The 113,005-nt window shown below is 72.1% G+C and carries 103 protein-coding genes, 5 pseudogenes and 1 riboswitch (1 of these 109 cut by a window edge); of the genes and pseudogenes, 42 read left to right on the top strand and 66 right to left on the bottom strand.

Features of this window, described 5'->3' with window-relative positions; genetic code table 11:
- A protein-coding gene (locus IF09_RS0100565) for a phospho-sugar mutase (RefSeq protein ID WP_030290796.1) crosses the window boundary here: on the top strand, positions 1–646 show its 3' end. It extends 1,010 nt beyond the left edge of the window; only the last 646 of its 1,656 coding nucleotides appear in the window; its start codon lies off the left edge, out of view; it ends in the stop codon at positions 644–646.
- Between the two features lie 329 nt (positions 647–975).
- Here the strand turns inward: IF09_RS0100565 and IF09_RS0100560 are convergent, their stop codons facing one another.
- The 3 genes from IF09_RS0100560 to afsQ1 are packed head-to-tail and all read right to left on the bottom strand — an operon-like array spanning position 976 to position 3,747.
- Positions 976–1,605 carry a hypothetical protein gene (locus IF09_RS0100560; RefSeq protein ID WP_030290794.1) on the bottom strand — a complete coding sequence of 210 codons (630 nt, stop codon included), beginning with the start codon at positions 1,603–1,605 and terminating at the stop codon, positions 976–978.
- A complete protein-coding gene (locus IF09_RS0100555; protein ID WP_234320857.1) occupies positions 1,589–3,016 on the bottom strand; it encodes a sensor histidine kinase in 1,428 nt (475 codons plus the stop codon). Before IF09_RS0100555 ends, IF09_RS0100560 begins: the two co-directional genes overlap by 17 nt.
- A gap of 53 nt (positions 3,017–3,069) precedes the next feature.
- Positions 3,070–3,747 carry a two-component system response regulator AfsQ1 gene (gene afsQ1, locus IF09_RS0100550; RefSeq protein WP_030290789.1) on the bottom strand — a complete coding sequence of 226 codons (678 nt, stop codon included), beginning with the start codon at positions 3,745–3,747 and terminating at the stop codon, positions 3,070–3,072.
- Positions 3,748–3,925: 178 nt separating this feature from the next.
- Between afsQ1 and IF09_RS0100545 the strand changes: the two genes are divergently transcribed.
- On the top strand, positions 3,926–4,630 hold the full coding sequence (locus IF09_RS0100545; protein ID WP_030290788.1) for a SigE family RNA polymerase sigma factor: 705 nt from the start codon (positions 3,926–3,928) through the stop codon (positions 4,628–4,630).
- 121 nt (positions 4,631–4,751) lie between these two features.
- Here the strand turns inward: IF09_RS0100545 and IF09_RS0100540 are convergent, their stop codons facing one another.
- On the bottom strand, positions 4,752–5,450 hold the full coding sequence (locus tag IF09_RS0100540) for a uridine kinase family protein (RefSeq protein ID WP_078612999.1): 699 nt from the start codon (positions 5,448–5,450) through the stop codon (positions 4,752–4,754).
- Positions 5,451–5,505: 55 nt separating this feature from the next.
- Here IF09_RS0100540 and IF09_RS0100535 point away from each other — a divergent pair, with 55 nt between their 5' ends.
- Positions 5,506–5,850, top strand: coding sequence for a hypothetical protein (locus IF09_RS0100535; RefSeq protein ID WP_037633583.1), 345 nt, complete (start codon positions 5,506–5,508; stop codon positions 5,848–5,850).
- 72 nt (positions 5,851–5,922) lie between these two features.
- Here IF09_RS0100535 and IF09_RS0100525 read toward each other — a convergent pair whose 3' ends face one another.
- Genes IF09_RS0100525 through deoC form a run of 3 tightly spaced genes read right to left on the bottom strand, consistent with a single transcriptional unit; the run spans position 5,923 to position 9,216 of the window.
- Entirely contained in the window at positions 5,923–6,819 is an 897-nt protein-coding gene (locus IF09_RS0100525) for an aldehyde dehydrogenase family protein (protein ID WP_030290778.1), read from the bottom strand.
- Complete coding sequence (locus IF09_RS0100520) at positions 6,812–8,248, bottom strand: aldehyde dehydrogenase family protein (protein ID WP_030290772.1); 1,437 nt, start codon at positions 8,246–8,248, stop codon at positions 6,812–6,814. Before IF09_RS0100520 ends, IF09_RS0100525 begins: the two co-directional genes overlap by 8 nt.
- A gap of 5 nt (positions 8,249–8,253) precedes the next feature.
- Entirely contained in the window at positions 8,254–9,216 is a 963-nt protein-coding gene (deoC, locus tag IF09_RS0100515) for a deoxyribose-phosphate aldolase (protein WP_106974968.1), read from the bottom strand.
- Between the two features lie 215 nt (positions 9,217–9,431).
- Between deoC and IF09_RS42470 the strand changes: the two are divergent.
- Positions 9,432–9,642, top strand: a pseudogene (locus IF09_RS42470) (class F sortase); the annotation flags it as partial.
- 25 nt (positions 9,643–9,667) lie between these two features.
- Positions 9,668–10,309, top strand: coding sequence for a PH domain-containing protein (locus tag IF09_RS0100505; protein WP_030290768.1), 642 nt, complete (start codon positions 9,668–9,670; stop codon positions 10,307–10,309).
- Between the two features lie 180 nt (positions 10,310–10,489).
- Here IF09_RS0100505 and IF09_RS45410 read toward each other — a convergent pair whose 3' ends face one another.
- Positions 10,490–10,627, bottom strand: coding sequence for a hypothetical protein (locus IF09_RS45410; RefSeq protein ID WP_158709887.1), 138 nt, complete (start codon positions 10,625–10,627; stop codon positions 10,490–10,492).
- A gap of 176 nt (positions 10,628–10,803) precedes the next feature.
- On the opposite strand from IF09_RS45410, the gene IF09_RS0100495 reads away from it, so the two are divergent.
- Both IF09_RS0100495 and IF09_RS0100490 read left to right on the top strand, forming a co-directional pair.
- Entirely contained in the window at positions 10,804–11,385 is a 582-nt protein-coding gene (locus tag IF09_RS0100495; RefSeq protein ID WP_030290766.1) for a VanZ family protein, read from the top strand.
- Positions 11,386–11,447: 62 nt separating this feature from the next.
- The gene (locus IF09_RS0100490; RefSeq protein WP_030290764.1) at positions 11,448–11,648 is read left to right on the top strand and encodes a PspC domain-containing protein; all 201 of its coding nucleotides are present in this window, start codon (positions 11,448–11,450) and stop codon (positions 11,646–11,648) included.
- A 14-nt stretch (positions 11,649–11,662) separates the two neighbouring features.
- Here IF09_RS0100490 and IF09_RS0100485 read toward each other — a convergent pair whose 3' ends face one another.
- From IF09_RS0100485 to IF09_RS0100475, 3 genes are all read right to left on the bottom strand, one after another.
- Complete coding sequence (locus IF09_RS0100485; RefSeq protein WP_030290757.1) at positions 11,663–12,433, bottom strand: hypothetical protein; 771 nt, start codon at positions 12,431–12,433, stop codon at positions 11,663–11,665.
- Between the two features lie 166 nt (positions 12,434–12,599).
- Complete coding sequence (locus IF09_RS0100480) at positions 12,600–12,875, bottom strand: hypothetical protein (protein WP_030290756.1); 276 nt, start codon at positions 12,873–12,875, stop codon at positions 12,600–12,602.
- Between the two features lie 140 nt (positions 12,876–13,015).
- Positions 13,016–14,164: an adenosine deaminase gene (locus IF09_RS0100475; protein WP_030290755.1), complete on the bottom strand. Its 1,149-nt coding sequence runs from the start codon at positions 14,162–14,164 to the stop codon at positions 13,016–13,018.
- A 113-nt stretch (positions 14,165–14,277) separates the two neighbouring features.
- Between IF09_RS0100475 and IF09_RS0100470 the strand changes: the two genes are divergently transcribed.
- Positions 14,278–15,009, top strand: coding sequence for a dienelactone hydrolase family protein (locus tag IF09_RS0100470; RefSeq protein WP_078612980.1), 732 nt, complete (start codon positions 14,278–14,280; stop codon positions 15,007–15,009).
- Between the two features lie 89 nt (positions 15,010–15,098).
- Complete coding sequence (locus IF09_RS0100465) at positions 15,099–15,467, top strand: cupin domain-containing protein (RefSeq protein WP_030290752.1); 369 nt, start codon at positions 15,099–15,101, stop codon at positions 15,465–15,467.
- A 21-nt stretch (positions 15,468–15,488) separates the two neighbouring features.
- Here IF09_RS0100465 and IF09_RS45405 read toward each other — a convergent pair whose 3' ends face one another.
- Positions 15,489–16,028, bottom strand: coding sequence for a hypothetical protein (locus tag IF09_RS45405; protein ID WP_158709886.1), 540 nt, complete (start codon positions 16,026–16,028; stop codon positions 15,489–15,491).
- A gap of 521 nt (positions 16,029–16,549) precedes the next feature.
- On the opposite strand from IF09_RS45405, the gene IF09_RS0100450 reads away from it, so the two are divergent.
- On the top strand, positions 16,550–17,590 hold the full coding sequence (locus IF09_RS0100450; RefSeq protein ID WP_037633582.1) for a helix-turn-helix transcriptional regulator: 1,041 nt from the start codon (positions 16,550–16,552) through the stop codon (positions 17,588–17,590).
- A 20-nt stretch (positions 17,591–17,610) separates the two neighbouring features.
- Here IF09_RS0100450 and IF09_RS0100445 read toward each other — a convergent pair.
- A pseudogene (locus IF09_RS0100445) lies at positions 17,611–18,531 on the bottom strand (LysR family transcriptional regulator); the annotation flags it as partial.
- Between the two features lie 99 nt (positions 18,532–18,630).
- Here IF09_RS0100445 and IF09_RS0100440 point away from each other — a divergent pair.
- From IF09_RS0100440 to IF09_RS0100430, 3 genes are all read left to right on the top strand, one after another.
- Entirely contained in the window at positions 18,631–19,914 is a 1,284-nt protein-coding gene (locus IF09_RS0100440) for an MFS transporter (RefSeq protein WP_030290744.1), read from the top strand.
- Positions 19,915–20,079: 165 nt separating this feature from the next.
- Positions 20,080–20,790, top strand: a complete 711-nt coding sequence (locus IF09_RS0100435; protein ID WP_030290742.1) for a L,D-transpeptidase family protein — start codon at positions 20,080–20,082, stop codon at positions 20,788–20,790.
- Positions 20,791–20,865: 75 nt separating this feature from the next.
- A complete protein-coding gene (locus IF09_RS0100430) occupies positions 20,866–21,885 on the top strand; it encodes a sigma-70 family RNA polymerase sigma factor (protein WP_030290741.1) in 1,020 nt (339 codons plus the stop codon).
- Here the strand turns inward: IF09_RS0100430 and IF09_RS42465 are convergent.
- The 12 genes and pseudogenes from IF09_RS42465 to IF09_RS46680 all read right to left on the bottom strand — a co-directional run bounded on the left by IF09_RS42465 (position 21,772) and on the right by IF09_RS46680 (position 35,245).
- Positions 21,772–22,098, bottom strand: a complete 327-nt coding sequence (locus IF09_RS42465) for an STAS domain-containing protein (RefSeq protein WP_106974967.1) — start codon at positions 22,096–22,098, stop codon at positions 21,772–21,774. The genes IF09_RS0100430 and IF09_RS42465 overlap by 114 nt on opposite strands.
- A gap of 110 nt (positions 22,099–22,208) precedes the next feature.
- Positions 22,209–23,486, bottom strand: coding sequence for a thymidine phosphorylase (locus IF09_RS0100420; protein WP_030290737.1), 1,278 nt, complete (start codon positions 23,484–23,486; stop codon positions 22,209–22,211).
- Between the two features lie 94 nt (positions 23,487–23,580).
- Positions 23,581–23,970, bottom strand: a complete 390-nt coding sequence (locus tag IF09_RS0100415; RefSeq protein WP_030290735.1) for a cytidine deaminase — start codon at positions 23,968–23,970, stop codon at positions 23,581–23,583.
- On the bottom strand, positions 23,967–25,232 hold the full coding sequence (locus IF09_RS0100410; protein ID WP_030290732.1) for an ABC transporter permease: 1,266 nt from the start codon (positions 25,230–25,232) through the stop codon (positions 23,967–23,969). Before IF09_RS0100410 ends, IF09_RS0100415 begins: the two co-directional genes overlap by 4 nt.
- Positions 25,229–26,347, bottom strand: a complete 1,119-nt coding sequence (locus IF09_RS0100405) for an ABC transporter permease (protein WP_030290730.1) — start codon at positions 26,345–26,347, stop codon at positions 25,229–25,231. The genes IF09_RS0100410 and IF09_RS0100405 overlap by 4 nt, the downstream gene beginning before the upstream one ends.
- Complete coding sequence (locus IF09_RS0100400) at positions 26,344–27,984, bottom strand: ABC transporter ATP-binding protein (protein ID WP_030290728.1); 1,641 nt, start codon at positions 27,982–27,984, stop codon at positions 26,344–26,346. Before IF09_RS0100400 ends, IF09_RS0100405 begins: the two co-directional genes overlap by 4 nt.
- 201 nt (positions 27,985–28,185) lie before the next feature.
- Positions 28,186–29,250, bottom strand: coding sequence for a BMP family lipoprotein (locus IF09_RS0100395; RefSeq protein WP_030290726.1), 1,065 nt, complete (start codon positions 29,248–29,250; stop codon positions 28,186–28,188).
- A gap of 218 nt (positions 29,251–29,468) precedes the next feature.
- Positions 29,469–30,713 (bottom strand): amidohydrolase, encoded by a 1,245-nt coding sequence (locus tag IF09_RS0100390; protein ID WP_030290724.1) that lies wholly within the window; start codon positions 30,711–30,713, stop codon positions 29,469–29,471.
- Between the two features lie 137 nt (positions 30,714–30,850).
- Positions 30,851–32,119, bottom strand: a complete 1,269-nt coding sequence (locus tag IF09_RS0100385; protein ID WP_030290722.1) for a hypothetical protein — start codon at positions 32,117–32,119, stop codon at positions 30,851–30,853.
- An 89-nt stretch (positions 32,120–32,208) separates the two neighbouring features.
- Positions 32,209–33,120: an N-acetylneuraminate synthase family protein gene (locus IF09_RS0100380; RefSeq protein ID WP_030290720.1), complete on the bottom strand. Its 912-nt coding sequence runs from the start codon at positions 33,118–33,120 to the stop codon at positions 32,209–32,211.
- A 47-nt stretch (positions 33,121–33,167) separates the two neighbouring features.
- A pseudogene (locus IF09_RS46685) lies at positions 33,168–33,884 on the bottom strand (cytidylyltransferase domain-containing protein); the annotation flags it as partial.
- A gap of 20 nt (positions 33,885–33,904) precedes the next feature.
- Complete coding sequence (locus tag IF09_RS46680) at positions 33,905–35,245, bottom strand: DUF6716 putative glycosyltransferase (RefSeq protein ID WP_030290716.1); 1,341 nt, start codon at positions 35,243–35,245, stop codon at positions 33,905–33,907.
- 176 nt (positions 35,246–35,421) lie between these two features.
- Here IF09_RS46680 and IF09_RS0100365 point away from each other — a divergent pair, with 176 nt between their 5' ends.
- Both IF09_RS0100365 and IF09_RS0100360 read left to right on the top strand, forming a co-directional pair.
- Positions 35,422–36,399 (top strand): glycosyltransferase family 2 protein, encoded by a 978-nt coding sequence (locus IF09_RS0100365; RefSeq protein WP_030290714.1) that lies wholly within the window; start codon positions 35,422–35,424, stop codon positions 36,397–36,399.
- Complete coding sequence (locus tag IF09_RS0100360) at positions 36,399–37,775, top strand: polysialyltransferase family glycosyltransferase (RefSeq protein ID WP_030290712.1); 1,377 nt, start codon at positions 36,399–36,401, stop codon at positions 37,773–37,775. The genes IF09_RS0100365 and IF09_RS0100360 overlap by 1 nt, the downstream gene beginning before the upstream one ends.
- On the opposite strand, the gene leuE is transcribed toward IF09_RS0100360, so the two are convergent.
- Both leuE and IF09_RS0100350 read right to left on the bottom strand, forming a co-directional pair.
- Positions 37,768–38,418 (bottom strand): leucine efflux protein LeuE, encoded by a 651-nt coding sequence (leuE, locus tag IF09_RS0100355; RefSeq protein WP_030290710.1) that lies wholly within the window; start codon positions 38,416–38,418, stop codon positions 37,768–37,770. The genes IF09_RS0100360 and leuE overlap by 8 nt on opposite strands.
- Before the next feature lie 58 nt (positions 38,419–38,476).
- On the bottom strand, positions 38,477–40,057 hold the full coding sequence (locus IF09_RS0100350; RefSeq protein WP_030290708.1) for an acyl-CoA mutase large subunit family protein: 1,581 nt from the start codon (positions 40,055–40,057) through the stop codon (positions 38,477–38,479).
- 566 nt (positions 40,058–40,623) lie between these two features.
- Between IF09_RS0100350 and IF09_RS0100340 the strand changes: the two genes are divergently transcribed.
- Entirely contained in the window at positions 40,624–41,496 is an 873-nt protein-coding gene (locus IF09_RS0100340) for a L,D-transpeptidase family protein (RefSeq protein ID WP_078612978.1), read from the top strand.
- Between the two features lie 308 nt (positions 41,497–41,804).
- Here IF09_RS0100340 and IF09_RS0100335 read toward each other — a convergent pair whose 3' ends face one another.
- Together IF09_RS0100335 and IF09_RS0100330 are read right to left on the bottom strand one after the other, a co-directional pair.
- Positions 41,805–42,893, bottom strand: a complete 1,089-nt coding sequence (locus IF09_RS0100335) for a hypothetical protein (protein ID WP_030290702.1) — start codon at positions 42,891–42,893, stop codon at positions 41,805–41,807.
- Positions 42,893–43,636, bottom strand: coding sequence for an RNA polymerase sigma factor (locus IF09_RS0100330; RefSeq protein ID WP_030290701.1), 744 nt, complete (start codon positions 43,634–43,636; stop codon positions 42,893–42,895). Before IF09_RS0100330 ends, IF09_RS0100335 begins: the two co-directional genes overlap by 1 nt.
- A gap of 356 nt (positions 43,637–43,992) precedes the next feature.
- On the opposite strand from IF09_RS0100330, the gene IF09_RS0100325 reads away from it, so the two are divergent.
- The 6 genes from IF09_RS0100325 (at position 43,993) to IF09_RS0100295 (ending at position 49,184) form a co-directional block, all read left to right on the top strand.
- The gene (locus IF09_RS0100325) at positions 43,993–44,616 is read left to right on the top strand and encodes a 2-oxo-4-hydroxy-4-carboxy-5-ureidoimidazoline decarboxylase (RefSeq protein WP_063607299.1); all 624 of its coding nucleotides are present in this window, start codon (positions 43,993–43,995) and stop codon (positions 44,614–44,616) included.
- A 133-nt stretch (positions 44,617–44,749) separates the two neighbouring features.
- On the top strand, positions 44,750–45,130 hold the full coding sequence (gene sdhC / locus IF09_RS0100320) for a succinate dehydrogenase, cytochrome b556 subunit (RefSeq protein ID WP_078612977.1): 381 nt from the start codon (positions 44,750–44,752) through the stop codon (positions 45,128–45,130).
- 8 nt (positions 45,131–45,138) lie between these two features.
- Entirely contained in the window at positions 45,139–45,636 is a 498-nt protein-coding gene (locus tag IF09_RS0100315) for a succinate dehydrogenase hydrophobic membrane anchor subunit (protein ID WP_030290696.1), read from the top strand.
- Between the two features lie 23 nt (positions 45,637–45,659).
- Positions 45,660–47,414 (top strand): succinate dehydrogenase flavoprotein subunit, encoded by a 1,755-nt coding sequence (gene sdhA, locus IF09_RS0100310; RefSeq protein WP_030290694.1) that lies wholly within the window; start codon positions 45,660–45,662, stop codon positions 47,412–47,414.
- Complete coding sequence (locus IF09_RS0100305; protein ID WP_030290692.1) at positions 47,414–48,181, top strand: succinate dehydrogenase iron-sulfur subunit; 768 nt, start codon at positions 47,414–47,416, stop codon at positions 48,179–48,181. Before sdhA ends, IF09_RS0100305 begins: the two co-directional genes overlap by 1 nt.
- Positions 48,182–48,608: 427 nt before the next feature.
- Positions 48,609–49,184 (top strand): hypothetical protein, encoded by a 576-nt coding sequence (locus IF09_RS0100295; RefSeq protein WP_030290685.1) that lies wholly within the window; start codon positions 48,609–48,611, stop codon positions 49,182–49,184.
- Positions 49,185–49,282: 98 nt separating this feature from the next.
- Here the strand turns inward: IF09_RS0100295 and IF09_RS0100290 are convergent, their stop codons facing one another.
- Complete coding sequence (locus tag IF09_RS0100290) at positions 49,283–49,849, bottom strand: CAP domain-containing protein (protein ID WP_234320842.1); 567 nt, start codon at positions 49,847–49,849, stop codon at positions 49,283–49,285.
- 469 nt (positions 49,850–50,318) lie between these two features.
- Here IF09_RS0100290 and IF09_RS0100285 point away from each other — a divergent pair, with 469 nt between their 5' ends.
- The 4 genes from IF09_RS0100285 to IF09_RS0100270 are packed head-to-tail and all read left to right on the top strand — an operon-like array spanning position 50,319 to position 53,003.
- Entirely contained in the window at positions 50,319–51,353 is a 1,035-nt protein-coding gene (locus IF09_RS0100285) for a hypothetical protein (protein WP_051831972.1), read from the top strand.
- A gap of 52 nt (positions 51,354–51,405) precedes the next feature.
- The gene (locus IF09_RS0100280) at positions 51,406–51,810 is read left to right on the top strand and encodes a hypothetical protein (RefSeq protein WP_030290679.1); all 405 of its coding nucleotides are present in this window, start codon (positions 51,406–51,408) and stop codon (positions 51,808–51,810) included.
- A 3-nt stretch (positions 51,811–51,813) separates the two neighbouring features.
- Positions 51,814–52,260 (top strand): thiol-disulfide oxidoreductase DCC family protein, encoded by a 447-nt coding sequence (locus IF09_RS0100275; RefSeq protein WP_078612975.1) that lies wholly within the window; start codon positions 51,814–51,816, stop codon positions 52,258–52,260.
- Between the two features lie 11 nt (positions 52,261–52,271).
- Positions 52,272–53,003 (top strand): TetR family transcriptional regulator, encoded by a 732-nt coding sequence (locus IF09_RS0100270; RefSeq protein ID WP_037633575.1) that lies wholly within the window; start codon positions 52,272–52,274, stop codon positions 53,001–53,003.
- 58 nt (positions 53,004–53,061) lie between these two features.
- Here IF09_RS0100270 and IF09_RS0100265 read toward each other — a convergent pair whose 3' ends face one another.
- Positions 53,062–54,420 carry a metallophosphoesterase gene (locus tag IF09_RS0100265; protein ID WP_030290673.1) on the bottom strand — a complete coding sequence of 453 codons (1,359 nt, stop codon included), beginning with the start codon at positions 54,418–54,420 and terminating at the stop codon, positions 53,062–53,064.
- Positions 54,417–54,689 carry an SCO4848 family membrane protein gene (locus IF09_RS0100260; protein ID WP_030290671.1) on the bottom strand — a complete coding sequence of 91 codons (273 nt, stop codon included), beginning with the start codon at positions 54,687–54,689 and terminating at the stop codon, positions 54,417–54,419. The genes IF09_RS0100265 and IF09_RS0100260 overlap by 4 nt, the downstream gene beginning before the upstream one ends.
- A 121-nt stretch (positions 54,690–54,810) precedes the next feature.
- On the opposite strand from IF09_RS0100260, the gene IF09_RS39775 reads away from it, so the two are divergent.
- On the top strand, positions 54,811–56,076 hold the full coding sequence (locus IF09_RS39775) for a D-alanyl-D-alanine carboxypeptidase family protein (protein WP_234320841.1): 1,266 nt from the start codon (positions 54,811–54,813) through the stop codon (positions 56,074–56,076).
- Here the strand turns inward: IF09_RS39775 and IF09_RS0100250 are convergent.
- From IF09_RS0100250 to glyA, 4 genes are all read right to left on the bottom strand, one after another.
- Positions 56,073–56,984, bottom strand: a complete 912-nt coding sequence (locus IF09_RS0100250; RefSeq protein ID WP_037633572.1) for a YihY/virulence factor BrkB family protein — start codon at positions 56,982–56,984, stop codon at positions 56,073–56,075. The genes IF09_RS39775 and IF09_RS0100250 overlap by 4 nt on opposite strands.
- A gap of 169 nt (positions 56,985–57,153) precedes the next feature.
- The gene (locus IF09_RS0100245; RefSeq protein ID WP_037633570.1) at positions 57,154–57,771 is read right to left on the bottom strand and encodes a 2'-5' RNA ligase family protein; all 618 of its coding nucleotides are present in this window, start codon (positions 57,769–57,771) and stop codon (positions 57,154–57,156) included.
- Positions 57,772–57,891: 120 nt separating this feature from the next.
- Positions 57,892–58,905: a tryptophan--tRNA ligase gene (gene trpS, locus IF09_RS0100240; RefSeq protein ID WP_030290662.1), complete on the bottom strand. Its 1,014-nt coding sequence runs from the start codon at positions 58,903–58,905 to the stop codon at positions 57,892–57,894.
- Positions 58,906–59,091: 186 nt separating this feature from the next.
- Complete coding sequence (gene glyA, locus IF09_RS0100235; protein ID WP_030290660.1) at positions 59,092–60,360, bottom strand: serine hydroxymethyltransferase; 1,269 nt, start codon at positions 60,358–60,360, stop codon at positions 59,092–59,094.
- 35 nt (positions 60,361–60,395) lie between these two features.
- Positions 60,396–60,486: riboswitch (ZMP/ZTP riboswitch) on the bottom strand.
- 167 nt (positions 60,487–60,653) lie between these two features.
- On the opposite strand from glyA, the gene rocD reads away from it, so the two are divergent.
- Positions 60,654–61,841: an ornithine--oxo-acid transaminase gene (gene rocD / locus IF09_RS0100230; protein WP_199920384.1), complete on the top strand. Its 1,188-nt coding sequence runs from the start codon at positions 60,654–60,656 to the stop codon at positions 61,839–61,841.
- 59 nt (positions 61,842–61,900) lie between these two features.
- On the opposite strand, the gene IF09_RS0100225 is transcribed toward rocD, so the two are convergent.
- Together IF09_RS0100225 and IF09_RS0100220 are read right to left on the bottom strand one after the other, a co-directional pair.
- Positions 61,901–63,091 (bottom strand): glutathionylspermidine synthase family protein, encoded by a 1,191-nt coding sequence (locus IF09_RS0100225; protein WP_030290657.1) that lies wholly within the window; start codon positions 63,089–63,091, stop codon positions 61,901–61,903.
- A gap of 5 nt (positions 63,092–63,096) precedes the next feature.
- Complete coding sequence (locus IF09_RS0100220; protein WP_078612974.1) at positions 63,097–63,429, bottom strand: hypothetical protein; 333 nt, start codon at positions 63,427–63,429, stop codon at positions 63,097–63,099.
- Positions 63,430–63,526: 97 nt separating this feature from the next.
- Between IF09_RS0100220 and IF09_RS0100215 the strand changes: the two genes are divergently transcribed.
- Positions 63,527–64,366, top strand: coding sequence for a membrane protein (locus tag IF09_RS0100215; protein WP_030290653.1), 840 nt, complete (start codon positions 63,527–63,529; stop codon positions 64,364–64,366).
- A 147-nt stretch (positions 64,367–64,513) separates the two neighbouring features.
- Here IF09_RS0100215 and IF09_RS0100210 read toward each other — a convergent pair whose 3' ends face one another.
- Complete coding sequence (locus tag IF09_RS0100210) at positions 64,514–65,908, bottom strand: PLP-dependent aminotransferase family protein (protein WP_030290651.1); 1,395 nt, start codon at positions 65,906–65,908, stop codon at positions 64,514–64,516.
- Positions 65,909–65,954: 46 nt separating this feature from the next.
- Between IF09_RS0100210 and IF09_RS0100205 the strand changes: the two genes are divergently transcribed.
- On the top strand, positions 65,955–66,458 hold the full coding sequence (locus tag IF09_RS0100205; protein ID WP_030290649.1) for a carboxymuconolactone decarboxylase family protein: 504 nt from the start codon (positions 65,955–65,957) through the stop codon (positions 66,456–66,458).
- A 19-nt stretch (positions 66,459–66,477) separates the two neighbouring features.
- Here IF09_RS0100205 and IF09_RS41530 read toward each other — a convergent pair whose 3' ends face one another.
- The 6 genes from IF09_RS41530 to IF09_RS0100170 form a co-directional block, all read right to left on the bottom strand.
- On the bottom strand, positions 66,478–67,299 hold the full coding sequence (locus IF09_RS41530; RefSeq protein WP_030290647.1) for a hypothetical protein: 822 nt from the start codon (positions 67,297–67,299) through the stop codon (positions 66,478–66,480).
- A 131-nt stretch (positions 67,300–67,430) separates the two neighbouring features.
- Positions 67,431–67,808, bottom strand: coding sequence for a hypothetical protein (locus tag IF09_RS41525; protein ID WP_051831969.1), 378 nt, complete (start codon positions 67,806–67,808; stop codon positions 67,431–67,433).
- On the bottom strand, positions 67,798–69,588 hold the full coding sequence (locus tag IF09_RS0100185) for a hypothetical protein (protein ID WP_063607298.1): 1,791 nt from the start codon (positions 69,586–69,588) through the stop codon (positions 67,798–67,800). The genes IF09_RS41525 and IF09_RS0100185 overlap by 11 nt, the downstream gene beginning before the upstream one ends.
- Before the next feature lie 136 nt (positions 69,589–69,724).
- The gene (locus IF09_RS0100180) at positions 69,725–70,714 is read right to left on the bottom strand and encodes a malate dehydrogenase (RefSeq protein WP_030290642.1); all 990 of its coding nucleotides are present in this window, start codon (positions 70,712–70,714) and stop codon (positions 69,725–69,727) included.
- 282 nt (positions 70,715–70,996) lie between these two features.
- A complete protein-coding gene (locus tag IF09_RS39765; RefSeq protein WP_051831966.1) occupies positions 70,997–71,491 on the bottom strand; it encodes a DUF3017 domain-containing protein in 495 nt (164 codons plus the stop codon).
- Complete coding sequence (locus IF09_RS0100170; protein ID WP_030290639.1) at positions 71,481–72,344, bottom strand: bifunctional methylenetetrahydrofolate dehydrogenase/methenyltetrahydrofolate cyclohydrolase; 864 nt, start codon at positions 72,342–72,344, stop codon at positions 71,481–71,483. The genes IF09_RS39765 and IF09_RS0100170 overlap by 11 nt, the downstream gene beginning before the upstream one ends.
- A 257-nt stretch (positions 72,345–72,601) precedes the next feature.
- Here IF09_RS0100170 and IF09_RS0100165 point away from each other — a divergent pair, with 257 nt between their 5' ends.
- Entirely contained in the window at positions 72,602–73,279 is a 678-nt protein-coding gene (locus IF09_RS0100165; protein ID WP_030290636.1) for a hypothetical protein, read from the top strand.
- Positions 73,280–73,407: 128 nt separating this feature from the next.
- Here the strand turns inward: IF09_RS0100165 and purH are convergent, their stop codons facing one another.
- Entirely contained in the window at positions 73,408–74,973 is a 1,566-nt protein-coding gene (gene purH / locus IF09_RS0100160; protein WP_030290634.1) for a bifunctional phosphoribosylaminoimidazolecarboxamide formyltransferase/IMP cyclohydrolase, read from the bottom strand.
- Between the two features lie 20 nt (positions 74,974–74,993).
- Complete coding sequence (gene purN / locus IF09_RS0100155) at positions 74,994–75,617, bottom strand: phosphoribosylglycinamide formyltransferase (protein WP_030290632.1); 624 nt, start codon at positions 75,615–75,617, stop codon at positions 74,994–74,996.
- A 212-nt stretch (positions 75,618–75,829) separates the two neighbouring features.
- On the opposite strand from purN, the gene IF09_RS44375 reads away from it, so the two are divergent.
- The gene (locus IF09_RS44375; protein ID WP_030290630.1) at positions 75,830–76,438 is read left to right on the top strand and encodes a hypothetical protein; all 609 of its coding nucleotides are present in this window, start codon (positions 75,830–75,832) and stop codon (positions 76,436–76,438) included.
- Positions 76,439–76,473: 35 nt separating this feature from the next.
- On the opposite strand, the gene IF09_RS0100145 is transcribed toward IF09_RS44375, so the two are convergent.
- Positions 76,474–78,087 carry a DUF6350 family protein gene (locus tag IF09_RS0100145; RefSeq protein WP_078612972.1) on the bottom strand — a complete coding sequence of 538 codons (1,614 nt, stop codon included), beginning with the start codon at positions 78,085–78,087 and terminating at the stop codon, positions 76,474–76,476.
- A 123-nt stretch (positions 78,088–78,210) separates the two neighbouring features.
- Here IF09_RS0100145 and IF09_RS39760 point away from each other — a divergent pair, with 123 nt between their 5' ends.
- Positions 78,211–79,941 carry a helix-turn-helix domain-containing protein gene (locus tag IF09_RS39760; protein WP_037633566.1) on the top strand — a complete coding sequence of 577 codons (1,731 nt, stop codon included), beginning with the start codon at positions 78,211–78,213 and terminating at the stop codon, positions 79,939–79,941.
- Positions 79,942–80,029: 88 nt separating this feature from the next.
- Here the strand turns inward: IF09_RS39760 and sucD are convergent, their stop codons facing one another.
- From sucD to IF09_RS0100115, 5 genes are all read right to left on the bottom strand, one after another.
- Positions 80,030–80,917 carry a succinate--CoA ligase subunit alpha gene (sucD, locus tag IF09_RS0100135; protein WP_030290624.1) on the bottom strand — a complete coding sequence of 296 codons (888 nt, stop codon included), beginning with the start codon at positions 80,915–80,917 and terminating at the stop codon, positions 80,030–80,032.
- A gap of 21 nt (positions 80,918–80,938) precedes the next feature.
- Positions 80,939–82,117, bottom strand: coding sequence for an ADP-forming succinate--CoA ligase subunit beta (sucC, locus tag IF09_RS0100130; RefSeq protein WP_030290619.1), 1,179 nt, complete (start codon positions 82,115–82,117; stop codon positions 80,939–80,941).
- Between the two features lie 282 nt (positions 82,118–82,399).
- The gene (locus tag IF09_RS0100125; RefSeq protein ID WP_051831963.1) at positions 82,400–83,554 is read right to left on the bottom strand and encodes a VWA domain-containing protein; all 1,155 of its coding nucleotides are present in this window, start codon (positions 83,552–83,554) and stop codon (positions 82,400–82,402) included.
- Between the two features lie 610 nt (positions 83,555–84,164).
- A complete protein-coding gene (locus IF09_RS0100120; RefSeq protein ID WP_037633563.1) occupies positions 84,165–86,426 on the bottom strand; it encodes a DUF5682 family protein in 2,262 nt (753 codons plus the stop codon).
- Entirely contained in the window at positions 86,423–87,529 is a 1,107-nt protein-coding gene (locus IF09_RS0100115; protein WP_030290612.1) for an ATP-binding protein, read from the bottom strand. Before IF09_RS0100115 ends, IF09_RS0100120 begins: the two co-directional genes overlap by 4 nt.
- Positions 87,530–87,663: 134 nt before the next feature.
- On the opposite strand from IF09_RS0100115, the gene IF09_RS0100110 reads away from it, so the two are divergent.
- Together IF09_RS0100110 and IF09_RS0100105 are read left to right on the top strand one after the other, a co-directional pair.
- On the top strand, positions 87,664–89,004 hold the full coding sequence (locus tag IF09_RS0100110) for an SWIM zinc finger family protein (protein ID WP_030290610.1): 1,341 nt from the start codon (positions 87,664–87,666) through the stop codon (positions 89,002–89,004).
- A 188-nt stretch (positions 89,005–89,192) separates the two neighbouring features.
- Positions 89,193–90,809, top strand: a complete 1,617-nt coding sequence (locus tag IF09_RS0100105; RefSeq protein WP_037633559.1) for a DUF5691 domain-containing protein — start codon at positions 89,193–89,195, stop codon at positions 90,807–90,809.
- A gap of 63 nt (positions 90,810–90,872) precedes the next feature.
- On the opposite strand, the gene IF09_RS0100100 is transcribed toward IF09_RS0100105, so the two are convergent.
- Positions 90,873–91,277 carry a cobalamin B12-binding domain-containing protein gene (locus tag IF09_RS0100100; RefSeq protein WP_030290606.1) on the bottom strand — a complete coding sequence of 135 codons (405 nt, stop codon included), beginning with the start codon at positions 91,275–91,277 and terminating at the stop codon, positions 90,873–90,875.
- Positions 91,278–91,500: 223 nt separating this feature from the next.
- Between IF09_RS0100100 and IF09_RS0100095 the strand changes: the two genes are divergently transcribed.
- Together IF09_RS0100095 and IF09_RS0100090 are read left to right on the top strand one after the other, a co-directional pair.
- The gene (locus tag IF09_RS0100095) at positions 91,501–92,286 is read left to right on the top strand and encodes an esterase/lipase family protein (protein ID WP_030290604.1); all 786 of its coding nucleotides are present in this window, start codon (positions 91,501–91,503) and stop codon (positions 92,284–92,286) included.
- Positions 92,287–92,507: 221 nt separating this feature from the next.
- Positions 92,508–94,100, top strand: coding sequence for a M23 family metallopeptidase (locus IF09_RS0100090; RefSeq protein ID WP_030290602.1), 1,593 nt, complete (start codon positions 92,508–92,510; stop codon positions 94,098–94,100).
- Between the two features lie 94 nt (positions 94,101–94,194).
- Here the strand turns inward: IF09_RS0100090 and pcrA are convergent, their stop codons facing one another.
- Positions 94,195–96,687, bottom strand: a complete 2,493-nt coding sequence (gene pcrA / locus IF09_RS0100085; protein WP_030290601.1) for a DNA helicase PcrA — start codon at positions 96,685–96,687, stop codon at positions 94,195–94,197.
- A complete protein-coding gene (locus tag IF09_RS0100080) occupies positions 96,671–97,018 on the bottom strand; it encodes an ArsR/SmtB family transcription factor (RefSeq protein WP_030290599.1) in 348 nt (115 codons plus the stop codon). Before IF09_RS0100080 ends, pcrA begins: the two co-directional genes overlap by 17 nt.
- 90 nt (positions 97,019–97,108) lie before the next feature.
- Between IF09_RS0100080 and IF09_RS0100075 the strand changes: the two genes are divergently transcribed.
- Both IF09_RS0100075 and IF09_RS0100070 read left to right on the top strand, forming a co-directional pair.
- The gene (locus tag IF09_RS0100075; RefSeq protein WP_030290591.1) at positions 97,109–97,462 is read left to right on the top strand and encodes a hypothetical protein; all 354 of its coding nucleotides are present in this window, start codon (positions 97,109–97,111) and stop codon (positions 97,460–97,462) included.
- 136 nt (positions 97,463–97,598) lie between these two features.
- Entirely contained in the window at positions 97,599–98,639 is a 1,041-nt protein-coding gene (locus IF09_RS0100070) for a C40 family peptidase (RefSeq protein WP_030290589.1), read from the top strand.
- Between the two features lie 12 nt (positions 98,640–98,651).
- Here the strand turns inward: IF09_RS0100070 and IF09_RS0100065 are convergent, their stop codons facing one another.
- From IF09_RS0100065 to IF09_RS0100055, 3 genes are all read right to left on the bottom strand, one after another.
- A complete protein-coding gene (locus IF09_RS0100065) occupies positions 98,652–99,764 on the bottom strand; it encodes an alpha/beta hydrolase (RefSeq protein WP_030290585.1) in 1,113 nt (370 codons plus the stop codon).
- Between the two features lie 107 nt (positions 99,765–99,871).
- Positions 99,872–100,564, bottom strand: coding sequence for a LuxR C-terminal-related transcriptional regulator (locus IF09_RS0100060; protein WP_030290583.1), 693 nt, complete (start codon positions 100,562–100,564; stop codon positions 99,872–99,874).
- Positions 100,561–101,856 carry an ATP-binding protein gene (locus IF09_RS0100055; protein WP_030290580.1) on the bottom strand — a complete coding sequence of 432 codons (1,296 nt, stop codon included), beginning with the start codon at positions 101,854–101,856 and terminating at the stop codon, positions 100,561–100,563. The genes IF09_RS0100060 and IF09_RS0100055 overlap by 4 nt, the downstream gene beginning before the upstream one ends.
- 131 nt (positions 101,857–101,987) lie before the next feature.
- Here IF09_RS0100055 and IF09_RS0100050 point away from each other — a divergent pair, with 131 nt between their 5' ends.
- Together IF09_RS0100050 and IF09_RS0100045 are read left to right on the top strand one after the other, a co-directional pair.
- A complete protein-coding gene (locus IF09_RS0100050) occupies positions 101,988–103,310 on the top strand; it encodes a PspC domain-containing protein (RefSeq protein ID WP_030290578.1) in 1,323 nt (440 codons plus the stop codon).
- Positions 103,297–103,521 carry a hypothetical protein gene (locus IF09_RS0100045; protein ID WP_037633556.1) on the top strand — a complete coding sequence of 75 codons (225 nt, stop codon included), beginning with the start codon at positions 103,297–103,299 and terminating at the stop codon, positions 103,519–103,521. The genes IF09_RS0100050 and IF09_RS0100045 overlap by 14 nt, the downstream gene beginning before the upstream one ends.
- Here the strand turns inward: IF09_RS0100045 and IF09_RS0100040 are convergent.
- The 5 genes and pseudogenes from IF09_RS0100040 to IF09_RS0100020 all read right to left on the bottom strand — a co-directional run.
- The gene (locus tag IF09_RS0100040) at positions 103,467–103,979 is read right to left on the bottom strand and encodes a DoxX family membrane protein (RefSeq protein WP_030290574.1); all 513 of its coding nucleotides are present in this window, start codon (positions 103,977–103,979) and stop codon (positions 103,467–103,469) included. The two genes, IF09_RS0100045 and IF09_RS0100040, sit on opposite strands and share 55 nt — an antisense overlap.
- 18 nt (positions 103,980–103,997) lie before the next feature.
- Positions 103,998–105,248, bottom strand: coding sequence for a hypothetical protein (locus tag IF09_RS0100035; RefSeq protein WP_418953005.1), 1,251 nt, complete (start codon positions 105,246–105,248; stop codon positions 103,998–104,000).
- A gap of 155 nt (positions 105,249–105,403) precedes the next feature.
- Positions 105,404–106,162, bottom strand: coding sequence for a class II aldolase/adducin family protein (locus IF09_RS0100030; protein WP_030290570.1), 759 nt, complete (start codon positions 106,160–106,162; stop codon positions 105,404–105,406).
- Between the two features lie 289 nt (positions 106,163–106,451).
- Entirely contained in the window at positions 106,452–108,044 is a 1,593-nt protein-coding gene (gene guaA / locus IF09_RS0100025; protein WP_030290568.1) for a glutamine-hydrolyzing GMP synthase, read from the bottom strand.
- A 117-nt stretch (positions 108,045–108,161) separates the two neighbouring features.
- A pseudogene (locus IF09_RS0100020) lies at positions 108,162–108,458 on the bottom strand (Scr1 family TA system antitoxin-like transcriptional regulator); the annotation flags it as partial.
- Between the two features lie 214 nt (positions 108,459–108,672).
- Here IF09_RS0100020 and IF09_RS0100015 point away from each other — a divergent pair.
- Positions 108,673–108,969 (top strand): annotated as a pseudogene (locus IF09_RS0100015) (chorismate mutase); the annotation flags it as partial.
- A gap of 263 nt (positions 108,970–109,232) precedes the next feature.
- Here the strand turns inward: IF09_RS0100015 and IF09_RS0100010 are convergent.
- Both IF09_RS0100010 and IF09_RS0100005 read right to left on the bottom strand, forming a co-directional pair.
- Complete coding sequence (locus tag IF09_RS0100010) at positions 109,233–110,915, bottom strand: hypothetical protein (RefSeq protein ID WP_030290562.1); 1,683 nt, start codon at positions 110,913–110,915, stop codon at positions 109,233–109,235.
- A gap of 167 nt (positions 110,916–111,082) precedes the next feature.
- Positions 111,083–112,876, bottom strand: coding sequence for a GMC oxidoreductase (locus tag IF09_RS0100005; protein ID WP_037633552.1), 1,794 nt, complete (start codon positions 112,874–112,876; stop codon positions 111,083–111,085).
- Between the last annotated feature and the right edge of the window lie 129 nt (positions 112,877–113,005).

The raw sequence follows: 113,005 nt of genomic DNA, 5'->3' as shown, positions 1-113,005 counted from the left end.
GGGCGTCTTCGCCGAGTCCATCGTGTCGTCGTCCCTGCTGGGACGGATCGCGCAGGCGGCGGGCGTCGGCTACGAGGAGACCCTCACCGGCTTCAAGTGGATCGCCCGCGTCGAGGGCCTGCGCTACGGCTACGAGGAGGCGCTCGGCTACTGCGTGGACCCCGAGGGCGTCCGCGACAAGGACGGCGTCACGGCCGCCCTGCTGGTGGCGGAACTCGCCTCGGAGCTCAAGGAGCAGGGCCGCACGCTGACCGACCTGCTGGACGACCTGGCGATGGAGCACGGCCTGCACGCCACCGACCAGCTGTCGGTCCGCGTCTCGGACCTGTCGGTCATCGCCTCGGCGATGGCTGCGCTGCGGGCGCAGCCGCCGGTGTCGCTGGCGGGCCTGCGGGTCTCCTCGGCGGAGGACCTGAACCGGGGTACGGAGACGCTGCCGCCCACGGACGGCCTGCGCTACTACCTGGAGGGCGACTACAAGGCCCGGGTGATCGTGCGGCCGTCGGGTACGGAGCCGAAGCTGAAGTGCTACCTGGAGGTCGTGGTCCCGGTGGCGGACGCCGCGGACCTCGCACCGGCCCGCACCCGCGGCCAGGAGGTCCTGGACGCGATCAAGAAGGACCTGTCGGCAGCCGCGGGCATCTGATCCGTCACGCGCCGCTCGCACCGCTGCGCCGGACTCCGTCCGTCGGGTGCAGTCCCGGGGCTCCGGCCCCCGCCCGGCCCCGGTCCGTCCACCGGGACCCGGCCCCTCGGCCCCCTGAGCTCCGGCTCGGGGGGCCGTCGCCGTTTCGGTCGGGGGCGGGGGACGGCACCCCCCACCCCCTGGCCAGGGAGCTCAGGCGGCCGGGCAAGGGCCGAAGGCCCCGGGCCGGGCAGGGGCCGGAGCCCCCGGGCCGCAGCCGCCGGTCGGAGGCCGGCGCAGCGGCGCGAAGCCGGGGAGGCCCGCCAGGGCCGAGCGGTGCAAGCGGCGCGTCAAGAAGGTGCGGGGCTGGGCGTCGGGCGGACCAGTTCGCCCAGGGTGGGGACCGATTCCGGGCGGGAGCGGACGGCTTCCGTGCACTCCCATGCCCGCGGCGGATCCGCGTCCGGGCCGCCGAGGACCACCGGGCCCGGGCCCGCCGAGACGGCCTCGCTGCCCGCCAGCGTGCACACCACCTGCGACAGCGCGACCGGCGGCAGGTCCTCCGGCTTGCGGCTGAGCCGGATCGTGCCCGCCGGATCGCCCGGGCGCACCGGTGCGACCGTCAGCCCGTCGGGGACGGACGTCGTGAAGCCCGCGTCCCGCTCCTCCGCCGACGGCTCCCGCTCCAGCGCCTCCAGCAGCGCCTCGGCGACCAGCACGACGGGGTCGCGTACCGGCTTCTTCTCCGGCACCGGCACCACCCGTTCCACGCCGACCAGCTGCGATCCGCACACGAGCTCCACCGTGGCGCGGAAGCCCTGTACCCCGGTCTGCAGCTCCGGGGTGTCGCACGACACCCGCGAAGGCGCCGGACCGACGTCCACCGGCACCGTCGTCGCCCTGATGCCGCAGCCGGACGCCAGGCCCGACACGAGGCCCGACACCAGCAGGAGCACTGCCGCCCTACGCGTCCGCGTCACCGGCGATCACCTTCCCCACGTCCACCGGCAGCCGCAGCGTGAACAGTGCGCCGCCCTCCGGCCCGTTGGCGGCGGTGATGTCACCGCCGTGGATGTGCGCGTTCTCCACGGCGATCGACAGGCCCAGCCCGCTGCCGTCCGACTTCGGCCGCGAGGCGCTCGCCTTGTAGAACCGGTCGAAGACGTGCGGCAGCACCTCCTCCGGGATGCCCGGCCCGTTGTCCTGGACCGCGATGACCAGCCACTCGCCCTCGACGACCACCGACACCCGCACCGGCGAGCCGCCGTGCTTGAGCGCGTTGCCGATCAGGTTGGCGAGGATGACGTCGAGGCGGCGCGGATCGAGCCGCGCCACGATGCCGCGCTCGGCGTCGAGTTCGACCGCGTCGAGCCACGCCCGCGCGTCGATGCACGCCGTCACCTGGTCGGCGACGTCCACGTCGTCGAGCACGAGCCGTGCCGTCCCCGCGTCGAAGCGGGTGACCTCCATCAGGTTCTCCACCAGGTCGTTCAGCCGCCGGGTCTCGCTGACGACCAGCTTCACCGCCGGCGCGATCATCGGATCGAGGTCGTCGGCCTCCTCCTCCAACACCTCGGCGACGGCCGTCAACGCCGTCAGCGGAGTGCGCAGTTCGTGCGACATGTCCGCGACGAAGCGCCGGCTCGACTCCTCCCGGGCGCTCATGTCGGCGACCTTCTTCTCCAGCGCTTCCGCCGTCTTGTTGAAGGTGTGCGACAGATCGGCCAGTTCGTCGGTCCCCGACACCTCCAGCCGGGTGTCCAGCTCGCCCTCGCCCAGGCGCCGCGCCGCGTCCCCCAGCCGCTGCACGGGCTTGAGGACGGTCCGGGCCGCGGCCTGCGCCAGCAGCGCCGACCCGAGCAGCGCGAGACCCGTGGCGATGGTCAGCGACCAGCCCAGCGCGTTCAGGTCGTCCCGCTCCTGCGCCAAGGACTTGTACATGTAGCCGGTCGGCCCGCCGCCCACGATCCGCGTCCCGCCGACCAGGTACGGATTGCCGCGCGGCTTCGTCCGCTGCCAGTACACGTGGTACTCGGAGTCGTTGGCCGCCGTCGCCTTCTGCTGGTCGTTCACCGCACGCTGCAGCGAGGCCGGTACGTCGTCCAGCCCGAAGGAGTCGGGCCCGGCCGCGCCGAACACCTTGCGGCCGCCCCGCTCGTCGACCAGCAGCACGCTGTAGCCGGGGCTGCTGCCCGCCATCAGCTCGGCGGTGCGCTGCATCTCCTCGGGCGTCGGGTCGGCGGGCAGGGCCGCGGCCCGGTTCTGCATCTCCTGGCGGAAGTCGCCGAGGGCCGCGTCCTGGGTACGGGTGAGCACCGCCTCGCGGTTGAGCCAGTACGCGATGCCGGACGCGGAAACCGCGGCCACCAGCGCGACCAGGCAGAACACCATCAGGAGCCGCAGCCGCAGGCTGGTCCAGCGCCGGCCCGCGAACAGAGCTTTGATCACTGCGGCGAGTCCAGCCGGTAGCCGACACCACGAACGGTCCGGATGAGGGTCGGCGAGGACGGCACTTCCTCGACCTTGGCGCGCAGCCGCTGCACGCAGGCGTCCACGAGCCGGGAGTCGCCGAGGTAGTCGTGCTCCCAGACCAGCCGCAGCAGCTGCTGCCGGGAGAGCGCCTGCCCGGGCCGGCGGCTGAGCTCCAACAGCAGCCGCAGCTCGGTCGGCGTCAGTTGGAGGTCCTCGCCGTTCTTCGTGACCGTCATCGCGGCCCGGTCGATGACCAGGGAGCCGAAGACCGCGGAGTCGGTGGCCTCCCGTTCCCCACGGCGCAGCACGGCCCGGATCCGGGCGTCGAGCACCCGGCCCTGGACGGGCTTGACGACGTAGTCGTCGGCGCCGGACTCGAGGCCCACCACCACGTCGATGTCGTCACTGCGCGCGGTGAGCAGGATGATCGGCAGCTGGTCGGTGCGGCGGATCCGCCGGCACACCTCGAAACCGTCGATCCCGGGCAGCATCACGTCCAGCACGATCAGGTCCGGCCGCTGCTCGCGCAGCAGTTTCAGGCCGTCCTCGCCCGTCGCCGCGGTGGCCACACGGTGGCCCTGGCGAGTCAGGGAGAGTTCGAGGGCCGTGCGGATGGCGTCGTCGTCCTCGATCAGCAACAGGAAAGGCACGGGCTCATTCTGTCCCATCGACCGTTCGGAGTTCGACCGTCGGGTGCACGGGATCGCACAGAGGTCGCTGTGACAGGCCTGTGACAGTCGGCGGACACCCCGGTTAAGTCGGCCGGGCAGTCTTCTACCAACGAAACCGAGCAGGACCCGAAGCAGACTCCACGACGGGGGGCGCGAGATGAACACGCTGCACAGCACCACCACCAGCGCGGTTGTCACGCGGCTGCACGATGTGAACCGCCGGGCAGGTGTCCGTTCGGTGACGGTCGCCCGTCCGCGGCCGGCGCACACGGTGGCCATCGACGCGAACACGTACCGGCCTTCCGTCCCGGAGAAGCACACGCCCGAGCTCTCCTCCACCTCGGAGGCCGAGTTCACGGCGTACGTCCAGGAGCGGCGTGCCGCCCTGTACGCGACGGCCTTCCACCTGACCGGTGACCGTTACGAGGCCGAGGACCTGCTGCAGAGCGCGCTGTTCTCGACGTACCGCGCCTGGGACCGGATCAGCGACAAGGCCGCCGTCGGCGGGTACCTGCGGCGCACGATGACGAACCTGCACATCAGCGCGTGGCGCCGGCGGAAGCTGAACGAGTACCCGACCGAGGAGCTCCCGGAGACGGCCTCGGACACGGACGCGATGCGGGGTACGGAGCTGCGCGCGGTGCTGTGGCAGGCGCTGGCCCGCATCCCGGAGCCGCAGCGCACGATGCTGGTGCTGCGCTACTACGAGGGCCGCACGGACCCGGAGATCGCGGAGATCCTGGGCATCAGCGTCGGCACCGTGAAGTCGAGCATCTGGCGGTCGCTGCGGCGCCTGCGGGACGACGAGGTGCTGAGCTTCGGCCGCGACGAGGCGGAGTCCTTCGAGGAGCTCGTCGCGTAACGCGGCACACCACAGACCATGGGCCAGGGGGGCCGTCCTACGGGGGTGGGACGGGGGCCTGCGGGGGGAGAAGGCGGGATCAGGCGGCCGGGGGTCCGCATGATCCCGCCTTCTCGTTTCACTACGCCGGGGCGGCCGTGCGGTGGCGGCCGGCTGCGCAGGCGGCCAGGCGGCCGAGGGCCTCGTCGCGGTTGCAGGCGTGCGCGCCCAGGGCGATGTGGCGGGTCACGATGCCCCGTTCCGCCCGCATCAGCCGCCATCCCCTGCGCAGCAGGAACGGCAGTGACTTGCGGCCCTCGCGCAGGTCCCGCATCAGCCTGCGCCGGAACGTCGTCGACGGCCGCCCGCGCAGGCAGATGGCGTCCGCGAGCAGCCCCAGCTCCTGGCACCGGGCCACGATGTCCGCCGCGAAGATCCCCTCCGCGATGAAGAGCGGCGTGCGGGAGATGTCCAGCGTCTCGGTTCCCGTACGGGAGGACGTGGCGATGGAGTACACCGGCACCTCGGTACGGCCTGCCGCGCAGAGTTCCACGATCGCGGCGACCGCCACGTCCGCGTCCCAGGACAGCGGGGAGTCCCAGTCGATGTCGGAGCTGCCCTCGACCAGCGGGAGGGTCGGGTCGTCGGCCTCCTTGTAGAAGTCGTCCAGGCGGAGCACCGGCAGCCCGGAACGGGCAGCCAACCTGGACTTGCCGGAGCCCGAAGGCCCGGTCAACAGGACGACACGCGTAGGCAAAGGAGAGGAAGAGCTCACGGGACACCAGTCTGAACCATTCCCCCGCGCAGGGGATGCCTCCGGTGGCCGGTTGGTATCCAGGATCACACCTCAACTACGCTGCGTGCGCACGCGACTACGACCTCAGGCGGGAAACCCAATGGCACGTCACGCAGCCCCCGGCAGCTCCACCCTGCGCTCCGCAGGCCTCACGCTCTCCCTGGCCGGCGCGGCCCTCGCCATGGCCGCGGGCGGGGCCCAGGCCGGTGAGCTCTCGGTCCCGGCGGCCCTCGCCGGGGCCACCGACCCGATCGCGAACCTCAAGGTGAACCCCCTGGCGCACACCGGGGTGGACCCGCTCGACAACGGGGTGGCCACCAAGGTCGCCGACTTCCCGGCGGTCGGCACCACCATGGTCACGGGGATCCTGACGCAGGGGCCGTCCATCGGCGAGCTGCCCGAGACGGCCGCGTCCTCGCTGCTCGGCCCGCTGCTGCCGAAGTAGCCCGCAAAGGGGCACGAAAAGGGCCCCGGCAGCGCGGGGGACGCTGCCGGGGCCGGTTTCGGAGGGGGACCCCTAGTACGAGGATCCGCCCGAGCCCAGCGAACCCGTGGGGTGCCAGACCGTCTTCGTCTCCAGGAACGCCGTCATGCGCGACGTGCCCGGGTCGGCGTTCCAGTCGTCCACAGGCTGTGGACGCAGGACGCGCTTGAGGTTGTCGGCCGCCGCGATCTCCAGCTCCTTGGCCAGCGCCGTGCCGGCACCCGCCAGGTCGATCGCGTTGACGTCCTGGTGGGACGCCAGGTGCGGGCCCATCTCGGAAGCCTTGCCGGACAGGATGTTGACGACGCCGCCCGGCAGGTCGGAGGTGGCCAGCACCTCGCCCAGGGACAGGGCCGGGAGGGGCGCCTTCTCCGAGGCGATCACGACCGCCGTGTTGCCCGTCGCGATCACCGGGGCGATCACCGAGATCAGCCCCAGGAAGGACGAGTCCTGCGGGGCCACGACCGTGACGACACCGGTCGGCTCCGGGGTGGAGAGGTTGAAGAACGGGCCCGCGACCGGGTTGGCCCCGCCCACGATCTGGGCGATCTTGTCCGTCCAGCCCGCGTACCAGACCCAGCGGTCGATGGCCGCGTCGACGACCGCGGCCGCCTTCGACTTGGACAGGCCCTCGGCCTCGCCGACCTCGCGGACGAACTGCTCGCGGCGGCCCTCCAGCATCTCGGCGATGCGGTAGAGGATCTGCCCGCGGTTGTACGCGGTCGCGCCCGACCAGCCGCCGAAGGCCTTGCGGGCCGCGACGACCGCGTCACGCGCGTCCTTGCGGGAGGACAGGGGGGCGTTGGCCAGCCACTTGCCCTTGGAGTCGGACACCTCGTACACCCGGCCGCTCTCGGATCGCGGGAACTTCCCGCCCACGTACAGCTTGTAGGTCTTGAAGACGTTCAGACGCGTGGTCGTCTCAGACATCGAGGTAGCCCTCCAGGCCGTGGCGACCGCCCTCGCGGCCGAAGCCCGACTCCTTGTAGCCGCCGAAGGGCGAGGTCGGGTCGAACTTGTTGAACGTGTTGGCCCAGACGACACCGGCGCGGAGCTTGTTCGCGACCGCGAGGATGCGGCTGCCCTTCTCCGTCCAGATGCCGGCGGACAGGCCGTACTGGCTGTTGTTGGCCTTGGCGACGGCCTCGTCGGGCGTACGGAACGTCAGCACCGACAGGACCGGGCCGAAGATCTCGTCACGGGCGACGGTGTGCGCCTGGGTGACGTTCGTGAAGAGCGTCGGGGCGAACCAGTAGCCGGACGACGGCAGCTCGCACGCCGGGGACCAGCGCTCGGCGCCCTCCGCCTCGCCGGTCTCCGCGAGCGCGGTGATCCGGGCGAGCTGCTCGGCGGAGTTGATCGCGCCGATGTCGGTGTTCTTGTCGAGCGGGTCGCCCAGGCGCAGGGTGCTCAGGCGGCGCTTGAGGGAGTCCAGCAGCTCGTCGTGGATCGACTCCTGGACCAGCAGGCGCGAGCCCGCGCAGCAGACCTGGCCCTGGTTGAAGAAGATGCCGTTGACGATGCCCTCGACGGCCTGGTCGAGGGGGGCGTCGTCAAAGACGATGTTGGCGCCCTTGCCGCCCAGCTCCAGGGTGACCTTCTTGTCCGTACCGGCGATCTGGCGGGCGATGGCCTTGCCGACCGCGGTCGAGCCGGTGAAGGCGACCTTGTTGACGTCCGGGTGCTCGACGAGGGCCGCGCCCGCGTCGCCGTAACCCGTGAGGATGTTGACGACGCCCTTGGGCAGGCCGGCCTGGCGGCAGATGTCCGCGAAGAACAGCGCGGAGAGCGGGGTGGTCTCGGCGGGCTTGAGGACGACCGTGTTGCCGGCGGCGAGCGCCGGGGCGATCTTCCACGCCAGCATCAGCAGCGGGAAGTTCCACGGGATGACCTGGCCGGCGACGCCCAGCGGGCGCGGGTTCGGCCCGTAGCCGGCGTGGTCGAGCTTGTCGGCCCAGCCCGCGTAGTAGAAGAAGTGCGCGGCGACCAGCGGGAGGTCCGCGTCGCGGGTCTCCTTGATCGGCTTGCCGTTGTCCAGGGTCTCCAGGACGGCCAGCTCACGGCTGCGCTCCTGGATGATCCGGGCGATGCGGAAGAGGTACTTGGCGCGCTCGGAGCCGGGCAGCGCGGACCAGGTGGCGAACGCCTTGCGGGCGGCCTTGACGGCGCGGTCGACGTCGGCGGCGCCGGCCTGGGCGACCTCCGCGAGGACCTCCTCGGACGACGGCGAGACGGTCTTGAAGACCTTGCCGTCGGCGGCGTCGGTGAACTCACCGTCGATGAAGAGCCCGTACGAGGGGGCGATGTCGACGACCGAGCGGGACTCGGGAGCCGGTGCGTACTCGAATGCAGATGCCATGGTGATCAGTCCACCGTCACGTAGTCGGGACCGGAGTAACGGCCGGTGCTCAGCTTCTGGCGCTGCATCAACAGGTCGTTGAGCAGGCTGGAGGCGCCGAAGCGGAACCAGTGGTTGGACAGCCAGTCCTCGCCCACGGTCTCGTTGACCAGGACCAGGAACTTGATGGCGTCCTTGGTGGTCCGGATGCCGCCGGCCGGCTTCACGCCGATCTGGATTCCAGTCTGCGCCTTGAAGTCGCGGACGGCTTCGAGCATCAGCAGCGTGTTGGCGGGGGTGGCGTTGACGCCGACCTTGCCGGTGGAGGTCTTGATGAAGTCGGCGCCCGCGAGCATGCCGATCCAGGAGGCCCGGCGGATGTTGTCGTACGTCGACAGCTCGCCGGTCTCGAAGATGACCTTGAGACGGGCGGCGCTGCCGTCGGGGCGCACGCACGCCTCCTTGACGGCCTTGATCAGCTCGTACGTGTCCAGGTAGCGGCCGGCGAGGAAGGCGCCACGGTCGATGACCATGTCGATCTCGTCGGCGCCCGCGGCGACGGCGTCACGGGTGTCCGCGAGCTTGACGGGCAGCGCGGCGCGGCCGGCCGGGAAGGCCGTCGCGACGGAGGCCACCTTGACGTCGGCGCCGTTCAGGGCGGCCTTGGCGGTGGCCACCATGTCGGGGTAGACGCAGACCGCGGCGGTCATCGGCGTCGAACGGTCGGTCGGGTCGGGATGGACGGCCTTGGCGGAGAGCGCTCGGACCTTGCCCGGGGTGTCCGCACCCTCAAGCGTGGTCAGGTCGATCATCGAAATGGCCAGGTCAATGGCGTACGCCTTGGCCGTGGTCTTGATCGAACGGGTACCGAGCGCGGCCGCGCGGGCCTCCAGGCCGACGGCGTCTACGCCGGGCAGCCCGTGCAGGAAGCGGCGCAGCGCGCTGTCGGACGTCGTCACGTCAGCGAATGCGGTGAGGGTGGTGGGCATGGTCACAAGATGAGCATATCTACGCGCGTAGCGGCCTGTCACCCCCCGGGCCCGCACATCTGTGCGGGCTTGGCCACATCCGGGCGCGGCGAGGGCCCGGCCGGGTCCGCGCCTGCGGACCGCTGACCTCCGCTTTTCCTGTTGCACGGCGAGGACGGGAACCCGGCCGTCCGGTCGAACAGGATCCGTAAATTTCTCTTCGGCAGCCCACCGGAACCAAGGCCGTCGCCCCGGGCGAGACCGGTCCGGCCGTGCTGATCGGGCACTTCGACACGGCTGGAACCGGTCGGCATGAAGAGCTTCCCGACCGCCAAGGTGTACGGGAACACCGCGCGCCCCGAGCTGCGGCCGATCACCTGCGGCGACGAGATCACCGACGGCCACCGCCCCGACAACGTCGTCGTGTACGCCGATCTCGTGGGCTGAGACGGCTTGAGGCAGAATCGGGCGCATGAGCAGCCAGCAGCCCACTGATGAACCGGTGTACGACGACCGGGTCTACCGCTCCCCCATGGCCGTCGTCACCGGCGTTCTGCTGCTCGCGCTCATCGCGTGGCTCTGCGGGGACGCCATCGTGCGGGGATCGGGGAACGCCCGGTGGTTCGCCGCGGCGATCGCCCTGCTGGCCGTACCGCTGACCGTGGCCTTCACCATCCGGCCGGCGGTCTTCGCCAACGACAACCGGATGCGCGTACGGAACCCGTTCCGGGTCATCGAGCTGCCGTGGGCCGCCGTGGACGCGGTGCGTGCCGGGTACTCGGCGGAGGTGCTGGCCGAGGGGTCGAAGTACCAGCTGTGGTCCGTCCCGGTCTCGCTGCGGGAGCGGAAGAAGGCGAACCGGCAGCAGTTCTCCCGCCGCGGCGGGCTGACCGGCAAGGGACTCGGCGCGCCCGAGGGCGGCGACGCGGCCGCCGCCGCCGAACCATCGCGGGCCCACGCGGACCAGGTGGTGGACGAGCTGCGCGAGCTCGCCGAGCGCGGCGCCTCGCGGGCCGGCGCCCAGGGCAGCGTGCGCGTGCGGTGGTCGTACGAGGTCATCGCGCCCGCCGTCGCGGGCGCGGTGTTCCTGATCGTCCTCTTCGCCACCCGCTGACGGGGCCCGGCTGCTCCTAAGGACTGCCCCGTCATCCCCGGTGGGTCAGCGCACGGCGTCGGATACGGTGCATCGCAAGGCGGAGGGGCGACCCCATCCTGGGCGTATTCGGGCGTTCCGACAACGCGGCGAGGTGCCGTAGCCGGCGTCGTGCGCCCGCCGGGGATTACGGGACAGCCCTTAGGCGCGGGGGATGCCGAGGCCGGCGAGGGCCGCGGACAGGGCGCGGCCGCAGAAGCCGGCCACGATCGTGTGCAGCGGCCGTCGTGCGCCGCCGCTCGCTGCTGTGCGTCGTACGTTGCTGCGTCGTGCGGGCATGGCTGTTCTCCTTCGGCTGCCACCGGTGGACCGCGCCCACTGTGCGGGGCGACGTCGGCGGCGGAGGCGGGTGCAGCGCCGACCCGCCGTGGTTTCATCCGATCGGATCGTCATATGCCGTCCGCTCGCCGGATCCGACCGGAACCGCAGCCACCGGGCGCTGCGTCCTCGCAGGTGTGCAGCGCAATGAGGTCGGCCGCAGTGCCGCCACCGCCATTCACCTCCGGCTCCGGCTCCTGGGCGGGGGGCTGCTGGTCGCTCATCTCCTCCTCGTCGGCTGGCTGACCCTGCGGCCCCTGGACGTGCCCTGGGCGGCCGCCGCCAATCTGGCCCCGCTGGAGGGGATCCGGGCGGACCTCTCGTACGGGCCGCTCGAGGCGGCCCGGCGGATCGGGGAGGGGCTGGCGCTGCTCGCCCCGCTCGGGGTACTGCTGCCGCTCGTCAACGGGAACCTGGCTCCTTCGCCGCTGGCCGCGTGGTCCTCGCTGGGCCGGACGGCGGCCGCGGGCGCGCTGGTCTCGCTCAGCATCGAGATGCTGCAGAGCGCGGTGCCCGGGCAGGTGGTCGACGTGGACTCGGTTCTGCTGAACGGTCTCGGCGTGGTGCTCGCGCACGTGGCCGTCGTACCGGCCCTCCGGGCGCGGCTGCGGCGCTCGCAGCGGTCGCAGCGCTCCTCTCAGGGGTCCACCCCGAGAATTCCCAGGGTCGGCCTCGGTCCGTGGACCGACGTTCTGTCGGCAGTGCCGCGGGAGTATTGAGGTAACGCGGGAGCCGCCGCATACCGATTCGGCGGCCCGCAGAGCCCACAGAGGAGAAACCCATGAGCGCCATTGCCCGCCCCCGTGACGGCCGCTGGATCGGCGGCGTCTGCGCCGGACTGGCGCGCCGCTTCGGAATTTCCGCGAATACGATGCGCCTGATATTCGTCGTGTCGTGCCTGCTGCCCGGCCCGCAGTTCCTGATCTACCTGGCGCTGTGGGTGCTCCTGCCGAACGAGAAGTCCGCCTCCCACGCCTGGTAGCCCGTCCGGGCTGCTCAGCGCGCGCTGCGGACCTTCTCGAGCTGCTTGTCCGCCACCTCGTGCGGGACCTGCGGCTTCTGCCGGTCCGCCGCCACGTTGAGGGCCATCAGCCTCACGATCGTGGCGCCTTGGCGTACGACGACCACGTGCACCTGCGCGGAGACGCCCTGGGCGGCCGCGGTCGTGGTCCAGCTGACGCTCTCGTCGCCGACCGTCTTGTACTCGGCCGACCGTACGTCGCGGTAGCTGCCGCTCTGCTTGTCGACGGTGGCGGAGAAGCCCGTACCGCAGGCGGCGACCGCGTCCTTCAGCCGGGCGATCAGCGCCTTGGCGTCGCTCTCGGCGTAGGAGCTGACGGAGGCGGAGACGGCGAGTCCCACCTGCTTCTGGGAGCCGACTCCGCGGTTGACGGTCTCGCGGGCGGCCGGGTCGGGCTTGTCGCCCATGATGTCGGCCAGGGGCTGGCAGGCCTTGCGGTCGGCCTGAGGCTGGCCGTCGGGGGCGTTCGGGTTCTTGCCCTGTGCGGAAACCTGGTAGCCGGGCAGATCACCCTGTTCGAGCGCGGAGCGCTCCAGCTTGCTCGCCGCGGCCTTCGGCGCGGCCGAGCCGCCCGGGGCGCCGCCCGGGGAGGCGGCGGGGGAGTCGGCGGGGGCGGAGCCCTTCGGGTCGGGCGTCTTGCCGGCCGCGGGGGCGTCCTTGCTGCTGCATCCCACGGCTCCCAGGAGGAGGGCGGGGAGCAGGGCGGCGGTGGCCGCTGCGACCGTGACTCGTGCGTTCAAGCGCATGACCGATGACCTCATACCCAGTGCGTCGGCGGGCAGTTGGTGGTGATCGTGGCACACGGCACGCCGTGGCACACACCCGATCGAACCGGCGTGCGCCACGTGCGTGCGCGTACGAAAAATCCGCAGGCGAACCCGCGTCCGGATCCGCACGCGGATCCGGCGGGGATCAGCCGCCGAGCGCGCCACCGACGGGCAGGCCGCCGAGCGTGGGGCCGACCGCGTCGGTGAGCTGGTTGAGGGGGCTGGCCACGTCGCTCTGCTGGCCGCCGTCGGGGGTGACCTTCTGCTGGCTCGTGAGCCCCTGGGTGGCGCCGGTCACGGTGCCCAGCGCGTCGGAGAGGCCGATCGCGGGCACGGCGGCCGACGCGGAACCGGCGGCGGCGGCGACGAAGGCGGCGCCGAGGGCGGCGGCACCGAGAGTCTTGGCAGCTGACTTCTTCATGAAGATTGAGTCCTTGCGACGGGGAATTGAGCGGCTCCGCAAACTAGTCACTTCAAACCCCCGGCCGCAAACATACGTAAATACGAGAAAGCGCCCGGGAATTGCCTTCCCCGGGCGCCTTCCTTACGTCATGCCGTGGCCTAGACCGAGACAGAACCACTGGTCGAAGCGGTCTGCTGGAACAGCCATTCCGACTTCAGCTCCGCATAACCGGGCTTGATGACCTCGTTGATCATGGCCAGTCGTTCATCGAAAGGAATGAAGGCGGACTTCATCGCATTGACGGTGAACCACTGCATGTCGTCGAGCGTGTAGCCGAAGGTGTCGACCAGGTGCTCGAACTCGCGGCTCATGCTGGTGCCGCTCATCAGGCGGTTGTCCGTGTTGACCGTCAGGCGGAAGTGCAGCTTGCGCAGCAGGCCGATCGGGTGCTCGGCGTACGAGGCGGCCGCGGCGGTCTGCAGGTTCGAGGTCGGGCACATCTCCAGGGGGATGCGCTTGTCCCGGACGTACGAGGCCAGGCGGCCCAGGGTCACGGAACCGTCCTCGGCGACCTCGATGTCGTCGATGATCTTCACGCCGTGGCCCAGGCGGTCGGCGCCGCACCACTGCAGGGCCTGCCAGATCGACGGCAGGCCGAAGGCCTCGCCCGCGTGGATGGTGAAGTGGTTGTTCTCGCGCTTGAGGTACTCGAACGCGTCGAGGTGGCGGGTGGGAGGGAACCCGGCCTCGGCGCCGGCGATGTCGAAACCGACCACGCCGTTGTCGCGGTAACGGTTCGCCAGCTCGGCGATCTCCAGGGCGCGGGCGGCGTGGCGCATCGCGGTGAGCAGCGCGCCGACGCGGATGCGGTGGCCGCTGGCCTTCGCGCGGCGCTCGCCCTCGCGGAAGCCGTCGTTCACGGCCTCGACGACCTCTTCGAGGGTCAGGCCGGCTTCCAGGTGCTGCTCGGGGGCGTAGCGGATCTCGGCGTACACGACGCCGTCCTCGGCCAGGTCCTCGGCACACTCGGCGGCGACGCGGAACAGCGCCGCCTTCGTCTGCATGACGGCGCACGTGTGCGCGAACGTCTCCAGGTAGCGGGGCAGGGAGCCGGAGTCGGCGGCTTCGCGGAACCAGATGCCGAGCTTGTCGGCGTCCGTCTCGGGAAGGCTCTCGTAGCCGGCCTCGCGAGCCAGCTCGATGATGGTCCCGGGGCGCAGGCCACCGTCGAGGTGGTCGTGGAGCAGCACCTTCGGGGACCGGCGGATCTGATCCGGCGTCGGCAGGTTGGGGGTCTCGCTCGTCATCCGGGCACTCTACTCCTACGCGCGTAGAGCAACGTGTCGGCGACGGGGGTCGATACGTAACAGAGACCGTACGGACGGGTCGCGTACACCTGTCAGTCTGAGAATCTTCCGCCATGGCACAGCATGCGCCGCCGGCGCGCGGGGCCCGCCTGGGGCGGGCGGCCGGCGCGAACGGCTCGGTCTCGACGGGAAGCACAGTCAACGGAGCGGTCCTCCTGCTCCCCGGAGCGTCCAGATTGTTCCCCGGTCCGGTGCGTCCCCTCGCGCGGGCACTGGTCCGGGCGGGCGGGGCGGACGGGCTGGTCGCGCACATGGTCCTGCACGGCCGGGGGGCCTGCCGGGAGGACGACGCCCGGTGGGCGGCCGGCGAGGTCGTGCGCCGGTACGGGGACGTGCCGGTGTGCCTCGTCGGCTACGACGCGGGCGGCCGGGCGGCGCTGCGGGCGGCGGGCCACGACGCCGTCAACGCGGTGCTGGCGCTGGCCCCTTCCTTAGGCGAGGTCGTCTCGGCGGATTCCCCGGAACCGGTGAAGCAGCTGTCCGGGCGGCAGGTGCTGATCGTGCACGGGACCAACGACGCGCGCAGCGATCCTGAAGCATCGTTTCGCCTGGCGGCGCGGGCGAAGAAGGCGAACCGGGCGACGTGCCGGTTCGAGGTGCACTCGGACGGGCACCGGCTGCGGGAGCACCAGGCGGAAGTCGTGGCGCTGTCCGTGGATTTCGTCCTGGGGGCGATGTTCTCCGGGCGGTACTCGCGGCCGGTGACGGACGCGCTGGCGGCGCCGCCGCCGCTGGGGCTGCGGATGCCGCTCGCCTCCGGGTTCGGGCGGTCTCTGCGGGGCTGACCTGCGGGGGCTACGCCGAGAGCGGGCGGCCGCCCCAGCGTATCGTGAGGAGTGGACTCGGGGTCCTTCTTCGCGGGAGGCGATTCGGCATGGCCGGGATCGTGCGCAAGAGCTTCGACCAGGCGGACGAGACCCGTCCGTTCGAAGACGGCAAGGGCAGGCTGGACGTGATCCAGACGGACGACGGCGCCGTGGGCCGCGCGGTCTTCGAGCCGGGGTGGCGCTGGTCCGAGCACATCAAGCCGCTGGCGGGCACGGACAGCTGCCAGGCCGCCCACACGGGGTACGTGGTGAGCGGCCGGATGAAGGTCGTCATGGACGACGGGGCCAGCGAGGAGTACGGCCCCGGCGACCTCATGCAGATCGCACCCGGACACGACGCCTGGGTGGTCGGCGACGAACAGTGCGTCGCGCTGGACTGGACCGGCTTCGGCCAGTACGCGAAGCCGGCCGGCTGAGCTCCGCCGGCCCCGCCCGCCTCAGCCGACCGGCAGCCACACCGGGTTCGTGAACGCCGCCGGGGCGCCCGGCAGCGGTGGGGCCGTGACGGCCGGGCCCTGATCGGTGATCAGCCGCAGCTCGCAGCCCGGGGCGCCCGTGACGGAGAGCCGGATCAGCACGTCCGCGTCCGGGGCCGCCCGCAGGCGCCGTACGGCCTCGGCGGCGCAGGTGGTGAGCGCGACGGGCAGTTCGTTCCCGGTGGCGGTGGCGGCGGCCACTCCCGGCCCCGGGGTCCGGCGGGACCGGCGGGACCGGCGGGACCGGCGGGACCGGCGGGACCGGCGGGACCGGGCGAGGATGCGGTGGCGCCCGTCGCGGGAGAGGGCTTCGACGGCGAGCTCGGGGCCTTCGAGGTGCTCCTCGACGAGGAGGTCGGTGACCTCGGGGTAGTGCCGTACGGCGGCCTCCGCCCCGGCCGGGCCGGGCCGGTCAGGAGCCGTACGCCCTCGCCGAGGAAGCCGGCGCGGGGTTCGATCGCGCAGGGGAAGCCGATGAGGCCCGCCAGGAAAGGGGATCAACGCGGCGCGTCCGCAGCGGACGAACGAGAGGGGCCGGTCGACGTGTAACGCGTTGGAGCGGGGGCGCGGGCGGCCTTGTCCATGAGGCCGTGACGGCCGCGGGGGTGCCGGGCAGGCCGAGGGCCTCGTCGGCACGGGCGGCGGCGAGCGCCCCGGCGTGGTCGGAGCCGAAGACGCGGGCGCGCCCGCGGCGGACCGCGTCGAGCCGCCCGACGGCGCCGATCAGGCGGCGGTGGTCGCGCCAGTCCGCCCGTACCCGCCGTTCCGCCCCCTCACGGTCGGAGGGCACCGGCGGAACCGGCGCGACCACCACGCGGTGTGCGGGCTCGGCAGGACCGCCATGGGCCCCCGCCCGGTCCTGCGCACCCGCTCCCGCTCCCGTCACCGCGTTTCCCCCTTCACCCGGTGTGACCACTGTGCCGGTTCGGCCTATCCACAAGGTGCCCGACCGGGGGTCGTCTTGCCGCCTTGCGGGAACACGAGGGGTTTATAAACATCCGCAAGCCGGGACGAATATGCATATGCCAGCCGACGAAGCCGACCAGCCGCGCGGGGGCGACCTGAGCCGCGCCGCCCGGCGGCTGTACGCGTACGCCGTGGAGCGGCATTCGTTCGCCGAGGCGGAGGCCACCGAGGCCCTCGGGGCGCGGGCGGCCGCGGCGATCACCGAACTGGCCGCCGCGCACCTGCTCCAGCGGGCCTCCGGCGACGGTCCGGAGCGGTGGAGCGCCGTCGCTCCGCGGGCGGCGGCGGCCCGGGCGCTGGCCCCGCTGGCCCTGCTCGTACGGGAGACCCACGACGAGATGGACCGGCTGCGCGGGCGGCTGGAGACGCTGGTCCCGGCGTACGAGGCGGGGGCGGCGCACCTCGAACGCAACGGGTCGGGGCGGGCGAAGCTGGAGCTGATCACCGATCTGGGGGCGGTGCGCGCGCTGATCGCGGAGCTGGTCGCGGGGTGTGAGCGGGAGCTGCTGACCTCGCAGCCGGGCGGGGGCCGGCCGGTGGAGACGCTGGAGGAGGCGATCGGGCGGGACGAGTCGCTGCTGGCGCGCGGGGTGCGGATGCGCACGGTCTACCAGCACACGGCGCGCTACTCGCGGCCCACGGCAGCGTACGTGGAGCGGGTGACGGCGCTGGGCGCGCAGGTGCGGACGCTGGGCGACGCCCTGATGCGGATGCTGGTCTTCGACGGGCACACGGGGCTGATGGCGGTGCCGGACCGCAGCGGGGCGGCGCTGGTGGTGCGGGAGCCGGCGGTCGTGCACTTCATGGCTTCGGCGTTCGAGCGGTGCTGGGTGGAGGCGGAGCCGTTCCCCACGACGGTGAGCCCGGAGGCGGCCCGCTCGCTCTCGGACGAGCTGCGGCAGACGATCGTGCGGCTGCTGGCGGAGGGGCTGGAGGACAAGGTGATCGCGCGCCGGCTGGGCATGTCGGAACGGACCTGCCAGCGCCACATCGCGGAGATCATGCGCGCTGTCGGCGCCAAGTCCCGCTTCCAGGCAGGCTACTTGCTCTCCTCGGCTGCGCCTGCTGCCGCCTCCGGGGACGAGGCCGGATCCTGACCCGGGTGACCGCCGTGCAGCTCCGGGATCAGCCGGCCGCGGCGGGACAGGAGGAAGCGCTTGAACTCGGCGACCGGGGGCGTGTCGGGGTGACCGTCGAGCCAGGCGACGCCGATCTCGCGGACCGCGCGCGGGGCCGTCACCGTCAGCTCGACCACGCCGGGGCGGGCCACGGCCGGTGGCGGCAGCAGGGCCACGCCGAGACCGGCCGCTACCAGGCCGCGCAGGGTCTCGGCCTCCTCGCCCTCGAAGGCCACCCGCGGGGTGAACCCGGCCTCCGCACACAGGTCGTCGGTGATGCGGCGCATGCCGTAGCCGGGCTCCAGGGTGACGAACGTTTCCTCGGCGGCCTCGGCGAGGCGGATGCGCTTGCGGGTGGCCAGCCGGTGGTCGTCGGGGACCACCAGGCGCAGCCGCTGCACGTCCAGGCGGCGGGTGACCAGGTCGGGGGCGTCGGGGAGCGGTGAGGTCAGGCAGAGGTCGAGCTCGCCGGCCCGCAGCTTCTCGAGCATGGCCTCGCCGTAGTTCTGCACCAGGGAGAAGCGCACGCGCGGGTGGTCGGCGCGGAAGGCGCGGATCAGGCCGGGCACGGTTTCGGGGCCGAGGGTGTGCAGGAAACCGAACGCCACCTTGCCGAAGGCCGGGTCGGCGTCCTGCTGCACCGACTCGGCGGCGCGGGCGATTTCGGCGAGGGCCCGCTCGGCCGAGGCGAGGAAGGTCCGGCCGGCCGTGGTGAGCGCGACGGTGCGGCCCTTGCGGGCGAACAGCGTGACGCCGAGGTCCTGTTCGAGCCTGACCATGGCCCGGGACAGGGTGGACTGCGGAACGCCCAGCTCGTGCGCGGCCCGGGTGACGTGCTCGTGGCGGGCGACGGCGGCGAAATGCGCGAGGCGCGGTGCCAGCAAACCTGTCACCGCGATGTCTTCTTCGTAACGGTTCATTGACAGGCACCCCTCTGAGCTGTGGTCATGCACCAGTGGATCGATTATCGCGATTCTGTGCATTGGACGCATGAAACGGGACGGGTCTACGGTCGTTGCATGCCTCCCGTTCATACCGGGGCGCCCGTCACCACGGGTGCCTCCACCCCGTCGTCTCCTGCCGCACCGGAACCCCGCTCCCCCGGCCGCCCCGGCTACCGCCGCATGAGCCTCGCGCTCTTCGCCGCCGGACTCGCGACGTTCGCCCTCCTCTACTCCACCCAGGCGCTGCTGCCCGCGATCTCCGACGGGTTCGGGGTGACGGCGGGTCAGGCCAGCTGGACCGTGTCCGCGGCCACCGGCGCCCTCGCCCTGTTCGTCCTGCCGCTCAGCGCGCTCTCCGAGCGCTTCGGCCGGACCCGGATGATGACGGTCTCCATGCTGGTCGCCGTCGGCGTCGGCCTCCTCGTGCCGTTCGCGCCAAACCTTGAGTGGCTGGTCGCGCTGCGCGCCGTCCAGGGCGCGGCGATCGCCGGCATCCCGGCCTCCGCGATGGCGTACCTGGCGGAGGAGGTCAAGCCGAAGGCCCTGGTGGGCGCGATCGGCCTGTTCGTGGCGGGCAATTCCATCGGCGGCATGAGCGGCCGCCTCGTCACCGGCTGGGCGGCCCAGGTGTGGGGCTGGCGGGGCGGGCTGCTGGCCGTCGGCGTGATGGCGCTGGCCTGCGCGGCCGCCTTCCTGGTGCTGCTCCCCCGGGCCCGGTTCTTCCGCCCGGCCTCGCTGAACCCGCGCGCGGTGGGCCGTACCGTCGCCCGCCATCTGCGCGATCCGCTGCTGATGCGGCTGTACGGGATCGGCGCGCTGTTCATGACCGTCTTCGGTGCCGTGTACACCGTCATCGGCTACCGGCTGGTCGACGAGCCGTTCTCGCTCGGGCAGGGCGTGATCGGGTCGATCTTCCTGATCTACCTGGTCGGTACGGTCTCCTCCGCCGCCGCCGGGCAGCTGGTGGCCCGGGCCGGGCGGCGCGGGGCGCTGTACCTGGCGGTGACCACGACCGCGCTGGGCCTGCTGCTGTCCCTGGCGGACTCGCTCGCCGCGATCCTGGTCGGACTGGTCCTGATCACCGCCGGCTTCTTCGCCGGCCACGCGGTGGCGTCCGCCGCGGTGAGCCGGACGGCGACGTCGGGCCGCGCGCAGGCCTCGGCGCTGTACCAGTCGGCGTACTACCTGGGCTCCAGCGCGGGCGGCACGCTCGGTGCGCTCGCCTACCACTCGGCGGGCTGGGCGGCCACGGTGGGCATCGCGCTGCTGGCCGTGCTCGGCGTCGTGTCGATCACCCTGTACGGCTCGCACGCGGCCCGCGCGGAGCGGCGTCACGGCGCGCTGGCCGCCGCACGCTGATACGGCCGCGCGCGGATCGCCCGTACGGCATCGGTACGAGCGGAATTACGGAGCCCGGAGGCGCAAGCCGCCCCGGGCTCCGGCGCGTTGTCCCTCACCGCCGGGAAGGCATGAGGGGGTGGGAGGGAGTCCGACGTGAAATCCATGCGGATGCGTACGGGACGGATGCGTACGGGACGGACGCGCACGTGGCGACGTGCGGCGGCGGTGGTCTGCGGGGCGGTGGTGCTCGCGGCCCCGCTGGTGGTCGGCGCGGGCGGGGCGGCGCAGGCCGCCGGCTCGTGCAACGTCACCACGGGGCCGTACCAGCGTCAGGTGGAGCAGTTCCTGGGGCGGCCGGTCGACGGGTGGCAGTCCGCGGCCGACTGCCAGGCGGTCAAGGCGTTCCAGGCGCAGCACGGCATCGCCCCGGCCGCGGGGTACGCCGGGCCGCTGACCTGGCAGACGATGAGCACCATGCTGGCGCAGCGGGCGGCGGGCACGACGCCGGACAAGGACGGCAAGTGCCCGGTGAACCTGGGCCGGATCGCCTGCGTCGACCTGACCCGCCAGCTCAGCTGGGTCCAGGACGGCGCCACCTTGGAGTACGGCCCGGTTCCGGTCCGCACCGGCAAGGACGGCACCGAGACCCGGACCGGCCTGAAGCGGATCTACCACCGCAGCATCGACCACTGGTCGACGATCTACGACGTGTCGATGCCGTACGCGCAGTTCTTCGACGGCGGGATCGCCTTCCACTCCGTCGAGAAGAGCATGTGGAACCCGCCGGGCTCAGGAGGCTGCGTGAACATGCGGCCCGCGGACGCGAAGGCCTATTGGAACCTGCTGGCCAAGGGCGACGACGTGTACGTGTACGGCCGCAAGCCCGGTACCTAGCCAGGGCTTTCCGGCTGCCGTTGTCAGACCCCTCCGGTAGTTTTCGAGGTATCGCACCGACTGGGGGAAGACGCCATGAGTGACCTCGCGACCGGAACCGGCATCGACTCCGACCTGGATGCGGCGATGGACCGCTACCGGGTCGAGCTCACCGGCTACTGCTACCGCATGCTCGGCTCCTCCTTCGACGCCGAGGACGCGGTGCAGGACACGTACGTCCGCGCCTGGCGCAGCTTCGAGAAGTTCGAGGGCCGGTCCTCGCTGCGCTCGTGGCTGTACCGGATCGCCACCAACGTCTGCCTGGACCTGCTGAGCGCGGGGAAGAAGCGGGCCCGCCCGATGGACCTCAGCGCCCCGCAGCACCAGGCGTCCGCGGTACTGAGCCAGTCGCCGGAGGCGACGTGGCTGGAGCCGGTCCCGGACGGGCGGGTGCTGCCGCAGACCGCCGATCCGGCGGAGAGGGCGCTGGCGAAGGAATCCGTACGGCTGGCGTTCGTGGCGGCGCTGCAGCACCTGCCGGCGAAGCAGCGGGCGGTGCTGATCCTGCGCGAGGTGCTGGCGTGGAAGGCGGACGAGGTCGCGGCGCTGCTGGACACGACGGTGGCCTCGGTGAACAGTGCCCTGCAGCGGGCCCGGGCCAAGATGTCCGCCACCCGCATGCGCGAGAGCGAGGCGGCGGACCCGCTGGACGCGGAGCAGGTGAAACTGCTGGAGCAGTACCTCTCGGCCTTCGAGGCGTACGACATCTCGCGGCTGACCACCCTGCTGCACGAGGACGCGGTGCTGTCGATGCCGCCGTTCGACCTGTGGCTGCAGGGGCCGGCGGACATCGCGGCCTGGCATCTGAACCAGGGCATCGGCTGCAAGGGCTCCCGCCTGATCCCGACCACGGCGAACGGCTTGCCGGCCTTCGGCCAGTACCGGCCCCGGGAGGACGGGAAGCCGGGCTGGACGCCGTGGGCGCTGCAGGTCCTGGAGATCTCAGGGGGCCGCATCACCGGCCTGAACGCCTTCCTGGACACCGCCCGCTGGTTCCCCCTGTTCGGCCTCCCCGAGCAGCTCGACGAGTCCGACGAGGTCCAGCAGGGCGCGTAGCGGCGGCCCGGCTCCGGTCACCCGGAACGGCCGCCCCCGCGCGGCGAGCCGCAGCCGGGCCAGGGCCTCGACGGTGGCGAGGTCCGCAGCGGTGACGGCGCCGGCGTCGCACACCACCGCGGTGGCCCCGCCCTCGTACAGCCGGACGAGACGGGCGCACAGCCCCTCCACGTCCCTCGCGGTCGGTCGGGGTCCGGGCAGCACGAGTCGCATGATCTCCACGCAGGGGTGACTGCCGGGCCCGCCCGAACTCATCGGTACGCGGAAAGACGTCGGCGCGGCTCCGGACGGGGAGCCGCGCCGACGCGTTGGGGGGCCGCAGGTCAGGCGATGCGGTCCAGGACGATCGGCGTGGCGGAGAACGCCGTGCCGGCCGGGGCGATGTCGTACGTGCCCTCCAGGGAGGCCAGGGCGTACTCGAACTTCTCCGGGGTGTCCGTGTGCAGGGTCATCAGCGGCTGGCCCGCGGTCACGGTGTCGCCCGGCTTCGCGTGGAGCTCGATGCCCGCGCCCGCCTGCACCGGGTCCTCCTTGCGCGCGCGGCCGGCGCCCAGGCGCCAGGCGCCGACGCCGACGCCGTACGCGTCCAGTCGGGTCAGGACGCCCGAGGACGGGGCGGTGACGACGTGCTGCTCGCGGGCGACCGGGAGGGCCGCGTCCGGGTCGCCGCCCTGAGCCGCGATCATCCGGCGCCAGACGTCCATCGCGGAGCCGTCGGCCAGCGCCTTGGCCGGGTCGGCGTCCTTGATGCCCGCCGCGTCCAGCATCTCGCGGGCCAGCGCCAGGGTCAGCTCGACGACGTCGGAGGGGCCGCCGCCGGCCAGGACCTCGACCGACTCGCGGATCTCCAGCGCGTTGCCGGCCGTCAGGCCGAGCGGGGTGGACATGTCGGTGAGCAGCGCGATCGTCTTGACCCCACTGTCCGTACCGAGGGCGACCATCGTCGAGGCGAGCTCGCGCGCGTCCTCGATGTTCTTCATGAACGCGCCGGTGCCGACCTTCACGTCGAGGACGAGCGAGCCGGTGCCCTCGGCGATCTTCTTCGACATGATCGAGGAGGCGATCAGCGGGATGGCCTCGACGGTGCCCGTCACGTCGCGCAGGGCGTACAGCTTCTTGTCGGCGGGGGCCAGGCCGTCGCCCGCCGCACAGATGACCGCGCCGGTGGTGTCGAGGACGTGCAGCATCTCCTCGTTGGAGAGCAGCGCGCGCCAGCCGGGGATCGACTCCAGCTTGTCCAGGGTGCCGCCGGTGTGGCCGAGGCCGCGGCCCGACAGCTGCGGCACGGCCGCGCCGCAGGCGGCGACGAGCGGGGCCAGCGGCAGGGTGATCTTGTCGCCGACGCCGCCCGTGGAGTGCTTGTCCGCGGTGGGGCGGGACAGGGAGTCGAAGTTCATCCGCTCGCCCGACGCGATCATCGCGGCGGTCCAGCGCTTGATCTCGGCCCGGTTCATGCCGTTCAGCAGGATGGCCATCGCCAGCGCCGACATCTGCTCGTCGGCGACGACACCGCGCGTGTACGCGTCGATGACCCAGTCGATCTGCTCGGGGCTCAGCTCGCCGCGGTCCCGCTTGGTGCGGATGACGGAGATGACGTCCATGTGGTGCTTCCTTCTACGCGCATAGAGATGAGGGGAAAGAAAGACGGAAGGGAGACGGCCCTTCGCCCGGCAGGGCGAAGGGCCGTCGGCACGGCTATCTCAGGTGGTCCGGCCCGAAGGACTGCGGCAGCATCTCGGCCAGCGGAAGGATCCCCTCTGGGGTCTCCACCAGCAGTTCCGGACCGCCGAACTCGAAGAGCAGCTGGCGGCAGCGCCCGCACGGGACGAGGCTCTCGCCCTTGCCGTCCACGCACGTGAAGTGCGTCAGCCGGCCGCCGCCCGTGGCCTGGAGCGCGGAGACCAGTCCGCATTCGGCGCACAGGCTGAGCCCGTAGCTGGCGTTCTCCACGTTGCAGCCGACCACGGTGCGGCCGTCGTCGACGAGGGCCGCGACGCCGACCGGAAAGCCGGAGTACGGGGCGTACGCCCGGGACATGGCCTCCCGGGCGGCGGCCCGCAGGGCCTCCCAGTCCACGTCGGTCACTTGCCCTCGCCCTTGCGGTAGGGCAGGCCGTCGGCCTTGGGCATCCGCAGGCGCTGCGCCGACAGGGCGAGCACCAGCAGGGTCGTGACGTACGGGGCCGCCTCGACGAACTGGCTCGGGACGGCGTCGGTCAGGGCGTACCAGAGGAACAGACCGGCCGCGCAGACCGCCGCCACGCTCGCCTGGACGTGCTTCTTCTTGTACAGGTACCAGCCGAAGGCCACGACGAGCAGGATCGCCAGGAGCAGCAGCATCGCGTGGACGTTCTCGGCGCCGCCGCGCAGCTTGAGGCTGTAGGTGAAGCCGAAGAGGCCGGAACCGAGGGCCGTTCCGCCCGGCATCCAGTTACCGAAGATCATCGCGGCGAGGCCGATGTAGCCGCGGCCGCCGGTCTGGCCCTCCTGGTAGATGCCCGTGGAGACGATCGCGAGGAACGCGCCGCCGAGGCCGGCCATCGCGCCGGAGACGACCACGGCGATGTACTTGTACTTGTAGACGTTCACGCCGAGGGACTCGGCGGCGACCGGGTTCTCACCGCAGGAGCGCAGGCGCAGGCCGAAGGAGGTCCGCCACAGCACCCACCAGGTGGCGGGGACCAGCAGGACCGCGACGACGGTCAGCAGCGAGAGGTTGGTGACCAGGCCGCCGACCACGCCGGCGATGTCCGAGATCAGGAACCAGTGCTTGCCCTGCAGTGTGGCCAGCCAGTCCGACAACCCCGGCACGGTGATCTCCGTGATCGGGTCGATGCGCGGGGACTGCTTGGACGAGCCGCCCGGGGCCTTGTCGAAGGTGAAGTTCGACAGGTACTGGGTGAAGCCGACGGCCAGGATGTTGACCGCCACACCGGAGACGATGTGGTTGACGTTGAACGTCACGGTGATGATCGCGTGGAGCAGGCCGCCGAGGGCGCCGCCGACGATGCCCATGAGGACACCGGTCCACGGACCCCACTGGTAGCCGGCCCAGGCACCGAACCAAGTGCCGAGGATCATCATTCCCTCGAGGCCGATGTTGACGACGCCCGCGCGCTCGGCCCACAGGCCGCCGAGGCCGGCGAGGCCGATCGGGACGGCGAGCTGGAGCGCGCCGGAGATCTGGCCCGCGGAGGTCAGGTCGTCGGCGCCGGAGATGACCCGGACCAGTGAGATCAGGGCGAGGCCGCCCGCGATCATCAGCAGGATCCAGGGCAGGGTGAGCTTGCGTCGGCCGCCGTCCTTCTTGGGCGCGGCGCTCGTCGCGGAAACGGTGCTGGTGCTCACGCCGCGACCTCCTTGTTGTCGGTCTTGAGGGCGTGCCCGGCGGCCAGCTCCCGGCCGACCTTCTGCTGCTGGCGGCGGATGCCGTAGCGGCGGACGAGCTCGTAGCTGACGACGACCGCGATCACGATCAGGCCCTGCATGATCGTGCCGATCTCCTTGGCGTAGCCGGCGGTGTCGAGACCGGCGGCGGCCTTGTCGATGAAGGCGATCAGGAACGCGGAGAAGAAGATGCCGATCGGACTGTTGCGGCCGAGCAGGGCGATGGTGATGCCGGTGAAGCCGATGCCCAGGGGGAAGGACAGGTTGTACGTGTAGGACTCGCCGAGCAGCAGCGGCATGCCGGTCAGACCGGCGACCGCGCCCGAGATGAGCATGGACGTCATGATCATCTTCTTGGCGTCCACGCCGGAGGCCTGCGCGGCGGACTCGCTGGCGCCGGTGGCGCGCAGGTCGAATCCGAAGCGGGTCCGGTTGAGCACGAACCAGTAGACGACGCCGAGGGCGAAGGCCACGAAGGTGAAGCCGTAGACCTCCAGGCCGTCACCGATGGTCAGGGCCGGGAACCGGCCGGACTCCGCGATGTCGCCGGTGGTCAGGTTGTTCGAGCCGGGCGGCTGGACACCGAGGTTCTTCGGGAGGATCAGCCAGGCGATCAGGGCGGTGGCGATGGCGTTGAGCATGATCGTGGAGACGACCTCGCTCACGCCGCGCTTGGCCTTGAGGATGCCGGCGATGCCGGACCAGAAGGCACCGGTGGCCATGGCCACGAGCACGATCAAGAGGATGTGCAGCGGACCGGGCAGCGAGATCGAGGCACCGACCACCGCGGAGATCATCGCCGCGAGACGGTACTGGCCGTCGACGCCGATGTTGAAGAGGTTCATCCGGAAGCCGATGGCGACGGCCAGGGCAGCCAGGTAGTAGATACCGGCCTGGTTGACGATGAGGACCTGGACGTCCTCGTAGCTGGCCTGGTCGATCATGACGCGCAGCGGGTCGATCGGGTCGACGCCCGAGGCGGCCAGCACGATCATGGTCAGGAGGAAGGCGCTGACCAGAGCGAGCGCCGGTCCGGCGACCGCGAGGATCAGCCGGTCCTTGTCGAATTTCTTCATCGGGCCTCGTCCTCCGTCGTGTCACCGTCGGCAGCGTCGGAAGGGGTGTCGTGGGCTTCCAGGTGGCCGCGGGCGGCACCCGTCATGGCGGTGCCGAGTTCCTCGGGCGTGATGGTCGCCGGGTCGGCGTCCGCGACCAGGCGGCCGCGGTAGATGACGCGCAGGGTGTCCGACAGGCCGATCAGCTCGTCCAGGTCGGCCGAGATCAGGAGCACGGCGAGGCCCTCGCGACGGGCCTCCCGGATGGCGTCCCAGATCTGGGCCTGCGCACCGACGTCCACACCGCGGGTGGGGTGGGCGGCGATCAGGAACTTCGGGTTGTGGCTCATCTCGCGGCCGACGATCAGCTTCTGCTGGTTGCCGCCGGAGAGGGAGGACGCGGTCACGTCGATGCCCGGGGTGCGGACGTCGTACTCGCGCACGATCCGCTCGGTGTCCTTGCGGGCGGCCTTGGGGTCGAGGATGCCGCGCTTGGAGTTCGGCGCCTCGGTCACGTGGCCGAGGATGCGGTTCTCCCAGAGCGGAGACTCCAGCAGCAGCCCGTGGCGGTGGCGGTCCTCGGGGATGTAGCCGATGCCGCCCTCGCGGCGCTTGCGCGTGGGCGTGGTGGAGATGTCGGCGCCGTCGAGGGAGATGACACCGCCGTCCGGGATGCTCATGCCCATGAGGGCCTCGATGAGCTCGGTCTGGCCGTTGCCCTCGACACCGGCGATGCCGAGGACCTCACCCTTGTGGATGGTGAAGTCGATGCCGGCCAGCACCTCGCGCACGACGCCGTCGGGGTCGGTGGCGGCCAGGCGCAGGTCCTGGACCCGCAGCATCGGGACGTCGGTGACCGTCGACTCGCGCGTCTCCGGCGAAGGGAGCTCGCTGCCGACCATCAGCTCGGCGAGCTGCTTGGTCGTGGCGGTCTTCGGGTCGGCGGTGCCGACCGTGGTGCCGCGGCGGATGACCGTGATGTCGTCGGCGACCTTCAGCACCTCGCCCAGCTTGTGCGAGATGAAGATGACGGTCAGGCCCTCGGCCTTGAGCTCGCGCAGGTTGTCGAAGAGCGCGTCCACCTCCTGCGGCACGAGCACCGCGGTGGGCTCGTCGAGGATGAGCGTGCGGGCACCGCGGTAGAGGACCTTGAGGATCTCCACGCGCTGCCGGTCGGCGACACCGAGGTCCTCGACCAGGGCGTCGGGGCGCACACCGAGGCCGTACGCGTCCGAGATCTCCAGGATCTTCTTACGGGCCTTGGCGCCGATGCCGTACAGCTTCTCGCCGCCGAGAACCACGTTCTCCAGGACGGTGAGGTTGTCGGCGAGCATGAAGTGCTGGTGCACCATGCCGATGCCGCGGGCGATGGCCTCGCCGGGGTTGGCGAAGGAAACCTGCTCCCCGTCGATGGCGATGGTGCCCTCGTCCGGCTTCTGCATGCCGTAGAGGATCTTCATCAGGGTCGACTTGCCGGCACCGTTCTCACCGATCAGGGCGTGGACCGTGCCCTTGCGGACGGTGATGGCGATGTCCTTGTTGGCGACGACGCCGGGGAAACGCTTGGTGATGCCGTGCAGTTCTACGGCGGGGGGGCTGGACGCGTTGATGACGCACTCTCCTTGGCGCGGAAGGAGCTGGAAAAGCCAAGTTGGCAGGGGCAGGACGGGGATCGGCCGGGCGGGTGGGCGGGAGGAGGACGGTATCGCGTCCACGATGCCTCTACGCGCGTAGCACTGTCGGAAGTGAAAACTTGCGGCCAACTGGCCACAAGGATCACGAAACACGGCTCGGGGCCCGGGAGCGGCACAGGCCGCCCCCCGGACCCCGGAGACCACTACTTCATATCAGAGACGGCCTTACGGGGCGATCTTGACGTTGATCTTCTTGGCGATGATGTCGGCCTTCGCCTTCTCGACCGCGGCGGTGACGTCCGTCATCTTCTTGTACTCGGGGTTGGAGTCGGCCAGGCCGACGCCCTCCTTGTCGAGGCCGTAACGGATCTCACCGTTCTGCGGCTTGCCGTCCTCGACCGACTTGATCAGGTTGAAGACCGCGTCCGGGACGTCCTTGGTGACCGAGGTCAGGATGTGGTCCTTGTACTTCGCCAGACCGGCCTGGTTGTACTGGTCGGAGTCGACGCCGATGGCCCACTTGCCGGCGGTGGCGGTGGCCTCGATCGCACCCGAACCGGCGAGACCGGCGGCGGAGTAGATCACGTCGGCACCCTTGGCCAGCTGGCCCTGGGCGGCGGCCTTGCCGAGGTCGGGCTTGGCGAAACCGGAGAAGTCCGGGGGCTGCGTCAGGTAGGTCGACAGCACCTCGGCGTTGGGGTTGGTGTCCTTGACGCCCTGCGCGAAGCCCGCCTCGAACTTCTTGATCAGCGGAACCTCGACACCGCCGATGAAGCCGACCTTGCCGGTCTTCGACGCCTTGGCGGCGGCGACGCCGGCCAGGTAGGAGCCCTGCTCCTCGTTGAAGACCAGGTTGGCGATGTTCTTGTCGGTCACCGAGGTGTCGTCGATGAGGCCGAACGTGGTGTTCGGGAACTTCGCGGCGACCTTCTTGATGGCCGGCGCGTAGGCGAAGCCCACGCCGATGACCGGGTTGTTGCCCTTGCGCGCGAGCTCGGTGAGGCGCTGGACCTTGTCGGCCTCGCTCTCGCCCTCGGTGGGCTCCGCCTCGGCGCCCTTGATCTTGAGGTCCTTCTCGGCCTTCTCCAGACCCGCGAACGCGGCGTCGTTGAAGGACTGGTCACCGCGGCCGCCGATGTCGTACGCGATGGCTGCGGACTTGCTGCCCGACGACGACTCCGACGAGGACGCGGAGGAGTCGGACGACTTCTTTCCGCCACAGGCGGTGGCCGAGAGGGCCAGCGCCGCGGACGCGATGCCCACGGTGGCGATCCTGGTGATCCGGCGCAAGGGGAGGCTCCTTCAAAACCTGACCGAAGCGCCACGACCGGCGCTGGTTTCGCGGCGATCGTAACGCGCGTAGATGTCAGTTAAAGGGCCGTTCATGAGTCGTTATCGGATCGTCGCGAATCGGACAGTGACCGATCGGTAACTGGCCGGACGTCCAGCCCTTGTCTACCAAGGGCTGGACAGGTGTGCCGGAAGGCGCTCAGATGTTGTGGAAATTTTTACCCGATCGGCCTGGAACGCCGTCCGTCGAGCAGTGCGGCGGCCGTGAAGAACTCCACGCCGACCCCGATCGCGGACTCGTCGACGTCGAAGTCGCCCCGGTGCAGGTCCCTCTTGGCGCTCGCGCCCGGGGTGTGCACGCCGAGCCGGGCCATGGCTCCGGGCACGTGCTCGAGGTACCAGGAGAAGTCCTCTCCGCCGAGGCTCTGCTCGGTGTCCTCGACGGAGTCCTTGCCGAGCCGGGCCGCCATCGACTCGCGCAGCAGCTCCGTGACCACCGGGTCGTTGACGACCGGCGGCACCCCGCGCACGTAGGTGATCTCCGACTTGGCCCGGTGCATCCCGGCGATCTCGTCGATCGCGGAGTGGATCTGGTCGGGGGCCTCGTGCCAGGCGTTGATGTCCAGGCAGCGGATGGTCCCGGACAGCTCGGCGTGCATAGGGATCACGTTGCAGGCGTGCCCGGCCTCGATCCGCCCCCAGGTGATCGACATGCCCGAGCGGGCGTCCATCCGGCGGGACAGCACGGCCGGCAGGTCGACGGCGACCCGGGCGGCGGCCGTCACGAGGTCGGTGGTCAGGTGCGGGCGGGCCGTGTGCCCGCCGGGGCCGGCCAGGGTGATCTCCAGCCGGTCGCAGGCGGAGGTGATGGGACCGGTCCGCAGTCCGATCTTCCCGGCGTCGACCCGCGGGTCGCAGTGCACCGCGACGATCCGGCCCACGCCGTCCAGGACGCCGGCTTCGATGGCGTCGGTGGCTCCGCCGGGCAGCACTTCCTCGGCGGGCTGGAACAGCAGCCGCACGGGGCGGGGCAGCAGGCCCTGCCGGTCGAGGTCGGCGAGGACCAGGCCGGCGCCGAGGACGACCGCGGTGTGCACGTCGTGGCCGCAGGCGTGGGCCCGGTCGGGGAAGGTCGAGCGGTACGCGACGTGCGTCTTGGTGTCCGGAATGGGCAGGGCGTCGATGTCCGCGCGCAGGGCCAGCATGGGCCGGCACCCGTCCCAGGTGCCCACGTCACAGATCAGGCCGGTTCCGGACTTCAGCACGCGGGGGCGCAGGCCGGCTTTCTCCAGCCGGGCCTTGATCGCCGCCGTGGTGCGGAACTCCTGGTGTCCTAGCTCGGGGTGCATGTGCAAATCCCGGCGGAAGGCGATCAGTTCGGCACGCAGGTGGTCCGGAAGCTTGCCGGGCAGCTCGGGCCGGTCGGGCGTGCCGGGCAGGGCGGTCTGGGACTCGCGGGACATCAACTGGTTCACCCGTTGAAGGGTAGGCCCACGAATGGCTCAACTGGCTGGAGATCACCAAAAGTTCATGCCGTTAGGGGAAAAAAACCAGACCTCTGGACGCATGACCGGATGCACCCGGGGGTAAACTCGCGCGCTCATCCGGCCGCAGAGGCCGTCTGGGCAGGCAGTCTGTGCACACCACGGGCGGTCTCGGTGACCCCGGCGAGGAAGCTGCGGGCCCGCGGCGAGGCGGAGCCGGTGAGCCAGGCCGGGTCGACATCGCATACGGCGACGGTCACACCGGTTCCGGTCAGCGCGTACGGCAGGGTGTGGACGACGGTGGACGGAAAGCTGACGACCGTACGGCCGACCGGTCCGCGCCGGGCGATCAGCTCCAGCGGCAGGTCCGGGCGCACGATCTCGAGCCCGGTCGCCTCGCTGAGCGCGCGCAGCTTCTCAGGGGATTCCCGGCGGTGCGCGAAGTAGCGGGTGGCGCCGTGCTCGAGGGTCAGGGCGCGTACGGCGTCCAGGTAGCGGGCCGGGTCGACCACGCCGGTCTCCACGAGGGAGGTGCCGACGAGGTCGGTGCCCTTGGTCAGCCGCGGCGGGCCGAAGCGGGAGCGGGTCCACGCGAACTCGTTGACCCGCAGCGTCATCGCTCCGTGGACGGTGACGGGCATCGAGCTGAACACCTCGACGCGGCGCCCCTTGCCGGCGGCCGGGGTGAAGCGGCGCCGGGCGTTGGCCGAGACCGGCGCGTACGCGAGCTCGCGGACGCGGCCGGGCAGGCCTCCGCCGCCGGCCCGGTGCCAGCGTACGAGCCGCTCGCCGCGGCCGGTCTGGGCGACGAACTCCATGGTGGCGGTCCCGTCGTCGACCACGACGAGCTCCTCGGCCCGTACGAGGGTGAGCAGGAGCTGCACGTACCGGGAGAAGGGGTCGCCGACGACGACCCGGCGGGCCGCCCGCACGTCCCGGGCGAGCGCGGCGAGCGCCTTGAACGGCGCGAGCCGGCCGCCGCGGGCCTCCTGCCAGGCGACCTGGTACCCCTCGTCGCGCGCGAGGCCCGCCATCCGGCGGAGCTGTCCCCGGGACATGGGGTCGGTGGGGGGCAGGACGACGATCCGCAGCCAGGACGCCGCGCCCGCTGAACCGGAGCCGACGCCGCGGCCGCAGTCCCCGGCGTCCGCTCCGGCAGGCGCCGCGGCCCCGGAGCCCGTGTCGGCCGGGGCCGCATCCTCCGGGGCTGCATCCGGCGACGGGCGCAGGCCGCGGGAGGCGCGCGGGCCCGGCTGCCGGGGGACGCCGTCCAGCCGGACGGCACCGCCCGGTGTGGACACGGCTTCGGCGTACGCCCACTCCAGCACGTTCAGGAGCTGGACCGGACTCTCGACGAAAGCCAGGGTGGATGCTGAGGGGGTCACCACGTACTCCTGTCAGGGGCGGGGGGCGGAGCGTCGTACCGGACGGACACCGGGCGGGACGGCGGAGAGGCCGAGGGCCGGGCCGCGGCTCAGACGGAGGCGAGCTCGCCCTGGACCCGGCGGAGCTTCTTCATGGGGCCGAGCTCGGAGTCGTAGACGCGCTTGATGCCGTCGCCGAGGGCGGCCTCGATGGTGCGGATGTCGCGGACCAGGCGGGCGAGGCCGCCCGGCTCCACGGAGGCGGCCTGGTCGGAGCCCCACATGGCACGGTCGAGGGTGATGTGCCGCTCGACGAAGGTGGCGCCGAGGGCGACGGCCGCGAGGGTGGTCTGCAGGCCCGTCTCGTGGCCGGAGTAGCCGATCGGGACGTTGGGGTACTCCTCCTGCAGGGTGTTGATCACCCGTAGGTTGAGCTCCTCGGCCTTGGCCGGGTACGTCGAAGTGGCGTGGCAGAGCAGGATGTTGTCGCTGCCGAGCACCTCCACCGCGTGGCGGATCTGCTTCGGGGTGGACATGCCGGTGGAGAGGACGACGGTGCGGCCCGTGGCGCGCAGGGCGCGCAGCAGCTCGTCGTCGGTGAGGGAGGCGGAGGCCACCTTGTGGGCGGGGACGTCGAACTTCTCCAGGAAGGCGACGGCCTCGGTGTCCCACGGGGAGGCGAACCAGTCGATGCCGCGCTTGGCGCAGTGCTCGTCGATGGAGCGGTACTCGGCCTCGCCGAACTCCACGCGGTGGCGGTAGTCGATGTACGTCATCCGGCCCCAGGGGGTGTCGCGCTCGATGTCCCACTGGTCGCGCGGGGTGCAGATCTCCGGGGTGCGCTTCTGGAACTTCACGGCGTCGCAGCCCGCTTCGGCGGCGGCGTCGATGAGGGCGAACGCGTTGCCGAGGTCACCGTTGTGGTTGATGCCGATCTCGCCGACGACGTAGACGGGGCGGCCGGGGCCGGCGGTGCGTGAGCCGAAGGTGCGCAGGCGTGAGTTGGCGGTGGCGACGGTCATGGCAGCTCAGGTCCTTCGTTCGGTGCGTGGGGGTGCGGAGGGGGTGGGAAAAGGGGGGCGAGGAGGCGGGCGCGGGCCAGGTCGTGCGGGTCGTCGATCTCCAGGACCCGTGCGGGGTCGGTGGCCACGGGGAGGGTGCGCCCGAAGAAGCGGTGCCGGGCGGTGCGGAAGCCGGCGGCGTCCATGGCGTAGGCGGCGCCGGTCTCCAGCAGGTCCTGGGGCCGGTCCTGCCGGCGGGGGCGTACGGCCTTGTCGTGGTTGACGCCGCTGCCGGCGCCGTCGGCCGCCTCCCGCCAGAGGAAGCCGTGGAAGGGGGCGACGGTCAGGGCCGAGTCGGCGGCGCCGGATGCGACGGCGGCGGCGACCGACTCGACGTCGGAGGAGGTCAGGAAGGGGCTGGTGCACTGGACGAGGAGGACGACGTCCACGGTGACGGAGTGCAGCTCCTCGAAGGCGTCGAGCGCGTGCAGCACGGCGGCTTCGCTGCTCGCGGTGTCCCCGGAGATCGCCCCGGGCCGGCGGATCGCGTCGGCCCCGGCGGTGCGGGCGGCGTCGGCGATGGGCCCGGCGTCGGTGGAGACCACGACGTCGGTGACGGTGGCGGCGCCCCGGCAGGCCTGTACGGCCCGGACGACGAGCGGGACCCCGGCCACCTCGGCGAGGTTCTTCCCCGGGACGCCCTTGGAGCCGCCGCGGGCCGGGATCACGGCCAGGACGCGGGGGCGCCTCGCGGAGTCCGCGGCGGGGTCGGCGGCGGAGCCCACGGGGGAGTTCGCGGCGGGGCTCACAGCTCGCCCATCCGGCGGATCACCGGGGCCACGCGCTGGACCCCGTGCCGGTACGCCCCGCGGGCGGCGTCGCGCAGGTGCGAGCGGAGCCAGCGGCGCAGCCGGGACTCCCCGCCGCTCTCCCGGACGGCGCCGGGCAGCGGTGTCCCGTCGGGGGCGAGATGGTGCCGGGCCAGGATCCCGGGCAGGTACCCGGGCGCGGTGACCCGCGTGTAGTAGGGGGAGACGGCGGGGAGGACCGCCAGGTCCAGCAGTTCGCCGAGCCGGGCGCGGGCGGCGGCGAAGGAGTCCGGGGCGCCGGACGCACCCCTCACGCCCTGGCCGGCCAGCCAGTCCGGGTCGCCCTGCGGCAGCAGGCCGGCGTCCAGCTGGTCCCAGGACGCCAGGCAGCCCGAGCCGAGGAAGTGGTGGTTGCCGAGCACCTCGCGGATGCCGAGGTCGGTGAGGACGGCCGTCGGGATCCCGCGGTGCAGGGACTCCAGGGCGGCCGTGGAGGAGACCGTGACCAGCAGGTCCGTGCCGTCCAGGACCTGGCCCATGTTCCCGTAGACCAGCCGGCAGTTGGCGGGCAGTCCGCCGGGGACGCGATCGGCGAGCCGCTGGTAGGGCTGCTCCTCCAGGTGCGTGGTGTGCTCCCCGGGCCGGCTGCGCAGCTTGATCAGCACCTCGCGCTCGGGGTGCAGCCGGGCGTGCCGGGCCGCCCGCTCCAGCAGGTACGCGCGGTCGGCGCGGCTCTCGGGGACGGACGGCTGGACGGCGAAGACCACGGTGCGGGCGCTGCTGCCGGCCCTTTCGTACGCCGCTCCGTCCAGGAACGGCAGTGCCGTCTCCGTGACGGCGCCGGCGTCCGCGCCGACGCCCTCGTACACCGCGCGGAAGCGGCCCGCGTCGTAGCGGGAGTTGGCGAGGACGAGGTCGGCCCCGTGCCGCAGCAGCAGCCCGTCGGCGAGCTTCTCGTATACGACGCCCACGTACCCGGTGACGAGGACGGGGCGGGCGGCGGGCTCGGGCCACAGGGCGCGGACCCCGTGCAGGACCGCCTGGACGGCTCCGCCGACGAGGGCGAGGACGACGACGTCGTACTTCTCGCGCTCGAGCTCCGCGAGGAACTGCGCGCAGGTCGTCTCGGAGAGCCGGTCGGCGCGGACGCCCACCTCGCCGAGCTGGCGCGCGGTCGGGGTGGCCCGGCCACGGAGCAGGTACCCGGCGAGGTGCGGTTCCACCGCGAGGCGGCGGGCGGTGAGTGCGCCCCATTTCCATCGCGTATCGGAATCGGCGAGTACGGCGACGCGAAGGGCAGTACGCGTATGAGTGGCGGCACGATGACTGGCTGGCACCCGGCAGAAGCTATTCCGCAATTTCGGTGATCGGCCCAACGAACGCACAACAGCGGGTTAACAACCCGTCTACGTCATGCGAAACCGCACGGGTTAACGCGCCCGCCCTGCGTCGTTCACACGGAATCCGCATACGGGCCATGGTGAATGCCGGACGACGCCCTAATGTCTCGCGGGTGCTCAAGCTCTCTGTTGTCGTGCCGTTCTACAACGTGCAGACATACGCACCGGATGCCCTGAAAAGCCTCGAACTCAACGCCCGGGACGATTTCGAGTTCCTGCTCGTCGACGACTGCTCGACGGACGGGACTCCCGAACTCCTCGAGCGGGCGGCGCGCGAGCTGCCGGGGGCGGTGCTCCTCAGACACGAACGCAACGGCGGCCTGGCCACGGCCCGGAACACCGGTCTGGACGCGGCCCGCGGCGAGTACGTGACGTTCCTGGACGGCGACGACTGGCTGGCGCCCGGCCATCTGGCCCGCACACTGGCCGCCATAGAGGCGCTGAGCTGCGATTTCGTCCGCAACGACCATGTCCAGGTGACCGGCCGCAGCCGCACGGTGCAGCGCGTCCCGTACGGTCCGCAGCTGGTCGCCGGCGATCCGCGGAGCGGGATCCTGCCCGCCTCCCGGGCCACCTCGGTCGACTACCCGTACGCCTGGGCCGGCATGTACCACCGGCGGCTGCTGGACCGCGGACTGCTGCACTTCACCGACGGGCTGCGGACGGCGGAGGACCGGCCGTGGATCTGGCGGCTGCACCGGGGTGCGGAGTCCTTCGCGGCGGTCGGGCTGCCGGGGATCTTCTACCGGCGCGGGGTCGCAACCTCGCTCACGCAGATCAAGGACGAGCGCCAGCTCGATTTCATCAGGGCTTTCGACCAGGTTCTGGCCGATACGGCCGAAGACCGGGAAAGCGATCGCCTTCTCCCGAAAGCCGTCCGAACATATTGTGCAATTATCGCGCACCATATCGGGACCATCGAAAGGTACGAACCGGCCGTGGCCAAGAAACTCCGTTCGATGAGCACGGCCGCGCTCGGACGCATGCCCCAGGACGTACTCGACCGGGCCCTGAACTCGATGGACGCCGACCGCGCCGGAGTGCTGCGCCGCCTGCGCCGCCGTCCCGCACGGGCGGGAGCCGCGCTCTGATGGCCACTCACGACACCCCTCCCTGCACCCAGATCTTCCTCGCGTCCACGCTCTACGGGACGGCCACGCTCGCCGCCGGCATCGACGCGGGCAGCTTCCCGCCGGCCGGCCGGCGCATCCTGCTCACCAGCAACCACGCCCTCACCGCCGAGGTCTCCCCCGGCCTCGCCGACATGCCGGGCTTCGCCTCGCTGCGCACCCGCTTCGACGAGGTGCTCGACTGGAACGCCACCATCGCCCCGCAGCACCCCAGCGCCTGGGCCCCGCGTCCCGAGGACGTCCCCCTGTGGGAACGCCAGCTCCGGGCGATCTGGGGACTGGACGAGGACCGCGTCGAGATCATCGTGGAGTCGATCCAGGTCCCGCCCGCCCGGACCCTGTGCACGCTGTTCCCCGGCGCCGCCGTCGACGTCTACGCCGACGGGCTGATGAGCTACGGACCCACCCGCTTCCGCCTCGACCCGCAGCTCGGCATGCGCGTGCGCCGCGTCCTGCACCTGGACCTGGTGCCGGGTCTGGAACCGCTGCTGCTCACCGAGTTCGACGTACCGGCGGAGTTGGTCCCGACGCCGGAGTTCCTCAAGGTGCTCGGCGAACTCCCCTCGTACGGACCGGAGTTGGACGGAGTCGGCGAGGCGCCGGCGCTGCTGCTCGGCCAGTACCTCTCCGCCCTCGAACTCCTCTCCCCGCAAGAGGAGGAGGACCTCCACGTGGAGATGGTCCGGGGCGCGCACGCCCTCGGCCACCGCGAGCTCGTCTTCAAGCCCCACCCCAGCGCCCCCGCCGAATACTCCCGCCGCGCCGAGGCCGAGGCCGAACGGCTCGGCGCCCGCCTCACCGTCATGTCCACCCCGGTCCTGGCCGAGACCCTCTACCGGCGGCTGCGCCCCGCCCTGGTCGTCGGCTGCTTCTCCACCGGGCTGCTGACCGCCGCCACCCTGTACGGGCTGCCCGTCGCACGCACCGGGACCGAGGCCATACTGGCCCGCCTCGCCCCGTACCAGAACAGCAACCGGATCCCGCTCACGGTGGTCGACGCGCTGCTCCCCGCCCTCGCGGACGCCGAGGCCGTCGCCGGCTGGACCGCGCCCGGCCCCGACGAGGTCCGCGACGGGCTGGCCGGGCTCCTCACCGCGGTCGGGTTCACCATGCAGCCGCAGATCCTGGCCCCGCGCCGCACGGACGCCGAACGCCATCTGGCCGCGCACCTCGACGACCGCACCCGGCGCTACTTCAAACGCCGCCGGCTGACCACCCTCGGACTGCCCGGCGGCATCCCGGCCCAGCTGTCCTTCCTGCCCCAAAGCCCGGCCGTCCGCCGCGTGGTCCGCCGGCTGAGGCGGCTGAGCGGCCGGCTCAGCCGAGGGCTCAGCTGACGGCGAGCTTGGCGGCGAAGCCGAAGAACAGCACGCCCGCCGCCGAGGTGGCCCCGGCCGAGAGCCGCTTGCGGCGGCGGAAGGCGGCCGACAGCCGGGTGCCGCCGAAGATCAGCAGGGTCAGGTACAGGAAGCTGCCGAGCTGCAGCAGCGCGCCCAGCAGGAGGAACGAGAGCGCCGGGTAGGCGTACGAGGGGTCCACGAACTGCACGAAGAAGGAGACGAGGAACAGGATCGCCTTGGGGTTGAACAGGCTGATCAGCAGCGCCCGCCGGTACGGCCGCTCCCCCTCGGCCGGAACCGCGTCCGGGGCCTCGTCCCGCTCGGCCCGCTCGGCCCGCGAGCGCCACAGCGCCCAGGCACCGCGCATCATCCCGACGGCCAGCCAGGTCAGGTACCCGGCGCCGAGCAGCTTGACGACGCCGAAGGCCACCGGACTGGCCTGGAGCAGCGCTCCCGCCCCGGCGGCGGCGAGCACCATCAGCACGGCGTCGCCGGTGAACACCCCGGCGGCGGCCTTGTACCCGGTGCGCACGCCGCGGCGCGCCGCGACGGAGAGCACGTACAGCGAGTTCGGCCCCGGCAGCAAAATGATCAGTACGAGCCCGACGAGGTAGGTCGGCAGATCGATGACACCCAGCATGAGCAGGAGTGTCCCATGACGATGCACCTGTCGTGGCTGACGCTTTCCATTAAATACGTCACCATGTGGAATCAGTCGGTTCGTACGTCCCCCACACCTCCCGCAGGGCGTTGCAGACCTCCCCCACCGTGGCCCGGGCGCGCAGGGCCTCCTTCATCGGATAGAGGACGTTCGCCGTGCCGGCCGCCGCCTCGCGGAGCGCTGCCAGCGCCGCCGACACCGCCTCGGCGTCGCGGCTCGCGCGCAGGGCCGCCAGCGCCTCCCGCTGGCGGTTCTCGATCGCCGGGTCGACGCGGAGCGGCTCGTACCGCTCCTCCTGCTCCAGCGCGAACCGGTTGACCCCGACCACCACGCGCTCGCCCTCGTCCGTCTCCCGCGCGATGCGGTACGCGTTCCGCTCGATCTCCCCCTTCTGGAAGCCGGCCTCGATCGCGGCCACCGCCCCGCCGAGGTCCTCGACGCGTCGCATCAGCGCGAGCGCCGCCGCCTCGACCTCGTCCGTCATCCGCTCGACCGCGTACGACCCGGCGAAGGGGTCGACGGTGTGCGGCACGTCCGTCTCGTACGCCAGCACCTGCTGCGTCCGCAGCGCCAGCCGCGCCGATTTCTCCGTCGGCAGGGCGATCGCCTCGTCGAAGGAGTTGGTGTGCAGCGACTGTGTGCCGCCCAGCACCGCGCCGAGCGCCTGCACGGCCACCCGTACGAGATTCAGCTCCGGCTGCTGCGCCGTCAGCTGGACCCCGGCCGTCTGGGTGTGGAAGCGCAGCATCAGCGACTTCGGGTTCCGGGCCCCGAACTCCTCGCGCATGACCCGGGCCCAGATCCGCCGCGCGGCCCGGAACTTCGCGACCTCCTCGAGCAGCGTGGTGCGGGCGACGAAGAAGAAGGAGAGGCGCGGGGCGAACTCGTCGACCTCCATCCCGGCGGCCAGCGCCGTCCGGACGTACGCGATCCCGTCCGCGAGCGTGAAGCCGATCTCCTGCGCGGGCGAGGCCCCGGCCTCGGCCATGTGGTAGCCGGAGATGGAGATGGTGTTCCAGCGGGGGATCTCGGCCTTGCAGTACCGGAAGGTGTCGGCCGTCAGCCGCAGCGAGGGCTCGGGCGGGAAGATGTACGTGCCCCGCGCGATGTATTCCTTGAGCACGTCGTTCTGGACGGTCCCGGTCAGCTGCCCGCCGTCGATGCCGTGCTCCTCGGCGACCAGCTGGTACATCAGCAGCAGCAGCGCCGCGGGGGCGTTGATCGTCATGGACGTGGAGACCCGGTCGAGCGGGATCCCGTCGAACAGCACCCGCATGTCCTCGACGGAGTCGATCGCGACGCCGACCTTGCCGACCTCCCCGTTCGCGAGCGGCGCGTCGGAGTCGTGCCCCATCTGTGTCGGCAGGTCGAAGGCGACGGACAGCCCGGTGCCACCGCCGGTGATGAGCTGCCGGTACCGGGCGTTGGATTCGGCCGCCGTCCCGAACCCGGCGTACTGCCGCATCGTCCACGGCTTGCCGGTGTACATCGTCGGGTAAACCCCTCGCGTGTACGGATACGCCCCTGGTTCACCCAGTTTGCCCTCGGGATCCCACCCCGTCAGATCGCCGGGCCCGTAAACGGGTTCGATCGGAAATCCGCTCTCGGTACTCGCCATGTGACCAAGCCCTCCTTGAAGTGCTCTCCCGGTCCGCATCGGGAGATTCCTGCCTACCTTGCGGCGGTGGGCTTGGCGCGCTGGACGCGCCTGACGACTGCCGCCCCGGCAGCCGGGACGGGCGCGAGGCCCCCCGGTACAGGTGCAGGACGCCAGGGTTCGCTTCTGCTTGGGCATCATCTGCCACCACGCGTGCAGCAGGTTCCACGCCGTGCGCGCCGTGTGAGCTTGGTCATCCATCTTCAGGGCGAGCGCGGGAGGGAGCGCGAGGCGCGCACGCTGCCCGAACTGGCGTTTCCCGTATACAAGTTCGGCACTCACATGGTCACTCCGCGGCAAACAAGACCATGTCGTCACATGTGTGGCATATCCCTCCTGGCCGGCGGAACGCTGGCCGGGAGGGGATGTAGAGCAAACGGCCGCGGGACTGATACAACCTCCCGCGACGGCCCGGCCGTCCCCTGACGGCCGCTGGTCACAATGGCGCAACATCCCTGGACCGTCTGCAACTCTCCACGCCCGCCAGGCATCACCTAGATACACGACGTAGAAATCGGGGGACTGCAATGCACCGCCAGAGATTCATAGTCCGCACGCTCGGGGTGGCCACCGCCGTCGCGCTCGCCGCGACCGCCTGCGGGCCGCAGAAGACGGAGCCGGCCGGCTCCGCCTCTTCGGTTCCGTCCGCGTCCGCGGCGGGTTCCACCCCCGAGAGCTCCCCGTCGACGGACAGCAAGCCCGCCGACGCCTCGCCCTCGCCGTCCGCCTCACAGTCGGCCTCGCCGTCCGCGTCGCCCTCGCCGACCGTCAAGGCCATCATGGCGAACGGCGACGAGAGCGAGCAGGTGCGCGATCTCCAGGCCCGCCTGAAGCAGCTCAAGTACATGAAGGTCGCGCCCACCGGCTTCTACGGTTCGAAGACGACCGCCGCGGTCAAGGCCTTCCAGACGAAGAACGGCCTGACGGCGTCCGGTGCGGTCGACGAGGCCACCTGGAAGAAGATCCAGAGCCTCAGCAAGAAGCCCACCGCCGACGAGCTGCGCCCGCCGACCGTCAACGAGGTCGACGCGCCGGACCCGCGGTGCATGACGGGCCGCGTCATGTGCATCAGCAAGGAGAGCCGCACGCTCGCCTGGATGATCGACGGCAAGATCGTCTCCACCATGGACGTCCGTTTCGGCTCCGAGAACACCCCGACCCGCGAGGGCGAGTTCAAGGTGGAGTGGAAGGCCAAGGACTGGACGTCGACCATCTACCACACGCCGATGCCGTACTCGATGTTCTTCAGCCAGGGTCAGGCCGTCCACTACTCCGCCGACTTCGCGGCCCGCGGCTACGCCGGCGCCTCGCACGGCTGTGTGAACGTCCGGGACAAGGGCAAGCTCGCGACGCTGTTCGACCAGGTGCACGTCGGCGACAAGGTCGTCGTCTACTGGTGATCCCGGGTTTCCGGAAGATCCTGACGATCCGCGTGATCCCGGCGATCCCGGTGATCCGGTCGGAGAAGTAGAGGCGCGGGCAGGGCCGGGGGAACGAACCCCGCCCGCGCCGGGTGCGCAGAGCCCAGGGGTACGGGGGGAACCCCGGCTCATACGCGGCCGATGACCAGTCGGCTCGTTATGTACTGCGCCGCAGGTTCGAAAAGTGTTACAGCCCGTTCACGCCGCCGCTCGGGACCCGCTCGAGGAGTGCTCGCGGACCACCCGAAGGAACGCCTGACAGCCGGCAGCCGCAATGGCAGCAGCCGTCAGCGCGGCTTGGGGGCCGCCGCGGACGACGCGACCGGACTCGCCGGGACGAACGTCGGGGCCTTGAGTACGGGACTCCCGTCGTCGGCCGTGCGCGGAACGGCCGGCGCACCGCTCCCGATGGGCCCGTCGAGCAGCGCCTCGCAGAAGTGCGGGATGCGCGCGAGGCCTTGCGCCAGCTTCGAGAGCCGCTCGCGGCGGTCGGAGGTCATGTGTCCCGACCGGTAGGCCTCGCACAGGTCCACCGCCTTGAGGCGGTCCTGCTTGTCCGCGTCCTTCAGCAAGGTGGTCCCGCCGGCGAAGGCGTCCTTGCCGTCCCCCGTGCCCTTGCCGCCCGCGTCGTCGTTGCCGGCGCCGCCGCCGGACGAGGTGCCGGGGCCGGTTCCCGTTCCGGTTCCGAATCCCTGGACCGCGCCCGCGTCCGCGCCCGGCGTCTGTGACGCGCCCGGGCCGGGCTCCGAGCCGTCGGTGCCGCGGAGCGGGGCGGGCCGCAGCTGCGGTGCGAGGGTCGGGCCCGCGGTGTCGCCGGCCGTCGTCGGATTCTCGTCGGCGCTCAGGGAGACCGCCGGTGCGGGACCCGCCGTGTCGTGCGTGACCCGGTCCAGCAGGCCGGCCCCTGCGGCGACCGCCAGGCTGCCGACGGCGACGCCCGCCAGTGCGGCGACCAGGGCGAACCGCGCCGGGCGGCCGCGCCGGGATGCGGCAACGGTGAGGGGGGCGGCGGCCGTGCCGAGTTCCACGAGGGGCGTGGTGTCGACGCCGACCGGTCCGGACACCCCAGGCAGTGCGGACATCGCGGCCAATCCGGGCGCCGAAGCCACCCCGGATGCTCCTGGTGCCGACGTCGCCCCGGATGCCCCGCCCGCCACGGCCCCGCCGTGCGCCGCACGGAAGGCGGCCACTGCCGCGGCCTCGCCGGGCAGTTCCACCCCGGCGGGCGGCTGCGGCGCTGCCAGCATGTCGAGGGCGGCCCGCAGCCGGGCCTCCGCTTCCTGGGCGCGCCGGTCGGCGCCAGGTGCGGCAGGGCCGCCGCGCAGCACTCGTTCCGCCGCGGCCTTGTCCAGCCACCTGTTGCGCTCGTCGGCCATCACATGTCCTTCTGCGTCCGCCAACGTGAATGCGTCACACCGGTTTGCTCTACGAGGCCACCGCCCCGGCCACGCTGAGCGGGCACGGCGTCGAGATCCCTCCCGCCCCTGCCGTCCCGCGCCTGGCCCTCGGCATTATGGCCGACCGGCCCCGCCGGATCCGAGCCCGGATCCAGGTCCGGCCCGAAGCCGTCCTCCTGGCCGAGCAGCTCGGCCAGTTTCTTCAGGCCCCGATGGGCTGCGGTGCGTACCGCTCCGGGCCGCTTGCCCAGGGTCTCGGCCGCGCTCTTGGCGTCCAGGCCGACGACGACGCGGAGCACCACGGCCTCGGCCTGGTCCTGCGGAAGCTGTGCGATCAGCGCCATGGTCCGGCCGGTCGACAGGGCCTCCATCGCCTCGCCGGCGGTGTCGCTGTCGGCGGCGCGGCCCGTCAGTTCGGTCTCGTCGCCACCGATGGCGGGGCGGCGCCCGCGCATGCGGATGTGGTCGAGGGCCCGGTTGCGGCCGATCCGGGCGGCCCAGCCGCGGAAGCGGTCGGCGTCGCCGGTGAAGGAGTCGAGGTCGCGGGCGATCTGCAGCCAGGCCTCGGAGGTCACGTCCTCCGCGTCGGCGTCCCCGACGAGCGTGCGTACGTATCCGAGCAGGCGTGGGTGCACGGCGCGGTACACAGTACGGAACCCGCTCTCGTCGCCGCCCTGTGCCGCGAGCACCGCGGCGGTCAGCTCCGCGTCGTCCCCCAGCAAAGTCCCCAACCCGTTCACTGTCTTGTACGTGTGGCGCAAATCAGCACGTTACGGCTTTCAAGTACCTTCGTCCACGTGGTGTACGGGGAGCAACCAATCGTGCGCGAAGCGGGGTGTGACACAAAACGCACTCGCGGCGCTGACAGGGATACGGGCTTGTCGCACGAGCCCGTACGGACGGCGACCGGGGCCTCTCCTGTGGGGGGTGGCGGCCTCGGTCGTCTTCCTCCTCCCCCTCCACCCCTTCCTGCGCTCCCGGCTTTCCGGCGCGCCGCCCGTCATCACGTCATCCTTTCGGCTCACTTCCGGGTGAAAACCTCGGATGGGTACGACACACCCGGTTCGGCGTCGCTAGCGTGGCGGTACACCCGCGCTACGCCCCGAGGAGCCCCCCGCTGTCCAGCCACCTTCCGGCACAGGCCCGCGGCAGCTCCGATCCTTCGCACGGCTCCGGGCTGGCGCGGTTCAACACCCTCTCCCCCGAGGCCGCCGAGGCCGTCCTGCTGCACTGCTGCGGGAGCCGGCGCTGGGCCCAGCGGGTGGCGGCGCACCGCCCCTATCCGGATCCCGGTGCGCTGCTGGCCGCCGCCGACGAGGCCTCGTACGACCTCTCCCAGGCGGACCTGAGCGAGGCACTGGCCTCGGAGTTCCCGGTGGAGCTGGACCACGGGGCCCCCTACGCCGCGCTCCTGGCGCTCGACGCGGCCCATGCGGAGTACGAGCGCAAGTTCGGCCACGCCTTCGTGATCTGCCTGGACGGCCACCCGCCGGAGGAGCAGGCGGACCAGCTCCTGACCGCGGTCCGGCGCCGTATGGAGCTCGAGGCGGACGAGGAGCGGTCGATCTCGGCGGACGAGCTGCGCCGCCTCGCCCAGGTCCGGCTCGCCGACCTGACCCATTGGCTGACCTCGCCGGACGGGGTTTCCGCCGCGGATTCCGGCTATTCGCCCCTGTGGGATAGTCCGTCCGTGCCTGTTTGATCACACCGATGGACCCGGCGCGAGGGAACCGACAAAGCGTCGCTACGATGTCCGGGGCCGGAGGACCGTACCCGGCCGGGCCCGACCGACAAAGAAGCCGGCTGGCCCCCGCCCCGCTTCCGGAGGGTTTTCCGTGCCGGCTGGAACGTTGTACCGCGGCCGGGAAGGAATGTGGTCCTGGGTGGCTCATCGAGTCACCGGCGTCCTCATCTTCTTCTTCCTGTTCGTACACGTCCTCGACACCGCTCTCGTCCGCGTCTCCCCCGAGGCGTACGACGATGTCGTGGCTACCTACAAGACTCCGATCGTCGCGCTGATGGAGTACGGCCTCGTGGCCGCCATCCTCTTCCACGCGCTCAACGGTCTCCGTGTGATCGCCGTGGACTTCTGGTCCAAGGGCCCCCGTCTCCAGAAGCAGATGCTCTGGGGCGTGATGATCGTCTGGATCATCCTGATGGGCGGGGCCCTGTACCCCGTCCTCGGTCACGCAGCTGCTGAACTGTTCGGGAAGTGACACGCGCCATGTCTTCGAACAACACGGTTTCTGACGCTTCTTCCGCCCAGGCCATCGGCGACGTGGAGGGCGTGAGCCTCTACGACGTCGACAACCCGGCGCCGTACATCGAGGCCCCGCGCAAGCGCACGGGCAAGACCCCGCGCTCGACCCGCGGCAACTTCGAGATGGCCGCGTGGCTCTTCATGCGCCTCTCGGGCATCGTCCTCGTCGTCCTGGTCATCGGCCACCTCGTCATCCAGCTGGTGCTGGACGGCGGCGTCTCCAAGGTCGGCTTCGCCTTCGTGGCCGGCCGCTGGGCGTCCCCGTTCTGGCAGGTCTGGGACCTGCTGATGCTGTGGCTCGCCATGCTGCACGGCGCCAACGGCCTGCGTACCGTCATCAACGACTACGCGGAGCGCGCGGGCACGCGGCTGTGGCTGAAGGGCCTGCTCTACACCGCCACGGTGTTCACCATCCTTCTGGGCACGCTGGTGATCTTCACCTTCGACCCGAACATCCGCTAGGCAACGGGGCTGAGGCGAATCCAATGAAGATCCACAAGTACGACACCGTCATCGTCGGCGCAGGTGGCGCCGGCATGCGCGCCGCCATCGAATCGACGAAGCGCAGCCGCACCGCGGTGCTGACGAAGCTCTACCCCACCCGCTCCCACACGGGTGCCGCGCAGGGCGGCATGGCCGCCGCGCTGGCGAACGTGGAAGAGGACAACTGGGAGTGGCACACCTTCGACACGGTCAAGGGCGGTGACTACCTGGTCGACCAGGACGCCGCCGAGATCCTGGCGAAGGAGGCCATCGACGCGGTCCTCGACCTGGAGAAGATGGGCCTGCCGTTCAACCGCACCCCGGACGGCACCATCGACCAGCGCCGCTTCGGCGGCCACTCGCGCAACCACGGCGAGGCCCCGGTCCGCCGGTCCTGCTACGCCGCGGACCGCACCGGCCACATGATCCTCCAGACGCTGTACCAGAACTGCGTCAAGGAGGGCGTGGAGTTCTTCAACGAGTTCTACGTCCTGGACCAGCTGATCGTCGAGGAAGACGGCGTCAAGAAGTCGGCCGGTGTGGTCGCGTACGAGCTCGCCACCGGCGAGATCCACGTGTTCCAGGCGAAGGCCGTCATCTACGCCTCCGGCGGCACCGGCAAGTTCTTCAAGGTGACCTCCAACGCGCACACCCTCACGGGTGACGGCCAGGCGGCCTGCTACCGCCGCGGCCTGCCGCTCGAGGACATGGAGTTCTTCCAGTTCCACCCGACGGGCATCTGGCGCATGGGCATCCTGCTGACGGAGGGCGCCCGCGGTGAGGGCGGCATCCTCCGCAACAAGGACGGCGAGCGCTTCATGGAGAAGTACGCGCCGGTCATGAAGGACCTCGCGTCCCGTGACGTCGTCTCGCGCTCCATCTACACGGAGATCCGTGAGGGCCGCGGCTGCGGTCCGGCCGGCGACCACGTGTACCTGGACCTGACGCACCTGCCGCCGGAGCAGCTCGACGCGAAGCTCCCGGACATCACCGAGTTCGCGCGTACGTACCTGGGCATCGAGCCGTATACGGACCCGATCCCGATCCAGCCCACCGCGCACTACGCCATGGGCGGCATCCCGACGAACGTCAAGGGTGAGGTCCTGGCGGACAACACCACCGTCGTCCCGGGCCTGTACGCGGCCGGCGAGGTCGCCTGTGTCTCCGTGCACGGCGCCAACCGCCTCGGCACCAACTCGCTGCTGGACATCAACGTGTTCGGCAAGCGCTCCGGTATCGCCGCGGCGCAGTACTCGCAGGAGAACGACTACGTCGAGCTCCCCGAGAACCCGGCGCAGCAGGTCATCGACCTGGTCGAGCGCCTGCGCAACTCCACGGGCAAGGAGCGGGTCGCCGACCTGCGCCTGGAGCTCCAGGAGACGATGGACGCCTGCGTGATGGTGTTCCGTACGGAGCAGACCATCAAGACCGCGGTCGAGAAGATCGCGGAGCTGCGCGAGCGCTACAAGAACGTGTCCGTCCAGGACAAGGGCAAGCGCTTCAACACGGACCTGCTGGAGGCCATCGAGCTGGGCAACCTGCTCGACCTGGCCGAGGTCATGGCCGTGTCCGCGCTGGCGCGCAAGGAGTCCCGCGGCGGTCACTACCGCGAGGACTACCCGAACCGCGACGACGTCAACTTCATGCGCCACACCATGGCGTACCGCGAGGTCGGAGCCGATGGCTCGGACTCGGTCCGGCTCGACTACAAGCCGGTCGTCACGACCCGCTACCAGCCGATGGAGCGTAAGTACTGATGGCTACCCCGACCCTGTCCAAGACGGACAAGATGGAAGAGGCGGCTGCGGCCTCCCCGTACATCACGGTCACGTTCCGGATCCGCCGCTTCAACCCCGAGATCTCGGACGAGGCGCAGTGGCAGGACTTCCAGATCGAGATCGACCCGAAGGAGCGCGTGCTCGACGGTCTCCACAAGATCAAGTGGGACCTCGACGGCACGCTGACCTTCCGCCGGTCGTGCGCGCACGGCATCTGCGGCTCCGACGCGATGCGGATCAACGGCAAGAACAGGCTCGCCTGCAAGACGCTGATCAAGGACATCAACCCGGAGAAGCCGATCACCGTCGAGGCCATCAAGGGCCTCACGGTGATGAAGGACCTCGTCGTCGACATGGACCCCTTCTTCCAGGCGTACCGCGACGTCATGCCGTTCCTCGTCACCAAGGGCAACGAGCCGACGCGTGAGCGTCTGCAGTCCGCCGAGGACCGCGAGCGGTTCGACGACACCACCAAGTGCATCCTGTGCGCCGCGTGCACCTCGTCGTGCCCGGTGTTCTGGAACGACGGGCAGTACTTCGGCCCGGCGGCGATCGTCAACGCGCACCGCTTCATCTTCGACTCGCGTGACGAGGCCGGCGAGCAGCGCCTGGAGATCCTGAACGACAAGGACGGTGTGTGGCGCTGCCGCACGACGTTCAACTGCACCGATGCCTGCCCGCGCGGCATCGAGGTCACGAAGGCGATCCAGGAGGTCAAGCGCGCCCTGATCACGCGCCGCTTCTGATCTTCGACGCGGCTGACGCTGCGGCCGACTGGGCCCCGCCCCCGGATCCACTCCGGGGGCGGGGCCTTCGCCGTGTTCACTCGTACGGGCGGAGATCGGGCCGGATGAAGCTTTCATCGGACCGGCATGCCGGGCCGATGGCAGTACGGTCGGGACCCCATCCGCAAGCAGCGGTGGTACGCCCAGGCCGGCATCCCCGTCTGCGTCGTCATCGACGACTTCGACGACTTCGACGACGAGGGCACGGTGACCGTGTTCAGCGCCCCGGACCCGGAGAAGGGCACGTACGCCACCAAGAACACCGTCGGATACGGCACTTCCGTCACCGTCCCCGACGGGCCCGCCAAGGGCGTCACGATCGGCGAGGAGCTGACGGGCCTGAGGATCGGGGTATGGGAGCGGGGGCGGCTGTGGAAAGATCGAGCGCATGAGCGACCAGCAGCCGAATCCGTACGCCAACGACAACGGGGCTCCCGGGAATGCCAGTTACGGCTATCCGCAGCCCTACCCGGCGGCCCCCGGGAGCGCCGGCTACGGCTACCCGCAGGCCACTCCGCCCGCACCGGGCTACCAGCCGACCGTCGGCGGCGCGGGCATCCCCGCCCAGGCGCAGCCGCCGATGCAGCCCCCGGCCTACCCGGCCGCCCCGCAGGGCGCCGGCGGATCCGGTCTGGCGCTCGGCGACATCACCATCGCCGGGGACCAGATCATCACCCCCTCGGGCGCGATGCCGCTCAAGGGCGCGATGTGGAACGCCTCGGACTTCTCCCGCACCGAGACGAAGATCCCGACGCACGCGGTCGTGCTCGCGATCGTCTTCTTCCTGTTCTGCCTGCTGGGTCTGCTCTTCCTCCTGATGAAGGAGAAGACCACCACCGGCTACATCCAGGTCACCGTCACGAGCGGCGGCCGCCACCACTCCACGATGATCCCGGCGGTCGACGCGGGAACGTTCCCGTGGGTGATGAACCAGATCAACTACGCCCGTTCCCTCAGTATCTGACGGGTGACGGCCGGGTCGGTGATGCGGGCGTCGTCCGGGGAGCCCGTCACCGTCCCGGGGGCCGCGCGCCCCGCCGGGACGATGTAAGGGGCCCTCTGTCACTGCTGGCAGCGGCCGAACGTCACGACGTAGGTGCCGGCCTGGCTCGCGCCGGCTCCGGCGCGGTCCGCCGCGCCCGGTTGGGCCCAGGCGCCGATCTCCCGCATCGACGGGTCGAGGACGATCTGCCGGTGGCCGTACGTGCTCACGTTCACCCACCAGTTGACCGCGGCGTTCGGGGTCCCCGAGCCGCCCCAGCCGGTGTACGTGATCTCGGCGTAGCCCCACGACCTGGGGTTCGGGCAGTAGCCCGCGGCCTTGATCCGCGTCCCCGGTGTCGAACCGGTCTGCGGGTTGGTGTGGGAATCCTTGCCGGGGCCCCACCACTTCAGCTGCACGGCCGCCGCCGAGTGCTGCTGCGCCGCGTTCGTCAGGGCCTGGTTCACGGTGAGGGCCGGGAGGCCCCGCTGCGTGCGCTGGGCATTGATGAGGCAGATCACCGCGTTCCGCGCGGCGCTGTCGTTGCTGCTGGTCGGGGCCCGGGCAGCGGCCGCGGCGTCACACGTGACCGCCGTCGCCGGCGCCGCCGAGACGGGTACGAGCCCGGCCGACAGGATTCCGGCCACGGCCAGGGTCCGTGCAGTTCTCGAGATGAGTGAAACGTGCCTGCTCAAGGAGGTCCACCTCCCCTTTCACGCCCCCGCCCCTCCAGGCTGCCACCCGCCCCGTCGCCCCGCCATCCGGGCACCGCCGCAGGCGTACGGCCCGGCGCGCCGACACCGGTCCCGCCCGGCGCGACCATTACCCCCTGACGAGGCACTCGCACTCCAAGTCCACGCATCCGGAGCACAGTTCACCCAACTCGGGCGGCGCGCTCCCCGGAGGCCGCTGCGCCGCCGATCCCGTGATTCGCCGTCGGCGGCGCGGCGACCTTTGAAATGCTGGGCCGCATGGACGAGGGGGATGCGGGCGGGCGGCCTCGACGTACCGATGGTCTACGGCGTCATGTCGTCGCGGCCGTCCTGACGTGCGCGGCGATCGGGGCTGCGGCGAAGGTGACCGAGGTGTGACGTGCCCGCCGGTAGCGTCGCCCGGATGTACCGAGAGCGACTCACGGCGTACGCCGCCGTCTCCACCCGCCTGTCCCTGCTGAGCGACCACCGGCTCCGCGCGCTGACGGCCGCCGCGACGCCCCTCGGGTCCGGTACCGGCGGCCGGTCCGCCGAGTTGGACCTCGACGGGACGCGGGTCTTCGTCAAGCGCGTGCCGCTGACCGACGTCGAGTTGCTGCCACGCAACGTACGGTCCACCGCGAACCTCTTCGAACTGCCGCTGCACTACCAGTACGGGGTCGGCTCGGCCGGGTTCGGGGCCTGGCGGGAGCTGGCCGTGCACACCATGACCACCGGCTGGGTGATCGAGGGCGCGGACGGGGGGTTTCCGCTGATGTACCACTGGCGGGTGCTGCCCGACTCCCCGCCCGGGGGTGACGGCATCGACGCGGCCGTCGCCCGGTGGGAGGGGTCGGACGCCGTCCGACGGCGGCTGGAGGCCATCGGGCGCGCTGCGTACAGCCTGGTGCTCTTCGTGGAGCACGTGCCGCACCGGCTCGGCACCTGGCTGGCGGGGCACCCCGCGTACGACTGGGCGGACCGGGCCCTGCTGAGCGGGGCGGAGTTCATGAGCTCGCGCGGGCTGGTCCACTTCGACGCCCACTTCCACAACGTCCTGACCGACGGCGAGCTCGTCCACTTCGCCGACTTCGGGCTGGCGCTCAGCAACCGCTTCGAGCTGGCGCCCGACGAGGCCCGGTTCCTGACGCAGCACCTGGGCTACGACCGCGCGTACACCGCGAGCCATCTCCTGCGGTACCACCTGCCCGGCGCCGACGAGCGCGACGACCTGGAGCACGAGGCCTTCCTCCGGGAGTGGATCGCGGGGCGCGGGCGGGACGGGATGCCGGCCGAGGCCGCCGCGCTGCTCGACCGGCACGCCGCGACGGGGCTCGTGATGGCGGGCTTCCACCGGCGGCTGGTGACGGAGAGCAAACGCACGCCGTTCCCGGCAGGAGCGGTCGCGGAGGTCTCGAAGCAGCCCTCCCCAACAAAGCTTGAACCTGTTCAAAAATAGGTCTACAGTCAGTCCTGCCAACAAGTTGAACACGTTCAAGGGGGGCGAGGGCATGGACCTCACCGTCGTCGCATACGTCATCTACCTGCTCATCAGCATCGCGCTGACCGTCTGGGTGGCCCGTACGCTCAGCCGCAACGGGCGCATCTTCATCGCCGACGTCCTGCACGGGAACGAAAAGCTCGCGGACGCCGTGAACCACCTGCTGGTGGTCGGCTTCTACCTCGTCAACATCGGCTTCGTGACGCTCTACCTGCGCTCGGACGTCGGCATCGACTCGGCCCGCCGGCTCTTCGAGGCCCTGTCGGTCAAGCTCGGCGTCGTCCTGCTCGTCCTCGGCGTCATGCACCTCGGCAACGTCTGGGTGCTGAACAAGATGCGCCGCCGCGGGATCATGGAGCGCCAGCAGACCCCGCCGGTCGCCCCGCAGGGGTGGACCGCTCCGGCCGGGGCCTGACCGATGACCGAGGCGACACCGGCGCGATCGGCCACGCACCACCTGACGGTGCTGTACGACGCCAACTGCCCGCTGTGCGTGCACATCCGGCACTGGCTCCTCGGGCAGCGCTGGCTGGTACCGCTCCGGCTGATCCCGGCCGGGTCCTACGAGGCGCAGCGCAAGTACCCGCAGCTCGACCACGCGGCGACGCTCCGCGAGATCACCGTCATCGGGGACTCGGGGCAGGTGTGGACCGGTACGGATGCCTTCATCGTGTGCCTGTGGGCGCTCGCGGAGCACCGGCCGAGGGCGAACTGGCTCGCCACCCCGGCGGGCCGGCCCTTCGCCCGGGCTGCCATGTACACGGCCTCGGCATGGCGGCAGGCGGTACGGACCGGGCCCGGTCCGGAGGGTGAAGTGGAGCCGGAGGCACCGGCCTGTGACGACCACTGCGCCGTACCCGGATAGGCTCGTACACCGTGACTGATCAGAAGGCTCCCAAGAGCGAGCAGACCCGCACGCTCATCCTCGAAACCGCGCTCCGTCTCTTCCAGGAGCGCGGCTTCGACAAGACGACCATGCGGGCCATCGCCAAGGAGGCAGGGGTCTCGGTCGGCAACGCCTATTACTACTTCGCGTCGAAGGAACACCTCGTCCAGGGGTTCTACGACCGGATCGGCGCCGCCCACCAGGCGGCGGTCCGGCCCATCCTGGACAGCGAGACCGATCTGCAGAAGCGGCTCGCGGGCGTGCTGACGAGCTGGCTGGACATCGCGGCGCCGTACCACGAGTTCGCCTCGCAGTTCTTCAAGAACGCGGCGGACCCGGAGAGCCCGCTCAGCCCCTTCTCCCCCGAATCGGAACCCGCGCGCAAGGCGGCGATCGACATGCACCGCGAGGTGCTGGCGGGCGCGAAGACGAAGGTCCCGGAGGAGCTGGCCGACGTACTGCCGGAGCTGATGTGGCTCTCGCAGATGGGGCTCGTCCTGTACTGGGTCTTCGACCGGTCCCCGAACAGCGAGAAGACGCGGCGGCTCGCGGAGCGCGGCGCGCAGCTGACGACGCGGGGCATCGTCCTGGCCCGGTTCCGGGTGCTGCGGCCGCTGGTGCGCGAGGTCCACGAGCTGTTCGCGGACTTCCTGCCGGGGATGGCGCAGACGGTGGTGTCGAAGAAGAAGCGGGCCTCCGACCCGGACCCCGGGCCCGCGTAGCGCCCGGCGCGGCATCCGGCTCCGGAAATCGGGCCTCAGAAGGCCGGTTGACGGCGGGTCAGGCCTGGTGCGAGGCGAGTTCGACGACCGTGATGTCGGACGGAGCGCCGACCCGGACCGGAGGTCCCCAGGCGCCTGCACCGCGGGAGACGTAGAGCTGGGTGTCGCCGTAGCGCTCGAGTCCGGCGACGGTGGGGTTGGCGAGCTCGGCGAGGTAGTTGCCCGGCCAGAGCTGGCCGCCGTGGGTGTGCCCGGAGAGCTGCAGGTCGACGCCGTGGCGGACGGCGTCGTGGATGACGACGGGCTGGTGGGCCATGAGCACGGCGGCCCGGGCCCGGTCGCGGTCGCCGAGGGCGGCGGTGAAGTCCGGGCCGTGGCCTTCCGTCTCGCCCGCCACGTCGTTGACCCCGGCCAGGTCGAAGTACGGGAGCGCCCGGCGGGCGTTCTCCAGGGGGATGAGGCCGAGCTCGCGGACGTGGTCGATCCACTGCTGGGCGCCCGAGAAGTACTCGTGGTTGCCGGTGACGAAGTACGAGCCGTGCCGCGCGCGGAGCCGGCGCAGGGGCTCGGCGGCGCTGCCGAGGTCGTGGACGTTGCCGTCCACGAGGTCGCCGACGATGGCGATGAGGTCGGGCTGCGTGCGGTTGACCGTCTCGACGATGCGGGTGGTGTGGGCGCGGCCGAGGACCGGGCCGAGGTGGATGTCGCTGACGACGGCGATCCGGAAGCCGTGCGCGGCGCGGGGGAGTTTGGCGAGGGGGACCCGGACGCGCTTGACGCGGGGGCCGCGGAGGACTCCGTACGTGCCGGTGGCTACGGTTCCGGTTGCTGCGAGGGCGGCTGCACCGCCGATCGCCCGTGCGACGAACTGGCGGCGGGTCGCCCCTGCGGGGTCGTGGGCCGGGGCCGCCGGGCCCTGGCTCTGCCCGGGCGGGAGCGGGTCGTCGAGGGCGGTCGCGGGGCCCTGCGGGGCTCCCCCACCCTCCCTTCCGCCTCCCCCGGACTCCGCCCGGGAGGGACCCCCACCCCGGGCTCCGTCCCAGACCCCGCGCCTCGAACGCCGACGGGGCCGGGATTCCCCGCGGGGCTGGATCCGGCCGGCCCGGCCGCGGAGGAGGAGGGCTCGTACCGGTTCGGCCAGGAGCATCGCCAGTGTCAGGTACAGGAGGACCGCGAGCCACATGTAACCCGGCCAGGCCACGGACTGCTGGAGCCAGAAGGGGGCGCCGGCGCGGCCCGTGGTGAGGGCGGCCAGCGAGAGGAGCGGCAGGGTGAACGCGAGGACGGTGCCGATCCGGCGGGCCGTGCCGCGCGGGCGCGTCGTATCCCGGACCAGACGGACCCACAGCCAGCGGTGGACCAGGACCAGCAGGGCCAGGACCAGCACTGCGATCACCGCGAAGACTGCGGTCTTCACGCGTCCGGTCCCGCGTCCGGACCCCGGCGTGATGCGCGCCGCAGCGCGAGGACGCCGCGCAACCCGATCACACCAACGGCCGTCCCCAGGAGAAAGGAGGCGATGGCCAGGAGAAGGTGGACCCAGAAGTAGGCCGTCGGCTCGCCCGCCGCGTCGAATGCCAGACCACTGGCGTCCTTCCACAGGTTCCGGACGAAAGACACCCAGATGAACCAGCTCCACACTCCGAAGGCGAGCAGGAACCAGGAGACGGCACGGCTGAGTTTCATGCCCCCAGTATCGGTTTGGTCCCCAGGACGGACGCGCCGGGGTGGGCTGTACCGGCGGTGGTTCGGCCACGTTGGCCGGTCCGGGGCTGCAGACAGCCGATCGGGATGTACTTTCACCTGCGTGTCTGCCAAAAAGACCGCGCTGACGGTCCTTTCCGCCGGGCTGCTGGTCCCCGCGATGCTCGTGGTGCCCGCGCACGCCGCGCCCACCCCGCCGACGGACGGGAAGGGACAGCCCGCCAAGGCCCCCGCCGTGGCCGGGCCTCCGGCGTCGATGTCCACGGTCGGCGGAGCCCTGCTCGGCAAGCCGGGGGTCCAGGTGAACCCGCTGGCCGGCGCCCCCGCCCTGCCGACGAACCTGACGGGGCGTTCGTGGATCGTGGCCGACGCCGAGACGGGCGAGGTGCTGGCCGCCAACAACGCGCACTGGCGGCTGCCCCCGGCCTCCACCCTGAAGATGCTCTTCGCGGACACGGTGCTGCCCAGCCTTCCGAAGGACAAGGTCCACAAGGTCACCGACCAGGACATGGAGGGCGTCGGGGCCGGCTCCAGCCTGGTCGGGGTCAAGGAGGACCACGAGTACTCCGTGCACGACCTGTGGCTCGGGGTGTTCCTGCGGTCCGGGAACGACGCCGTGCACGTGCTCGCCGCCATGAACGGCGGCATCGGCAAGACCGTCAAGGACATGCAGGCGCACGCCGAGGAGCTGCAGGCCCTCGACACCCACGTCGTGTCCCCCGACGGGTACGACGCCCCTGAGCAGGTGTCGAGCGCGTACGACCTCACCCTCATCGCCCGCTCCGGCCTGCAGAAGAAGGACTTCCGCGAGTACTGCGGGACGGCTGAGGCGAAGTTCCCCGGCCTGCAGGAGCCCGGGAAGCCGCGCGAGTACTTCGAGATCCAGAACACCAACCGGCTGATGACGGGCGCGAGCGGCCTCTCCCCGTACAAGGGCATCGCCGGAGTGAAGAACGGCAACACCACCATGGCCGGTTCCACCTTCACCGGCGCCGCGCAGCAGGGCAACAAGAAGCTGCTGGTCACGGTGATGAACCCGAGCGCGGGCGGCCTGAACTCCGTCTACGAGGAGACCGCGGGCCTCTTCGACTGGGGCTTCGCGGCGATCGGCAAGGTCAAGCCGGTCGGCGAACTGGTTCGGCCGAAGAGTGCGGACACCTCCTCGATCGGCTCCCCCGCCCAGTCGCACGAGAACGGCCACTCGGCGGCCGGCGAGGGCGCGGAGGGCGGCGTCAGCACCGCCCTCGGCGTCGCGGGCGGGGCGCTGGCCGTGATCGCGGGCGGGGCCTACGCCGTCAACCGCCGCTGGCCGCGCGACCACCGCAGCCGCCGCACCGGCACCGGCGGCGGTGGTGACCAGGCGCCCTAGGGGGTGTCGTGCTCCCGGTTCGCGGGCTCCTCGGGGTCCTGCGCGCCGTCGCCGTCCGCGGCGGCGCGGGTGGTCGTCCAGGCCGAGCAGTACAGCAGCAGCTTCGCCATCAGGTTGATCCAGATCAGCAGGGCGACCGGCACGCCGAAGGCTCCGTACATGCTCTTCGCGGCGACGGCGCGCATGTACCCGCTGAGCAGTAGTTTCAGCAGCTCGAAGCCGGCTGCGCCGAGGAGGGCCGCCTCGATGAGGCTGCGGCGCGGCGGTTCGACGCCTGGCAGCAGGGTCAGCACGTAGAGCAGGATCAGGAAGGCCGCCATGACGCCGACGAGGAAGGCGCCGGTTCGCAGGAGCGCGCCGCCCGCGCCGTGCTGCGGCACGCCCAGCCAGCCGCCGAACTTGCCGACCGCGCTGGAGCCGAGGATCGAGGCCGCGGCCGAGCACAGGCCCACGCCGCCGAGGCCGAGGAGGACGAGCGCGTCCTTGCCCTTGCGGACGACGGGGTTTCCCAGGTCCTCGTCGTCCTTCTCCCACACCGCGCGCAGGCAGTCCCGCATCGAGCCGACCCAGCCGATTCCGGTGACGAGCAGGAGGGCGGAGGCGACGAGCCCGACCGTGCCCGCGTTGGCGACGAGGCCGTCCAGGTCGAGCTGCCCGGAGATGCCGGGGACCTGCTCGGCGAGGTTCTTCTGCAGCCGGTCCAGCTGCTCCTGGCTGAGCAGCGCCGCGCCGATGGCGGCGGCCACGGTGATCAGCGGGAAGAGCGCGAGGAAGCTGATGAAGGTGATCGCGGAGGCGAGCCGGCTCCAGTGGACCCGGTCGAGGCGTTCGTAGGCACGCCACGCGTGCGTCCGCATCAGCCGGACCACGAGTGGCCCGATCACCGGGAGTTTCGTCAGCCAGTCCATGGGGTCACCGTAAAGGAGCTGATGGAAATAGCCGGGATTGCCCGTTTTGGGCACTACGGTCGTCGATTGTGACTTTTCGCGAAGCGCGTCCGATGGACGACTGTCCGTTCCACACCCTGGTCCTGCGCACGCTCCGGTTCCACGCCCGCCACACGCTCAGGCAGCGCCGTCAGGAGCGCCGTACGGCGGTCTCGGCCGCACCGGCGGCCCCCGCCGCCTCGTCGACCGGTGACCCGAGCTGCGCCGGGACCCCACTGACCGGGCCGCTGCCGAAGGGGTACTCGTGCAGCTTCCGCCAGACGCCGTCCGAGCCCTGCTCGTAGAGCGCGAAGCCCGTGCAGATCCACTGCGCCGCGTACTCGGCGAGGGTCGTGAACGCCAGGTCCATCGCCTCCTCGGAGATCCCGTGGGCGACCGTGACGTGCGGGTGGTACGGGAAGGCCAGCTCCCGGTCGAGCGGCCCGTCCGGGTCGCGGACCAGGCCCTGGAGCCGGCTGCAGCCCGTACCGCCCTCGACGACCTGGACGAAGACGACCGGCGAGAGCGGGCGGAACGTGCCGGTGCCGGCGAGCCGCATCGCGAAGGGGCCGAAGGCGGCCGCGACCTCGGACAGGTGGGCCCTGATCTCCGCCAGCCGGTCCCCCTCCACCTCGGTGGGCGGGAGGAGGGTGACATGCGTGGGGATGCCGTGCGCGGCAGCGTCCCCGAAGCCGGTGCGCAGCTCCTGGAGCTGGCTGCCGTACGGCTCCGGGACCGCGATCGAAACGCCGAGCGTTACGGTCCCCACGTATGTCTCCTCCGTCGTCTGGTGCGTACAGGCTGCGTACGGGTCCTGCCGACCCAGTGTGGGGCCAGCACCCCCCGGATTGCCAGGGCCTCTTTCCCTGACCGATTCGTCAGCCCCGGTTCAGTGCTTCGCGGGCACCAGGCCGAGGCGGTCGTAGGCCTGCGCCAGGGTCTCCGCGGCGACCGCGCGGGCCTTCTCCGCGCCCTTGGCGAGGATGGAGTCCAGCGTCTCCGGGTCGTCCAGGTATTCCTGGGTGCGCTGCTTGAACGGTGTGACGAAATCGACCATCACACCGGCCAGGTCCGTCTTCAGGGCGCCGTAGCCCTTGCCCTCGTACTTGGCCTCGAGGGCCGGGACCGACTCCCCCGTGAGGGTGGAGTAGATCGTGAGCAGGTTGCTGACGCCGGGCTTGTGCTCGGCGTCGAAGCGGACCTCGGCCTCGGTGTCGGTGACCGCGCTCTTGATCTTCTTCTCGGTGACCTTGGGCTCGTCGAGGAGGTTGATCAGGCCCTTGGGGGACGACGCGGACTTCGACATCTTGATCGTCGGGTCCTGGAGGTCGTAGATCTTCGCGACCTCCTTGACGATGTGCGCGGCGGGGAGGGTGAAGGTCCGGCCGTAGCGCTGGTTGAAGCGCTCGGCCAGGTCGCGGGTCAGCTCGATGTGCTGGCGCTGGTCCTCGCCGACGGGGACGGCGTTCGCCTGGTAGAGCAGGATGTCGGCGACCTGGAGGATCGGGTACGTGAACAGGCCGACGGTGGCGTTGTTGACGCCGCCCTTGGCGGACTTGTCCTTGAACTGGGTCATCCGGCTGGCCTCGCCGAAGCCGGTGATGCAGTTCATGACCCAGCCGAGCTGGGCGTGCTCGGGGACGTGGCTCTGGATGAAGAGCGTGCAGCGCTCGGGGTCGAGCCCGGCGGCGAGCAGCTGCGCGGCGGAGAGCCGGGTATTGGCGCGGAGCGCGGCCGGATCCTGCGGCATGGTGATCGCGTGCAGGTCGACCACCATGTAGAAGGCGTCGTGCGTCTCCTGCAGGGCGACGTACTGGCGGATGGCTCCGAGGTAGTTCCCGAGGTGGAACGAACCGGAGGTGGGCTGGATACCGGAGAGCGCGCGAGGACGATCAGAAGCCATGGCCCCATTCTCTCAGGTATGACGGCCCTGCCGGTCCGCACCTGTCCGGAAACCCGGCCCGGCACCGCCGGCATTCGGGGCCCGGGTCCGGGCGGAGCCGGGTGGTGGTCCCCCGGACGGAGTCCGGGGGACGTGGAACGGCGGGCAGGGGACCGCTCCGCGCAGCGGCCCCCTGCCGCGTCCGGGTCAGGAGACCGGGAGGCCCGGGGCGGGGAAGGCCGCCATCAGGTCCGACACCTCGCGGCGGATCGCGGACAGCGACGGCTCGTCGGACTTGGAAGCGGCGTCCACCGCCCGGGAGATCCACTCCGCCACCACCGGCATGTGCTCCACGCCCAGCCCCCGCGACGTCAGCGACGGCGTGCCGATGCGAATGCCCGACGGGTCGAACGGCTTGCGCGGGTCGAACGGGACCGTGTTGTAGTTCACGACGATCCCCGCGCGGTCCAGCGCCTTGGCCGCCACCTTGCCCGGGACCCCCCGCGAGGTCAGGTCCATCAGGATCAGGTGGTTGTCCGTACCGCCCGAGACCAGGTCGAAGCCCCGTTCCAGCAGAGCCGCGGCCAGCGCCTTCGCGTTCGCCACCACCGCATGCGCGTACGTCACGAACGACGGCTGCGCCGCCTCGTGCAGCGCCACCGCGATGCCCGCCGTCGTCTGGTTGTGCGGCCCGCCCTGGAGTCCCGGGAACACCGCCTTGTCGATGGCCTTCGCGTGCTCCTCGCGGCACATCAGCATCGCGCCCCGCGGGCCGCGCAGCGTCTTGTGGGTGGTCGTGGAGAGCACGTCCACGTGCCCGACGGGCGACGGGTGCGCCCCGCCCGCGATCAGGCCCGCGATGTGCGCCACGTCCGCGACCAGGATCGAGCCTGCCTCCTGGGCGATCGAGGCGAACGCCTCGAAGTCGATCGTGCGCGGGAGCGCCGTACCGCCACAGAAGATGATCTTCGGGCGCTCCGCCAGTGCCAGCTCCCGCACCGCGTCGTAGTCGATCAGGCCCGTCTGCGCGGAGACCCCGTACTGCACGCCCCGGAACCAGGATCCCGTCGCCGAGACGCCCCAGCCGTGCGTCAGGTGCCCGCCCATCGGCAGGGCCATGCCCATCACCGTGTCGCCGGGCTTCGCGAAGGCCAGGTACACCGCGAGGTTCGCCGGCGAGCCGGAGTACGGCTGGACGTTGGCGTGGTCCACCCCGAACAGGCCCTTCGCCCGCTCGACGGCCAGCGCCTCGACGCGGTCGATGTTCTGCTGGCCCTCGTAGTAGCGGCGGCCCGGGTAGCCCTCGCTGTACTTGTTCTGCAGCACCGTGCCGGAGGCCTCGAGCACGGCGGCGGACACGTAGTTCTCACTGGGGATCAGGCGCAGGGTCTGCGCCTGCAGGGATTCCTCGGCCGTGACGTAGGACGCCAGCTCGGGATCGGTGGCGAGAAGGGCGGGGTGGCGGCTCGCGCTCATGGCGGCTCCTCCGGGGTCGATGTCAGATCTCGTCCCCGCGAGGCCCAGGCGAGCGGCCCTGTATGCGGTCGTGCGCGCACGACTCCCCCGGAGTTGGTTCTCCGTACGCCAGTCGCCGTGCGTGCCGCCCACCATAGCGGGCGGTCCACAGGAAAGGTTTCCCCGTCCGGTATACGAGCGACGTATAGCCGTATACAAGGTGATGTGACGCCGGTGGCACCACCCTCGTCACCCCTGTCACCCGGCCCGCCTGACCGACGATCGGAGACCCCGTGTCGACAACTGCTGAAGCCATGCGTTCCGCCGAGGCCCACAGCGCGCACAACTACCACCCGCTGCCCGTCGTCGTGGCGTCCGCGGAAGGCGCGTGGATGACCGACGTGGAGGGCCGCCGCTACCTGGACATGCTCGCGGGCTACTCGGCGCTCAACTTCGGCCACGGCAACCGGCGTCTGCTCGACGCCGCCAAGGCGCAGCTGGAGCGGGTCACCCTCACCTCGCGGGCCTTCCACCACGACCGGTTCGCCGAGTTCTGCACCGAGCTCGCCGCGCTGTGCGGCAAGGAGATGGTGCTGCCGATGAACACGGGCGCGGAGGCCGTGGAGACGGCGGTGAAGACCGCGCGCAAGTGGGGTTACGAGGTCAAGGGCGTCCCGGACGGGCAGGCCAAGATCGTGGTCGCGTCGGGCAACTTCCACGGCCGCACGACGACGATCGTGAGCTTCTCGACGGACCACGAGGCCCGCGACCACTACGGGCCCTACACGCCGGGGTTCGAGATCGTGCCGTACGGGGACCTCACCGCGCTGGCCGCGGCCGTCACGGCGAACACCGTGGCCGTGCTGCTGGAGCCGATCCAGGGCGAGGCGGGGGTGCTGGTGCCGCCCGCCGGGTACCTGCGGGGCGTACGGGAGCTCACGCGCGAGCGGAACGTGCTGTTCATGGCGGACGAGATCCAGTCGGGGCTGGGCCGGACCGGGAAGACGTTCGCGTGCGAGCACGAGGACGTCGTGCCGGACGTGTACGTCCTCGGCAAGGCGCTGGGCGGCGGCGTCGTCCCGGTGTCGGCCGTCGTCGCGGACCGGGACGTGCTCGGGGTGTTCCGGCCGGGCGAGCACGGCTCCACCTTCGGCGGCAACCCGCTGGCCTGCGCGGTGGCCCTGGAGGTGATCGCGATGCTGCGCACCGGCGAGTACCAGCAGCGCGCCACCGAGCTCGGCGACCATCTGCACCGGGAACTGAACCTGCTGGTCGGCGGGGGCGCGGTGACCGCCGTACGCGGGCGCGGTCTGTGGGCGGGCGTCGACATCGCCCCGGGGCACGGCACGGGCCGGGAGATCTCCGAGGCGCTGATGGAGCGGGGCGTGCTGGTCAAGGACACGCACGGGTCGACGATCCGGATCGCACCGCCGCTGGTGATCAGCAAGGAGGACCTGGACTGGGGCCTGGACCAGCTGCGGACGGTCCTCGCAGCCGGCTGACCGCAATCCGCCGGGGCCCGGCCGGGAACCACCCGGTTCCCGGCCGGTGCCTTCGGGGGCTACAGGATGACGTGCGGCAGGAAGCGGGCGTACTCGTCCGTGACCGGGCCCGCCGACTCACGGATGCCGAGGCCCGCCGCCTCCTCCTCGACGACCCACGCGCCGAGCACCACGCGGTTGCCGTCGAAGTCGGGCAGCGGGGCCAGGCCCTGGAAGACGTACGTCTCCCCCTCTTCCGGTACGAAGGGTTCGCCGCCGGCCGGGTGCAGGGTGACCCCGGCGCCCTCGCGGCCCAGCAGGGGCTTCGCGGCGTACCCGGTGGTCTCCGCGAGCTCGCGCGGGCCGTCGAGGTAGGCGGGCAGCAGGTTCGGGTGCTCCGGGAAGAGCTCCCACAGGATCGCCAGCAGCGCCTTGTTGGACAGCAGCATCTTCCACAGCGGCTCGATCCAGGTGGTGGTCCCGGAGCCGCCGCCGTGGTCGTACGTGCCGAGGACCTGCGGGCCGAACGCGTCGGTGGCCAGCCATTCCCACGGGTAGAGCTTGAAGCAGCTGCGGATGAAGCCCAGCTTCTGGTCCACGAACCGGCCCGACAGGCTGTCCCAGCCGATCTGCTCGACGGCCAGCGCCTCGGTGTCCAGGCCCGCCTGCTCGGCGGTCTCCTGGAGGTAGGCGACCGTCATCAGGTCCTCGCCGAGCTCGTCGGTCTCGGAGTGCGCGAAGTGCAGCGGGCCGGGCGGCAGCAGCTCGGCCTGCCGGCGCCAGGCCTCGACGAGCCGCTCGTGGAGGGAGTTCCACTGGTCGGCGCCGGGGAAGCGCTCCTCCATCCAGAACCACTGCGGACTGGCCGCCTCCACGAGGGAGGTGGGGGTGTCGGCGTTGTACTCCAGCATCTTGGCCGGACTGCCGTCGCCTTCGTAGCGCAGGTCGAACCGGCCGTACAGGGACGGCTGTTCGGCCCGCCGGTGCCAGGACTCGGCGATGCGCTCCGCGAGGCGCGGGTCGGTGATGCCGAGGTCCGCGAAGCGGTCGTGCTCGACGATGTGCGCGGCCGCGGCCAGGCACATGGCGTGCAGCTCCTCGACGACGTTCTCCAGCGCCTCGACCTCGGGGAGCGAGAAGGAGTAGTACGCGCTCTCGTCCCAATAGGGGCGCAGGGAGTCGTCGGGGTAGCGGGTGAGGGGGTAGATGAGCCCCTGCTCCTCGACGGTCTTCTGCCAGTCGGGACGCGGCTCGATGGTGTGACGGCGCACGCGGTTCAGCCGCCGCTGGAGCTGGAGTGGCCGCCGATGCCGCCGCGGGTGACGGCGGACTTGTCGAAGCTGCCGCCGCTGACCCGGTTGTTGGAGACGGTGCCGCCGTAGTAGTACACGCCGCGGCTGCTGCTGCTTCCGCTGCCGCTCTTGCACTCCTTGCTGTTCAGCTTCTCCATGGTGGCTCGGTCCACGCAGCGCTTGTCGGGCTCGCTGCTGCTGCCGCAGGCCACGAGGGCTGCGGCGAGCAGGCCCATGCCGCCGAGGGCGACGCTGCCGGAGCGCATGCGGCGTCGGGTGGTGCTGCTTCTACTGCTGCTGTCGTCCATGCCATCCATGGCGGACAGACTAGAACGGGGCGGCGAAGCGATGGAATCCGGCCGTCGAAACCCTCTCATCACCTCCATGACCTAGAGTCAATTCGTGCTTCTTGGGATGGTTTGCGCGCTCGGTGCGGCGGTCTGCTTCGGCACGGCGTCCGTCCTTCAGGCGATGGCCGCGCGGGCGGTGGAGCCGGGAACCGGGTCGGGGGTGGACACGGCACTGCTGCTGCGGGCGGCCCGGCAGTGGCGGTACGTGCTGGGCCTGGGGCTGGACGCGGCCGGATTCGTCCTCCAGATCGTGGCGCTGAAGAACATCCCGATCTACACGGTGGGGGCGGCGCTGGCGGCGAGCCTCGCGGTGACGGCCGTGGTCTCGGCGCGGCTGCTGCACGTACGGCTGAGCAGGGCCGAGTGGGGCGCGGTGGGGATGGTGTGCGCGGGGCTGGCGATGCTGGGGCTGGCGTCGGGCGAGGAGGGCTCGGGGACGGGGTCGTTCGCGCTGAAGCTGGGGCTGCTGGTGGTGGCCGGGCTGGTGCTGCTGGTGGGGGCCGTGGCCGGCGGGCTCCCGGACCCGTCCCGGGCCCTGGTGCTCGGCCTGGCGGCGGGAACGGGCTTCGGGGTGGTGGAGGTGGCGGTCCGTCTCATCGACGACATCTCGTTGGCGTCGCTCACGAACCCGGCGCTGTACGCACTGCTGCTGGGCGGGGGCGCGGCGTTCCTGCTGCTCACCTCGGCGCTGCAGCGGGGCTCGGTGACGACGGCCACGGCGGGCATGGTGATCGGCGAAACGATCGGCCCCGCGGTGGTGGGCGTGGCCTGGCTCGGCGACCGCACGCGCGAGGGCCTGACCTGGCTGGCCGTCCTCGGCTTCGCGGTATCGGTAGCCGGAGCCCTCCTCCTGACCCGCTTCGGCGAACCGCCGGAACCGGAACCCGCGCCGGCGGCGACGTAGCCGAACCGGCGGTACCTGAGCCGCTGCCCGGCCGGCCCAGCCCGCCGGCCGAGGCGCACCCAGCCCGGCCGGCGCCCGAGGCGCGGGGTTCGGGGGCGGGAGCCCCGGCAGCGGCGGCGCACCGGCACCCGCACCGCCGCGCACGCGTCACGGCAGAGCGGAGACCAGCGCCGCCAGCGTCGGGGACCAGGCGCTCGTGGACGGAGTCCCGTAACCCACCACCAGCGCCTCGCGCGCCGGCAGCCCCGCCTCCGGGTGGGCGTAGCGGGACAGGGTCTCCAGGGCCAGGTCCTGCCAGGCGGCAGCCCGCAGCACCGAGGCCTGCGTCCCCGCCGGGAGGTCCAGCACCGCGTGCAGGCCCGCCGCGATGCCCGACACCGCCACCCGGCCGGCGACGGCCGCGACCAGCTCGTCCCGGCGCCTGCGGTACCGCAGCCGCATCCCGCGTACGTGCCGGTCGTACGCCCCGGACCGGATGAACTCCGCGAGCGTCAGCTGGTCCAGCGCACTCGAGGTCCAGTCGGTCCGCCCCTTCGCCTCCACGACCTCGTCCAGCAGCCCCGGCGGCACCACCATCCACCCCATCCGCAGCCCCGGCGCGAGCGACTTGCTCGCCGTGCCGAGGTACACCACCCGGTCCGGGTCCAGTCCCTGCAGTGCCCCCACCGACTGGCGGTCGTAGCGGAACTCCCCGTCGTAGTCGTCCTCCAGGATCAGCCCGCCCGTGGTCCGGGCCCAGTCGACCGCCGCCGCCCGCCGGGACGGGGTCAGCGCCGCCCCGGTGGGGAACTGGTGGGCGGGGGTCAGCAGCACCGCCCCCGACTCCGCGGACAGGTCCGGTGTCCGCGCCCCCGAGGCGTCCACCGTCAGCGGCCGGGTCCGCAGCCCCGCCCCCGTCAGCAGCTCCCGGTGCGGGTCGAGGCTGTACCCCTCCACCGCGACCTCCCGCACCCGCCGCGCCCGCAGCACCCCCGCCAGCAGCGTCAGCGCGTGCACGAACCCCGCGCACAGCACGATCCGCTGCGGGTCCGCGTACACCCCGCGCGCCCGCGCCAGGTACCCCGCGAGCGCCTCCCGCAGCTCCACCCGCCCGCGCGCGTCGGCCGCGTACCCGAAGGCCTCGTTCGGCGCGTCCGTCAGCGCCCGCCGGGCCGCCGTCAGCCAGGCGGCGCGCGGGAAGCCGCCCAGGTCCGGGGTGCCGGGCACCAGGTCGTACGAGGGCTGCCGCCGCGCGGGATGCCGGACCCGGGCAGCGCCCGCGGGCCGCCGCGGCCGGGCCCGTTCCGCGACCAGCGTGCCCGAGCCCTGCCGGGCCGTCAGCCAGCCCTCGGCGACGAGTTCGGCGTAGGCCTCCGCGACCGTGTTGCGCGCGATCCCGAGGTCGGCGGCGAACGACCGCGAGGACGGCAGCCGGGTCCCGGGTGCCAGCCGCCCGCTGCGCGCGGCCTCGCGCAGCGCGTCGACCAGGCCGGCCCGCAGGCCTCGCCCGGCGGAGAGGTCCAGATGCAGGTCGGCGCCGAAAGTGGCCCATGATTCCGTCATGGATATGGACCATATCGGCGGGCCGCCTGCTGCCTAGGGTGGAGACATGACCACCACGCACGAACACACCGCCGCACACGCCCCCGAGCACACCCCGCGCATGGGCTGGACCCAGCACGTGCCCGACGTCTACAAGGCCGTCGTGGGCCTGGAGATCGCTTCGAAGAAGGGCCTGGACCCGGTCCTGGTCGAGCTGGTCAAGATCCGTGCCTCGCAGCTCAACCACTGCGCGTTCTGCCTGGACATGCACGCGAAGGACGCGCTCGCCGCGGGCGAGACCGTCGAGCGGATCGTCCAGCTCGCCGCCTGGGAGGAATCGCGCCACTTCTACACCGAGAAGGAGGCCGCGGCGCTCGAGCTGACCGAGGCCGTGACCGTCCTGACCGACGGTTTCGTTCCCGACGAGGTGTACGAGAAGGCGGCGAAGCACTTCGAGGAGAAGGAGCTCGCCCAGCTGATCGCCGTGATCGCGACGATCAACGTCTGGAACCGCTTCGCGGTGACCACCCGCATGGTCCCGGGCCACTACACGCCGGGCATGCACAAGTAGGACGGACGCCCGGCCCCTGTCATTCGGGCCGGAACGACTCCGCGGCCGCCGTGAGGTTCGCCCGTACGGTGGACGGGTCGGCGGCGCGGCCGGCGGCCAGCAGCGCCCAGCGCCGGCCGTCCGCCGTGGTGACGATCCGCTCGATGCCCCGGCGGCGGCCGCGGGACTCCGCGCTGTCGTACTCGTAGACCAGCTCGCACGCGCTTGCGGCCACCGGTTCGAGGGAGACCTGCCGGTAGTTGGGCGTCCCGCTCTCCAGCGACTTCGAGGAGGTCCGCAGCAGCTCGCAGGAGCTGGTGGACCGGTCCTCCGTGATCGGGAAGACCTGCAGCAGGGCGCTGCGGTCGCCGCCGGGCGGGCGGTAGAAGGACCCGCTGCCCTGCTCCTCGTGGCTGGGCTGCCATCCGGTGGGGACGGACACCGAGAAGCCGGCCTCGTTGCGCACCAGCGTGTAGCCGGGGCTGCTGCCGGTGCCCGGCGAGGCCGACCGGCTCGGGCCCGGAGCGGGGCTCGCCGGCGCCGACGCGGACGAGCCGGCCGTGGCCGCCCCGGACCGGAGCGGCGGCTGCGCGTTCGTGCCGGGCCCGTCCTCCCCGCCCAGCAGCATCCACCCCGCCACCGAGGCCCCGCCGACGACCGCCGCCACCAGCCCCACGAGCAGCGGGGTCCGCCACTTCGGCCCCCGGCCGCCGTCGCCCGGCCCGTACGGCTCCGGCGGCGGGGTCGGCTGCGGGCCCCAGGGCTCGTACCCGGGGCCGGCCGGGTATCCGGGGCCGGGGCCGGCGCGGGGGCCGGGGGCGGGGCCGGCGCGGGGGCCGGGGGCGACCCCTGGGCCCACCACTCGGGCTGGGCCGGCTGCTCGGGCCGACCCGCAGGCTCGGGCGGGGGCGCGTCCGGGGACGCCGGGCGCTCCCCCCACTCCCACGCCTGCGACTGCGGGTTCCACCAGGCGTCGTCGGACGAGGACACCGGTCAGCCTCCCAGCGAGGCGAGCAGCCCGCCCAGCGCCGTGGCCGCGCTCACCGACTCCACCAGCGGAGCCCACCGCTCCAGTGCCCCGCGCAGCCGCGCGGCGAGCCCCGGCCGGATCTCCTCGGCCTCCTCCAGCCGGTCGGCCGCCTCCTCCAGCTCCGCGTCCAGTTCCACCCGTCCGGTGCTGCGGGGCATCCGCACGAGTTCGGCGCGCAGTGCGCGTACGGCCTCCAGCAGCTCCGCCGCGCCGGGCACGCCGTCGTCGTCCCTGCCGCCGGCCTGCCGGACGGTGTTCCTGTTGTTGCTTCCGCCGATGCTGAAGGCGCTGCCGGTGACGTCGCCGAACCGGACCGCGCTCTCTTCGCCGTTACTTCCCACCGCTGCTCCCCTTGCTGCCCGTACCGCTCCCCGCGGTGTTCTTGTTGTCAGTGCCGCCGACGCTGAAGGCGCTGTTGCTCACCGACTGGATGAAGGTGCCGCCCTCGGCGACGTGGATCGCGCGCTGCGCGAATTCCGCTGTGTGCCAGCCCGCTTCGTGCAGGGCGACGGTGACCCCGCCGACCACCCGGTCCTGAATGGTTTTGAGGTACCGGTCGAGGTCCATGAGGTGGAAGAGCGAGCCGTCCCCCTGCGCGGCGATCTCCCGCACCGAGAGCCGCGGCCCCTCCGGACGGGCCCCGCCATGGCCGCCGGTGACGATCCGCCACCAGCCGGCGATCCCCCGGCCCAGGGTGGCGAAGGAGCCCGCGAACGAGCCGGGAGTGGCGACGAGGGCCGCGGCGGCCTTGCCGTACCAGGTGTTGTTCAGGAAGCGGACGGCGTCCGCTTCGGCGTTCTGGAAGGTGGTCCGTACGGGCAGCAGCACGTGCGGGGCGACCTCCAGCATCAGCATCCCGCCCTGGGTGTGGACCCGTACGAAGACGGTGACGACGAGGTCCTCGTCCCAGCCGCCGACCCGCACGCGCAGGAAGTGCCTGCGCCGCTCCCCGCCCTCTTCTACGGCGGCGAGCCGGTGGTCGGCGAACTGCTGCGCCGACACCGGGGCCTGGTCCCGGTGCGGAAGCCCGCGGGCCGGCATGAACACGCACTCGTCGACGACCAGCTCGCGCAGCCGGTCCAGTACGGCGGCCTGGGCCTGCGCGGAGCCGTGCGGCGACGGGACGCGCAGGGCCAGCAGGAGGGGCACGATGCGCCGCACGATGTCGGCGTTGGTGAGGGGCTGCGGCTTGCGGTCGGGGCCGAGGTCCTCGCGCGGGCGCAGTTCCACGGAGAGCTGCCAGGGCCGGTACGGCTCCCCGGCCCCCGTGAACGGGCCGTTGATGTCGTACATGACCATGTGCGCGTGCTGTTCGCGCTTGATGCGGTCGCGGACCCGGGCGAAGCGGGGGTTCTGCGTCCTGGGATCGGCGGACGGGTCGGCGTACCGGCGCGGGGCGAGGTCGGTGGAGACGATGCGAGCGCCGTATCCGCGCTGGAGCATCACCAGGAAGACGATGGCCGCGTACACGAGGGGGGCCAGCCACAGGGTGAGGGGCACGGAGTCGTCGGATCCGCCGGCGGCGCGGCCGGAGCCGTCGAACCCGCCCGACCCGCTGAAGTCGCCGTCGTAGTCGTACCCGTCGAGGCTGCCGGAGCTGCCGGAGCCGACGCCCAGGAGGAGCCGGGCGAACTCACCGTCCCCGGAGTCGTCGGACACGGCCGTCCAGAAGAAGGAGACGAGGAAGGCCAGCATCAGCCAGGTGAAGATCCGCAGCAGCGTGCCCGACAAGCGCACCAGGGGGTGGCGCCGGCCGCGGAGCCAGTTGGCGAAGCTCAGCAGCAGGAAGGGGGTGAACAACAGACCCAGCACGCGGGTCAGCAGGGCTCCCACGAACCACGCGCCGAGTATCCCGCCCGCCCAGGCGAGCTCGACCCGGCGGGCGCGGAGCGCGTGGGCCAGGACCCGGGTGGCGTCGAAGCCGTAGGACGGGGCGGCGATCCGCTCCTCGTGGACGTACAGCTCGTCGATCACCCGAGCGCGGTACGAGGGGTCGAGGTAGGTTCCCGCGCACAGGAGGCGGCCGGCCTCGCTGACGGAGGGGTGCACCGGCGGTCGCCCGTTGCGCGGGTCTGCCGGGACGCCCCCGCCCGACTGAGGGGGAATCAGATGGTCGGTCACCGGCTGACCTTATTTTCCCCCTACAGGCCCCCGACAGGCCAGTTCACGCCAAAGCGCCCCGGCCAGGTTTGGCCGGGGCGCAAGGGTGTTCGTACCGCTCAGGCGATCAGGTGAGGCGCCTGCTCCGTACGGCCGATCAGATCAGGCCGAGCTCGCGGACCGCGTCGCGCTCCTCGACGAGCTCCGCCACGGACGCGTCGATGCGCGTACGGGAGAACTCGTTGATGTCCAGGCCCTGGACGATCTCGTACTTGCCGTCCTTGCAGGTGACGGGGAAGGAGGAGATCAGGCCCTCCGGGACGCCGTAGGAGCCGTCCGACGGGATGCCCATGGAGGTCCAGTCGCCCGCGGCGGTGCCGTTGACCCACGTGTGGACGTGGTCGATGGCGGCGTTGGCGGCCGAGGCGGCCGAGGACGCGCCACGGGCCTCGATGATCGCGGCGCCGCGCTTGGCGACGGTCGGGATGAAGGTGTCGGCGAGCCACAGCTCGTCGCTGACGACCTCGGCGGCGTTCTTGCCGGCGATCTCCGCGTGGAAGATGTCCGGGTACTGGGTGGCCGAGTGGTTGCCCCAGATGGTCAGGCGCTTGATGTCGGTGACGTCGGCGCCGGTCTTCTTGGCGAGCTGCGAGATCGCGCGGTTGTGGTCCAGGCGGGTCATCGCGGTGAAGCGCTCGGCCGGTACGTCCGGGGCGGCGGCCTGCGCGATGAGCGCGTTGGTGTTGGCCGGGTTGCCCACGACCAGGACCTTGATGTCGTCCGCGGCGTGCGCGTTGATCGCGGCGCCCTGCGGCTTGAAGATGCCGCCGTTGGCGGAGAGCAGGTCACCGCGCTCCATGCCCTTGGTGCGCGGGCGGGCGCCCACGAGCAGGGCGACGTTCGCACCCTCGAAGCCCGCGTTCGGGTCGTCGAAGATGTCGATGCCCTTCAGCAGCGGGAAGGCGCAGTCGTCGAGCTCCATGGCGGTGCCCTCGGCGGCCTTCATGCCCTGGGGGATCTCCAGGAGGCGGAGCTTGACCGGCACGTCCGCGCCGAGCAGGTGACCGGACGCGATGCGGAAGAGCAGCGCGTAGCCGATCTGGCCGGCGGCGCCGGTGACGGTGACATTCACGGGAGTGCGGGTCATGGCCTTCTCCGTTAGACAGCTGGCGGTGGGGCGTCCCCGCCCCATGTGCTGGCGGACGCCGCTTCGCTGCGAATCTTGACGTGAAGAGACATCCGGCGTCAGGCTATCCGACCTTCGAGCGGCCCAATCCCCCGGTCCGTGTGGTGCATGGCACACGGACCGGGAGTTCGAAGGTGCGGAGCGGGAATTCCCCCCGCTTTTCAGCCATACGGCGCTGGCGGACGGGTGTCGCACAGGCGCACGAAAGGCGCCGTCGGACCCCGGCGGACCCCGGCGCACGCCTCAGCGGACGGTGAAGCGCACCGCGCTCTCCAGGAACGGGAGGTGCAGCAACGGCTTGGGCTCCATCACCAGCGCGAGCAGCGTGACCGCCACCCCCAGCAGCCCGTACGTGACCATGTCCGTGAAGCGGGAGCGCACCGCGAGCATCCCCACCTGCGGCAGTACGCGCCGCAGCACGGAGGCCGCGATCAGGGCCACGCCGATCACCAGGCAGCCGACCCGGGGGTGTCCCAGTGCGGTCAGGAGCAGTCCGACCGCGGTGGCGGCGAGGACGCTGAGCATCGGCCACTGCCGGGCCGCGAGCGCGTCCCCGGGCGCGGCGCGGCCGTGCCCCTCGGGCCGGGCCGTGTCCTGGGTGACGGAGGGGAAGCGGCGCGACTTCGCCGTCTCCGCGCCCGCGGGCGCGGAGACGACGTCTTCGGCGCCGCTCCCGGACCCGGTCCCGGTTCCCGAGCCGGCGCCGGTCCCGGCTTCCGCTTCGTGCTCAGCCTGCACTGGTCGACGTCCGTTCCGCCGCCTCGACGACGTTCACGAGCAGCTGCGCGCGGGTCATCGGGCCGACTCCGCCCGGGTTCGGGGAGATCCAGCCGGCCACCTCGGCGACGCCCGGGTGCACATCGCCGACGATCTTGCCCTGCTCGTCGCGGCTGACGCCCACGTCCAGGACGGCCGCGCCGGGCTTCACGTCCTCCGGCTTGACCAGGTGCGGGACGCCGGCCGCCGCGACGATGATGTCCGCCTGGCGCAGCTGGGCGGGCAGGTCGCGGGTGCCGGTGTGGCACAGGGTCACGGTGGCGTTCTCCGACTTGCGGGTCAGCAGCAGGCCCATGGAGCGCCCGACGGTGATGCCGCGGCCGAGGAGCACCACGTGGGCGCCGTTGATCTCGACGCCGTGGTGGCGCAGCAGCTGGACGATCCCGTACGGGGTGCAGGGCAGCGGGCCCGGCTCGTTCAGCACCAGCCGGCCGAGCGACATGGGGTGCAGGCCGTCGGCGTCCTTCGCCGGGTCCATCAGCTCCAGGACCCGGTTGGTGTCGATGCCCTTGGGGAGGGGGAGTTGGACGATGTAGCCGGTGCACTCCGGGTTCGCGTTGAGTTCCCGTACGACCGCCTCGATGTCCTCCTGGGAGGCCGTCGCGGGCAGTTCGCGCTGGATGGATGCGATGCCGACCTCGGCACAGTCCTTGTGCTTGCCGTTGACGTACCAGCGGCTGCCCGGGTCGTCGCCGACCAGCAGGGTGCCGAGGCCGGGGGTGATGCCCCGGGCCTTGAGCGCCGCCACGCGGGCGGTCAGTTCGGACTTGATCGCGGCGGCGGTGGCCTTGCCATCGAGAATCTGGGCGGTCATGGTCCCATCCTCCCGGATGGGACGCCCCCGGTTCCAGTCGTGGGGGCCGCCGCGGGTCCGTCACAGACTTGAACCATTCATTGCACTTGCACAACAAGTGACGGGCCGGTCGCGCCGCGGCTGGACAACTCCGGCCCGATCGGACCACGATGACCGAAAGAGTGCCGCGGGCAGTGCCGGGGGGCGGACCGCAAATCGCAGTATTTTCCTCCGTGCGTGCCGTGCGTCCCCGCACTTCCACGGAGGAACACCCCAAGATGAGCTTCGGCGACCCGAACAACCCGTACGGGCAGCAGCCGCCGGCCCCGCAGGGCCAGCCCGGCTACGGCTACCCGCAGCAGGCACCGCCCAGTGTCCCGCCGCAGGGCGGCTACGCCTACCCGCAGCAGGCACCGATGGGCTACCCGAACCAGGGTTACCCCGCGGGTCCCGGCGGATACCCGGGCGCCGAGATGCCCATGCCCGGCGGGGTGAAGGCCGCCCGCGTCATCCTGTTCATCGTCGGTGGCCTCCAGGTCCTGGGCGGTATCGTCGTCCTCCTCGGCGGGGCGCTGTTCGCCTCGGCGTTCTCGGGCTCCAGCTCCTCGGACTACGGCTCCTCGGCGAGCGACGCGGGCGCGCTCGCGGGCGGCGTGATCGTCGTTGCGGGCATCTTCGCGCTGGCCCTGTCGCTGTGGCCGATCCTGACCGCCGCCAAGCTGGGCAAGGGCCGCGGCGGTGTCCGGGTCTCCGGCATCATCTACGGCTCGCTGATGACCCTCTTCTCCGGGATCAGCCTGATCATCAACTTCGTGGCGCTCAGCAGCGATACGGCGGCGGGGGCCGTCGTGTTCTCGCTGCTCCTGGCCCTGATCCAGTTCGGGCTGGCCCTCTGGGTCCTGGTCGGCCTGGCCAACTCGGCCGCCGGCGCGTACTTCCGGCGCCCCCAGTACTGAGCCCGCAGTCCTGAGCCCAGAGTCCTGGCCGCGGTACGAACCCCGTCAGCACGGCGAAGGCCGCCACCCCCAGCACTGCGGGTGGCGGCCTTCGCCGTACTCGGTGTCCGGTGACCGGTGACCGGTGCTCAGTGGAAAAAGTGCCGGGTTCCGGTGAAGTACATGGTCACGCCGGCCGCCTTCGCCGCCTCGACGACCTGCTCGTCACGGACCGAACCGCCCGGCTGGACCACGGCCTTGATGCCCGCGGCGGTCAGGATCTCCAGCCCGTCCGGGAACGGGAAGAAGGCGTCGGAGGCCGCGTACGAGCCTTGCGCGCGTTCGGCGCCCGCCCGCTCGACGGCGAGCTTCGCCGAGTCGACGCGGTTGACCTGGCCCATGCCGACGCCGACCGAGGCGCCGTCCTTGGCGAGCAGGATCGCGTTGGACTTGACGGCCCGGCAGGCCTTCCACGCGAAGGCGAGCTCGGCGAGCTCCTCCGGGGAGAGGGCGTCGCCGGTCGCGAGGGTCCAGTTCTTCGGGTCGTCGCCCTCGGCCTGGAAGAGGTCGGACTGCTGGAGCAGCGCGCCGCCGGAGATCGGCTTCAGGTCGCCGGGCTGGTGCGGGGTGCCGTCGACCTTCAGGACGCGGATGTTCTTCTTCTTGGCGAGGATCTCGACCGCGCCGTCCTCGTACGCCGGGGCGGCGATGACCTCGGTGAAGATCTCCGCGACCTGCTCGGCGAGCTCGACGGTCACCGGGCGGTTGACCGCGATGACGCCGCCGAAGGCCGACAGCGGGTCGCAGGCGTGCGCCTTGCGGTGCGCGGCGGCGACGTCGGCGCCGACGGCGATGCCGCACGGGTTGGCGTGCTTGATGATCGCGACGCAGGGCTCGTCGTGGTCGTACGCGGCGCGGCGGGCGGCCTCGGTGTCCACGTAGTTGTTGAAGGACATCTCCTTGCCGTGCAGCTGCTCGGCGTTGGCGAGCCCGCCCGGCTGCCCGTCGGTGTACAGCGCGGCGGCCTGGTGCGGGTTCTCGCCGTAGCGGAGGGTGGACTTGCGGTCCCACGCGCCGGCCAGGAACTCGGGCAGCACGGCCTCCGGCTCCGGGGCGTACGCATTCGTGAACCAGGAGGCCACGGCCACGTCGTACGCGGCGGTGTGCTGGAAGGCCTCGGCCGCCAGCCGCTTGCGCGCGGTGAGGTCGAAGCCGCCGCCGCGGGCCGCGGCGAGGACGTCGGCGTACCGGGCGGGGCTGGTGACGACGGCGACCGAGGGGTGGTTCTTGGCGGCGGCGCGGACCATCGACGGGCCGCCGATGTCGATCTGCTCGACGCACTCGTCGGGGGTGGCGCCCGAGGCGACGGTCTCCCGGAACGGGTAGAGGTTGACGATCACCAGGTCGAACGGCTCGATGCCGAGCTCGGCGAGCTGGCGCTGGTGGTCCTCCAGGCGCAGGTCGGCGAGGATGCCGGCGTGCACGCGCGGGTGCAGGGTCTTGACCCGGCCGTCCAGGCACTCGGGGAAGCCGGTGAGCTCCTCGACCTTGGTGACGGGCACGCCGGCCGCGGCGATCCTGGAGGCGGTGGAGCCGGTGGAGACGAGCGCGACGCCCGCCTCGTGCAGGCCGCGGGCCAGCTCCTCCAGTCCCGTCTTGTCGTAGACACTGACGAGCGCGCGCCGGATCGGCCGCTTCGACGAGCTCGACGAGATGGTGCTGCTCTCTACGGCGGTCACTGGATTGTTACCTTTCGTCCCTCAATGCGGTAGCCGTGCCGGGCCAGGCGCCCCACGACGTCGACGAGCAGCTGGCGCTCGACTTCCTTGATGCGCTCGTGCAGAGCGGCTTCGTCGTCCTCGTCCCGGACCTCGACCACACCCTGGGCGATGATCGGACCGGTGTCCACGCCGGCGTCCACGAAGTGGACCGTGCAGCCGGTGACCTTCGCGCCGTAGGCGAGGGCGTCCCGTACGCCGTGGGCGCCCGGGAAGGCCGGGAGGAGGGCGGGGTGCGTGTTGATGAAGCGGCCGCCGAAGCGGCCGATGAACGAAGCGCCCACGATCTTCATGAACCCGGCGGACACGACGAGGTCCGGTTCATGGGCGGCGGTCGCCTCGGTGAGGGCGGCGTCCCACTCCTCACGGGTCGCGTACGCCTTGACCGGGCACACGAAGGTGGGGATCCCGGCCTTCTCGGCCCGCTCCAGGCCGACGATGTTCTCGCGGTCGGCCCCCACGGCGACGACTTCGGCGCCGAAGCCCTCGGATCCGCCGGGATGGGCATCGATGGCGTCGAGCAGGGCCTGGAGGTTGGTGCCGGAACCGGAGACCAGCACGACCAGGCGGGAGGCGGCCATGGGAGGCCCTTTCTGCGGGAATGCTTCCGTACATCTTGTGTGATCAGACAAAACTTCGGTGTCCCGAAATACGGGGGACCCTACGAAGCCGCCGACCGCCTGCAACGATACCGGCACACCGGACAGCCCCCGAGGGACGGGGGGACGGGCGGGCGGTAGCGTCTGGCGTACAAGCCGCATACGGCCACGACACAGGGGAAGAAACGCACTCGATGCCGGATCGCCGCCAGCCCGACTCCTCCACCGACGACAACCCCTTCGCGGCTCCCCCGGAAGGCCGGCCCGACCAGCCGTGGCAGCCGCGCAGCGGTGGCGACGGCGATGGCGGCCGCCCCGGGGAGGACCCCGGCACCGGTCCGGGCGGGCCCGTGCGCTGGGACCCGACGGACCCCGTCCAGCGGCGCGCCCGGTACGCGTTGCTGGCCGGCATGTGGGGCTTCTTCTTCGGGATCTTCGGGATCCCGTCGGTGGGACTGCTGCTGGGTGCGCTCGCCCTGTACTGGGGCATCAGCGGGCTGCGCGGGAGGCCGGCGGCCGGATCCCCCTCGGACGCGAGGGCCGACGCCGTGGCGGGCCCTGCCGCGCAGGGGGGCCTGGCGGCGCTCGGGCCGGCCGCCCGCCCGCAGCGGACGGCGGCGATCGGCGGGCTGGTCACGGCCTCGCTGGCGATCCTGCTGGCCCTGAGCTCGTACGGCTTGCAGCTGGCGTACAAGGACTTCTACATCTGTCGTGAGGACGCCCTCACGAAGTCGGCGGAGCTGCAGTGCAACACGCTGCTGCCGGACAACATGGTGGGCAAGATCCTCAAGGTGCAGCAGTAGCGTCCGTGACGTTCGGCCGCAGCGGCCGCCCCGGATCAGGCCGGAGGCTTGCGGCGGGCCAGCACGCGGGCGCCGGTCACGGGCGGTACGAGGGGTGCGGACGGCTCGGGTGCCTGTGGAGCGGCCCGCTCCGCCGGGACCGGAGCCGGCGTCAGATCCAGGTGAAGCCCCGTCATGACGGTGAACCGGCGCGATGATCTGACGGGTGCGGCCGGTGCCGGGGCTACGGGCGCAGGCTCGGCGGGGGCAGGGGGCGCATCCTGCGTCAGGTCGGGGATCAGGGTGCCCGCGGCACGCCGCAGGGCCTCCCAGCGCAGCTCCCGTACGCCGCTGTCGTGCCACTCGTCCTCCCCCTCCGTGGCGCTCGTGTCCGCCTGCCGGGCGGGCCGGGTCCGCCAGGAGTGCACCGCCACCGCCACCGGCACCGCCAGGAGCAGCGTCCACGCGAAGGCCGCCGCGCCGGTCGCCCACCACACCGGGCCGAAGCTCGCCAGCCCCCGCGAGCCGAGAGGCCCCGAGGATGCCGCCGCGAGCCCGGCCAGCACCAGCGCGCACACGAGGGCGCCCAGAGCCGCCGTCAGCGCGGTTTCCCTGTACGAGACTTCACGCGCCCGGCGTACCGCGAACCACCCGACTGCCAGCCCGGCCAGCAGCGGCACCCCGGCGGCCGCACAGGTCAGCACCGTCCCGGACCCCTCCGGCGGCAGCGCCGCCAGCAGCGGGAACCTCGGCAGCGCGGGCGATCCGGCGAAGCCGAGCGGGGTCGCGGTCGCGCCGGCGCCGAGGGCGAAGCCGGGGCCGAGGGCGTAGGCCGCGCCCCACACCACGGCGTTCGGCAGCAGCGCCAGGGCGAGCAGCAGGACCGCGAAGCGGCCGGACCAGACCCCGGTCAGCGCCAGGAAGGAGCCCTGGACCTCCGCGGCGTGCCAGGCGAGCGAGGCCCCGACGAGCAGCGCGCCGCCGCCCAGGAGGACCAGTGCTCCCGCGGCTCCGGCGCGCAGCGCGAGGGCGTAGCGGGGGCGCGCGACGGCCCTCCGCACGCCCCCCGGCACCCACTCGGGCAGCCGCCCGAGCGGACGCCCCTTGGCCGCCCACACCCCACCGGCGGCGGCGAGCACGGCGACCAGGGGGACGTGCCAGGCGGCGCTGAGCGGGTCGGCGGGCATGGGGCCGCCGGCCGCATAGACGGTGGCCAGCGATCCGACGGAGAGGTATCCGCAGGTCACGGCGGAGAAGACGGCGCTTGCGGGCAGGACCTCGTCCCCGTCGCTGCCGTCGCCCGAGGCGCTGCCGAGGCGGGCGGCGCGGCGCATGAGCAGGGCGGGCAGCGCGACGAGCAGCAGCGGGGTCATGCCGACGGGCGCCGGGACCCCGGAGAGGGTGTCGTACCGGACGAGCTCGGTCCCGTGGGCGAGCAGCCAGAGCCCGGCGGCCAGGTGCAGGGCGCCGCCGGGACCGCTGTCGGGGTAGGGGGAGCTGATCCACAGCACGATGACGAGCACGGCGAGGAAGCCGAGCCCCAGCCCGGCGGCCATGGCCCCGCCCAGCACACAGGCCGCGGCGGCCGGCGAACGGCGCCGCCCGGCGGCCCGCGGGGCGGGCGGCAACGCCGTCGGCAACGGGGTGCCGCGTTCGGTCACTTGGGTCACCCCGCCATGGTGCCAACGACACGCGCTATGGGCGGGTAACAGGCGAATGTCCGTGGTGTCGCTCAATATACGTTTTATGTACTTTTTCGCCCAGGGCTGCCGGAAGGTCACGGGGAGTGTGGCATGACAGACAGCGTCGAGGAGCCGAGGCTCCCCTCGCCCAAGGAACGCCGCAGACTGCGCGAGGCGGCGGGCCTGACGTACGAGGACGTCGCGACGGCAGTGGGCGTCACGGTCAGCACGGTCCGCTCCTGGGAGGCGGGCCGCACGGGTCCCCGAGGCCGCAAACGTGCGGCGTACGCGAGCTTCCTGACGACCCTCCAGCCACCGGCCCCGGCCGCGCCGGCCCCTGCGGCGCAGGACGCCGTCCCCACCGGTCCGGGTTCAGCGGCGGATGACGGCACGTCATCGGCCGCCGGCCAGGTGGCTCCGCCGGGCCCTGCCCATGAAGCCGACGCGGACGCGGACGCCGACGCCGACGCGCACGCCGACGCGCAGAGCACCGGCGCGGCCGGGCTCGAAGCACCCCCGGTGCGGATGGCGGGCGGCGTCCGGCCCTTCGGCATGGGCGGGCCGGGTCCGCGGACCCGGCCGCCGGTCGCGGCCGAACGGGCTACGAGGCCCCCCATGTTCACGCCCCGGCACGAGGCCAGGGTCAACGTCAGGGCCACCGCACAGGGCATCGGCACGCCCGGCCGGGCAACCCCGGGCCCGTCCGGCCGGTCCCCGGAGCACGACGCCCCCGTACCCACCTCGGAGCAGGACCCGCCCCACACCCCGTCAGGAACCACCCCGGAGGACTCCCCCCAGCCCCCCGAGCAGACCCCGGCCGACGCCACGGCAACCGCCCCGGAGGGCCACGAGCAGGCGCCGGCCGATGCCACCGAGCAGCCCGGGGCGTTGCACTCCGCGGCCGGGCCCGAGGGGGCGGGACAGGCGGCCGACGGGGCGGAGGGGCACACGGCCGGAGGGGACACCGAGGCCCGGCCCGGGGCGGAGGGGGAGCCGGAGGTTCCGGCTGACGGGGCGGCGGACGGCCCGTGGGGGCCCAGGGAGGTGTTCGATGCGCTGTACGAGTACGCCGCCCCCGCCCTCACGCGGCAGGCGTACCTGCTCACCGGCCGCCGCCGGCTCTCCCAGGAGGCCGTCGAGCGGGCGTTCCAGCACGCCTGGGCGCGGTGGCCCGAGGTGGCCACCGATCCCGACCCCGTCGGCTGGGTGCGCGCAGCCGCCTACGAGTACGCCCTGTCCCCCTGGCACCGGTTCCGCCGCGCCCACAAACACCCCGACAAGGCCCCGGCCGCCCCCGCCGACCGGATCCTGATGGACGCCATGCTGGCGCTCCCGCCGGTCCACCGCCGCACCGTCCTGCTCTACGACGGCGTCGGCCTCGACCTCCCCGACACCGCCGCCGAGACCGAGGCCAGCACCCCCACCGCCGGCCACCGCCTCCTGCACGCGCACGCCACCCTCGCCGACCGGATCCCGGAACTGGCCGCCGCACCGCCCGAGAGGCAGTCCGCACTGCTGCGAGAGCGGCTCGGCGCGGTCATTCCGGCCGTCCGGCTGGAACCCCGCGCCGCGGCCGTCGTACGCATCGCCGCCGAACACCGCGCCCAGCGGTGGACCCGCGCGGTCCTGGGCCTGAGCGCCGTGCTCGCCGTCGCGACCGCGTACACCACCGCGACCGCGCCCCGGCAGTACGAGCCCCCCATCGCGCCCGGCGCGAGCGTCTCCGGGGTCCCCCCGCTCAGCGGCCCCCAGCGGCTCACCGCCGAGACCCGGCAGCTGCGCGAAAAGCTGCGCGCCCATCCGGCGCACAGGCCCGAGCGGCTCGCCCCCGGCCTGGAGTAGCGGCCACCGCGGAAACGGGCGTGGCCCGCACCCCACTCGGGGATGCGGGCCACGCCCGTACAGCCGGCCGGTCGGCCGTGACGTACGACTACTTGGCGTTCAGGATCTCGCGCGCGAGCTTCGCCGTCTCGGTCGGCGTCTTGCCGACCTTGACGCCGGCGGCCTCGAGGGCCTCCTTCTTCGCCTGCGCGGTGCCGGAGGAGCCGGAGACGATGGCGCCGGCGTGGCCCATGGTCTTGCCCTCGGGGGCGGTGAAGCCCGCGACGTAGCCGACGACCGGCTTGGTAACGTTCTTCGCGATGAAGTCCGCCGCACGCTCCTCGGCGTCGCCGCCGATCTCGCCGATCATGACGATGAGCTCGGTCTCCGGGTCGGCCTCGAAGGCCTCCAGGGCGTCGATGTGCGTGGTGCCGATGACCGGGTCGCCACCGATGCCGACGGCGGAGGTGAAGCCGATGTCACGGAGCTCGTACATCATCTGGTAGGTCAGCGTGCCGGACTTCGACACGAGACCGATCTTGCCGGGCTTGGTGATGTCGCCCGGGATGATGCCGGCGTTGGACTGGCCGGGGGTGATCAGACCCGGGCAGTTCGGGCCGATGATCCGGGTCTTGTTGCCCTTGGCGGTCGCGTACGCCCAGAAGGCGGCGGAGTCGTGCACCGCGATGCCCTCGGTGATGACGACGGCCAGCGGGATCTCGGCGTCGATGGCCTCGACGACGGCGGCCTTGGCGAAGGCCGGCGGGACGAAGAGGACGGAGACGTTGGCGCCCGTCTTCTCCATCGCCTCGGCGACGGAGCCGAAGACCGGGACCTCGGTGCCGTCGAAGTCGACGGTCGTGCCGGCCTTGCGCGGGTTCACGCCACCGACGATGTTGGTGCCGTCAGCCAGCATCAGCTTGGTGTGCTTCATGCCCGTGGCACCGGTCATGCCCTGGACGATGACCTTGCTGTCCTTGTTGAGGAAGATAGCCATGTGAGTCTGTGACCTCTGCCCTTACTTCGCAGCCGCGAGCTCGGCGGCCTTGTCGGCCGCGCCGTCCATGGTGTCCACGCGCTGCACCAGCGGGTGGTTGGCGTCCGAGAGGATCTTGCGACCCAGCTCGGCGTTGTTGCCGTCGAGACGGACGACGAGCGGCTTGGTGACCGCCTCGCCCTTCTCCTCCAGCAGGGCCAGCGCCTGGACGATGCCGTTGGCGACCTCGTCGCAGGCGGTGATGCCACCGAAGACGTTGACGAAGACGGACTTGACGTCCGGGTCGCCGAGGATGATCTCGAGACCGTTGGCCATGACGGCGGCGGAGGCGCCACCGCCGATGTCCAGGAAGTTGGCGGGCTTGACGCCGCCGTGGTTCTCACCGGCGTACGCGACGACGTCGAGGGTGCTCATGACGAGACCCGCGCCGTTGCCGATGATGCCGACCTCACCGTCGAGCTTGACGTAGTTGAGGTTCTTCGCCTTGGCCGCGGCCTCGAGCGGGTTCGCGGCCGCGTGGTCCACGAACTCCTCGTGGCCCGGCTGGCGGAACTCGGCGTTCTCGTCGAGCGAGACCTTGCCGTCGAGGGCGATGACGTCGCCGGAGGCGACCTTCGCGAGCGGGTTGACCTCGACGAGGAGCGCGTCCTCGGCGATGAAGGTCGCCCACAGGGTCACCAGGACCTCGGCGACCTTCTCGGCGACCTCGGCCGGGAACTGCGCCAGCGCGACGATCTCGCGGGCCTTCTCGATGGTCACGCCCTCGTTGGCGTTCACCGGGACCTTGGCGAGCTTCTCCGGGGTCTCCTCGGCGACCTGCTCGATGTCCATGCCGCCCGCGACCGAGGCCATGGCCAGGAAGGTGCGGTTGGTGCGGTCCAGCAGGTACGAGACGTAGTACTCCTCGAGGATCTCGGGAGCGGTCTCGGCGATCATCACCTTGTGGACCGTGTGGCCCTTGATGTCCATGCCCAGGATGTCCGTCGCGCGGGCGACGGCCTCGTCCGGGGTGGCGGCGAGCTTGACGCCACCGGCCTTGCCGCGGCCGCCGACCTTCACCTGCGCCTTGACGACCGACTTGCCGCCCAGCCGCTCGGTGGCCTCGCGAGCCGCCTCAGGCGTGTCGATGACTTCACCGGCCAGCACCGGTACACCGTGCTTGGCGAAGAGGTCCCTCGCCTGGTACTCGAACAGGTCCACGCGCGTCCGTCCCTTGTCTTCAAAGATTCGCAGTGATTCGCGGTTGTCTGCGTGGGCGTGCCGCGGAGGGCAACGTGACAGCGCTGTCACTAGGGAGGCGCACACGGTGACCGTGGACGCGGCATGTCCGTCCCGCAGGTTATCCCCGTGGGACGTGGGTCCCTAAATCGCAGATCACACCTGAGCGGTGATACCTGTCACAGATCCCCTCACGGTTGAGCTGGAAATTCGTGCGATCCGCCAGGCGCGGAGGCGCGGGCCGGGGACCGTTCAGGGGGCGGTTCAGGGGATGGGCAGGGGGCGCTTCTCCAGGGCCGCGGCCATCACCTCCGGGAACAGGTCGGGGGTGCAGGCGAAGGCCGGGGCACCCAGTGCCGCAAGGGCCGCGGCGTGCTCGCGGTCGTAGGCGGGAGCGCCCTCGTCGGACAGCGCGAGCAGGGCCACGAACTCGACGCCGGCCGCCTTCATGGCCGCCACTCGGCCCAGCATCTCGTTGCGTATGCCGCCCTCGTGGAGATCACTGATCAGGACCACGACGGTGTCGGCGGGACGGGTGATCCTGGACTGGCAGTAGGCGAGCGCGCGGTTGATGTCGGTGCCGCCGCCGAGCTGTGTGCCGAACAGGACGTCGACCGGATCGTCGAGCTGATCCGTCAGGTCCACGACGGCGGTGTCGAAGACGACGAGCCGGGTCGCGATCGAACGCATCGAGGCGAGGACCGCGCCGAAGACGGAGGCGTGGACGACGGAGGCCGCCATCGATCCGGACTGGTCGATGCAGAGGATCACCTCCTTCTTCACCGCCTGGGCGGCGCGCCCGTACCCGACGAGCCGCTCGGGGACGACGGTCTTGTACTCGGGCAGGTAGTTCTTCAGATTCGCCCGGATGGTCCGGTCCCAGTCGATGTCCGCGTGCCGGGGGCGGCTCGTCCGGGCGGAGCGGTCGAGGGCGCCGGTGAGGGTGGCGCGGGTGCGGGACGCGAGCCGCTTCTCGAGCTGCTCGACCACCTTGCGGACGACGGCGCGGGCCGTCTCCCTGGTCGTCTCGGGCATGGCCTTGTTGAGGGAGAGCAGCGTTCCGACGAGATGGACGTCGGGCTCGACGGCCTCCAGCATCTCGGGCTCGAGGAGGAGCGAGGCCAGGCCGAGCCGCTCGATGGCGTCCCGCTGCATCACCTGGACGACGGAGCTGGGGAAGTACGTGCGGATGTCCCCGAGCCAGCGCGCCACATTGGGCGCGGACCCCCCGAGCCCCCCACTCCGCTCCCCGCCTCCGGCGCCGCCGTACAGCGCCGAGAGCGCGGCATCCATACCGACATCCCGCCCGCCCAGCACCCACCCGGTCCCGTCCCCATCCCCCCCGAGCACCATCCGCCACCGCCGCAAACGTGCCTCCGCGTCGGCCCCGCCCACTGCCGAGATCCCAGCACTGGTCATCTACCCGTCCCCCCACTCGTCCCGGCCACCGGCCTTTGCCGACGCCACCCGTCCCGACACCGGCCCTTGCCGACACCACCCGTCCCGACACCGGCCCTTGCCGACACCACCCGTCCCGACCACCCGGCCCTTGCCGACACCACCCGTCCCGACCACCCGGCCCTTGCCGACACCACCCGTCCCGACCACCCGGCCCTGCCGAAGCCGCTTGTCCCGGCCACCGGCCCTTGTCCGACGGCGCGGATGCCGTCCACCTCCGGCGAGCAGAGCCCCGTACCCGCCCATGTAGTGCGTCCCGCCCTGCCCCACCGCTGCGCGGAGCCGTCCCCACCCCGCCAGCTCCGCCCGGACCCGCGCCTCAATCGCCGGCGAGGCTGAAGCCGCCCTCTCCGGGCCAACCCGGCCAGATCCAGCCCAACTGCCAGCTCAGCGCCTCCGGCACATTGCAGCCCCGCCGGCGTTTGAGGCGCGGGGGCCGGGGTGGAGCCCCAGGCAGCCCGGCGCAGCCAGGGCCGCTCGCGCAGCCGCGCCGCACCCGAACCCCGGCACCACCGGCCGATTCCAGCCCCGTCGGCGTTCGAGACGCGGGGGCCGGGCCCGGAGAGCTTGGTCATCCCGGGGTCGGGAGGAGAAGGCGGAGGACGGGGAGCACTGCGTCCGCGCGGGCGGGGTCCAGGGTGGGGGCGAAGCCCTCGGGGGCCTGGGACGGCGCGGCCCTCGCCGACGGGCCGCGGCGGATCAGCTCGCCCAGCGTTCGCTTGACGGCCGGGTCGTACGACCCGAACGTCCTCCGGAGGAGGGGCAGCACGTCGGTGAAGGCCCGCTCCGGCACCCCCGTCAGCCACGCGTCGATCAGCCCCAGCAGCCGCTCGTCGTGGACGAGCAGCGTGCCCCCGCCCCCCGCGAAGCCGTCGATCCAGCCCGCCGCGTCCGCCGGCGACGCCGCCGGGGACAGCGCGAGCCCCATCAGCCGCGCCGTCTCCTGCGCCGGCAGCCGCCCGTCGTCCAGGAGCAGCCTGGCCGCCCGGCCGCGGATCACCCCCGGCACCGTGTCCCGCCCGGCCAGCGCCCGCAGCACCGCCGACCAGCGATCCCGCAGGCCCTCCACCTCCAGGAGCCCGATCGCGCCGTGAACCCCGTCCACATGCCCCCGCAGTTCCGCCGCCGCATCCGCGTCCAGACCCGACACGCACGCGGCCGGCAACGCCACGCATATCCGCTCCGCGAGCCCGCCCGCGACCGTGCCCAGCGCCGACGCGTCCGTCCCCCGTACGTCCCCGTACCGAAGTGAACGGGCCAGCGCCGGCAGGGCCTTGGCCAGCCGCGCCACGTCGGTGTCCAGCGCCGCCCGGTCCGCGAGGGCCCGCAGCACGGCGGGCAGTGCCCCGGACAGTCCGGCGAGCAGGCACCGCTCGGCCAGCGCCGTCACCTCGCCGAGCTCCGCCGCCCCCGCCGCATCCGCCTCGGCCTTGGCGGTGGCGGCCGCCACGACGGTGGTGCCCCAGATCCCGGACTCGGCGACCCGCACCGACAGCTCCGGCTCCCACCGAAGCCGCCACGTCTCGCGGAACGTCCCGGTGCTCCCCCGCGAGGCGGCCGGCGTGCCCCAGTCGATGCCGAGCAGCCGCAGCCGGTGCAGCAGCAGCGACTTGGCCGCGTCGGTGTCCTTGCGCAGGTCGAGCTCCAGGTCACGCTCCTGTGCCTCGGCCTTGAGCCGCAGTGAGCGCTGCTGCCGGGTCAGGTCCCGCTGCAGCGGTACGACGGGCGCGCCGTCCGGGACTTCACCGAGCACGTCGCCGACGACCAGGCGGTCCTCGACGAGCGCGAGCGGTATCTCGGATCCGTCGCACATCACCGCCCGCACCGCCTCGAGGGTCTCCGTCAGCCCGGCCACCGGCCGCCCCCGCACCGCGGCCAGCGTCCCCGCCAGCCGGACCGCCTCGATGACGTGCGCCGGGGAGACCTGCCGGTCCTCCTCCCGCAGCAGTCCGGCGACCTTGGTCAGCCACCGCTCGACGGGCCGGTCCCGGGCCGCGAAGAGGTGGGCGTACCAGCCGGGCGAGGTGATGCCCGCGCCGTACCCGCCGGCCCGGGCGAGCCGCCGGTGGGTCCAGGGCACCCAGGTGGTCTCCACCTTGACCTTGGGCAGCCCGGTGAGCAGCGCCTTGTCCGCGGCGGCCGTGGTCTTCGCGCGCAGCGCCGGCACGTGCCAGGCCCCGCACACCACGGCGTACGCATCCCCGAACTCCCGGCGGGCGGCCCGCATCCGCTGCCGCATGTACGCCTCGCGCATCAGGTCCCGCGCGTGGCCGCCGTCCCCGTACGCCTCGCGCAGCGCCCCCATCGCCTCCCCGAGGGCCTCGAACGCGGCAAGGGGGTCCGCCCGGCCGGCGCCCCGGTGCTCGACCACGTCCTCCCACCAGCGCTCGGGGTCGTCGTACCCGGCGGTCCCGGCGAGCACCGCCAGCGGATCCGGTCGGACGGAGTCGCCCCCGTCCGGATCGGTTCCCTTCTCCGCCGCCAGCGTGTGCGCGGCCGGGAGGTCGATGAACCGCACCGGAACCGGTACCTCCTGCTCCTGCGCCCAGCGGATGGCGACCCACTCCGGCGAGAACGCGGCCAGCGGCCAGAACGCAGCCCTGCCCGGATCGTCGGCGGCGTGCGCGAGCAGGGCGACGGGCGGCCGCATCCCCGGGTCGGCGGCCAGCGCCAGCAGCGCGTCCCCCTCCGGCGGGCCCTCGATCAGCACGGCCGCCGGTCGGGCCGCCTCGAGGGCGGCCCGCACCGCGCGGGCCGAGCCGGGGCCGTGGTGCCGTACGCCCAGCAGCAGCGGCCCCCGCCGCCCGGCGGCCGGGCTGCTCGCACCGTTCATGCCGTCACCTCCCGGCAGGCGCGGTAGAAGTCCTTCCAGCCGTCCCGCTCGCGCACCACGGCCTCGAGGTACTCCTGCCAGACGATCTTGTCGGCGGCCGGGTCCCGGACGACGGCGCCGAGGATCCCGGCGGCCACGTCGGACGGGCGCAGGACTCCGTCCCCGAAGTGGGCCGCCAGGGCCAGGCCGCCGGTGACGACCGATATGGCCTCCGCGGTGGACAGGGTCCCGCTCGGCGACTTCACCTTCGTACGGCCGTCGCCGGTGACCCCGTCGCGCAGCTCGCGGAAGACGGTGACGACGCGGCGGATCTCCTCCAGGCCCTCGGGCACGGCCGGCAGGTCGAGGGCGCGGCCCATCTGGTCGACGCGGCGGGCGACGATGTCCACCTCGGCGTCGGCGGTGGCGGGCAGCGGCAGCACGACGGTGTTGAAGCGGCGGCGCAGCGCGCTGGAGAGCTCGTTGACCCCGCGGTCACGGTCGTTGGCGGTGGCGATGAGGTTGAAGCCGCGCACGGCCTGCACCTCCTGGCCGAGCTCCGGTATGGGCAGCGTCTTCTCCGACAGGACGGTGATGAGGGTGTCCTGGACGTCGGCCGGGATGCGCGTGAGCTCCTCGACGCGGGCGGTCATGCCCTCGGCCATGGCCCGCATGACGGGGCTCGGTACGAGGGCTTCGCGGCTGGGCCCCTGGGCGAGGAGGCGGGCGTAGTTCCAGCCGTACCGGATCGCCTCCTCGGGGGTGCCGGCGGTGCCCTGGACGAGGAGGGTGGAGTCCCCGCTGACGGCGGCGGCCAGGTGCTCGGACACCCACGTCTTGGCCGTGCCGGGGACGCCGAGCAGGAGCAGGGCGCGGTCGGTGGCGAGGGTGGTGACGGCGACCTCGACGATGCGGCGCGGGCCGACGTACTTGGGCGCGATGACCGTGCCGTCGTCGAGGGTGCCGCCGAGGAGGTACGTCGCGACGGCCCACGGGGAGAGCTTCCAGCGCGTCGGGCGGGGCCGGTCGTCGGCGGCCGCGAGGGCTTTCAGTTCTTCCGCGAAGGCGTCTTCGGCGTGCGGTCGCAGCGCCTCGGCGCCCTGGCCGTTCCCGGGCATGGTCATGGTCCCCCTCCAATGCTCGGCAGCCGCTCCCGACTGCTGGAACAACCGTGCACCACACCACTGACAACGCCCCTCGCTCACACGGTCGTTGCAGGTCAGAGCGATTGTCAGTGGGGGTCTCTACGGTGGGACACATGACTGAGCAGGCGGTCCGCTGGACGGCGGAACAGGTACTGGCCCTGGCTCCTGACGAGGCATCACGCAAGGCGGGGGCCAGGCTGGGCGGGGCGGGTCCGTGGTCACAGACCGGAGATTCCGCTTCCGGTTCACTGTGGGGGGTGTGCAAGGGCAGCGGCAGCACGCCGTACCGGACGGTCGTGGACCTGGCGGGGCCCGCTTACAAGTGCTCCTGCCCGAGCCGGAAGTTCCCGTGCAAGCACGCGCTCGGGCTGCTGCTGCTCTGGGCGGCGGAGGGGTTCGGCGAGCCCGGCGAGGCGCCGGACTGGGCCGCCGGGTGGCTGGCCGAGCGGATGGCGAAGGCCGGGCGTCCCGCGGCTGCGGCGGGCAGACCGGTGGACGAGGAGGCGGCGAAGCGCCGGGCCGAACGGAGGGCGGCCCGGATCAGTGCGGGCGTCGGCGAGCTGGAGCAGCGGCTCGAGGACGTGCTGCGCGGGGGCCTGGCCGGCCAGCAGCAGGCGGGGTACGCGCCCTGGGAGGAGACGGCCGCCCGGATGGTCGATGCCCAGGCGCCCGGACTGGCGGCCCGGGTCCGGGAGTTGGGGACGATACCCAGTTGCGGTCCCGGATGGCCCGCCCGGATGCTGGAGGAGGGCGCGCTGCTGCACCTGCTGAACCGGGGTTGGCTCGGGTTGGCAGGCCTGCCGGAGCCGCTCGCCGCGACGGTCCGGAGCAGGGTGGGGCTTCCGGGTACCGCCGCGGAGGGGGAGGTCGTACGGGACCGCTGGCTGGTGCTGTCCCAGTACGACTCGGTGTCGCCGGACGGCCGGCTCACCACCCGGCGGACTTGGCTGCGCGGGCTGGGGAGCGGGCGCCCGGCCCTGGTACTGGACTTCGGTCCGCCCGGGCGGCCTCCGGGACTGGCACTGCCCGTGGGGCTGGTGCTGGAGGCGGAGGCTCGCTTCCGGCCCGGTTCGGCGGGGCTGCGGGCGGATCTCGGGGAGAGGTCCGCGGCGGCCGCGCCGTGCGATCGGATCCCGGCCGGGGTCGGTACAGGGGAGGCACTGGAGGCGTACGGAGCGGCGCTGCGGGAAGACCCGTGGCTCGACTCGTGGCCGGTGGTGCTGGGTCCGGTGATCCCGATACCGGGGGAACTGGGCTGGCAGCTGGCGGACGCGGAGGGCAACTCCGCGCTGCCGGTCGCACTCCCCGGCGGCGGATCGCGGTCCGGCCTGTGGCAGCTGGCCGCGCTCTCGGGCGGCGGCCCGGTCACGGTGTTCGGCGAATGCGGACACCGCGGATTCACTCCCCTGACGGCGTGGCATCCGGGCTGCCCGGAACCGGTCGCGTTGGGGTGAAGGGCCGGGGCCCTTGTAGGGAGGGAACGTTGGCGCGGGGGCGCTGACGTGCATGAACGATGAAGCCGGGGGGCTTTTGTGAACGACAACCACGCAAGCTGAAGGGTCGCAAGACGGGGCACGAAAGCTGCTCCGGTCCCGCGGAGGGGGCGGGACCGGAGCACTGCACGACGAGAGGGAGGGGCGCGGTGACCACGACGGGGACGACCACGGGCACGGCTACGACTACGGGCAACACGACCGCGGACGCGGGTTACGGGGAGTGGGAGGAGCTGGTCGGGGCCGCGCTGTTGGGGACCGGGCGGCGGCAAGGAAATCCGGCGGCGCTGCTCGATGCGGCGGCCGTGCAGACCGTACGGCGCCGGGCCGGGCTGCGGCCCGCCGAGGCGGGTCCGCGGCCCGGTCCCGCGCCGCTGGATCCGCGCCCGGCTCCGCCGGAGCCGGCCCGGCGGCGGCTCGCCCAGCTGCTGGCCGGCCGGACCGGCGCGGGCAGCGGGGGCGGGCGGCGCGGGGCGGCCCCGGATCTGACGGAGCTGCTGCCGCAGTGGCTGGCCGCCGCCGGACGGCACGGCTACCGGGCGCCGCACGCGCTGGTGCCGGCCCTGCTGGACGCGGCCCGGGCCCGTACGGACCTGCGCCCGCAGGCGCTGGCCCTGGCCGGGGCGCGGGGGCTGTGGCTGGCCCGGCTGAACCCGGACTGGCGGTTCGCCCTGCGCGGCGGGGCGGGCGGTGCCGGGGAACTGCCCGGACCCGAGGACCGGGCCGGGGTGGAACGGCTCTGGCAGGAGGGGCTGTTCGCGGAGCGCGTGGCCCTGCTGGGGACCGTACGGGCACATGAGGCGGCGGCGGCGACGCGGCTGCTGTCGACGACCTGGGCCACGGAACGGGCCGAGGACCGGCTGATGTTCCTCGATTCGCTGCGGGTGGGGCTGACGGCGGCGGACGAGCCGTTCCTGGAGGCGGCCCTGGGTGACCGGAGCCGCAACGTCCGGGCGACGGCAGCCGAGCTGCTGTCCGCGCTGCCGGAGTCCGCGCTGGCCGGGCGGATGGCGGAGCGGGCGCTGGCCTGCGTGGGGCCGGAGGGGGTGACTCCACCGGCCGAGTGCGATGCGGGGATGCTCCGGGACGGGGTGGTCGGACGGCCGCCGGCCGGGCGCGGGGAGCGGGCCTGGTGGCTGGGCCAGCTGGTGGAGGCGGCGCCGCTGTCCTGCTGGCGGGAGCGGTTCGGCGGGCTCGTCCCGGCGGAGATCGTGGCGCTGCCGGTGGCCGAGGGCGAGAGCTGGCGGGAGGAGCTGCATGCGGCGTGGTGCCGGGCGGCGGTGCGCCAGCGTGATCCGGACTGGTCGAAGGCCCTGCTCGGCGCGGCGTCGGCGCCGCCCGCGACGGCTCCCGGCACGGCGTCGCTCGCGGAGCGGGCGAAGCTGCTGTCGATCCTGCCGGAGGGGGAACGGGCGGAGTGGGTCGCGGAGTTCATACGGGCCCACGGCCTCTCGGAGGCCTTCCAGCTGCTCGGCGTGTGCATGGTGCCCTGGGCGGGGACGCTGGGCCGGGCCGTGGTGGACGCGCTGGACGCCGCGCGGGAGGCGGGCAGCTACCCGTGGAGCTTCAGCGGGGTGATGGGCCTGGCGGAGCGCTGCCTGGATCCCGCGGCGGCCGACCACCTGGAGTCCCTGGCGACGGCGTCGGACGGCCCGCCGGACACCTCCCCGGGCGCGGCGGCGTACTGGTCGGAGGCCTTCCAGCGCCTGGTCGCCACACTGCGCCTACGCGCCACGATGCTCGCGGAGCTGACCCCGTGGCCCTGACCCACAGGACGCCCCGAGGGGTCCGCTGCGCAGCGTCGAATCCGCGCAGCGGTGGCCCGGCGGCTACGCGGTACGGACGTTGGCGCGGACCCAGTCCACGATCGCCGTCGTCGTTGCGCCCGGGGTGAAGATTTCGGCCACGCCCTTTTCCTTCAGGGGGGCGATGTCGTCGTCCGGGATGATGCCGCCGCCGAAGACCTTGATGTCCTCCGCGTCGCGCTCCTTGAGGAGTTCGAGGACGCGCGCGAACAGCGTGTTGTGGGCGCCGGAGAGGATCGAGAGGCCGATCGCGTCGGCGTCCTCCTGGATGGCGGTGTCCACGATCTGCTCGGGGGTCTGGTGGAGGCCGGTGTAGATGACCTCCATGCCCGAGTCCCGCAGCGCACGCGCGATCACTTTGGCCCCGCGGTCGTGGCCGTCGAGACCCGGCTTGGCCACCACCACACGGATCGGACCGGTCACACCCATCGCACTGCCTCCCGAGTGAACGAACGTTAAGTACAGCATCGCGCACACCCCCGTTTCACGGTCAACCACGAGGGGGAAATCACACGTGGGACGGCGTTGATTCACCGCCAGGGGAGCCGCACCGGAGGCGCCGCGCCACCGTACCGACAGCCGCACGGCACGGTGGCGCGGCCGGCCGCAGACCCGAGAGGCGCAGTCCCACAAGGCTGAGGGGGGGCCGTCGATGGGGGTGTCCATACCCGTATCCGTGTCCGGTGCCGCGCTGCGCGCCGGCGTGCTGGAGGCGGTGGTCCTGGGCGGCCATCTGCTCCTCTACCCGACCGGGATACGCCAGGAGAAGCCCGCCGGAACCGGCGGAAAACACCTCGGGCAGACGCCCGCACTCCTGCTGCACGGGTTCACCGACAACCGGTCCGTCTTCGTCCTGCTGCGCCGCACCCTCGCCGCGGGCGGACGGCGGCAGGTGGAGACGTACAACTACTCCCCCTTCACCCGCGACCTGCGCGTCACCGCCCGCCACCTCGCCCGGCGCGTCGAGGAGCTGTGCGAGCGCACGGGGCAGGAGCAGGTGGACCTGGTCGGGCACAGCCTGGGCGGGCTGGTCGGGCGGTACTACGTCCAGTGCCTCGGCGGCGACGCCCGCGTCCGCACGCTCGTCACGCTCGGCACCCCGCATTCCGGTACGCGGATCGCTCCGTTCATGGACGCCCACCCGCTGATCCGGCAAGTGCGCCCTGATTCCGAGGTGATGGCCGAACTGCGGGCACCCGCGCCCGGCTGCCGGACCCGATACGTCGCGTTCTGGAGCGAGTTCGACGAGCTGATGGATCCGACCGAGACGGCCCGCATCGAACATCCGGATCTTCTCGTGGAGAACGTGCAGGTCACCGGCATCGGACACCTCGCCCTCCCCGCCCATCCCGCCGTGACGGCAGAGGTCCGGCGCGCGCTCGACGGGCCCCGTCCGGCCGCCGCCGAAAGCCTGGGAGACGCCGCCTCCGTCGCGTGAACACCAACCCATCCGGATTCGAACGGATTTCGAACTCAAGGCCAAGGCTCGGCCTTGCCGCGACCGAAAGGCGGCCGAATGCCCGGTTCCGGAAAGCTCGGGACCCCTCGAAGATTGTCGTTGCCAGTAACCGCCGGGTACAGTCACGCCACTGCTCTCCCCAGGGAACCTCGAGTTCCCTGGCCACCCAGGCCCCCACTGCCGAGGCGAAAGAGAAGTTGGTGAACGACCGCCCCTCGTCGGGCCTGTACCCCGATTCCGGGTACGACGGCCTTTCCGACACCACTTTCGCTGGTGACTCGGCCTATGTTTCCTACGAAACGCAGGGCCAGGGGTACGACTACGCCTCTTACGCCTCCTACGAGACCGGTGCGTACGACTCCACCGCCTGGTCCGCGCAGGGCAGTTACCCGCAGGACGGCGGCTACCTGTCGACCATCCCCGCCCAGGGCGGCGCCAACGAGGACGCCGGCACCGGACAGTGGGATGCGAACGCCTGGAACCAGCCGGCCGGCAGCACGGACTACCAGGCCACCGCCTTCGGCTACGACCAGACCGGGCAGGCCGCGCAGAGCGGGCAGACCGGGCAGTGGGCGATGCCGGGTTACGGCACCACGGGCACCGAGACCGGCGCGTACGACGCCACCGCCTGGAACAACGTCCCGCAGCACGAGCAGCAGACCCAGACCTTCTCGTACGACTACCAGTACGAGTACCAGCAGCAGCACGAGGCGCAGCCGCAGCAGCACCAGGACGCGGCTTACGCCTACGAGACGCCGGCCGCCCCCGCCGCCGACGTCTACAGCGAGACCGCCGTCTTCGAGGTCCTCGGCAACGAAGGCCCCGAGCCGGACCACGGCCTCGACCACGAGCACGAGCACGAGCACGACTTCGGGCTCGATCTCGATCTCGATCTCGATTCCGACCTCACGGCCGCCGCGGTGCACGACCTGCCCACCCAGGCCATGCCGGTCACCCCGGCCGCCGCGCCCGTTCCGCGCGGCTCGCGCCGCGCCGGAGCGAAGACCAAGTCGGCGTCCACGTCCGCTTCCCCGTCCGGAAGCGGCGGCAACAGCCGGCGCCGCAGCCCGGTGAAGCGTTCCGCCCTGCTGACCGTGGCCGTACCCTCCGCCTGCGTGATGGGCGTCGCCGGTGTCGCGGCCGCCTCCGTCGGCGGACTCACCGCCGCGGAGAAGCCCGCCGACGACACCACCACGATGGCCGCGCCCGACCCGGCCTCGGTGAAGCCCGTTGCGGCGAACAGCAAGCTCGACACCCAGCTGACGGCCCTCAGCGCCGACGCGGGCGACTTCGCGGACCGCGCGAGCCGCACGCAGGAGCGCATCGACCTGCGCCAGCGCCAGGAAGAGGAAAAGAAGAAGAAGGCGGAGGAGGAGGCGGCCAAGGAGGCGGCCCGCCCCAAGTTCGCGATCCCGGTCGCACAGCACGGCCTCAGCGCCAGCTTCGGCCAGGCCGGCGGCATGTGGATGTCCGTGCACACCGGCATCGACTTCCCGGTCTCCTACGGCACCCCGGTCATGGCCGCCACCGACGGCACCGTGCGCACCCAGTGGAACAGCGCCTACGGCAACATGGCCATAGTGACCTCGCCCGACGGCACCGAGACCTGGTACTGCCACCTCAGCAGCACCAAGATCCGGTCCGGCAAGGTCAAGGCGGGCGACGTCATCGCCTACTCGGGCAACTCCGGCAACTCCACCGGCCCGCACCTCCACTTCGAGGTTCGGCCCGGCGGCGGCTCGGCGATCGACCCCCTGCCCTGGCTCCGCAGCCACGGCCTGGACCCGACCTGAGCCCGACAGCCCGACAGCCCGACAGGCCGACAGGCCGACAGGCCGACAGGCCGACAGGCCGGGGAACCATCATCCCCCGGCCCCCTTCTCCCCGTTACAGCTTCTGCACCGGCGCGTAGCGCAGCAGCAGGCGCTTCGGCTTGTCGTCCCCGAAGTCGACGGTGGCCTGCGCATCCGCGCCGGCGCCCCGGACCTCCATGACCGTGCCCAGCCCGAACTGGTCGTGCGTGACCCGGTCCCCGACGGCCAGCGCGATGACCGGCTTGTCGGCGGCCCGGCGCGTCGCGAACCCGGACGGCCCCGACTTCGTGCGCGACGAGGACAGGAACGCCTCCGGCGAGGTGCCGAACGTGGCCTTCCCGCCCCCCGTCCCGGACGAGCCGTATCCCGAGCCCGGACTCCGCATCGGCCCGGCCGGCTTCTGCGCGGCGCCCGTGCGCTTCCACTGCAGGTACTCCGCCGGGATCTCCTCGAGGAACCGCGACGGCGGGTTGTACGAGGGGGTGCCCCACGCGCTGCGCATGCTGGAGCGGGTCAGGTACAGCCGCTCGCGCGCCCGCGTGATGCCGACGTACGCGAGGCGGCGCTCCTCCTCCAGCTCCTTGGTCTGGCCCAGCGCCCGCATGTGCGGGAAGACCCCGTCCTCCATGCCGGTCAGGAAGACCACCGGGAACTCGAGGCCCTTGGCGGTGTGCAGGGTCATCAGCGTGATGACGCCCGAGCCGTCCTCGTCCTCGTCCGGGATCTGGTCGGAGTCGGCGACGAGCGCGACCTGCTCCAGGAACTCCGCGAGCGTACCCGGGTTGTCTTCTCCTCGGGCCTGCTCGAACTCCAGGGCCACGGCCGCGAGTTCCTGGAGGTTCTCGATGCGCGTCTCGTCCTGCGGGTCGGTCGAGGCCTGCAGCTCGGCGAGGTAGCCCGTACGCTCCAGCACCGCTTCCAGGACCACCGCCGGGCCCGCGCCCGAGTCGACGATCGTGCGGAGCTCCTCCATCAGCACGTTGAACCGCTTCACCGCGTTGGTCGAGCGGGCGGCCATGCCGAACGCCTCGTCCACGCGCCGCAGCGCCTGCGGGAAGGTGATCTTCTCTCGCATCGCGAGCGCGTCGATCATCGCTTCGGCGCGCTCGCCGATACCGCGCTTCGGCACGTTCAGGATCCGGCGCAGCGGGACGTTGTCCTCCGGGTTCGCCAGGACGCGCAGGTACGCGAGGACGTCCCGGACCTCCTTGCGCTCGTAGAAGCGGACGCCGCCGACGACCTTGTACGGGAGTCCGACGCGGATGAAGATCTCCTCGAACACGCGCGACTGCGCGTTCGTCCGGTAGAAGATCGCCACGTCGCCCGCCTTGGCGTCGCCCGCGTCCGTCAGCCGGTCGATCTCGTCGGCGACGAACTGCGCCTCGTCGTGCTCGGTGTCCGCGACGTAGCCGGTGATGACCGCGCCGGTGCCGGCCTGGGTCCACAGGTTCTTGGCGCGGCGGTTCTCGTTGCGCTCGATGACCGCGTTGGCGGCGGAGAGGATCGTCTGCGTGGAGCGGTAGTTCTGCTCCAGCAGGATCGTCGTCGCGTCCTTGTAGTCCTCCTCGAACTGGAGGATGTTGCGGATGGTCGCACCGCGGAAGGCGTAGATCGACTGGTCGGCGTCACCCACCACGCACAGCTCGGCCGGCGGCAGGTCCGGATAGCCGGTGCCGACGAGCTCGCGCACCAGTGTGTACTGGGCGTGGTTGGTGTCCTGGTACTCGTCCACCAGGACGTGCCGGAAGCGCCGCCGGTAGTGCTCGGCGACGTCCGGGAACGCCTGGAGCAGGTGCACCGTGGTCATGATGATGTCGTCGAAGTCGAGCGCGTTGGCCTCGCGCAGCCGCCCCTGGTACATCACGTACGCCTGGGCGAGCGTCTTCTCGAAGCCGTCGGCGGCCTGGCCGGCGAAGGCGTCCTCGTCGATGAGCTCGTTCTTGAGGTTCGAGATCTTGGCGTTGAAGGCCTTGGGCGGGAACTTCTTCGGGTCCAGGTCCAGGTCGCGGCAGACGAGCGCCATCAGGCGCTTCGAGTCGGCCGCGTCGTAGATCGAGAACGACGAGGTGAAGCCGAGCCGCTTCGACTCGCGGCGCAGGATGCGCACGCACGCGCTGTGGAAGGTGGACACCCACATGGCGTTGGCGCGCGGGCCGACCAGGCCCTCGACGCGCTCCTTCATCTCGCCGGCGGCCTTGTTGGTGAAGGTGATCGCCAGGATCTGGCCCGGGTGGACGTTCCGCGCGGCCAGGAGGTGGCCGATGCGGTGGGTCAGCACACGGGTCTTGCCGGAGCCGGCGCCGGCCACGATGAGCAGCGGGGAGCCGGCGTGCACGACGGCCGCGGCCTGCTGCTCGTTCAGGCCGTGCAGGAGGGTCGCGGGGTCGATGACGGGCTTCGGGGAGCCGTCCCGGTAGTACGCGTCCCCGCTCATGGGCGCATCGAAGCGGCCCCCGAAGAGATCGTCCGCTCCCGTCTCCGGGGCGGCGTGCTCCTCGGGCGGCGGAGGGACCTCGTCGGAGGGGGTGAGGTCCGCCAGGAAACTGTCGTCAAAGAGGCTGCTCATCGCTTTCCGAGTCTAGAGGGCGGGACCGACACGCCAGTACGAGTTCCAGCAGACCGGGGAAACGCAGCTCGAGGTCGTCCCTGCGCAGCGTGAGGCAGAGCCTGCGGCCCTGCGGGCGCCGGCGGATCAACCCGCCCTCGCGGAGCGTCTTGAGGTGGTGCGTGACGCTGGACCTGGGCAGGTCCGGCACCACCTCGCCGCAGGACATCTCCTCGCCGGAGGCGAGCTTGCGGACGATCTCGAGGCGGGCGGGATGCCCGAGGGCCGCGAGCACCTCGGCCAGGTCGAGGTCCTCGACGCGGGGGTGGGTCGGCTCGGCGGCGGCAGGCATGCCGCCACTGTACGCAGATCTCGTACGGACCCTCCCGGACGGGCCGACCCGCTTCCCGGGCCGGCCGGGAGCCCCCGTACGCTCGGCGCCATGGACGTACTCATCAATGTCTTCGTGGGCCTGCACATCATCGGTATCGCCTCCCTCCTGGGCGGCTTCCTGACCCAGATGAAGGCGATGAGCGCCGGCACCGCCCGCTTCGTGCCCGCGATGCTGCACGGCGCGCTGACGATGCTCGTCACAGGCGTCCTGCTGGTCGGCTTCCGCGAGATGGACGGCGGCCACGTCAACAACATCAAGATCGGCGTGAAGCTCGCCGTCCTCTTCGTGATCCTCGCCCTCGTCTACGTGAAGCGGGACGAGGAGCGGGTGGAGAAGGCGCTGTTCGGCGCGGTCGGCGGACTGACCGTGGTCAATATCTTCATCGCCGTCCTCTGGCGCTGATCCGCAAGCGCCACATCCGGTCACCTCGGATCACGTCAGAGCACTTGCGATCATCCCGTCATCCGGCCGTTACCTTCAGGTCTAGCGTCCTCCTCCAAGCACCGAGCTCCCGAGCGAGGAAGGACGTGAGGCCCTCGTGGCCAGTCACCGAAAGCCCAGGCAGCGCCCGCTCTCCCGCGGCACCGTACGGACCGCCGCCACGCTCGCCCTCGCGGGCGCTGCCACCGCCACCGCCTTCGAAGGCACCTCGCAGGCCGACCCCCAGCAGACGCCCTCCCAGGTGAAGGCCGAGGTGGACCGGCTCTACGAGGAGGCCGAGGCGGCGACCGAGCGGTACAACGGGGCGAAGGAGGAGGCCGACGAGGCGCAGCGCGCGCTCGACGGGCTGCGCGACGAGACCGCCCGCAAGACCGACCGGCTCAACACGGCCCGCAGGGCGCTCGGCTCCCTGGCCGCCGGCCAGTACCGCAGCGGCGGCCTGGGGCCCGCCATGCAGCTGGCGCTCGCCGCGGACCCGCAGGAGTACCTGGACCGGGCCTCGTTCCTCACCCGGACCGGCGACCGCAGCGCCGCCGAGATCTCCTCCGTACGGCGTCGGCTCGACGAGGTCGGCCAGCTCAGGGACCAGGCCGCCGGCCGGCTCGCCGACCTGCGCGACCGCGAGGGCGAGCTCGCCGGGTACAAGGCCACCGTCGAGGGCAAGCTCGCCGCCGCCAAGCGGCTGCTGGCCAAGCTCACCGCCGAGGAGCGGGCCGCGTACGAGGCCCAGTCGGCCGGCGCGGCCCCGGCCGGTCCGCGCGCCACGACACCCCCGGGGCCTGCGGACGGTACGCGCGCCGCCCGCGCGGTGGCGTTCGCGTACGGGGCGATCGGCAAGCCGTACGTCTGGGGCGCGACGGGACCGGGCTCCTTCGACTGCTCCGGGCTGACCCAGGCGGCCTGGCGCTCGGCCGGGGTCTCCCTCCCCCGCACCACGTACACCCAGATCAACGCCGGACAGCGCGTCTCGCGCGACCAGCTGGCCCCCGGCGACCTGGTGTTCTTCTACTCCGGCGTCACCCACGTCGGCCTGTACATCGGCAACGGCCAGATGATCCACGCCCCCCGCCCCGGCTCGACGGTCCGTGTGGCCCCGATCGACTCCATGCCCTGGGCGGGCGCCTCCCGCCCGGCGTAGGCCGGCGCCGCTCTACGGCGCCTTGACCTGCGTGCTCAGCCAGCCGAAGGTCTGCGGGATCTGCTTCGACCACGAGTCGAGGTTGTGGCCGCCGACCACCTTCTCCGCGTGCACCGTGGTCGGGTTCTGTGCGATGGCCTTGAGGTCCGTCCCGGACAGGTAGCCGTCCTGCTCGGCCCCCGACATCCACAGCGCGACGGCCGGCGGCGTGGCCGCGGCCTTGAGCAGGGCCTTCAGGTTGTGGGTGCGCCGCATCTCCGGGTCCTGGGCGACCAGCGAGGTGGGCTCCTGGCCCGGGTCGTTGTAGCCGGACAGGGAGACGGCCGCGCTGTACCGGTCGGGGTGGAGGATGCCCAGCTTGGCGGCGCAGTACGCGCCCGCCGAGTACCCGGCGACGCCCCAGGTGCGGGCCTCGTCCGACGCCCGGAAGTTGTCGACGACCATCTTGCGGACGTCGACGCTGAACCAGCTGTCCGCGTTGACCTTGCCGGGGATGTTCGCGCAGCCGGTGTCGCCGTTGCCCAGCAGCATGGCGCGCGGCGAGACCAGGATGAACGGCTGCACCTTGCCGCTCTTCATCAGCGGCTCCAGCACCTCGTGCGCCTTGAGCCCCTGGAACCAGGACTTGCCCGTCCCCGGTATGCCCGGGATCAGCTCGACCACGGGGAACTTCTTGTTCTTGAACGCCGGGTCGTCGTACTGCGGCGGGAGCCAGACCATGACCTCGCCCTTGACCCCGGAGATCTTGCCGTTGAGCTCGGTCTTCTTGACCCGGCCGCCGAGGCCGTCGACCGGCTGGAACTCCTGGAGCACCTTCGGCTCCGCCTTGACCTCCGTGGCCTTCTTCCCGCCGAGCCCGTCCGGGCCCAGGTCGGGGGCGGCGGTGACGTACTTGCCGGTGCCGAGCAGATCGCTCCAGGAGTTGTAGAAGGTCTCCTGCCGGTTCACCGCGATGAACACCAGCGCAACGGCGGTGACCTGGGCGAACAGCACCATCAGGGCGCGGGTCGACACGCGTACGACGGCGGGGCCGCGCACCTTGCTCCACACGGCCAGCGGCAGGACGACGGCGATCGCCGTGAGGGCGATCGCCGTCGCGAAGAGGGGGATCCCGGTCAAGCTCATCACGCCACCCAAGAGGGCCGCGTGACACCGCGCGGTTGCCCCCGCCCCCTGCGGCGTGGGTCACACGCGCGGCGGCGTGGGTCACACGCGCGCAGACCCGCGCGTGCTCAGACCAGGCGGCGCGCCGTCGCCCAGCGGGTCAGCTCGTGCCGGTTGGACAGCTGGAGCTTCCTGAGCACCGCCGAGACGTGCGACTCCACCGTCTTCACCGAGATGAAGAGCTGCTTGGCGATCTCCTTGTACGCGTACCCGCGCGCGATCAGCCGCAGCACCTCGCGCTCGCGCTGCGTGAGGCGGTCCAGGTCCTCGTCGACCGGCGGCGCGTCCGTCGAGGCGAAGGCGTCGAGCACGAAGCCCGCGAGGCGCGGCGAGAACACCGCGTCCCCCTCCTGCACCCGGAAGATCGAGTCCACCAGGTCCGTCCCGGTGATCGTCTTGGTGACGTACCCGCGCGCGCCGCCCCGGATGACCCCGATGACGTCCTCGGCCGCGTCCGACACCGACAGGGCCAGGAACCGCACCGGGTCCTCGGCCGCCGACATCAGCGGGGCGCAGCGCCGCAGCACCTCGACCCCGCCGCCGCCGGGCAGGTGCACGTCCAGCAGGACCACCTCGGGCCGCGTGGCGGTGATGACGGTGACGGCCTGGTCGACGTCGGCCGCCTCGCCGACGACCTCGACGCCGGTCCGGGCGGTCTCGCCGATCTCGGCCTGGACGCCCGTACGGAACATCCGGTGGTCGTCGACGAGCACCACCCGAACGTTCCTGGCCACTCCCCCGCTGCCGGTCTCTTCGGTCATGCTGCGTTCGCCGCCCTCTCCATCTCCAGCTCGACTTCGGTGCCGCCGTCGGGCGCGGACCGCAGCCGTGCGGTCCCGCCGTTGCGCTGCATCCGGCCGATGATCGATTCTCGTACGCCCATGCGGTCGTCCGGTACCGCGTCGATGTCGAAGCCCGGTCCGCGGTCCCGTACGGACACGAACACCGTCAGCCCCTCCACCTCGGCGTACACCTGCACCGGCCCTCCCTCGCCACCGTACTTGGCGGCGTTGACCATCGCCTCGCGCGCGGCCTGGATCTGTGCGGCGAGCTTCTCGTCCAGCGGGCAGTCGCCGACCACGACCACCTCGATGGGGACGCCGTGGTGGTCCTCCACGTCGGCGGCCGTCTTCTTGACGGCCTCCGCGAGGGTGGCCGGCTCCTCTGCCTCGTCCTTGCCGGTGCCCTCCGGCTTGTACAGCCAGTTCCGCAGCTCCCGCTCCTGGGCGCGGGCGAGCCGCCGCACCTCGCCCACGTCCTCCGCGTTGCGCTGGATCAGGGTGAGCGTGTGCAGCACCGAGTCGTGCACGTGGGCGGCGACCTCGGCGCGTTCCTGGGCCCGGATGCGCATCAGGCGCTCCTCGGAGAGGTCCTGGGTCATCCGGATCAGCCAGGGCCCGGCGAGCAGGGCGATGCCGACGAGGACGGCGAGCGCTGCGGTCAGGACGTTGCCGAGCTGCGCCGCGGAGCCGCGTACGACGATGAAGACGGTCAGGCCCACGCCGACCAGTGCGACCCCGGCGAACCCGCGGGCCATCTGCAGGAGGCGGGCATTGCGCCCGCCTGCGGCGCCCCAGTGGGCGCGGCGGGCGTTGTCGGCCTGCCGCCATACGAGGACCACCCCGGCGCCGACCAGCAGCGTCGGCCAGACGTAACGCCCGGACGCGCCCCCGGCCTGGACCTTCGAGATGAAGATCCCGGCGCCGATGCACAGGGCGATGAGCGCGGTGATCTGTCCCTTGTCGGGCTTGCGCAGGCGCCGGCTGCCGTCGGGGAGCGCCTCGAAGAAGGAGCGGTGGCCGGTGCGGCCGCCGACGCCCAGCGGTACGAAGACCCAGAACGCGGCGTAGAGCAGGACGCCCAGCCCGTCGCCCCACATGAACAGGCCGAGGAAGGCGAGCCGGACCCAGATGACGGGCAGCCCGAGGTGCCCGGCGAGACCGCGCGCGACACCGCCGAGCATCCGGCCGTCGGCGCTGCGGTAGAGCCTGCGCTGCGGCGTTTCGTCGGCTTCTGCTGCGTGCGGGGGACGGGGGGCGGCGGAGACGGGCATGTTCCTGATGGTCACACGCGCGCGGCCCGCGTGGCATCAGGGCATCCCCCCAGTTCTGTAGGGGGGATATCAGGGTTGTGCCAGGGTCGGGCCCGGTGCCGCGGGGCGCGGCGGCCGGTCACCATGGATCCATGACCAAGCACGACTCCTCGCCGTCGCCGGCCGCTGCCGGCGCGGCACCGCCGCCGGGCGCCGCCGACCGGCCATCCCTGCGCCGCAGCAAGCGCGACAAGGTCCTCGCGGGCGTGTGCGGCGGCCTCGGCCGGTACTTCGACCTGGACCCGGCGATCTTCCGGATCGTCCTCGGCGTCCTCGCGGTCACCGGCGGCGTCGGCCTGATCTTCTACGGCTTCGCCTGGCTGCTGCTGCCGGTGGAGGGCGAGGACGACAGCGAGGCGAAGAAGCTGCTGACGGGCCGGGTCGAGGGCGCCACCCTGGCCGCGGTGTTCGCGGCCCTGGTCGGCTGCGCGCTGTTCCTGTCGATGCTGGACAACGGCGGACTGGCCGTGTTCTCCGTGCTGGTCATCCTGGCCCTCGGCGGGGCCTCGTACTGGTCGCAGCGCCGCCGCAGCACCGCCGCCCCCGAGGCGGAGCCCCAGGCGGCCCACCGCCCGGGCCCGCCGGAGACCCAGGCTCCGCCCGTGCCCGGCGCCCCCTCCTGGTGGCGGGACCCGCTGGTCAAGGACGGCACCACGGGCCCCGTCGGGGCCACCGGATACCTGTGGGGCCCGGACGACTCCGCCGAGGCGGGCGCCGTCCCGGCCACCGCGGGCGGCAAGGGCGCGGCGGGGCCCGGGCGGGCCGCCGCCCCGAGGGTCCCGCGCGGCGGCATCGGGGGGCGGGTGTTCGTCCTGGCCCTGCTGGCCGGGGGCGCCGCCACCGCCTCGGTCTGGCAGGGCAGCACCCTCTCGCACGCGCTGCAGATCGGGCTCGCCTCGGCCCTTGCGGTCTTCGGTCTCGGCCTCGCGGTCAGCTCGGTCAAGGGCCGCACCGGCTTCGGCACCGTCCTGCTCGCGATGATCACCACGGGGCTGCTCGCCGGGGCCTCCGCGCTGCCCCGCGAGATCGGCACCGACTGGAAGGCCGTGGAATGGCGGCCGGCCGCGGTGGCCGACGTCAGACCCCTGTACACGGCGGGCACCGGGCTGGCCACGCTGGACCTGAGCCGGCTGGACGTGCCGAAGGGCACCACCCTGTCCGTACGCGCCACCGCGGAGGCGGGCCGGCTCAAGGTGATCGTGCCCCGCGAGGTCACCGCGCGGGCCGACGTCTCGGTCAGGCTGGGCGACATCCGCCTGCCCGGGGACACGAGTCAGAACGTACGCATCAAGAGCGGCGGCGAAACCCAGCAGGCGACCCTCGGGCCGCCCGCCGGCACCGAGGCCGGGGGAACGATCGAGCTGCACCTGAACGCGGGTGTGGGACAAGTGGAGGTGGCCCGTGCGGCGTCATGAGTTCCAGCCCGGACGGCTGCTGGCGGGCCTGGTCCTGGTGGCCGCGGGCGTGCTGTACCTGCTCGACGCGACCGGCGAGGCCGACCTCCCCTGGTTCCTGGTCATCCCGATGACCATGGGCGGGCTCTGCCTGGCCGCGCTGGTCGGGACGGTGACCTACGCCGTACGCCGGGACCGGCGCGACCGGATCACCGAGTCCAGCGACAGGTAGGGCGCCCCGGCCAGGATCATCGGGATCCAGGCCATCAGGTAGATCAGGTCGTTGCCGTAGTAGTACGGGGACACCTGCCAGGACACCGTGAGCCACAGGCTGAGCGAGATCAGCGCTCCGCCGGTGGCCGCGATCCGGGTCAGCAGGCCGGCCAGGACGCCGAGGCCCACCAGGAGTTCCCCGGTGGCGAGCACCACGGCGAAACCGACGGGCGAGAGCAGGGCCCAGTCGACCAGGGCGGGGATCGCGGAGGTGTCGCGCACGCCGTGCATCTGCTCGCCGATGGAGCCGGGGCCGGCGGCGGACAGGAACGCGGAGTCGGTCAGCTTGTCCAGGCCCGCGTAGACGAAGGTCACGCCGAGGAAGATCCGCAGCGGCAGCAGGGCGTACCGGGCAGCCTGTTCCCGCAGTCCGGAAGGGCCGGAAGTGCCGGCGGAAGGGACATCAGTTCGGGTCACGCCCCATGTGTACCCCGTTCACTCGGCCACGTCGATGGTGCAGCGGTTGGATTCCACTCCGGCGGCCGTGACCACCTGGACCTCGATGCGCCCGGGTTCCACTTCCGCCGGGACCGGCACCGTCAGGACCGAGTCCGAGGGGTTGGTGAACCCGCCCGAGACCGGCACCAGCGGCACGTGCACGTGCACCGCCCCGACCCGTACGACCAGCCGGGCCAGCATCTGCGGCGTCTGCGCCCCCGGCGGCACGAAGCCCACGCCGCGGATCTCGATGTCGTCGCCCGGCCGGATGGCCGCGTCGAGGTCGCCCGGCTCCCGTCTGCGGACCACCGACAGGATCAGCGGACGGGTCACCTCCGCGTACTTCGCCGCCAGGTACACCGCCGCCGACAGGGCAACCAGCATGGCCAGCGCCCACGGCAGCCGCGGCAGCCGGTCCGGGAACCGGGCCATCGAGACCGCCGCGAAGGCCAGCACGACCGTGGAGACCAGCACGTACTGGGCGTCCGGGAAGCTACCGTGGCCCGCGTCGTCCGTCAGCAGGTCCGCCCCGCGCGGCCGGTCCGCCGGCAGCTTCTGCATCCGCTGGCCCATGATCCGTACGGTGACCACCCGGCGCACCAGCACCGCCACGGCGGAGGTCAGCGCGACCACCGCCAGCAGCGGCAGCGCCCGGCCCAGCGCCAGTCCCGCGTACAGCGCCTGCCGCTCGGGCCCGGGCGAGGAGGCCGCCAGCCGCAGCGCGGGCAGCAGCGCGGCGAACGCCGTCAGCACCACCCACGCGGTCGGCACCGCCTTCGAGGTGGACAGCCGGTTGTCCTCCCCGACCAGCGGGGCGAGCAGCCCGCCGCGCAGCGACTGGGCGCGGGCGGCGACCGTGAGCAGCCCGGCCAGGACCACCGCCGCGAGCAGCCCGGCGGTACGCGCCGTGGACCAGCCGGTGCCGACCGCGGTGCCGACCTGTACCAGCAGCAGCACTCCGGCGGCGATCCACACGGCGAGCACGGCCCGCCGGGAGAACAGGTACAGCCAGGAGTTGCCGGCCTCCCGGCCCCGGTCGGCGACCGTACGGGCCGACAGGGTCAGTTCGTCGGAGACCCACTGCCGGGACGCCCCGGCGGACCGGGCCACCGCCGCCGGCAGGCCCTGGCCCGCGGCGAACTCGTCCCTCTTCTCCGTGAACGCGGCGACCGCGCGCCGGTGCCCCTCCTGAGCGCCGTGCGGGCAGTCGTCGCAGGTGCAGGTGCCGCCGTGGGTGCTTCGGGACATCTCTTGGACAGCCACGTGCGTGCCGCCTCTCTGAACTACGGTGCGATGCCAGCGAATTGTGCACCACTGCGGCAGTGCTCCGGATTGCGCACGATGTCAGAGCAGGTGATTAACCGTTCATGATGTTGACGTCACCCGCCCGGCCCAGTCCCGCGTCACGGGGCGACGGTCTGCCAGAGGGGCTGGTAGCTGACCCAGGCGGCGAGATCCGTGCCGAACCGCTCCCGCGCCGCGACCGCGCTGCGGTGGTCGATCGGCACCGGCTTCCCGGCGGCCCGCGCGATCAGCTGCACCTGCGCCGCGCGCTCCGCCGCGACGAACCACCAGGCCGCCGCGTCCACCGAGGCGCCGACCGTCAGCAGCCCGCGGTTGCGCAGGACCAGCGCCTTGTACGGGCCCAGGGCGCGGGCGATCGGCCCCGAGTCCTCCGGCCCGGCGAACCCGTCCAGGAGTGCGTGGTCCTCGTAGAAGGCGCAGGCCTCCTCGCTGATCGGGGCGAGCAAGTCCCCGAGCGCGGCCAGCGCCCTGCCGTACGGGGCGTGCGTGTGCACCACGGCGACCGCCTCGGGGCGGGCCCGGTGCACGGCCGCGTGCACCGCGAACGCCAGCCCGTTGACCCGCCGCTCCCCCTGCCGCACGTGCCCGTCCCCGTCGACGAGGAGCAGGTCGTCGGCGGTGAGTGCGGACAGGGCCTGCCCGAAGGGGTTCACCCAGTAGCAGTCCTCGAACTCCGGGTCCCGCGCGCTGGCATGACCGGCGACGCCCTCCTCGTACCCGAGCCGCCCGAACAGCCGCAGCGCCCCGGCCAGCCGCTCCTTGCGGTGGGCGCGGGCCGCCTCGACGGTGGCGTGCACGGGCGGCAGGTCGAAACCGAGCCGCTCCACGGGCACGGGTACAGGCTGGTCCGGCTGCATAACGGTCCCCTCCTCGGTCGGTTCGCGGCGCAAGGTACCCGCAGGGCACGCAACTGGCCAGAGGAACGGCGAAGCCGCCGCCCCAGCGGGGGCGGCGGCTTCAGCGGGGGCGCGCGGCCCAGGGGGCGCGCGGCGTGTGGGGGTTGAAGAGACTACTCCCACTCGGTGACTCCTCCCCCTCGCGCACGAGGGGGCTTCTCACTTGGGGTCGAAACCCCTCATGACGGCCAAGCCCTGACCGCTGCCGAAGCAGGACCGAAGCGTACTACGCCGCTTCTCGGCTGCGGCATCATTCCCACTCGATGGTGCCCGGGGGCTTGCTCGTGCAGTCGAGGACGACGCGGTTCACGTCCGGCACCTCGTTGGTGATGCGGGTGGAGATCCGCGCGAGCACCTCGTACGGCATGCGCGTCCAGTCCGCGGTCATCGCGTCCTCGGAGGAGACGGGGCGCAGCACGATCGGGTGGCCGTAGGTGCGGCCGTCGCCCTGGACGCCGACGCTGCGGACGTCCGCGAGCAGGACGACCGGGGACTGCCAGATCTCGCGGTCCAGGCCGGCCGCGGTCAGCTCGTGGCGGGCGATGGCGTCGGCCTCGCGGAGCAGGTCCAGGCGGTCCTTGGTGACCTCGCCGACGATGCGGATGCCAAGGCCGGGGCCCGGGAAGGGCTGGCGCTGGACGATCTCGTCGGGCAGGCCGAGCTCCTGGCCGACCATCCGGACCTCGTCCTTGAACAGCTGGCGCAGCGGCTCGACGAGCTCGAACTCGATGTCGTCGGGGAGGCCGCCCACGTTGTGGTGGGACTTGATGTTCGCGGTGCCGGTGCCGCCGCCGGACTCGACGACGTCGGGGTACAGGGTGCCCTGGACGAGGAAGGCGACCGCGGGGCCGTCCTCCTGGAGGATCTCCAGCTGGGCCTGCTCGAAGACGCGGATGAACTCGCGACCGATGATCTTCCGCTTGGTCTCCGGGTCGGAGACGCCGGCGAGCGCGCTCAGGAAGCGCTCCTGCGCGTCGACGACCTTCAGCTGCACGCCGGTGGCGGCGACGAAGTCCTTCTCGACCTGCTCGGTCTCGCCCTTGCGCATCAGGCCGTGGTCGACGTACACGCAGGTCAGCTGGGAGCCGATGGCCTTCTGGACGAGGGCCGCGGCGACCGCGGAGTCCACGCCGCCGGAGAGGCCGCAGATGGCGCGCTTGTCGCCGACCTGCTCGCGGATGGCCGCGATCTGCTCCTCGACGATGTTGCCGGTGGTCCAGGTGGGCTCGAGGCCGGCGCCGCGGTAGAGGAAGTGCTCGAGGACCTGCTGGCCGTGCGTGGAGTGCATCACCTCGGGGTGGTACTGCACGCCGTACAGCTGCTTCTCGTCGTTCTCGAAGGCCGCGACCGGGACGACGTTCGTCGACGCGGTGACGGTGAAGCCCTCGGGGGCGGCGGAGCAGGCGTCGCCGTGCGACATCCACACCGACTGGTTCACGGGGGTGCCCTCGAACAGCGTCGAGCCGGCCTTGGAGACGGCGAGCGGCGTACGGCCGTACTCGCGGGCGCCGGTGTTGTCGACGGTGCCGCCGAGGGTGGTCGCCATCAGCTGGAAGCCGTAGCACATGCCGAAGACCGGGACCCCGGACTCGAACAGGGCGCGGGCCTCGTCCAGGCGCGGGGCACCCTCCTCGTACACGGAGGACGGGCCGCCGGAGAGGATGATCGCCTTGGGGTTCTTGGCCAGCATCTCGGCCACGGGCATCGTGCTGGGCACGATCTCGCTGTAGACCCGTGCCTCGCGGACGCGGCGGGCGATGAGCTGGGCGTACTGGGCGCCGAAGTCGACGACGAGAACCGTGTCCGGGGCGCTGTCGTGGGCGGCGGAGGGTGCTTCTGGCACGGGGCGGCCTTCCGGCGGAAGAGGGTGGCTGTTTTGTCGATTCTACCGGTGGCGCAGGCCGCCGGTTTGTCGCACCATCCGAGGCCCACGTCACCGTGACGCCCCGCGACCCAGCCGTCACAGCGCCCGCCGCGCCTCCCCGATGACGCGCTGGGCATCGGCCCCGTACACGGCGGATTCCCGCAGGGTGTTCCAGACCCGGAGGTGGGTGGCGACACTGTCGGCGTCGTCCAGCCACAGCTCGGCGTGCCAGGTCTCCACGATGACCTGCCGGTCGTCGTACATCCAGAACCCGGTGGCCGGGGGGATCCTCAGCGCCGCCCCGAAGGGGACGATCCCGAGCTCCACGGTGTCGAGCCCGGTCACCCCGAGCAGACGGTCGAGCTGAGCGGCGAGCACGGCGGGCGGACAGATCCGGTCACGCGGACGGCCGGGCCGTCTCACGATCCGGGCCGGGTTGGCCCGGGAGGGGGCGGGCGGCCATAATCCAGTCCATGCGCAAGCAGCTGAGCTTCCTCTTTACCTATGGCACCGGCCGGTCCGGTCGCCATGGGTCCTCGTGATGCTCGCTTGAGCCGCTGACTTCCCAGAGCGCCCCGGTCCGACAGGACCGGGGCGCTCTGGCGTTTCCGCTCCTGCCGGCACTACCCCCAGGAGTAAGAACATGACCGTGACCACCACCCCCGCGCAGCTGATCGCCGAGTCCCGCCGGCGCATCGACGCCATCGACGACCGGATCATCGGCCTGATCCAGGAGCGGATGGCCGTCTCGACCGTCATCCAGGAGGCCCGGATCTCCTCGGGAGGCCGCCGGGTGAACCTCTCGCGCGAGATGGAGGTGCTCGAGCACTGGCGCGATGCCCTCGGGAAGCCCGGTACCACGCTCGCCATGACCCTGCTGGAACTGTGCCGCGGCCGCGTCTGACGCCTGTTCGTCACTCGTCCGGACCGTGACCGGCCCCTGAAGGGCTTCGTTGGTGTGGATGGCCGCGTCAGCCAGGCGCGGGACCAAGCACCACGCGTGGCTCCGCCGGAGCGATGAGACGTACGGCCCGTCGGGGACGTGCGTCGTGGGACCTCGCTCCTTCGCGTGACCGGACGGCAGGGGACAGCAGCCCGGTCACCCCGGAAAAGGACGGCCGGCCCAGGGGACGCCCCGGGCCGGCCGTTCTGTCTCTTCGACCGCGCCTACGCGTGCCCGCCGGACCGGCGGCGCACCCCCACGTACAGCGCACCGCCGACGGCCACGGCCGCCAGCGCGCCCAGCGCGACCGGGCCGACGGAGCTGCCGGTCGAGGCCAGGTTGCCGCCCGTAGCGCCCGCGGCGGTGGTGGAGGACGACGCCGTCGGCGTGGCCGAGGCGGACGCGGACGCGGACGGCGACGGCGAGACGGAGGCCGAGGTGCTCGGGTTCGGGCTCGTGCCGCCCTTGACCTCGACCACGAACGCGGCCTGCGCGTTGCCCGCGACCGGGTCGAAGGCGAGCGGCTTGGTACCGCCCGCGACCGGCGCTCCGACGGTGACCGAGCCCTTGGCGTTCGCCACGGCCTTCTCGATCTTCATCGCGAACCGGTCGGCGTACGTACCGGGGACGTCCGCGAACAGTCCGCCGTCGCAGAAGTAGCGGGGCGCGCCCAGCTGCTCCGCGCGGTCGCTCCCGTCGACGTTGACCGCGCGACAGTTCCGGGGCACGTCCGTGACCTGCACGCCGGCCGGCATCACGATGTCGGTACGGGCCACGCTCTCACCCGAGCGCAGGTGGCTGATCACGGCCGGGCCCTTGTTGCGGAAACCGAGGTCGGCCACGACCGTGTCGCCCACCTTGCCGGAGGGCGAGGCGGTGACCGCCTCGAAGTCGGCCCGGGCGCCCTTGGCGGTGAACTCGAAGCTGCGCTCGTTGTCACCGGGGTTGAGGTCGGTGTTCTCTGCGCGCCTGGCGCCCCGCGGGGCCGGGTCGGAGTCCGTGACCGGAACCGCGGCCGACGCCTTGACCAGCTTCAGCTTCTTGCCGGTGGGCGGCTTGCCCTCGGGCGCGTCCTTGCCCGGCGCCGGGTCGGGGACGACCCCGTACCGCAGCCGGTCCTGGTAGGCCCGCTCGGTCGTCTTCAGGTGCAGCGGGGAGTCGGGGGCGAGCTGGTAGGACTCGCCGGGCAGGAACTCGCCCTCGACGAGGCAGACCGTGGTGGCGCCCCCGCCGCCGTGGTCCTGCCGCCGGCAGTTGTCGTACGTCTCCGCCGGCTCCAGGCCGGCCGAGGCGTCCAGCTCCAGCGCCACCGACTTGGCGGGCAGCGTGCCCCGGTTCGCGAACGCGAGCGGGAGGTCCTGCTGCTCGCCCGCCGTCACGTCGGCCCGGGGCTTCAGCTCGCCCAGGTACAGGTCGGGGCCGCCGACGGTCAGCTTGGTGGTGACGGGCGTGACGCTCGCCCCCGTCACCTTGCCGGTGACGGCGATCTCACCGCTCGCGCCGTTCTTGCTGTCCTTGGCGGCGGAGACGAGCAGGTCGAAGCTGTTGCCGTTCCCGCCGGTCCCGACCGACAGGCCCTGCTGCCTGCAGACGATCGCGGTGGCGCTCGTGGTGCAGTTCGGCCTGGGCTTGGCCGGGTCGAGCCGGACCGACGCCACCCCGGCGACCTTGGTCAGGTCGACGGTGACGGTGAACTCGCCCGGGAAGCTGTTGCCGGGGCCCACGTAGGCCAGGTCGTAGCGAAGGCTCCGCTCCTTCGAGGCGCCCGAATCCGGGTACGGCTGGAGCACCTGGGCGGAGGGGCCGCCGAGCGGGAAGGCCGGTTCCGCGGCGAGCGCGGGGGCGGCCGCGCCGAGGCTCAGCGTCGCCAACCCCGTAGCTGCCAAAAGGGAGATGCGCTTGTCCATGAAGATCGAGACCGCCGGGAGCGGCTCACAGTTGCACGCTTGGCGGCGTGACGGGCATCACATGCAACCATCCGGACTGATCACCTGTCACTTAGGTACGCGGCGGCGGGTTCTGCGCTCGGAGGGGGAGCGCAGAACCCGCCGCCGCGTACACGTGTCACGGTGCCTCACGCCTTCTTCGGCACCTCCGGCACCGGCAGCAGCAAGGGCAGCCGCAAGGCGCCGAACGCCTCCTTCGGAACCGCCGGACGGACCGGTTCCACCGCCGCCAGCCGGGTGTAGGCCCCGCCCTGCTCCGGTCGCGGGTCCTGCTCGCCCTTGTTCGGCCAGTACGACATCGCCCGCTCCGCCTGCGCCGTGATCGTCAGCGACGGGTTCACCCCGAGGTTCGCGGAGACCGCCGAGCCGTCCACCACCGAGATGCCCGGGTGCCCGTACAGCCGGTGGTACGGGTCCACCACGCCCTCCTCGGCGGAGGCGCCGATCGGGCAGCCGCCGAGGAAGTGCGCGGTCAGAGGGGTGCCCATCAGCTCGCCGATGTTGCTGCCCGGGAAGCCGTTGATCTCCTCGGCCAGCAGGGTGGCCGCCTCGGTGGCCTCCTTGATCTGCACCGGGTTCGGCGCGCCGTGCCCCTGGCGGGCGGTGAGCAGGCCCTTCCCGAGGCCGCCGGGCTTGCGGTACGTCGTCAGCGAATTGTCCAGCGACTGCATGACGAGGCCGATGATCGTCCGCTCCGACCAGCGACGGTTGGACAGCGAGCGCGCCAGCTGCACCGGGTGCTTCGCGGTCCGGGCGAACCAGGCCCGGACCCGGTGCCTGCTGAACGGCACCTGGAGGACGGTCATGAACCCCATGGCGTTGGAGCCCTTGCCGTAGCGGACGGGCTCGATGTGGGTGTCGGCGTCGGGGTGCACGGACGAGGTGATCGCCACGCCCCGGGTGAAGTCGGCGCGCTGCTCCTTGCCGGGGCCCGCGCCGTGCCGTCTGCGGTAGCGGCGGTCGTCGGTCTGCGCGCCGACCAGGCCCTCCGAGTTGGTCCGGGTCAGCTCGCCGAGCCGCTCCGAGATCCGCGGGAGCAGCCCGTTGTCCTTCATGGTGTGCAGCAGGGTCTGGGTGCCGTAGGTGCCCGCCGCGACGACGACGTACCGGGCGCGCAGCTCCTTGGCGGCGCCCCGGCGGCGCGCATCGGTGGGGACGGTGCGGATCCGGTGGCCGCCGTCGGGGTGCTCGGCGAGCGCAGTGACGGTGGTCATCGGGTGGATGACGGCGCCGGCGCGCTCGGCGAGGTGGAGGTAGTTCTCGTTCAGGGTGTTCTTCGCGCCGTGGCGGCAGCCGGTCATGCACTCGCCGCACTCGGTGCAGGCCCTGCGGGCGGGGCCGGCGCCGCCGAAGTACGGGTCGGGGACCTCCTGGCCGGGGCGGGCCTCGCAGCCGCCCTCGGCATCCGCGCCGTCGCCGAAGAAGACGCCGACCGGGGCCATGTGGAAGGAGTCCCCGACGCCCATCTTCTCGGCGGCGGCCTTCAGATGGACGTCGGAGGGGGTCAGCGTGGGGTTGAGGCGTACGCCGAGCATCCGCTTGGCCTGGTCGTAGTACGGGGCGAGTTCCTCGCGCCAGTCGGTGATGGACGCCCACTGCCGGTCCTCGAAGAAGGCGGTGGGCGGCACGTACAGGGTGTTGGCGTAGTTGAGCGAGCCGCCGCCCACCCCGGCGCCCGCGAGCACCATCACGTTGCCGAGCAGGTGGATGCGCTGGATCCCGTACAGCCCGAGGGCCGGGGCCCACAGGTAGTTCCGCAGGTCCCAGCTGTTGCGGGGCAGGCTCTCGCGGGTGAACCGGCGTCCGGCCTCCAGGACGCCGACCCGGTACCCCTTCTCGGTCAGCCGCAGCGCCGAGACCGACCCTCCGAAGCCCGATCCGATGACGATGACGTCGTAGTCGTAATCGTGGTCGTACGACACTGCTTGTGCCTCCCGGTTGGGTCCTGGCGTGTCTAGTGCTGTGGCCGGAAAGGTTTGCCGGGGCGCGGCGTCCGGTGCGGTGCATCGCAAGGCGGAGGGCCGCGGCTCGTACTGGACGTACTTGCGCGG

This window comes from Streptomyces katrae (assembly GCF_000717655.1).
Lineage (GTDB): Bacteria > Actinomycetota > Actinomycetes > Streptomycetales > Streptomycetaceae > Streptomyces > Streptomyces katrae_B.
The sequence above is the reverse complement of the archived record's forward strand: the minus strand, read 5'-3'. Positions and strand labels throughout refer to the sequence as shown.

Bases quoted from the DNA above. Each gene is read 5' to 3' on its own strand.
- IF09_RS0100475 (WP_030290755.1), bottom strand. From the start codon at position 14,164: ATGACGAGCGAGACCCCCAACCTGCCGACGCCGGATCAGATCCGCCGG.
- sucD (WP_030290624.1), bottom strand. From the start codon at position 80,917: ATGGCTATCTTCCTCAACAAGGACAGCAAGGTCATCGTCCAGGGCATG.
- IF09_RS0100285 (WP_051831972.1), top strand. From the start codon at position 50,319: ATGTACCGAGAGCGACTCACGGCGTACGCCGCCGTCTCCACCCGCCTG.
- IF09_RS42465 (WP_106974967.1), bottom strand. From the start codon at position 22,098: ATGCGACTCGTGCTGCCCGGACCCCGACCGACCGCGAGGGACGTGGAG.
- pcrA (WP_030290601.1), bottom strand. From the start codon at position 96,687: ATGAGCAGCCTCTTTGACGACAGTTTCCTGGCGGACCTCACCCCCTCC.
- IF09_RS0100220 (WP_078612974.1), bottom strand. From the start codon at position 63,429: ATGGATGGCATGGACGACAGCAGCAGTAGAAGCAGCACCACCCGACGC.
- IF09_RS0100480 (WP_030290756.1), bottom strand. From the start codon at position 12,875: ATGAAGAAGTCAGCTGCCAAGACTCTCGGTGCCGCCGCCCTCGGCGCC.
- IF09_RS0100100 (WP_030290606.1), bottom strand. From the start codon at position 91,277: ATGGGTGTGACCGGTCCGATCCGTGTGGTGGTGGCCAAGCCGGGTCTC.
- IF09_RS0100545 (WP_030290788.1), top strand. From the start codon at position 3,926: ATGAACACGCTGCACAGCACCACCACCAGCGCGGTTGTCACGCGGCTG.
- IF09_RS0100110 (WP_030290610.1), top strand. From the start codon at position 87,664: ATGACTGAGCAGGCGGTCCGCTGGACGGCGGAACAGGTACTGGCCCTG.
- IF09_RS0100055 (WP_030290580.1), bottom strand. From the start codon at position 101,856: ATGCCCGTCTCCGCCGCCCCCCGTCCCCCGCACGCAGCAGAAGCCGAC.
- IF09_RS0100215 (WP_030290653.1), top strand. From the start codon at position 63,527: ATGGTTTGCGCGCTCGGTGCGGCGGTCTGCTTCGGCACGGCGTCCGTC.
- IF09_RS0100305 (WP_030290692.1), top strand. From the start codon at position 47,414: ATGGCTACCCCGACCCTGTCCAAGACGGACAAGATGGAAGAGGCGGCT.
- IF09_RS0100080 (WP_030290599.1), bottom strand. From the start codon at position 97,018: ATGCCTGCCGCCGCCGAGCCGACCCACCCCCGCGTCGAGGACCTCGAC.
- IF09_RS0100485 (WP_030290757.1), bottom strand. From the start codon at position 12,433: ATGCGCTTGAACGCACGAGTCACGGTCGCAGCGGCCACCGCCGCCCTG.
- IF09_RS0100120 (WP_037633563.1), bottom strand. From the start codon at position 86,426: ATGAACGGTGCGAGCAGCCCGGCCGCCGGGCGGCGGGGGCCGCTGCTG.
- IF09_RS0100405 (WP_030290730.1), bottom strand. From the start codon at position 26,347: ATGAAGAAATTCGACAAGGACCGGCTGATCCTCGCGGTCGCCGGACCG.
- IF09_RS0100010 (WP_030290562.1), bottom strand. From the start codon at position 110,915: ATGGACAAGCGCATCTCCCTTTTGGCAGCTACGGGGTTGGCGACGCTG.
- IF09_RS0100525 (WP_030290778.1), bottom strand. From the start codon at position 6,819: ATGTCTGAGACGACCACGCGTCTGAACGTCTTCAAGACCTACAAGCTG.
- IF09_RS0100535 (WP_037633583.1), top strand. From the start codon at position 5,506: ATGGCACGTCACGCAGCCCCCGGCAGCTCCACCCTGCGCTCCGCAGGC.
- IF09_RS0100360 (WP_030290712.1), top strand. From the start codon at position 36,399: ATGGCCACTCACGACACCCCTCCCTGCACCCAGATCTTCCTCGCGTCC.
- IF09_RS0100165 (WP_030290636.1), top strand. From the start codon at position 72,602: ATGAGCTTCGGCGACCCGAACAACCCGTACGGGCAGCAGCCGCCGGCC.
- IF09_RS0100260 (WP_030290671.1), bottom strand. From the start codon at position 54,689: ATGAAACTCAGCCGTGCCGTCTCCTGGTTCCTGCTCGCCTTCGGAGTG.
- IF09_RS0100125 (WP_051831963.1), bottom strand. From the start codon at position 83,554: ATGACCAGTGCTGGGATCTCGGCAGTGGGCGGGGCCGACGCGGAGGCA.
- IF09_RS0100450 (WP_037633582.1), top strand. From the start codon at position 16,550: ATGCCAGCCGACGAAGCCGACCAGCCGCGCGGGGGCGACCTGAGCCGC.
- IF09_RS0100030 (WP_030290570.1), bottom strand. From the start codon at position 106,162: ATGCAGCCGGACCAGCCTGTACCCGTGCCCGTGGAGCGGCTCGGTTTC.
- IF09_RS0100210 (WP_030290651.1), bottom strand. From the start codon at position 65,908: ATGACGGAATCATGGGCCACTTTCGGCGCCGACCTGCATCTGGACCTC.
- IF09_RS0100435 (WP_030290742.1), top strand. From the start codon at position 20,080: ATGCGTACGGGACGGACGCGCACGTGGCGACGTGCGGCGGCGGTGGTC.
- IF09_RS0100180 (WP_030290642.1), bottom strand. From the start codon at position 70,714: ATGACCCGCACTCCCGTGAATGTCACCGTCACCGGCGCCGCCGGCCAG.
- IF09_RS45410 (WP_158709887.1), bottom strand. From the start codon at position 10,627: ATGCCCGCACGACGCAGCAACGTACGACGCACAGCAGCGAGCGGCGGC.
- IF09_RS0100170 (WP_030290639.1), bottom strand. From the start codon at position 72,344: ATGACCGCCCAGATTCTCGATGGCAAGGCCACCGCCGCCGCGATCAAG.
- sdhA (WP_030290694.1), top strand. From the start codon at position 45,660: ATGAAGATCCACAAGTACGACACCGTCATCGTCGGCGCAGGTGGCGCC.
- IF09_RS0100390 (WP_030290724.1), bottom strand. From the start codon at position 30,713: ATGTCCCGCGAGTCCCAGACCGCCCTGCCCGGCACGCCCGACCGGCCC.
- IF09_RS0100115 (WP_030290612.1), bottom strand. From the start codon at position 87,529: ATGACCATGCCCGGGAACGGCCAGGGCGCCGAGGCGCTGCGACCGCAC.
- IF09_RS0100280 (WP_030290679.1), top strand. From the start codon at position 51,406: ATGGACCTCACCGTCGTCGCATACGTCATCTACCTGCTCATCAGCATC.
- IF09_RS0100050 (WP_030290578.1), top strand. From the start codon at position 101,988: ATGACCAAGCACGACTCCTCGCCGTCGCCGGCCGCTGCCGGCGCGGCA.
- IF09_RS0100275 (WP_078612975.1), top strand. From the start codon at position 51,814: ATGACCGAGGCGACACCGGCGCGATCGGCCACGCACCACCTGACGGTG.
- IF09_RS0100490 (WP_030290764.1), top strand. From the start codon at position 11,448: ATGAGCGCCATTGCCCGCCCCCGTGACGGCCGCTGGATCGGCGGCGTC.
- purN (WP_030290632.1), bottom strand. From the start codon at position 75,617: ATGGCCGCCTCCCGCCTGGTCGTGCTGGTCTCCGGTTCCGGCACCAAC.
- IF09_RS0100340 (WP_078612978.1), top strand. From the start codon at position 40,624: ATGCACCGCCAGAGATTCATAGTCCGCACGCTCGGGGTGGCCACCGCC.
- IF09_RS0100250 (WP_037633572.1), bottom strand. From the start codon at position 56,984: ATGGACTGGCTGACGAAACTCCCGGTGATCGGGCCACTCGTGGTCCGG.
- trpS (WP_030290662.1), bottom strand. From the start codon at position 58,905: ATGGCTTCTGATCGTCCTCGCGCGCTCTCCGGTATCCAGCCCACCTCC.
- IF09_RS0100470 (WP_078612980.1), top strand. From the start codon at position 14,278: ATGGCACAGCATGCGCCGCCGGCGCGCGGGGCCCGCCTGGGGCGGGCG.
- IF09_RS39760 (WP_037633566.1), top strand. From the start codon at position 78,211: ATGACAGACAGCGTCGAGGAGCCGAGGCTCCCCTCGCCCAAGGAACGC.
- glyA (WP_030290660.1), bottom strand. From the start codon at position 60,360: ATGAGCGCGAGCCGCCACCCCGCCCTTCTCGCCACCGATCCCGAGCTG.
- leuE (WP_030290710.1), bottom strand. From the start codon at position 38,418: ATGCTGGGTGTCATCGATCTGCCGACCTACCTCGTCGGGCTCGTACTG.
- IF09_RS0100295 (WP_030290685.1), top strand. From the start codon at position 48,609: ATGAGCGACCAGCAGCCGAATCCGTACGCCAACGACAACGGGGCTCCC.
- deoC (WP_106974968.1), bottom strand. From the start codon at position 9,216: ATGCCCACCACCCTCACCGCATTCGCTGACGTGACGACGTCCGACAGC.
- IF09_RS0100555 (WP_234320857.1), bottom strand. From the start codon at position 3,016: ATGGTGTTCTGCCTGGTCGCGCTGGTGGCCGCGGTTTCCGCGTCCGGC.
- IF09_RS0100095 (WP_030290604.1), top strand. From the start codon at position 91,501: ATGGGGGTGTCCATACCCGTATCCGTGTCCGGTGCCGCGCTGCGCGCC.
- IF09_RS0100505 (WP_030290768.1), top strand. From the start codon at position 9,668: ATGAGCAGCCAGCAGCCCACTGATGAACCGGTGTACGACGACCGGGTC.
- IF09_RS0100520 (WP_030290772.1), bottom strand. From the start codon at position 8,248: ATGGCATCTGCATTCGAGTACGCACCGGCTCCCGAGTCCCGCTCGGTC.
- IF09_RS44375 (WP_030290630.1), top strand. From the start codon at position 75,830: ATGCCGGATCGCCGCCAGCCCGACTCCTCCACCGACGACAACCCCTTC.
- IF09_RS0100315 (WP_030290696.1), top strand. From the start codon at position 45,139: ATGTCTTCGAACAACACGGTTTCTGACGCTTCTTCCGCCCAGGCCATC.
- IF09_RS0100420 (WP_030290737.1), bottom strand. From the start codon at position 23,486: ATGGACGTCATCTCCGTCATCCGCACCAAGCGGGACCGCGGCGAGCTG.
- IF09_RS0100035 (WP_418953005.1), bottom strand. From the start codon at position 105,248: ATGTCCCGAAGCACCCACGGCGGCACCTGCACCTGCGACGACTGCCCG.
- IF09_RS0100075 (WP_030290591.1), top strand. From the start codon at position 97,109: ATGGACGTACTCATCAATGTCTTCGTGGGCCTGCACATCATCGGTATC.
- IF09_RS0100440 (WP_030290744.1), top strand. From the start codon at position 18,631: ATGCCTCCCGTTCATACCGGGGCGCCCGTCACCACGGGTGCCTCCACC.
- IF09_RS0100335 (WP_030290702.1), bottom strand. From the start codon at position 42,893: ATGGCCGACGAGCGCAACAGGTGGCTGGACAAGGCCGCGGCGGAACGA.
- IF09_RS0100465 (WP_030290752.1), top strand. From the start codon at position 15,099: ATGGCCGGGATCGTGCGCAAGAGCTTCGACCAGGCGGACGAGACCCGT.
- IF09_RS0100205 (WP_030290649.1), top strand. From the start codon at position 65,955: ATGACCACCACGCACGAACACACCGCCGCACACGCCCCCGAGCACACC.
- IF09_RS0100060 (WP_030290583.1), bottom strand. From the start codon at position 100,564: ATGACCGAAGAGACCGGCAGCGGGGGAGTGGCCAGGAACGTTCGGGTG.
- rocD (WP_199920384.1), top strand. From the start codon at position 60,654: ATGCGTTCCGCCGAGGCCCACAGCGCGCACAACTACCACCCGCTGCCC.
- IF09_RS0100380 (WP_030290720.1), bottom strand. From the start codon at position 33,120: ATGACCGTCGCCACCGCCAACTCACGCCTGCGCACCTTCGGCTCACGC.
- IF09_RS0100065 (WP_030290585.1), bottom strand. From the start codon at position 99,764: ATGAGCTTGACCGGGATCCCCCTCTTCGCGACGGCGATCGCCCTCACG.
- IF09_RS0100350 (WP_030290708.1), bottom strand. From the start codon at position 40,057: ATGGCGAGTACCGAGAGCGGATTTCCGATCGAACCCGTTTACGGGCCC.
- IF09_RS0100430 (WP_030290741.1), top strand. From the start codon at position 20,866: ATGAGTGACCTCGCGACCGGAACCGGCATCGACTCCGACCTGGATGCG.